At 63.0% G+C, this 112,990-nt stretch carries 125 protein-coding genes, 4 tRNA genes and 1 pseudogene (2 of these 130 running past the window's edge); 42 read left to right on the top strand and 88 right to left on the bottom strand.

Going from position 1 to position 112,990, the window contains the following annotated elements; all coding sequences use genetic code 11:
• On the top strand, positions 1-729 hold the 3' portion of the coding sequence (locus O1W68_RS15480) for an alpha/beta fold hydrolase (protein WP_269304958.1). 183 nt of this gene lie to the left of the window's left edge; the window shows 729 of its 912 coding nt (coding positions 184-912); the start codon falls outside the window, past its left edge; the stop codon is at positions 727-729.
• Between the two features lie 57 nt (positions 730-786).
• Here O1W68_RS15480 and rplA read toward each other — a convergent pair whose 3' ends face one another.
• The 11 genes from rplA to O1W68_RS15425 all read right to left on the bottom strand — a co-directional run bounded on the left by rplA (position 787) and on the right by O1W68_RS15425 (position 5,577).
• Entirely contained in the window at positions 787-1,506 is a 720-nt protein-coding gene (gene rplA / locus O1W68_RS15475; RefSeq protein WP_269304956.1) for a 50S ribosomal protein L1, read from the bottom strand.
• A 99-nt stretch (positions 1,507-1,605) separates the two neighbouring features.
• On the bottom strand, positions 1,606-2,043 hold the full coding sequence (rplK, locus tag O1W68_RS15470) for a 50S ribosomal protein L11 (protein ID WP_084346142.1): 438 nt from the start codon (positions 2,041-2,043) through the stop codon (positions 1,606-1,608).
• Positions 2,044-2,106: 63 nt separating this feature from the next.
• A complete protein-coding gene (nusG, locus tag O1W68_RS15465; protein WP_269304954.1) occupies positions 2,107-2,937 on the bottom strand; it encodes a transcription termination/antitermination protein NusG in 831 nt (276 codons plus the stop codon).
• A gap of 75 nt (positions 2,938-3,012) precedes the next feature.
• On the bottom strand, positions 3,013-3,477 hold the full coding sequence (gene secE, locus O1W68_RS15460; RefSeq protein ID WP_269304952.1) for a preprotein translocase subunit SecE: 465 nt from the start codon (positions 3,475-3,477) through the stop codon (positions 3,013-3,015).
• Between the two features lie 66 nt (positions 3,478-3,543).
• Positions 3,544-3,616 (bottom strand) — tRNA-Trp (locus O1W68_RS15455).
• Positions 3,617-3,811: 195 nt separating this feature from the next.
• Positions 3,812-4,237 (bottom strand): (3R)-hydroxyacyl-ACP dehydratase subunit HadB, encoded by a 426-nt coding sequence (hadB, locus tag O1W68_RS15450; protein ID WP_084346145.1) that lies wholly within the window; start codon positions 4,235-4,237, stop codon positions 3,812-3,814.
• Positions 4,224-4,709 carry a (3R)-hydroxyacyl-ACP dehydratase subunit HadA gene (gene hadA, locus O1W68_RS15445; protein ID WP_179142253.1) on the bottom strand — a complete coding sequence of 162 codons (486 nt, stop codon included), beginning with the start codon at positions 4,707-4,709 and terminating at the stop codon, positions 4,224-4,226. The genes hadB and hadA overlap by 14 nt, the downstream gene beginning before the upstream one ends.
• A 156-nt stretch (positions 4,710-4,865) precedes the next feature.
• Entirely contained in the window at positions 4,866-5,033 is a 168-nt protein-coding gene (rpmG, locus tag O1W68_RS15440) for a 50S ribosomal protein L33 (RefSeq protein ID WP_084346147.1), read from the bottom strand.
• Between the two features lie 84 nt (positions 5,034-5,117).
• Positions 5,118-5,190: transfer RNA gene (locus O1W68_RS15435), tRNA-Met, on the bottom strand.
• Between the two features lie 82 nt (positions 5,191-5,272).
• Positions 5,273-5,345: transfer RNA gene (locus tag O1W68_RS15430), tRNA-Thr, on the bottom strand.
• Positions 5,346-5,494: 149 nt separating this feature from the next.
• Positions 5,495-5,577 (bottom strand) — tRNA-Tyr (locus tag O1W68_RS15425).
• A gap of 155 nt (positions 5,578-5,732) precedes the next feature.
• On the opposite strand from O1W68_RS15425, the gene O1W68_RS15420 reads away from it, so the two are divergent.
• A complete protein-coding gene (locus O1W68_RS15420; protein ID WP_084346148.1) occupies positions 5,733-6,233 on the top strand; it encodes a YajQ family cyclic di-GMP-binding protein in 501 nt (166 codons plus the stop codon).
• 65 nt (positions 6,234-6,298) lie between these two features.
• On the opposite strand, the gene htpX is transcribed toward O1W68_RS15420, so the two are convergent.
• Entirely contained in the window at positions 6,299-7,159 is an 861-nt protein-coding gene (htpX, locus tag O1W68_RS15415; RefSeq protein WP_269304948.1) for a zinc metalloprotease HtpX, read from the bottom strand.
• A 73-nt stretch (positions 7,160-7,232) separates the two neighbouring features.
• A complete protein-coding gene (locus O1W68_RS15410; protein WP_269304946.1) occupies positions 7,233-8,252 on the bottom strand; it encodes a polyprenyl synthetase family protein in 1,020 nt (339 codons plus the stop codon).
• A 173-nt stretch (positions 8,253-8,425) separates the two neighbouring features.
• On the opposite strand from O1W68_RS15410, the gene O1W68_RS15405 reads away from it, so the two are divergent.
• Positions 8,426-9,670 carry a geranylgeranyl reductase family protein gene (locus O1W68_RS15405; RefSeq protein ID WP_269304944.1) on the top strand — a complete coding sequence of 415 codons (1,245 nt, stop codon included), beginning with the start codon at positions 8,426-8,428 and terminating at the stop codon, positions 9,668-9,670.
• 5 nt (positions 9,671-9,675) lie between these two features.
• Here the strand turns inward: O1W68_RS15405 and O1W68_RS15400 are convergent, their stop codons facing one another.
• The 3 genes from O1W68_RS15400 to O1W68_RS15390 form a co-directional block, all read right to left on the bottom strand.
• Complete coding sequence (locus O1W68_RS15400) at positions 9,676-10,368, bottom strand: demethylmenaquinone methyltransferase (protein ID WP_186627850.1); 693 nt, start codon at positions 10,366-10,368, stop codon at positions 9,676-9,678.
• Between the two features lie 16 nt (positions 10,369-10,384).
• Complete coding sequence (locus tag O1W68_RS15395; RefSeq protein WP_269304942.1) at positions 10,385-11,521, bottom strand: glycosyltransferase family 4 protein; 1,137 nt, start codon at positions 11,519-11,521, stop codon at positions 10,385-10,387.
• Between the two features lie 75 nt (positions 11,522-11,596).
• Positions 11,597-12,040 carry a DUF3592 domain-containing protein gene (locus O1W68_RS15390; RefSeq protein WP_269304940.1) on the bottom strand — a complete coding sequence of 148 codons (444 nt, stop codon included), beginning with the start codon at positions 12,038-12,040 and terminating at the stop codon, positions 11,597-11,599.
• 64 nt (positions 12,041-12,104) lie between these two features.
• Between O1W68_RS15390 and O1W68_RS15385 the strand changes: the two genes are divergently transcribed.
• The gene (locus O1W68_RS15385) at positions 12,105-12,623 is read left to right on the top strand and encodes a DUF2505 domain-containing protein (RefSeq protein ID WP_269304938.1); all 519 of its coding nucleotides are present in this window, start codon (positions 12,105-12,107) and stop codon (positions 12,621-12,623) included.
• On the opposite strand, the gene menD is transcribed toward O1W68_RS15385, so the two are convergent.
• Entirely contained in the window at positions 12,620-14,230 is a 1,611-nt protein-coding gene (menD, locus tag O1W68_RS15380; protein WP_269304936.1) for a 2-succinyl-5-enolpyruvyl-6-hydroxy-3-cyclohexene-1-carboxylic-acid synthase, read from the bottom strand. The genes O1W68_RS15385 and menD overlap by 4 nt on opposite strands.
• 165 nt (positions 14,231-14,395) lie before the next feature.
• On the opposite strand from menD, the gene O1W68_RS15375 reads away from it, so the two are divergent.
• Together O1W68_RS15375 and O1W68_RS15370 are read left to right on the top strand one after the other, a co-directional pair.
• Positions 14,396-14,989, top strand: coding sequence for a flavin reductase family protein (locus O1W68_RS15375; RefSeq protein ID WP_269304934.1), 594 nt, complete (start codon positions 14,396-14,398; stop codon positions 14,987-14,989).
• Between the two features lie 61 nt (positions 14,990-15,050).
• Positions 15,051-16,469: a DUF2252 domain-containing protein gene (locus tag O1W68_RS15370; RefSeq protein ID WP_269304931.1), complete on the top strand. Its 1,419-nt coding sequence runs from the start codon at positions 15,051-15,053 to the stop codon at positions 16,467-16,469.
• A gap of 50 nt (positions 16,470-16,519) precedes the next feature.
• On the opposite strand, the gene O1W68_RS15365 is transcribed toward O1W68_RS15370, so the two are convergent.
• From O1W68_RS15365 to O1W68_RS15355, 3 genes are all read right to left on the bottom strand, one after another.
• Positions 16,520-16,966 (bottom strand): DUF6918 family protein, encoded by a 447-nt coding sequence (locus tag O1W68_RS15365; RefSeq protein WP_269304929.1) that lies wholly within the window; start codon positions 16,964-16,966, stop codon positions 16,520-16,522.
• 199 nt (positions 16,967-17,165) lie between these two features.
• Positions 17,166-18,149 carry an o-succinylbenzoate synthase gene (locus O1W68_RS15360; RefSeq protein WP_269304928.1) on the bottom strand — a complete coding sequence of 328 codons (984 nt, stop codon included), beginning with the start codon at positions 18,147-18,149 and terminating at the stop codon, positions 17,166-17,168.
• Positions 18,146-18,775 (bottom strand): PaaI family thioesterase, encoded by a 630-nt coding sequence (locus O1W68_RS15355; RefSeq protein WP_269304925.1) that lies wholly within the window; start codon positions 18,773-18,775, stop codon positions 18,146-18,148. The genes O1W68_RS15360 and O1W68_RS15355 overlap by 4 nt, the downstream gene beginning before the upstream one ends.
• 72 nt (positions 18,776-18,847) lie before the next feature.
• On the opposite strand from O1W68_RS15355, the gene O1W68_RS15350 reads away from it, so the two are divergent.
• From O1W68_RS15350 to O1W68_RS15335, 4 genes are read left to right on the top strand one after another with little or no spacing between them, the layout of a single operon-like run.
• Complete coding sequence (locus O1W68_RS15350) at positions 18,848-19,741, top strand: 1,4-dihydroxy-2-naphthoyl-CoA synthase (RefSeq protein ID WP_186627842.1); 894 nt, start codon at positions 18,848-18,850, stop codon at positions 19,739-19,741.
• Between the two features lie 19 nt (positions 19,742-19,760).
• Positions 19,761-20,897: a GGDEF domain-containing protein gene (locus tag O1W68_RS15345; RefSeq protein ID WP_269304922.1), complete on the top strand. Its 1,137-nt coding sequence runs from the start codon at positions 19,761-19,763 to the stop codon at positions 20,895-20,897.
• A 42-nt stretch (positions 20,898-20,939) separates the two neighbouring features.
• Complete coding sequence (locus O1W68_RS15340; RefSeq protein ID WP_269304920.1) at positions 20,940-21,377, top strand: hypothetical protein; 438 nt, start codon at positions 20,940-20,942, stop codon at positions 21,375-21,377.
• Between the two features lie 41 nt (positions 21,378-21,418).
• A complete protein-coding gene (locus tag O1W68_RS15335) occupies positions 21,419-21,805 on the top strand; it encodes a VOC family protein (RefSeq protein WP_269304918.1) in 387 nt (128 codons plus the stop codon).
• Here the strand turns inward: O1W68_RS15335 and O1W68_RS15330 are convergent.
• Together O1W68_RS15330 and O1W68_RS15325 are read right to left on the bottom strand one after the other, a co-directional pair.
• Complete coding sequence (locus O1W68_RS15330) at positions 21,772-23,076, bottom strand: sensor domain-containing phosphodiesterase (protein ID WP_269304917.1); 1,305 nt, start codon at positions 23,074-23,076, stop codon at positions 21,772-21,774. The genes O1W68_RS15335 and O1W68_RS15330 overlap by 34 nt on opposite strands.
• Before the next feature lie 76 nt (positions 23,077-23,152).
• Positions 23,153-24,493, bottom strand: coding sequence for a hypothetical protein (locus O1W68_RS15325; protein WP_269304915.1), 1,341 nt, complete (start codon positions 24,491-24,493; stop codon positions 23,153-23,155).
• Positions 24,494-24,681: 188 nt separating this feature from the next.
• Here O1W68_RS15325 and O1W68_RS15320 point away from each other — a divergent pair, with 188 nt between their 5' ends.
• From O1W68_RS15320 to O1W68_RS15295, 6 genes are all read left to right on the top strand, one after another.
• On the top strand, positions 24,682-25,848 hold the full coding sequence (locus tag O1W68_RS15320) for an inorganic phosphate transporter (protein WP_269304913.1): 1,167 nt from the start codon (positions 24,682-24,684) through the stop codon (positions 25,846-25,848).
• 11 nt (positions 25,849-25,859) lie between these two features.
• A complete protein-coding gene (locus O1W68_RS15315; protein ID WP_269304911.1) occupies positions 25,860-26,147 on the top strand; it encodes a hypothetical protein in 288 nt (95 codons plus the stop codon).
• Positions 26,148-26,182: 35 nt separating this feature from the next.
• A complete protein-coding gene (locus tag O1W68_RS15310; RefSeq protein ID WP_186627835.1) occupies positions 26,183-26,512 on the top strand; it encodes a DUF3349 domain-containing protein in 330 nt (109 codons plus the stop codon).
• Positions 26,513-26,827 carry a DUF3349 domain-containing protein gene (locus O1W68_RS15305; protein WP_269304908.1) on the top strand — a complete coding sequence of 105 codons (315 nt, stop codon included), beginning with the start codon at positions 26,513-26,515 and terminating at the stop codon, positions 26,825-26,827. It abuts the gene before it with no gap.
• A 10-nt stretch (positions 26,828-26,837) separates the two neighbouring features.
• A complete protein-coding gene (menE, locus tag O1W68_RS15300; RefSeq protein WP_269304906.1) occupies positions 26,838-27,986 on the top strand; it encodes an o-succinylbenzoate--CoA ligase in 1,149 nt (382 codons plus the stop codon).
• A gap of 157 nt (positions 27,987-28,143) precedes the next feature.
• Positions 28,144-28,917 (top strand): PIG-L family deacetylase, encoded by a 774-nt coding sequence (locus O1W68_RS15295; protein ID WP_269304905.1) that lies wholly within the window; start codon positions 28,144-28,146, stop codon positions 28,915-28,917.
• 3 nt (positions 28,918-28,920) lie between these two features.
• On the opposite strand, the gene O1W68_RS15290 is transcribed toward O1W68_RS15295, so the two are convergent.
• Positions 28,921-29,454 carry a LiaF domain-containing protein gene (locus O1W68_RS15290; RefSeq protein WP_269304903.1) on the bottom strand — a complete coding sequence of 178 codons (534 nt, stop codon included), beginning with the start codon at positions 29,452-29,454 and terminating at the stop codon, positions 28,921-28,923.
• A 135-nt stretch (positions 29,455-29,589) separates the two neighbouring features.
• Between O1W68_RS15290 and O1W68_RS15285 the strand changes: the two genes are divergently transcribed.
• Complete coding sequence (locus O1W68_RS15285; protein ID WP_269304901.1) at positions 29,590-29,877, top strand: hypothetical protein; 288 nt, start codon at positions 29,590-29,592, stop codon at positions 29,875-29,877.
• Here O1W68_RS15285 and O1W68_RS15280 read toward each other — a convergent pair.
• Entirely contained in the window at positions 29,868-31,058 is a 1,191-nt protein-coding gene (locus O1W68_RS15280; protein ID WP_269304899.1) for a Rieske 2Fe-2S domain-containing protein, read from the bottom strand. The two genes, O1W68_RS15285 and O1W68_RS15280, sit on opposite strands and share 10 nt — an antisense overlap.
• 227 nt (positions 31,059-31,285) lie before the next feature.
• On the opposite strand from O1W68_RS15280, the gene O1W68_RS15275 reads away from it, so the two are divergent.
• Positions 31,286-32,065, top strand: coding sequence for an IclR family transcriptional regulator (locus O1W68_RS15275; RefSeq protein ID WP_084346170.1), 780 nt, complete (start codon positions 31,286-31,288; stop codon positions 32,063-32,065).
• A gap of 211 nt (positions 32,066-32,276) precedes the next feature.
• Here the strand turns inward: O1W68_RS15275 and O1W68_RS15270 are convergent, their stop codons facing one another.
• Positions 32,277-33,203 carry a VOC family protein gene (locus tag O1W68_RS15270; RefSeq protein WP_269304895.1) on the bottom strand — a complete coding sequence of 309 codons (927 nt, stop codon included), beginning with the start codon at positions 33,201-33,203 and terminating at the stop codon, positions 32,277-32,279.
• 281 nt (positions 33,204-33,484) lie between these two features.
• On the opposite strand from O1W68_RS15270, the gene O1W68_RS15265 reads away from it, so the two are divergent.
• From O1W68_RS15265 to O1W68_RS15240, 6 genes are all read left to right on the top strand, one after another.
• Positions 33,485-33,871: a nuclear transport factor 2 family protein gene (locus O1W68_RS15265; protein WP_269304893.1), complete on the top strand. Its 387-nt coding sequence runs from the start codon at positions 33,485-33,487 to the stop codon at positions 33,869-33,871.
• Between the two features lie 184 nt (positions 33,872-34,055).
• Positions 34,056-35,240, top strand: a complete 1,185-nt coding sequence (locus O1W68_RS15260) for an acyl-CoA dehydrogenase family protein (RefSeq protein ID WP_269304891.1) — start codon at positions 34,056-34,058, stop codon at positions 35,238-35,240.
• A gap of 217 nt (positions 35,241-35,457) precedes the next feature.
• Positions 35,458-36,321, top strand: a complete 864-nt coding sequence (locus O1W68_RS15255) for an SDR family NAD(P)-dependent oxidoreductase (RefSeq protein WP_269304890.1) — start codon at positions 35,458-35,460, stop codon at positions 36,319-36,321.
• A gap of 42 nt (positions 36,322-36,363) precedes the next feature.
• The gene (locus O1W68_RS15250; RefSeq protein ID WP_269304887.1) at positions 36,364-36,867 is read left to right on the top strand and encodes a nuclear transport factor 2 family protein; all 504 of its coding nucleotides are present in this window, start codon (positions 36,364-36,366) and stop codon (positions 36,865-36,867) included.
• A 168-nt stretch (positions 36,868-37,035) separates the two neighbouring features.
• Complete coding sequence (locus tag O1W68_RS15245) at positions 37,036-38,313, top strand: FGGY-family carbohydrate kinase (protein WP_269304885.1); 1,278 nt, start codon at positions 37,036-37,038, stop codon at positions 38,311-38,313.
• A gap of 65 nt (positions 38,314-38,378) precedes the next feature.
• Positions 38,379-39,248 carry a 1,4-dihydroxy-2-naphthoate polyprenyltransferase gene (locus tag O1W68_RS15240; RefSeq protein WP_269304883.1) on the top strand — a complete coding sequence of 290 codons (870 nt, stop codon included), beginning with the start codon at positions 38,379-38,381 and terminating at the stop codon, positions 39,246-39,248.
• Between the two features lie 4 nt (positions 39,249-39,252).
• On the opposite strand, the gene O1W68_RS15235 is transcribed toward O1W68_RS15240, so the two are convergent.
• A complete protein-coding gene (locus tag O1W68_RS15235; RefSeq protein ID WP_269304882.1) occupies positions 39,253-39,633 on the bottom strand; it encodes a phage holin family protein in 381 nt (126 codons plus the stop codon).
• A 75-nt stretch (positions 39,634-39,708) separates the two neighbouring features.
• Between O1W68_RS15235 and pepN the strand changes: the two genes are divergently transcribed.
• Complete coding sequence (gene pepN, locus O1W68_RS15230; protein WP_269304880.1) at positions 39,709-42,162, top strand: aminopeptidase N; 2,454 nt, start codon at positions 39,709-39,711, stop codon at positions 42,160-42,162.
• Between the two features lie 49 nt (positions 42,163-42,211).
• Positions 42,212-42,529: a hypothetical protein gene (locus O1W68_RS15225; protein ID WP_442972378.1), complete on the top strand. Its 318-nt coding sequence runs from the start codon at positions 42,212-42,214 to the stop codon at positions 42,527-42,529.
• A 118-nt stretch (positions 42,530-42,647) separates the two neighbouring features.
• Here the strand turns inward: O1W68_RS15225 and O1W68_RS15220 are convergent, their stop codons facing one another.
• Both O1W68_RS15220 and O1W68_RS15215 read right to left on the bottom strand, forming a co-directional pair.
• On the bottom strand, positions 42,648-43,736 hold the full coding sequence (locus tag O1W68_RS15220; RefSeq protein ID WP_269304878.1) for a PLP-dependent cysteine synthase family protein: 1,089 nt from the start codon (positions 43,734-43,736) through the stop codon (positions 42,648-42,650).
• On the bottom strand, positions 43,736-44,056 hold the full coding sequence (locus O1W68_RS15215) for a DUF4229 domain-containing protein (protein ID WP_269304876.1): 321 nt from the start codon (positions 44,054-44,056) through the stop codon (positions 43,736-43,738). Before O1W68_RS15215 ends, O1W68_RS15220 begins: the two co-directional genes overlap by 1 nt.
• A 318-nt stretch (positions 44,057-44,374) precedes the next feature.
• On the opposite strand from O1W68_RS15215, the gene O1W68_RS15210 reads away from it, so the two are divergent.
• Together O1W68_RS15210 and O1W68_RS15205 are read left to right on the top strand one after the other, a co-directional pair.
• Positions 44,375-44,587: a BldC family transcriptional regulator gene (locus tag O1W68_RS15210; protein ID WP_269304874.1), complete on the top strand. Its 213-nt coding sequence runs from the start codon at positions 44,375-44,377 to the stop codon at positions 44,585-44,587.
• Positions 44,588-44,687: 100 nt separating this feature from the next.
• Positions 44,688-44,888, top strand: coding sequence for a hypothetical protein (locus tag O1W68_RS15205; protein WP_269304872.1), 201 nt, complete (start codon positions 44,688-44,690; stop codon positions 44,886-44,888).
• Positions 44,889-44,937: 49 nt separating this feature from the next.
• Here O1W68_RS15205 and O1W68_RS15200 read toward each other — a convergent pair whose 3' ends face one another.
• The 12 genes from O1W68_RS15200 to O1W68_RS15145 form a co-directional block, all read right to left on the bottom strand.
• On the bottom strand, positions 44,938-46,314 hold the full coding sequence (locus O1W68_RS15200) for a nucleotide-binding protein (RefSeq protein WP_269304870.1): 1,377 nt from the start codon (positions 46,312-46,314) through the stop codon (positions 44,938-44,940).
• 91 nt (positions 46,315-46,405) lie between these two features.
• A complete protein-coding gene (ccsB, locus tag O1W68_RS15195; protein ID WP_269304869.1) occupies positions 46,406-47,374 on the bottom strand; it encodes a c-type cytochrome biogenesis protein CcsB in 969 nt (322 codons plus the stop codon).
• A gap of 3 nt (positions 47,375-47,377) precedes the next feature.
• A complete protein-coding gene (gene resB, locus O1W68_RS15190; RefSeq protein WP_269304867.1) occupies positions 47,378-49,021 on the bottom strand; it encodes a cytochrome c biogenesis protein ResB in 1,644 nt (547 codons plus the stop codon).
• Positions 49,018-49,839: a cytochrome c biogenesis CcdA family protein gene (locus O1W68_RS15185; RefSeq protein WP_084346184.1), complete on the bottom strand. Its 822-nt coding sequence runs from the start codon at positions 49,837-49,839 to the stop codon at positions 49,018-49,020. Before O1W68_RS15185 ends, resB begins: the two co-directional genes overlap by 4 nt.
• A complete protein-coding gene (locus tag O1W68_RS15180) occupies positions 49,836-50,438 on the bottom strand; it encodes a TlpA disulfide reductase family protein (RefSeq protein WP_269304863.1) in 603 nt (200 codons plus the stop codon). The genes O1W68_RS15185 and O1W68_RS15180 overlap by 4 nt, the downstream gene beginning before the upstream one ends.
• Positions 50,431-51,105 carry a histidine phosphatase family protein gene (locus O1W68_RS15175; protein WP_269304861.1) on the bottom strand — a complete coding sequence of 225 codons (675 nt, stop codon included), beginning with the start codon at positions 51,103-51,105 and terminating at the stop codon, positions 50,431-50,433. The genes O1W68_RS15180 and O1W68_RS15175 overlap by 8 nt, the downstream gene beginning before the upstream one ends.
• A complete protein-coding gene (gene hemL / locus O1W68_RS15170; RefSeq protein WP_269304859.1) occupies positions 51,102-52,427 on the bottom strand; it encodes a glutamate-1-semialdehyde 2,1-aminomutase in 1,326 nt (441 codons plus the stop codon). Before hemL ends, O1W68_RS15175 begins: the two co-directional genes overlap by 4 nt.
• A 52-nt stretch (positions 52,428-52,479) precedes the next feature.
• Complete coding sequence (locus tag O1W68_RS15165) at positions 52,480-53,181, bottom strand: alpha/beta fold hydrolase (protein WP_269304857.1); 702 nt, start codon at positions 53,179-53,181, stop codon at positions 52,480-52,482.
• Positions 53,182-53,329: 148 nt separating this feature from the next.
• Positions 53,330-53,974: a hypothetical protein gene (locus O1W68_RS15160; protein WP_269304855.1), complete on the bottom strand. Its 645-nt coding sequence runs from the start codon at positions 53,972-53,974 to the stop codon at positions 53,330-53,332.
• A 157-nt stretch (positions 53,975-54,131) separates the two neighbouring features.
• Positions 54,132-54,812, bottom strand: coding sequence for a dethiobiotin synthase (gene bioD, locus O1W68_RS15155; RefSeq protein WP_269304853.1), 681 nt, complete (start codon positions 54,810-54,812; stop codon positions 54,132-54,134).
• Positions 54,809-55,951, bottom strand: a complete 1,143-nt coding sequence (locus O1W68_RS15150) for an 8-amino-7-oxononanoate synthase (protein WP_269304851.1) — start codon at positions 55,949-55,951, stop codon at positions 54,809-54,811. The genes bioD and O1W68_RS15150 overlap by 4 nt, the downstream gene beginning before the upstream one ends.
• 13 nt (positions 55,952-55,964) lie before the next feature.
• The gene (locus O1W68_RS15145; protein ID WP_269305368.1) at positions 55,965-57,233 is read right to left on the bottom strand and encodes an adenosylmethionine--8-amino-7-oxononanoate transaminase; all 1,269 of its coding nucleotides are present in this window, start codon (positions 57,231-57,233) and stop codon (positions 55,965-55,967) included.
• 114 nt (positions 57,234-57,347) lie between these two features.
• Between O1W68_RS15145 and O1W68_RS15140 the strand changes: the two genes are divergently transcribed.
• Positions 57,348-59,321: an acyl-CoA dehydrogenase family protein gene (locus O1W68_RS15140; protein ID WP_269304849.1), complete on the top strand. Its 1,974-nt coding sequence runs from the start codon at positions 57,348-57,350 to the stop codon at positions 59,319-59,321.
• Positions 59,322-59,392: 71 nt separating this feature from the next.
• Here O1W68_RS15140 and O1W68_RS15135 read toward each other — a convergent pair whose 3' ends face one another.
• The 14 genes from O1W68_RS15135 to O1W68_RS15070 form a co-directional block, all read right to left on the bottom strand.
• A complete protein-coding gene (locus tag O1W68_RS15135) occupies positions 59,393-60,505 on the bottom strand; it encodes a PQQ-dependent sugar dehydrogenase (RefSeq protein WP_269305367.1) in 1,113 nt (370 codons plus the stop codon).
• A 113-nt stretch (positions 60,506-60,618) separates the two neighbouring features.
• Positions 60,619-60,822 carry a heavy-metal-associated domain-containing protein gene (locus O1W68_RS15130; RefSeq protein ID WP_269304847.1) on the bottom strand — a complete coding sequence of 68 codons (204 nt, stop codon included), beginning with the start codon at positions 60,820-60,822 and terminating at the stop codon, positions 60,619-60,621.
• A gap of 24 nt (positions 60,823-60,846) precedes the next feature.
• Positions 60,847-61,128: a metal-sensitive transcriptional regulator gene (locus tag O1W68_RS15125; protein WP_136171136.1), complete on the bottom strand. Its 282-nt coding sequence runs from the start codon at positions 61,126-61,128 to the stop codon at positions 60,847-60,849.
• A gap of 15 nt (positions 61,129-61,143) precedes the next feature.
• A complete protein-coding gene (locus O1W68_RS15120) occupies positions 61,144-61,392 on the bottom strand; it encodes a hypothetical protein (RefSeq protein WP_269304843.1) in 249 nt (82 codons plus the stop codon).
• Positions 61,389-61,862 (bottom strand): hypothetical protein, encoded by a 474-nt coding sequence (locus O1W68_RS15115; protein ID WP_269305365.1) that lies wholly within the window; start codon positions 61,860-61,862, stop codon positions 61,389-61,391. The genes O1W68_RS15120 and O1W68_RS15115 overlap by 4 nt, the downstream gene beginning before the upstream one ends.
• A 56-nt stretch (positions 61,863-61,918) precedes the next feature.
• On the bottom strand, positions 61,919-62,113 hold the full coding sequence (locus tag O1W68_RS15110) for a hypothetical protein (RefSeq protein ID WP_269304841.1): 195 nt from the start codon (positions 62,111-62,113) through the stop codon (positions 61,919-61,921).
• A gap of 36 nt (positions 62,114-62,149) precedes the next feature.
• A complete protein-coding gene (locus O1W68_RS15105) occupies positions 62,150-62,287 on the bottom strand; it encodes a hypothetical protein (protein WP_269304839.1) in 138 nt (45 codons plus the stop codon).
• A 65-nt stretch (positions 62,288-62,352) separates the two neighbouring features.
• Entirely contained in the window at positions 62,353-62,976 is a 624-nt protein-coding gene (locus O1W68_RS15100) for a hypothetical protein (protein ID WP_269304836.1), read from the bottom strand.
• Positions 62,977-62,992: 16 nt separating this feature from the next.
• A complete protein-coding gene (gene hemB, locus O1W68_RS15095; RefSeq protein WP_269304834.1) occupies positions 62,993-63,967 on the bottom strand; it encodes a porphobilinogen synthase in 975 nt (324 codons plus the stop codon).
• 74 nt (positions 63,968-64,041) lie between these two features.
• Entirely contained in the window at positions 64,042-65,604 is a 1,563-nt protein-coding gene (locus O1W68_RS15090) for a bifunctional uroporphyrinogen-III C-methyltransferase/uroporphyrinogen-III synthase (protein WP_269304833.1), read from the bottom strand.
• A gap of 159 nt (positions 65,605-65,763) precedes the next feature.
• Entirely contained in the window at positions 65,764-66,741 is a 978-nt protein-coding gene (hemC, locus tag O1W68_RS15085) for a hydroxymethylbilane synthase (protein ID WP_269304831.1), read from the bottom strand.
• Complete coding sequence (locus tag O1W68_RS15080; RefSeq protein ID WP_269304829.1) at positions 66,738-68,120, bottom strand: glutamyl-tRNA reductase; 1,383 nt, start codon at positions 68,118-68,120, stop codon at positions 66,738-66,740. Before O1W68_RS15080 ends, hemC begins: the two co-directional genes overlap by 4 nt.
• Positions 68,117-68,935, bottom strand: a complete 819-nt coding sequence (locus O1W68_RS15075) for a redox-sensing transcriptional repressor Rex (RefSeq protein ID WP_269304827.1) — start codon at positions 68,933-68,935, stop codon at positions 68,117-68,119. The genes O1W68_RS15080 and O1W68_RS15075 overlap by 4 nt, the downstream gene beginning before the upstream one ends.
• A gap of 181 nt (positions 68,936-69,116) precedes the next feature.
• Positions 69,117-69,389, bottom strand: coding sequence for a glutaredoxin family protein (locus tag O1W68_RS15070; RefSeq protein ID WP_269304825.1), 273 nt, complete (start codon positions 69,387-69,389; stop codon positions 69,117-69,119).
• Positions 69,390-69,803: 414 nt separating this feature from the next.
• On the opposite strand from O1W68_RS15070, the gene O1W68_RS15065 reads away from it, so the two are divergent.
• Positions 69,804-70,733 (top strand): HAD family hydrolase, encoded by a 930-nt coding sequence (locus tag O1W68_RS15065; RefSeq protein WP_269305363.1) that lies wholly within the window; start codon positions 69,804-69,806, stop codon positions 70,731-70,733.
• 15 nt (positions 70,734-70,748) lie between these two features.
• Here the strand turns inward: O1W68_RS15065 and O1W68_RS15060 are convergent, their stop codons facing one another.
• The 9 genes from O1W68_RS15060 to O1W68_RS15020 all read right to left on the bottom strand — a co-directional run bounded on the left by O1W68_RS15060 (position 70,749) and on the right by O1W68_RS15020 (position 78,363).
• Positions 70,749-71,237 carry a GNAT family N-acetyltransferase gene (locus O1W68_RS15060; RefSeq protein ID WP_269304823.1) on the bottom strand — a complete coding sequence of 163 codons (489 nt, stop codon included), beginning with the start codon at positions 71,235-71,237 and terminating at the stop codon, positions 70,749-70,751.
• An 18-nt stretch (positions 71,238-71,255) separates the two neighbouring features.
• Positions 71,256-72,332, bottom strand: a complete 1,077-nt coding sequence (locus O1W68_RS15055; RefSeq protein WP_269304821.1) for a lysophospholipid acyltransferase family protein — start codon at positions 72,330-72,332, stop codon at positions 71,256-71,258.
• Positions 72,329-73,444, bottom strand: a complete 1,116-nt coding sequence (locus tag O1W68_RS15050) for an NAD-dependent epimerase/dehydratase family protein (protein WP_442972377.1) — start codon at positions 73,442-73,444, stop codon at positions 72,329-72,331. The genes O1W68_RS15055 and O1W68_RS15050 overlap by 4 nt, the downstream gene beginning before the upstream one ends.
• A 196-nt stretch (positions 73,445-73,640) precedes the next feature.
• Positions 73,641-73,742, bottom strand: coding sequence for a 30S ribosomal protein bS22 (locus O1W68_RS15045; protein ID WP_003402602.1), 102 nt, complete (start codon positions 73,740-73,742; stop codon positions 73,641-73,643).
• A 232-nt stretch (positions 73,743-73,974) separates the two neighbouring features.
• A complete protein-coding gene (locus tag O1W68_RS15040) occupies positions 73,975-74,211 on the bottom strand; it encodes a helix-turn-helix domain-containing protein (protein WP_269304815.1) in 237 nt (78 codons plus the stop codon).
• 127 nt (positions 74,212-74,338) lie between these two features.
• On the bottom strand, positions 74,339-75,154 hold the full coding sequence (gene proC, locus O1W68_RS15035; RefSeq protein WP_269304814.1) for a pyrroline-5-carboxylate reductase: 816 nt from the start codon (positions 75,152-75,154) through the stop codon (positions 74,339-74,341).
• Between the two features lie 31 nt (positions 75,155-75,185).
• Positions 75,186-76,022 (bottom strand): thioesterase family protein, encoded by an 837-nt coding sequence (locus O1W68_RS15030; RefSeq protein WP_269304812.1) that lies wholly within the window; start codon positions 76,020-76,022, stop codon positions 75,186-75,188.
• A 171-nt stretch (positions 76,023-76,193) separates the two neighbouring features.
• A complete protein-coding gene (locus tag O1W68_RS15025) occupies positions 76,194-77,036 on the bottom strand; it encodes a sugar phosphate isomerase/epimerase family protein (protein ID WP_269304810.1) in 843 nt (280 codons plus the stop codon).
• 10 nt (positions 77,037-77,046) lie between these two features.
• On the bottom strand, positions 77,047-78,363 hold the full coding sequence (locus tag O1W68_RS15020; protein WP_269304808.1) for a hypothetical protein: 1,317 nt from the start codon (positions 78,361-78,363) through the stop codon (positions 77,047-77,049).
• Between the two features lie 419 nt (positions 78,364-78,782).
• On the opposite strand from O1W68_RS15020, the gene O1W68_RS15010 reads away from it, so the two are divergent.
• The gene (locus O1W68_RS15010; protein ID WP_269304807.1) at positions 78,783-79,616 is read left to right on the top strand and encodes a hypothetical protein; all 834 of its coding nucleotides are present in this window, start codon (positions 78,783-78,785) and stop codon (positions 79,614-79,616) included.
• A 60-nt stretch (positions 79,617-79,676) separates the two neighbouring features.
• Here the strand turns inward: O1W68_RS15010 and O1W68_RS15005 are convergent, their stop codons facing one another.
• The 4 genes from O1W68_RS15005 to O1W68_RS14990 all read right to left on the bottom strand — a co-directional run bounded on the left by O1W68_RS15005 (position 79,677) and on the right by O1W68_RS14990 (position 83,553).
• Complete coding sequence (locus tag O1W68_RS15005; RefSeq protein WP_084346208.1) at positions 79,677-80,366, bottom strand: response regulator transcription factor; 690 nt, start codon at positions 80,364-80,366, stop codon at positions 79,677-79,679.
• Complete coding sequence (locus tag O1W68_RS15000) at positions 80,363-81,538, bottom strand: sensor histidine kinase (protein ID WP_269304804.1); 1,176 nt, start codon at positions 81,536-81,538, stop codon at positions 80,363-80,365. The genes O1W68_RS15005 and O1W68_RS15000 overlap by 4 nt, the downstream gene beginning before the upstream one ends.
• Before the next feature lie 150 nt (positions 81,539-81,688).
• Positions 81,689-82,444, bottom strand: a complete 756-nt coding sequence (locus O1W68_RS14995; protein WP_269304803.1) for a phosphoglyceromutase — start codon at positions 82,442-82,444, stop codon at positions 81,689-81,691.
• 137 nt (positions 82,445-82,581) lie between these two features.
• Positions 82,582-83,553 (bottom strand): pirin family protein, encoded by a 972-nt coding sequence (locus tag O1W68_RS14990; RefSeq protein WP_269304801.1) that lies wholly within the window; start codon positions 83,551-83,553, stop codon positions 82,582-82,584.
• A gap of 75 nt (positions 83,554-83,628) precedes the next feature.
• On the opposite strand from O1W68_RS14990, the gene O1W68_RS14985 reads away from it, so the two are divergent.
• On the top strand, positions 83,629-83,982 hold the full coding sequence (locus tag O1W68_RS14985) for a GNAT family N-acetyltransferase (RefSeq protein ID WP_269304800.1): 354 nt from the start codon (positions 83,629-83,631) through the stop codon (positions 83,980-83,982).
• A 201-nt stretch (positions 83,983-84,183) separates the two neighbouring features.
• On the opposite strand, the gene O1W68_RS14980 is transcribed toward O1W68_RS14985, so the two are convergent.
• Positions 84,184-85,719, bottom strand: coding sequence for an acyl-CoA synthetase (locus tag O1W68_RS14980; RefSeq protein ID WP_269304799.1), 1,536 nt, complete (start codon positions 85,717-85,719; stop codon positions 84,184-84,186).
• Between the two features lie 131 nt (positions 85,720-85,850).
• Positions 85,851-87,251, bottom strand: a complete 1,401-nt coding sequence (locus O1W68_RS14975; protein ID WP_269304797.1) for an ABC transporter substrate-binding protein — start codon at positions 87,249-87,251, stop codon at positions 85,851-85,853.
• Between the two features lie 304 nt (positions 87,252-87,555).
• On the opposite strand from O1W68_RS14975, the gene O1W68_RS14970 reads away from it, so the two are divergent.
• The 4 genes from O1W68_RS14970 to O1W68_RS14955 are packed head-to-tail and all read left to right on the top strand — an operon-like array spanning position 87,556 to position 90,637.
• A complete protein-coding gene (locus tag O1W68_RS14970; protein WP_269304795.1) occupies positions 87,556-88,176 on the top strand; it encodes a TetR/AcrR family transcriptional regulator in 621 nt (206 codons plus the stop codon).
• Positions 88,177-88,203: 27 nt separating this feature from the next.
• Complete coding sequence (locus tag O1W68_RS14965) at positions 88,204-89,148, top strand: TauD/TfdA dioxygenase family protein (protein WP_269304794.1); 945 nt, start codon at positions 88,204-88,206, stop codon at positions 89,146-89,148.
• Positions 89,149-89,198: 50 nt separating this feature from the next.
• On the top strand, positions 89,199-89,891 hold the full coding sequence (locus O1W68_RS14960; RefSeq protein ID WP_269304793.1) for a nitroreductase: 693 nt from the start codon (positions 89,199-89,201) through the stop codon (positions 89,889-89,891).
• Positions 89,888-90,637, top strand: coding sequence for an enoyl-CoA hydratase-related protein (locus tag O1W68_RS14955; RefSeq protein ID WP_269304791.1), 750 nt, complete (start codon positions 89,888-89,890; stop codon positions 90,635-90,637). Before O1W68_RS14960 ends, O1W68_RS14955 begins: the two co-directional genes overlap by 4 nt.
• Before the next feature lie 2 nt (positions 90,638-90,639).
• Here O1W68_RS14955 and O1W68_RS14950 read toward each other — a convergent pair.
• The 7 genes and pseudogenes from O1W68_RS14950 to O1W68_RS14920 all read right to left on the bottom strand — a co-directional run.
• Positions 90,640-90,813 (bottom strand): annotated as a pseudogene (locus O1W68_RS14950) (ISL3 family transposase); the annotation flags it as partial.
• The gene (locus O1W68_RS14945; RefSeq protein WP_269304789.1) at positions 90,795-91,733 is read right to left on the bottom strand and encodes a hypothetical protein; all 939 of its coding nucleotides are present in this window, start codon (positions 91,731-91,733) and stop codon (positions 90,795-90,797) included. The pseudogene O1W68_RS14950 and the gene O1W68_RS14945, both read right to left, overlap by 19 nt.
• 1 nt (position 91,734) lies before the next feature.
• Entirely contained in the window at positions 91,735-91,935 is a 201-nt protein-coding gene (locus O1W68_RS14940) for a hypothetical protein (RefSeq protein WP_269304787.1), read from the bottom strand.
• Positions 91,936-91,971: 36 nt separating this feature from the next.
• A complete protein-coding gene (locus O1W68_RS14935) occupies positions 91,972-92,376 on the bottom strand; it encodes a hypothetical protein (RefSeq protein ID WP_269304785.1) in 405 nt (134 codons plus the stop codon).
• A gap of 100 nt (positions 92,377-92,476) precedes the next feature.
• Positions 92,477-92,716, bottom strand: a complete 240-nt coding sequence (locus tag O1W68_RS14930; protein ID WP_269304783.1) for a hypothetical protein — start codon at positions 92,714-92,716, stop codon at positions 92,477-92,479.
• Positions 92,717-93,190: 474 nt separating this feature from the next.
• Positions 93,191-94,660: a carboxylesterase/lipase family protein gene (locus tag O1W68_RS14925; protein ID WP_269304781.1), complete on the bottom strand. Its 1,470-nt coding sequence runs from the start codon at positions 94,658-94,660 to the stop codon at positions 93,191-93,193.
• 119 nt (positions 94,661-94,779) lie between these two features.
• A complete protein-coding gene (locus O1W68_RS14920; RefSeq protein ID WP_269304779.1) occupies positions 94,780-95,436 on the bottom strand; it encodes a class I SAM-dependent methyltransferase in 657 nt (218 codons plus the stop codon).
• 78 nt (positions 95,437-95,514) lie between these two features.
• Between O1W68_RS14920 and O1W68_RS14915 the strand changes: the two genes are divergently transcribed.
• On the top strand, positions 95,515-96,129 hold the full coding sequence (locus tag O1W68_RS14915) for a helix-turn-helix domain-containing protein (RefSeq protein ID WP_442972376.1): 615 nt from the start codon (positions 95,515-95,517) through the stop codon (positions 96,127-96,129).
• An 18-nt stretch (positions 96,130-96,147) separates the two neighbouring features.
• Here the strand turns inward: O1W68_RS14915 and O1W68_RS14910 are convergent, their stop codons facing one another.
• The 6 genes from O1W68_RS14910 to O1W68_RS14885 form a co-directional block, all read right to left on the bottom strand.
• Entirely contained in the window at positions 96,148-97,359 is a 1,212-nt protein-coding gene (locus O1W68_RS14910; RefSeq protein ID WP_269304778.1) for an ATP-binding protein, read from the bottom strand.
• A 90-nt stretch (positions 97,360-97,449) separates the two neighbouring features.
• Entirely contained in the window at positions 97,450-99,039 is a 1,590-nt protein-coding gene (locus tag O1W68_RS14905) for an AMP-binding protein (RefSeq protein WP_269304776.1), read from the bottom strand.
• A 103-nt stretch (positions 99,040-99,142) separates the two neighbouring features.
• Complete coding sequence (locus O1W68_RS14900) at positions 99,143-99,625, bottom strand: YbjN domain-containing protein (protein ID WP_269304774.1); 483 nt, start codon at positions 99,623-99,625, stop codon at positions 99,143-99,145.
• Positions 99,622-100,965 carry a D-inositol-3-phosphate glycosyltransferase gene (gene mshA / locus O1W68_RS14895; RefSeq protein ID WP_269304773.1) on the bottom strand — a complete coding sequence of 448 codons (1,344 nt, stop codon included), beginning with the start codon at positions 100,963-100,965 and terminating at the stop codon, positions 99,622-99,624. The genes O1W68_RS14900 and mshA overlap by 4 nt, the downstream gene beginning before the upstream one ends.
• A gap of 19 nt (positions 100,966-100,984) precedes the next feature.
• Positions 100,985-101,818 carry an alpha/beta fold hydrolase gene (locus O1W68_RS14890; protein WP_269304771.1) on the bottom strand — a complete coding sequence of 278 codons (834 nt, stop codon included), beginning with the start codon at positions 101,816-101,818 and terminating at the stop codon, positions 100,985-100,987.
• Positions 101,819-101,872: 54 nt separating this feature from the next.
• On the bottom strand, positions 101,873-103,168 hold the full coding sequence (locus tag O1W68_RS14885) for an ROK family protein (RefSeq protein WP_442972375.1): 1,296 nt from the start codon (positions 103,166-103,168) through the stop codon (positions 101,873-101,875).
• Positions 103,169-103,471: 303 nt separating this feature from the next.
• Between O1W68_RS14885 and O1W68_RS14880 the strand changes: the two genes are divergently transcribed.
• Positions 103,472-104,227 (top strand): SDR family NAD(P)-dependent oxidoreductase, encoded by a 756-nt coding sequence (locus O1W68_RS14880; protein WP_269304770.1) that lies wholly within the window; start codon positions 103,472-103,474, stop codon positions 104,225-104,227.
• A 24-nt stretch (positions 104,228-104,251) separates the two neighbouring features.
• Here the strand turns inward: O1W68_RS14880 and O1W68_RS14875 are convergent, their stop codons facing one another.
• From O1W68_RS14875 to O1W68_RS14865, 3 genes are all read right to left on the bottom strand, one after another.
• Positions 104,252-105,490: a L,D-transpeptidase gene (locus O1W68_RS14875; RefSeq protein ID WP_442972374.1), complete on the bottom strand. Its 1,239-nt coding sequence runs from the start codon at positions 105,488-105,490 to the stop codon at positions 104,252-104,254.
• A 91-nt stretch (positions 105,491-105,581) separates the two neighbouring features.
• A complete protein-coding gene (locus O1W68_RS14870; protein WP_269304768.1) occupies positions 105,582-107,135 on the bottom strand; it encodes an MBL fold metallo-hydrolase in 1,554 nt (517 codons plus the stop codon).
• Positions 107,136-107,241: 106 nt separating this feature from the next.
• Positions 107,242-108,258 (bottom strand): UDP-N-acetylmuramate dehydrogenase, encoded by a 1,017-nt coding sequence (locus O1W68_RS14865; protein ID WP_269304766.1) that lies wholly within the window; start codon positions 108,256-108,258, stop codon positions 107,242-107,244.
• 57 nt (positions 108,259-108,315) lie between these two features.
• On the opposite strand from O1W68_RS14865, the gene O1W68_RS14860 reads away from it, so the two are divergent.
• The 3 genes from O1W68_RS14860 (at position 108,316) to O1W68_RS14850 (ending at position 110,316) form a co-directional block, all read left to right on the top strand.
• Positions 108,316-108,822: a DUF2505 domain-containing protein gene (locus tag O1W68_RS14860; protein WP_269304765.1), complete on the top strand. Its 507-nt coding sequence runs from the start codon at positions 108,316-108,318 to the stop codon at positions 108,820-108,822.
• A gap of 65 nt (positions 108,823-108,887) precedes the next feature.
• Positions 108,888-109,391, top strand: a complete 504-nt coding sequence (locus O1W68_RS14855) for a DUF2505 domain-containing protein (RefSeq protein WP_269304763.1) — start codon at positions 108,888-108,890, stop codon at positions 109,389-109,391.
• A gap of 193 nt (positions 109,392-109,584) precedes the next feature.
• Positions 109,585-110,316, top strand: a complete 732-nt coding sequence (locus O1W68_RS14850; protein WP_442972387.1) for a class I SAM-dependent methyltransferase — start codon at positions 109,585-109,587, stop codon at positions 110,314-110,316.
• Positions 110,317-110,339: 23 nt separating this feature from the next.
• Here O1W68_RS14850 and O1W68_RS14845 read toward each other — a convergent pair whose 3' ends face one another.
• The gene (locus tag O1W68_RS14845; protein ID WP_269304761.1) at positions 110,340-110,927 is read right to left on the bottom strand and encodes a type IV toxin-antitoxin system AbiEi family antitoxin domain-containing protein; all 588 of its coding nucleotides are present in this window, start codon (positions 110,925-110,927) and stop codon (positions 110,340-110,342) included.
• A 145-nt stretch (positions 110,928-111,072) separates the two neighbouring features.
• Between O1W68_RS14845 and O1W68_RS14840 the strand changes: the two genes are divergently transcribed.
• On the top strand, positions 111,073-111,807 hold the full coding sequence (locus tag O1W68_RS14840) for an LmeA family phospholipid-binding protein (RefSeq protein WP_269304759.1): 735 nt from the start codon (positions 111,073-111,075) through the stop codon (positions 111,805-111,807).
• Positions 111,808-111,887: 80 nt separating this feature from the next.
• Here O1W68_RS14840 and O1W68_RS14835 read toward each other — a convergent pair whose 3' ends face one another.
• Both O1W68_RS14835 and deoC read right to left on the bottom strand, forming a co-directional pair.
• Entirely contained in the window at positions 111,888-112,523 is a 636-nt protein-coding gene (locus O1W68_RS14835; RefSeq protein WP_269304757.1) for a maleylpyruvate isomerase family mycothiol-dependent enzyme, read from the bottom strand.
• Between the two features lie 67 nt (positions 112,524-112,590).
• Positions 112,591-112,990: the 3' portion of a deoxyribose-phosphate aldolase gene (deoC, locus tag O1W68_RS14830; protein ID WP_269304755.1), read on the bottom strand. The gene runs 251 nt beyond the window's last position; 400 of the gene's 651 nt are visible here — the last part of the coding sequence; its start codon lies off the right edge, out of view; the stop codon is at positions 112,591-112,593.

The following is a 112,990-nucleotide window of genomic DNA, read 5'->3' as shown; positions in this document are numbered from 1 at the left end:
CGTGATATCGGACTGTCCACCAAAATGGACGGTCACCGTATCGAAGGTTCCATGCTGCTGCGGTTGTTACGTACCGAACTCGGTGCATCCAGCAAAGTTCCGTACACGTTGAAGGACATGGCACTCGACGCGCTCGGACTGCTCGACTACCTCGAGATTCCTCGCGTGCACGTCATCGGGGCATCGATGGGCGGAATGATCGCGCAGGTCTTCTCCGGCCTGTATCCGGACCGAGTGTCGAGCACCGCAATCATCTTCTCCAGTACGAACGAGGCCTTCCTGCCGCCACCTGATCCGCGGGCGTTGCTCCCCCTCATGAAGGGCCCAGGACCGGATGCAACGCGCGAGGAAATCATCGCGCACTCGGCCAATATCCGTCGGGTCATCGGCAGCCCTGCCTATCCGACACCTCTCACCGAACTACTCGTGACAGCTGGTGAGATGTACGACCGCAACTACTATCCCGCGGGCGCACTCCGCCACATGGCGGCCGTTACCGGTACCGGCAGTCTACGGCGCATTGCCGCCTCGATCACCTCACCTGCCGTCGTCATCCACGGGCGCGCCGACAGACTGATGCGGCCGGCTGGCGGAAAGGCGGTCGCGCGTGCAATCGAAGGATCGAAACTGCATCTGATCGACGGCATGGGGCACGACCTCCCTGAGCCGCTGTGGGACGAAATCCTCGGCGAGCTGTCCACCAACTTCGCGAAGGCCGCAACCAACTGACAGAAAAAGGCCGGCCCCATCGAGGGGGCCGGCCTTTTTCTTGTCGTTGCGGTGTGACTACGCGGTCACATCGTTCTCGAGAAGGTTGCGCGTGCGGGTCGGGTCGACCTGAATGCCGGGGCCCGTCGTGGTCGATACGGTGATCTTCTTGACGTAGCGGCCCTTGGCGGACGACGGCTTTGCGCGCAGGATCTCATCGAGTGCAGCGCCGTAGTTCTCCACCAGCTTGGTCTGATCGAACGACGCCTTGCCGATGACGAAGTGCAGGTTGGCCTGCTTGTCGACACGGAAGTTGATCTTGCCGCCCTTGATGTCGTTGACGGCCTTGGTCACATCGTTGGTGACTGTGCCCGTCTTCGGGTTCGGCATCAGGCCACGCGGTCCGAGGACGCGAGCGATGCGGCCGACCTTGGCCATCTGGTCGGGGGTTGCGATCGCTGCGTCGAAGTCCAGGAATCCGCCCTGAATGCGCTCGATCAGATCCTCGGCGCCGACAACGTCGGCTCCTGCTGCTTCAGCCTCGATAGCCTTCTCGCCAGCGGCAAAAACAATAACCCGAGCGGTCTTGCCAGTGCCGTGGGGAAGGTTGACGGTGCCGCGCACCATCTGATCGGCCTTGCGAGGGTCGACACCGAGACGAACAGCAACCTCGACAGTCGGGTCGAACTTGGTCGACGCCGTGTCCTTGGCCAACTGTGCTGCTTCGAGCGGCGAGTACAGCTTGTCAGCGTCGATCTTCGCTGCCTGCTCGAGGTACGCCTTACTTCGCTTTGCCATGTTTACTGTCCAATCGTTGGTTCAGAAGTGGTTGACGGGCCTGGCCGGCCCTACCACGTCGTACGGTGGTCAACTCCTGGTAGGAGCAGACCGAGAAGGTCATCCCTCTACGGTGATACCCATCGAGCGAGCAGTGCCTGCGATGATCTTCGCGGCCTGATCGATGTCGTTGGCGTTCAAGTCTTCTGCCTTGGTCTTGGCGATCTCGCGCACCTGATCCATGGTCACCTTGGCGACCTTGGTCTTGTGCGGTTCGCCCGAACCCTTGGCTACGCCTGCTGCTTTGAGGAGCAGTTTGGCTGCCGGCGGAGTCTTGAGCTTGAAGTCGAACGTGCGGTCTTCGTAGACCGAGATCTCGACCGGCACGACGTTTCCGCGCTGCGACTCCGTCGCTGCGTTGTACGCCTTGCAGAACTCCATGATGTTGACGCCGTGCTGACCCAGCGCGGGACCGACGGGAGGGGCCGGGTTGGCCATTCCTGCCTGAATCTGGAGCTTGATAATCCCGGCTAGCTTCTTCTTCTTCTTCGGGGGCATTTCTTTTTCCTTGTATTCGCTCGGGTTTCTTGCGGTTGCTACTGCAAGTTGTGAGGAGGCCGGCTAGATCTTGGCGACCTGGGTGAAGCCGAGTTCGACCGGAGTCTCTCGACCGAAGATCGACACCAGAACCTTGAGCTTCTGCTGCTCGGCGTTGACCTCGCTGATACTGGCAGGAAGGGTCGCGAACGGGCCGTCCATGACGGTGACCGACTCGCCGACCTCGAAGTCGACCTCGATGGCCGGCTTCGAAGAAGACTCGCCCTGATCGCCGGACGTCTTCGAATCCTTGGCGTCCTTCTTCGAGCCTTCCTGCGGCATGAGGAACTTGACGACCTCGTTGATGGTCAACGGGGAAGGGCGCGAGGTCGCGCCGACGAATCCGGTCACACCGGGGGTGTTGCGCACCGCGCCCCAGGACTCGTCGTTCAGTTCCATGCGGACCAAGATGTAACCCGGCAGAACCTTGCGGTTGACCTGCTTGCGCTGGCCGTTCTTGATCTCGGTGACCTCTTCGATCGGAACCTCGACCTGGAAGATGTAGTCGCCGACGTCGAGGTTCTGAACTCGGGTTTCGAGGTTGGCCTTGACCTTGTTCTCGTAGCCTGCGTACGAGTGGATGACGTACCAGTCACCGGGGGCGCGCCGCAACGCAGCCTTCATCTCCGCAACTGGATCCTCGGGTTCGGCAGATATATCGGCATCGACGCTTGAATCGACGTCGTCCCCTTCGGTCGGAACGTCCTCACCGGCGGCTGCCGCGACGTCGGCCTTGATGGCTTCGTCGGTCTCGCGGTCCTGAGCGGCCTGCTCCGCTTCGAGGCCCTGCTTGGTCGCCTCGACATCGGCGTCGAATGCGGCCACTTCGGTGGCGTCGTTATGCGGCGTGCTCACAGCAGCACCCTTTCTTTCGTTTCGTGCGTGTCGGCGGTCGTCGACCTGGTCGTCGCAGTAAATGGTGGTGATATTTCAGCCGAACAGCCAGCCGATACCCTTGATGAACGCCAGATCCGCGCCGCTGATGAACGCAACCATGAAAACCACGAACGCGAGCACCACCGAGGTGTAGGTGACCATTTGCTTGCGGTTCGGCCAGATGACCTTACGCAGCTCGGCGATGACCTCACGGAGAAACTTACGCAAGCGCTTGAAGATATTCATGCGCTTCGGCTGACGAGTTCTGTCAGTACGAGTCGAGATCTTGGCTGTCGACGACTTGGTGACGGAGACCTTGCCGGAAGATGCTCCAACGGAAGACTCAGCGTCCGACGCGGTGCGCGTCCGACGAGTTGTTCGCTTACCGGTCGGCCGTACCGCTGCTGTCGAATCGGCTGCACCCTCGGTGCCAGCTCGGTCGGCGGTGCGGGCGGCGGCGTCGTCGGGCGTCGACGAGTCCTCGGACTGGTCGTCGCGCTTTCCGCGCTCCTCGCTCACCGTCGTTCCTCTCAGTAGCTGACACCGTTGCAGCCCCCGCCGACGGCGGGAGACGAGCAACATGGGCAGGGGCGACAGGACTTGAACCTGCAACCTACGGTTTTGGAGACCGTTGCTCTACCAATTGAGCTACGCCCCTTCGGTACTACCCGCACGCGGGTGGAACCGTCCTGGAATTACACAACATTCGTCACACAACATACGCGCCGACCCTGGACTTTCGAAATGATAGCCATGGCAGCGCGCAGCGCTGAGTAACCCCAGAAATCTCAGTGTACTGCACGGCGTGGAAACCCTGAAATCCCTGCGCGGGATCAATGGATCTACAGGCCGGTTATGCCAGACGGACGGTCGCAGTAGCCCGTCCGAAGATCTTCTTGCCCTCGAACTTCGCGGTGATCGCGATGACTGCCGACTTCGACTCCGCATCGACCGATTTGACCTTGCCGGTGTATTCCACGGACGCAGCCGAATCTGCCGGAACGTACACCGAACTGGTGAACCGAACGTTGTACTCGGTGACCGCACCTGGATCGCCGAGCCATGCCGTCAGAAAACCCGCCCCTAGACCCATCGTCAACATGCCGTGCGCAATCACGTTGTCCAACCCGGCGAGCTTGACGACCTCGTCGCTCCAGTGAATCGGGTTCGGATCTCCGGACACCCCGGCGTAGTTGACCAAGTCACCACGAGTGAGCTTGACGATCCTGTCGGGAAGTTCCTCACCGACCGTGACATCGGCGAAACTACGAAGCGCCATGCATGATCACGTCCTTCACTGCGTGGGCGATGTTCTCGTCGACTTCGCCGCCCGTACGGGCCACCAGGGTCGTCCAGGTGGTCTGCACGAGTTCGCCGTGTTGATCCGTGACGATGTTCTTCGTCGTGATGATGTCGCTACCACTCATCTGACGGAAAGATTCGAGGTGCACATCGCACGTGAGCTCGTCGCCGACCTGGATTGCCTTGTGAAACTGCAGACGCTGATCGGTCTGAAGAATCTGACTCGGATCGTAACCGGTGATGATCTCTCTGAACATCTTCGACTGCGCGATGATCCCTACGAGTGAGATGAAGGTCAGCGGCGCCAGCAGGCCGTCGTAGCCGAGCGCCTTGGCGGCGTCCTCGTCATGATGCGCCGGATGCAGATCCTGCACGGCGCGTGCATACTCCCGAACCTTTTCGCGACCGACCTCGTACGGGTGATCCACCCTGTAGTGGTGGCCGACCATACCGGCAGCGTGCGCGGCGGGATCTTGAACTGACTCAATCACGCGGTATAGAACCTTTTCTACCCAGGACGCCGCAGACGTTAGGGTTCGAAGAGTAAGCCCAACGCGTGGCATCGACTCCGAACGAAGAAGAGCGGCCGGCGAACCGGCCGCTTCCTAACGAGATTCGCGGTGAGAGCGGTGCGTGCCGCAGTTCGGGCAGAATTTCTTCAGCTCGAGGCGATCGGGATCGTTACGACGGTTCTTCTTCGTGATGTAGTTGCGGTGCTTGCAAACCTCGCAGGCCAAGGTGACCTTGGGCCGCACATCGGTGGAGGAGGCCACTGGACGCCTACTTTCGGGTAAATCTGATCCGGTTAATCAGGACTGTGCGTACTTCTGGTGCTGCGTGTATCTGGTCTTCTTGTGTAGCGGTGACCGGACTTGAACCGGCGACGCAACGATTATGAGTCGTTTGCTCTACCAACTGAGCTACACCGCCTCAGGTGCTCACCCCTACACCATCTCACTTCCGAGTATGTAACCGAAAGTAAGGGTGCCGAAGCGAACCATCCAACCCAGCGAGCCCCCTAACGGAATCGAACCGTTGACCTTTTCCTTACCATGGAAACGCTCTACCGACTGAGCTAAGGGGGCGTTGCTTCGAGCACGGCAAGCCGTGCACTGAAGCCTTCAAGAGGTTACACATTCCTAGCGTCGAGTACCAAATTGCATGCTCAGCGCCGGTGAAACGTAACTCTTCAAGTAGAAACCCCAGCGAGTCGAAACTCGCCGGGGCTCCTGGGTGGCAGATGTAGGATTCGAACCTACGTAGGCATAAGCCGACGGATTTACAGTCCGCTCCCATTGGCCGCTCGGGCAATCTGCCGTGCTTGCACCGAAGAGATTCGCTCTCCTCGATGCGGTTTGAAGAATACAACGAACGTGCCCCCCGAACGCAAACCGGGTGCATAGAGGCCGTGCGAACGGGCTAACGTCGGGGTAAGTGCCTTACGCAATTCGATTCGACACAGGAGTAGTCAAGTGGCAGATTCGTCCTTCGATGTGGTGAGCAAGGTCGACCGTCAGGAGGTCGACAACGCAGTAGGACAGGCGGCGAAGGAGCTGTCGACACGCTTCGATTTTCGCGGCTCCGACACGACGATCGAGTGGTCGGGCAGCGGCGAATCAGAGGTGATCGTCATCACGTCCGAGAGTGAAGAGAAGGTCAAGGCAGCGCTCGACGTGTTCAAAGAAAAGTTGATCCGTCGAGACGTCTCGCTCAAGGCATTCGAAGCCAACGATCCGTCGCCGTCCGGCAAGATCTACAAGGTCACCGGCAAGCTGGTACAGGGCATCACCACCGAGAATGCCAAGAAGATCACCAAGAAGATTCGCGACGACGGCCCCAAGGGCGTCAAAGCGCAGATTCAAGGGGACGAACTACGCGTCAGCAGCAAGAAGCGTGACGATCTGCAAGCCATACAGTCGATGCTCAAGGGCGAGGACTTCGGCATCGCATTGCAGTTCGTCAACTATCGGTAGGTGACCGACCCAGGTCGGAACGACGTGGGTGGGAGCTACGTGAGCTCGGCTACCCACCTACGTCGTCAGCCGCCCCTGGCCATTCGCTCGAGTCGCTCGATTCGGTCCGCCATCGGCGGGTGAGTCGAGAAGAGCCGTCCGACCTTCTCTCCCGCTCTGAACGGGTTCGCGATCATGAGGTGCGACTCCGCGGCGATCCGCGGCTCAGGCGGCAATGGGGCGGCCGCAATGCCGCGCTCCAACTTGCGCAGCGCCGACGCCAACGCCAACGGATCACCGGTGAGCTCGGCGCCCGACTGATCGGCCTGATATTCACGCGACCGCGACACCGCGAGCTTGACGACGGTTGCCGCGATAGGTCCCAGCAACGAAACGAGTATGAGCGCGATCGGATTGGCGCCCCCGTTTCCGCGGCCCCCGAACATGGACGCGTACAGCGCAAAGTTCGCGAGACCGCTGACCACTGCGGCCATCGCCCCAGCGACGGAGGAGATCAGGATGTCCCGGTTGTAGACGTGAGAAAGCTCATGTCCCAGAACGGCTCGGAGTTCACGTTCGTCGAGAATCGCCAGGATGCCCGTGGTGCAGCACACAGCCGCGTTCCTCGGGTTGCGACCCGTGGCGAACGCATTGGGACTGTTGGTGGGACTGATGTACAGCGCCGGCATGGGCTGATGCGCGGTGGTGGCCAGCTCGAGCACAATCTTGTACATGGCGGGCGCCTCGAGCTGAGTCACCGGCTGGGCATGCATCGACCGCAGCGCAAGCTTTGCACTGTTGAAATAGACGTAGCCGTTCATTCCGACGGCAAATACGACCGAGCCGAAGAGGATGACCGGGCTCCGAAACAGTGCACCGATGAATACGATCAGCGCAGACATCGCGACCAGCAGCCCGAACGTCTTTGCCCCGTTTGCGAAGCGCAATGGTGCCTCTTCCTCGAGTGTCGTGGTTGTTCACTGTGAGAACGTCCACGACACTCGACAAGGTTCCCTGCGGTCAGCCCACTCGCTCGACGGTGTAGTGGACCAGGCGTCCCAGCGCGTCGTTCGCGGCACCCTGTGGGAGCTTTGCCAGTTCGGCGTAGGCCTTGTCGGCGAACTCTTCGAGTGTGGCTTTGGCCTTCGCCATTCCTGGCGAGCGTTCCAACAGTTGAAGTGCTTCCGCCAATTCGGCGTCGTCGGTGACCGGTCCGTCCAGCAGTACTCGGAGGCGGTCGCCGTCGACGCCCTGCTCGGCGAGTGCGTAGAGCACAGGCAGAGTGTGGACACCTTCGCGCAGATCGGTGCCGGGAGTCTTACCGGACTGCTCGGATTCCGAAGAGATGTCGATGATGTCGTCGGAGATCTGGAACGCCGTGCCTACGGCATCGCCCAGCCGCTCGAGGCCGGCGACATGGTCGCTGTCCCCGCCCGAGAACGTCCCGCCGAACCTTCCGCACGCGGCGATCAAGGACCCGGTCTTCTCCCACACGACCTTGAGGTAGTGCGCGACGGGATCCTGGTCCGCTTTGACACCGATCGTCTCGCGCATCTGGCCGGTGACCAGCTCCGCGAACGTCTCGGCGATGATTCGAACTGCTTCGGGACCGAGCGTGGAGACCAGCCGCGACGCGTGCGCGAACAGGTAGTCCCCTGCCAGGATCGCGATACTGTTTCCCCATCGCGCATTGGCGCTCTCGGCGCCACGTCGCATCGAGGCTTCGTCCATGACGTCGTCGTGATAGAGCGTGGCCAAGTGGACGAGTTCGACGACCGTCGCCGCGGTCACCACTGCATCGTCGGTCGGATTGGGTCCCAGCTGGGCGGTCAGCACGGTGAACAACGGGCGGAAACGCTTTCCACCGGCCCGTGCGAGATGCAACGCGGCCTCGGTGAGGAAGTCCTCACCGTCGGACAGTTCCGAGATCATCAGATTCTCGACGCTGACCAAACCTGCGGCCACGGTTCGTGCAAGCTCTGGATCGACCAGATCCACCCCGGCAACGACCGTCGATCCGGCCGTGTCGTCTGTGCTCACGTTTGTTGGTCCTGTCCTCGGTGTCTTGATCGGATCTGAAATCTCGTCTGCTGTCAGCGCCCCCGGATACCCGCTACTACCGTAGTGAATCTAGTGCGCGCCGTACCCGGAAGGTGCTTCACCCCACGTCCGGGCGCGGTGGGAAGCGCCGCCGTCCACTGCATACTGGATCTGTGTCAACTACTGCGGAGTTTCCCACCGAAGCCGAAGTGCTGGTAATCGGCGCAGGCCCCGCTGGTTCGGCGGCAGCTGCCTGGGCGGCGCGCGCCGGTCGGCAGGTAGTTCTCGCCGACGCTGCGACGTTCCCACGTGACAAGACGTGCGGCGACGGCCTGACCCCACGTGCCATCGCCGAGCTCGATCGCCTCGGCCTCGGCAAGTGGGTCCGCGGACGCGTCGAGAACCGTGGTCTGCGACTGTCCGGGTTCGGGCAGGAACTGGAGCTCGAGTGGCCAGGCGGTTCACTTCCGACGGTAGGCAGCGCGGTCCCCCGCTCGGAGCTCGACGACAGAATCCGTCGCACTGCGGTCGAGTCCGGCGCTCGGATGTTCGAAGGCGCCAAGGCGGTGTCGGTGGCGCGGAACGAGCGAGGTGTCGAGTCGGTCACCTTCGAGCACGGCGGCATGGAACGCACTCTCACGTGCAAAACGCTGATCATCGCCGACGGCGTCCGGTCCTCCCTCGGCAAGAAGCTGGGACGCGAGTGGCATCGGGACACCACGTTCGGGATCGCCGCTCGTGCCTACATGTCCTCCGTCCGAAGCGAAGACCCGTGGATTTCCTCACATCTCGAGCTGCGCGACGGCGAGGGAGTGCTGCAACCGGGCTATGGCTGGATCTTCCCGCTCGGCACCGGCGAGGTGAACATCGGTGTCGGCACGCTGGCGACGGCCAAGCGGCCTGGGCCGGGCGCCCTGCGTCCGCTGCTGGATCTCTACACCGAGCAGCGTCGCACAGACTGGGGACTGACCGGCGACCTTCGGGCTGTGGCGTCGGCCCTGCTGCCGATGGGTGGTGCGGTGTCCAACGTTGCAGGAAAGAACTGGGCGATCATCGGCGACGCGGCGGCCTGTGTGAATCCGCTCAACGGTGAAGGAATCGACTACGGGCTCGAAGGTGGACGCTTGATCGCGGACATGCTCGACGAGAACGACCTGAGCGAGGCGTGGCCCGCGCTGCTGCGCGAGCATTACGGGCAGGCATTTTCCATAGCCCGCCGACTCGCAGGCCTACTTACGGTCCCCCGGTTCCTACCCGCAACGGGACCTATCGGCATGCGCTCGACAGCACTGATGAAGATCGCGGTGCGAGTGATGGGAAACCTCGTCACCGAAGCCGATTCGGACCTCGTTGCACGAGCGTGGCGTGCATCGGGCAGCGCGTCACTGAAAGCCGATTCCCGACCGCCGTTCAGCTGAGGTGATCAGCGAACGGCACGGTGCAGAGCCACGACCCCACCGGTCAGGTTCCGCCACTGCACGTTCGACCAGCCACTGTCGGCGATGCGCGTCGCGAGTTCGTCCTGAGTGGGCCATGCCCGGATCGACTCGGCTAGGTACACGTACGCGTCAGGGTTGCTCGAAACCGCCCGAGCGACTGCGGGAAGCGCTTTCATCAGGTATTCCATGTAGACCGTGCGGAACGGCCGAAAGACCGGCGTCGAGAATTCGCAGACGACGAGCCTCCCGCCGGGCTTGGTGACGCGGGCGATCTCACGTAGTCCGGCCTCGAAATCCGAGACGTTGCGCAGTCCGAAGGAAATAGTTGCGGCGTCGAAGCTCGCATCGGCGTACGGCAGGTGCATCGCGTCACCCGCCACCATCGGGACCGGACGCCCGGAACCTGCCTGCAGCATCCCCTTCGAGAAGTCGGTGGCAACGCACCACGCACCACTGCGAGCGAGTTCGACCGTCGACACCCCGGTCCCGGCGGCGAGATCGAGAACTTTCTCGCCCGCTTTCAGGTTCAGGGCGGCGCGCGTGGCCTTCCGCCAGCTGCGGTCCTGGCCGAAGGACAGCACGGTGTTGGTGATGTCGTATCGACGGGCGACGCCGTCGAACATCGATGCGACCTCGTGTGGGTCCTTGTCGAGCGTTGCACGCGAACTTGTAGGCACGTCTCGAGCTTACGGGTCACGCCGTTCGGAGCGCGGCGCGGTTTTCCCAACCGAGGACCTCGTAGTAGTGCGCGAGAAGTTCTTCGCAGATCACGGGCCACGTGCGGTGCAGCACGGACCTCCGCGCTGCCTCACCGAACCGGGCTCGCATCTTCGGCGACGCGAGCGCCGACACCGCGCTCGGGAGGAGTTCCGCGAACCGGTCCACAGGCAGCAGATATCCGTTGCGGCAGTGCGTGATCAGGTCTCGTGGTCCACCTGCGTCGGGTCCGATGGCGGGAATTCCACTAGCGAGGGCTTCTTGGACGGCCTGGCAGAACGTCTCGTGTTCGCCGGGGTGAACGAAGATGTCGAAGCTGGCGAACGCCTGGGCAAGCTCGTCGCCGCCGAGCTGCCCGGTGAAGATCGCCGACGGCATCAGCTTCTCGAGCGCACCCCGCTCCGGACCGTCACCGACGATCACGAGTTGGGTGGACTCGCTCAGCGAGGCGAGCCGCTCGAGGTGCTTTTCGGGTGCGAGCCGTCCGACGAACCCGACGATGAGCTTGCCGCTCGGTGCCCACCGTCTGCGCAATGCTTCTCGGCGGGCGGACGGCGCGAACCGGACAGCGTCGACGCCTCGGGCCCAACGATGGACCCGTGGAACGCCGTGTTGCTCCAAAGCCTGGACCGCGGACGAGGACGGCGCAAGTGTGCGCGCCGCACCGCGGTGAACCCGACGCGTCCACCGCCACACAGCTTTCGACGTCAGGCCGAGCCCGTAGCTTTCGGCGAACCCTGCGACATCGGTCTGGTAGACCGCGACCGAGGGAACTCCGAGCCGTTTGGCGGCCGCCATCCCGCCCGCGCCGAGGACGAACGGCGACGCGAGATGCACGATGTCGGGGCCGAATACGCGCAGAGCCGCCGGTAGGGAAGGCCCGGGCACCCCGACGGGGAGCGAGCTCACCCTGGGCAACATGACGGCCGGCACCCGGTGGATCGGGATTCGCCCGTGCAGGGTGGCTGCCCGCGGGCTGCCCGACGGGTTGTCCGGCGCGAAAACCATGGCGTCGTGGCCGGTTCGTTCGAGATGCTCGAGCACTCTGAGCACCGAGTTGGTGACGCCGTTCATGTTGGGTAGGAACGATTCCGCAACGATGGCTACTCGCACGTTTGTCAGTGTGGGCAACATCTTCGGCTACCAGGGAGCGTCGACGTTACGGGCGAGCGAAGTTCATGCGAACGGTTACCGATCGGCTTCTTCACGCCGACGAAGAAGCAGTTGCGTCGGAACTGCAATCAGCCAGGTCACGACGATGACCGACGCGGCCGGGATGATCGCAACGCTCGCATCGCGGCCGGATACGCGAACGAGATCAGGGTCGGCCTTGTTGTATTCGACGTCGATTCGTTGTCCGGCAACCAGGTTGGTCGGATACAGCACACCCAGTTGTGGATTGTGAGTGACCCCGTCGGGAGTGATGAAGCTGACCGCAGAGCGGAGTCTTCCTGCCGAGAGGACCTCTGCCGTCGCCGTTCCCTCGTCGGAAGTGATAGTTCGATCGTTCTGCCACGCCGCGACGACAAGGAGAATCGCCAGCACGGAAATTCCGATTGCGACGACAAGAACCGAAATCCGCGTACGAGCCAACCCCTTGTTCGGTCCGTCGGCACTGTCGGGGGCATCCACGTCGATAGAGGTTACTTCCCGAGTTCGGCGCACAGGTGAGCGCCTGACGGTAGCCTCTGCTGACATGTCGCGCGATTTCGAATTCACCATTTCCTCCGAACACACTCCCACCCAGGTCTACCTGGCACTGACCAGCGAGGAACAGTGGATGACCAGATTCGCCAAAGCCGAGAAGACCGAGGGCTACAAGCTGACCAGTCACGAAGACGGCGGTCTGACGGTGGACATCTCGGAGGAAGTCGGGGTGACGGAGCTGCCGGCATTGGTCAAGAAGGTCATCAAGGGCACCCTGCTGATCACCAGGTCCGACCATTGGGGCCCGCTGCAGGGTGACCATGCGGACGGCACCTTGACGGGCGGATCATCCTCGCTCCCTGCCAAGGTCGCAGGCACGTTTGCACTCCGACCCGCGGGCACCGGGGCTGTGCTGACGATCAGAGGCAGCTCGACGGTCAAGATTCCACTCATCGGCGGGAAGATCGAGTCGCTCGTCAACGACATGATCAAGGACATCATCGATACCGAAACCCAGGAAACCATCGATTGGGTTGCCGCACAACAGTATCCGAACGACACTGTCTAGAGGCGTGCCCGAATCCCCGCGTGCAACTCCCGTAGCCCCGAACGCTCGGTGGTGACCTCGAGGACTCGAATTCCATCGGCATTGCCCTCCAGCAGAACGGCAAGCTCCGCCGTGTCGACGCTGCGATGCGGGATGCGGTACGCCGCGCACAACGCCGCCAGATCCATGCCGTGAGGAGTTCCAAACACTCGCTCGAAAGCACCGGCGTACTGCGGATCCCCCTGCTCCAGAAGTTCGAAAATGCCGCCGCCGTCGTCGTTGGCGACGACGATCGTCAGATCACTCGGCCGCGGCTCCCCCGTACCGATGAGCAGGCCGGACGCGTCGTGGAGAAAAGTCAGGTCGCCGAGTAGCGCAATCGTGCGACCTCCTCCAGCCAGCGCCGCACCGACCGCCGTCGAGACGGTGCCGTCGATTCCCGCGACCCCACGGTTGGACAACACGGAAACACCTTCGCTCGGATAGCTCACCAAGGCCGCGTCGCGAACCGGGTTCGACGCTCCCAACAGCAACCGATCGCCGACGCGTAGCGAGGACATCACCGTTGCCGCGACGTGGAGTCCCGTCGGCTTGGGATGCGCATCGAGCTGATCGCGGACGGCGTGGTCCGCCTTCGCGGACAGCGTCGCGCAGCGCTCCAACCAGGCCGCCCTCGGCGTCCCCGACACCAGCGCACGGGTGCCGGTGGCAAGGACGTTGCCGGACACGTCGGGCCACCGCGGACCCGTCGTCAAGGCGAAGACGTCGACTGCGGGATCGGCCAGCACCTTCGAGACGGTTCGATGCAGTGTCGGACGCCCGGTGATTATCACCTGACGCGGCTTCAGCTGCGACAGGGCCATCGGATGCAGTGGAACGCCATGCAAGGGGGCTGTCGGTTCCGCTACGGTCGGCAAACCTGCCAATTCGGGTCTCAAGGCTGCGCCGTGACCGGATACGACGATCGTGTCCACGGTGAGATCGACGTCGACCGGCACGTCGAGGGTTGCCTGCTGGGTCGTCGTCCAGGCTGCACCGTCGGGACGGCCGAGAGCGGCAGGCTCACGGTCGCCGATGTCGGGTACCAAAGGTTCACGTAGCGGAATATCGAAATGCACCGGACCGGCGTTGCCCGATCGAGTTCCGCGCGCTGCCGCCAGCACCCTGCACACCGCGCTGCGCCACTGACTGTTCTGGCCTGACCCGTCCTCGGCCAGCCCGAGGCTGATCGTCGCTCGCACCTGACTGCCGAACAGCCCCAACTGCTCGATGGTCTGATTGGCGCCGGTGCCGAGCATCTCGTAAGGCCGGTTCGCACTCAGCACGATCAGCGGCATCCGTGCATAGTTCGCTTCGAGAACGGCAGGCCCCAGATTGGCGACCGCGGTTCCGGAGGTCATGACCACCGGAACTGGACGACCCCCGGCCAGAATCAATCCGATCGCAAGGAACCCCGCGGTTCTCTCGTCGATCCGCATGTGCAGCCGCAGCACGCCTGCAGCGTCGGCTTCCTGTAGTGCGAACGCGAGCGGAGCATTGCGCGAGCCCGGGCACAGCACGACCTCACGAACACCACCCCGAACCAGCTCGTCGACGACGGCGGTGGCCTGAGCACTGGACGGATTCACATCTCCAAGGTTGTCAGATTCGACTCGCCGAGGCGTATTCGGCCTAGTCTTCGAACTTCAGGTCGATCTTCGAATCCCAGGCCGGTCTTTCGAATAACCGATACCGACTGCTTGAAGTCCATTGCACACCGGCGGATTGGCCGAGGACTTTGACACTATGAACCGATGCGCACCGTCTTCCATCCGTCCGAAATGCCCCCGAGTAACTTCTATCGCCTGCTCACCGCCTCGGTCGTGCCGCGACCCATCGCCTGGGTGTCGACACTGTCATCGGAAGGTGTGGCGAACCTCGCTCCCTACAGCTTCTTTTCGGTGTCCTCGGCCAACCCGCCGGTCGTGCAATTCACCTCCGTAGGACGAAAAGACAGCCTGCGGAACATCGAGGCAACGGGCGAGTTCGTGATCAATCTCGCCACCGAACCCCTCATGGAACAGGTGAATGCGTCGTCCGCCGACTACGAACACGGCGTCAGCGAACTGGACGAACTCGGCATCTCACACGAGCCCAGCGAGAAGGTCTCGCCCCCGCGCGTCGCCGAATCACCGATAGCCATCGAGGCGACCCTGCATCGGATCATCGAAGTCGGCGACTCCTTCGTCGTCATGGGCAACGTCGTCGCCGTCGCGGTGCGCCCGGAAGTCCTCGCCGAAGACGGCCTACCGTCGTTCGCCGACATCGCCCCACTCAGCAGGCTCGGCCGAACCGAATGGGGGCTCCCACCTCGGGTGCGCTCGATCGATCGCCCCACCCACCCCTGACAGTGCCGCCCGCTGCAGGACCTGACCCACTTGCGAGACCGCCAGGTTCTACAGTTCACCTATGCCCAACGCTCCCCATGGCCACGCCGTCGTCACCAGCATCGGTGAGGACGACAAACGGTCTTTCGCGACGCTGCGGGTTCGTCCGACGCCGAGGGCGGAGCGATACGAGCTCGGTCGCAGCCTGCGCGAGAAGGTCTCCCGCGAATCGATGGGCGACTGGTCCGCGCCCCCCGACCGACCGGATCCGATCCGGCAGATCGAGTTCTCCCACGACGGTCGCATCGACTGGCTGATACCGGTGCGCGTGGAGCGGATGGCCGAGTCTCCGTACGGGTTCCTCCGCGGGACTGCGATCGTCATGGCACGAGATGTCGCACTGTTGCCGTCCACGGGAATCACTCCGATCATCAGCGGGGACTCGCACCTGGGCAATTTCGGGTTCTACGCTTCCCCCGAACGTGACCTGGTGATCGATCTCAACGATTTCGACGAGGCCCATCCGGGCGGTTGGGAATGGGATCTACGTCGCCTCGCCGCGAGCATCTGGGTGGCCGGGCGGCAGAACGGCCGCAGCGAATCCCAATGCGAGGAGGCCGTAGCTGCCTGCGTCCGCGCCTACCGACTCGAAGTGTCGAGACTGGCCGACGAACCACTGATGTCGCGGTCCTTCCAACGCCTGACCGCCGAGAAACTGGAGGCAGACGTCACCGAAGGGTCGTTGCGCAAGGAGATCAAACGGGCATCGAAGAAGGCTCGGCGAAGTACCAGCGACCGTGCGCTCCCCAGATTCACCGTCGAACACGAGGGGCAGCGCCGCCTGGTCGAGGAACCGCCGATCACCACACGCATCCCGGCCCGTGACGAAGAACTTCTCGCCCAAGGACTCGACGAGTACCTGGCCACTTTGTCCCCGCATTGGCGCCGCGTACTCGGCGGCTACACGTTGATCGACGTCGCGCACCGCGTCGTCGGCGTCGGCAGTGTCGGCCTACGCGCCTACGTGGCGCTCCTGGAAGGCAGCAGTCCCGACGACGTCGTGTTCCTCCAACTCAAGCAGGCACGACGGTCGGTCCTGGCCCCCTATGTTCACGGTGAGTCCGCGTGGCATGCACACCAAGGCCAACGCGTCGTGGAATACCAGCAGGATCTGCAGACCGTGAGCGACCCACTGCTGGGGTGGACGACCATCGACGGGCGCCAGTACTACGTGCGACAGTTCCGCAACATGAAGGGCACCATCGACCTGTCCTCGATCGACGCCCCCGCACTCGTCGACTATGCAGGTGTCGTCGGCAGATTGCTGGCGAAAGGTCACGCCCGAACCAGCGGGGCCTCGATGATCGCCGGCTACGTAGGCACATCCGACGTTCTCGACGTGGCGCTTTCCCGATTCGCGCGGCTGTACGCCGATCAGACCGAAGCTGATCATGCGCTGCTACTGCAGGCAATCAAGAACGGTCGCCTCGCAACCAGATGAAGGGGATACGTCCCTTGCGAACGTATCCCCTCCACCCGAGACGAAGTCGCCTAGCCTGCGTACTTGGTGACCAGGTCACCGACGCGCGGCAACGCCTCGGCAACATTCTTCTTCGCCGAGCCACGAAGGCTCCCGTAGAACTTCTTCACCACGCTCTTGTCCGTCTCATCGATCCGCTCGTCCGTGACCGCCAGCAGCGCGTCGGATGCCTGATCGGAGTTGGCAACGAGATAGTCCGAGAACGACCCCACCGGAGCAGCATTGTACGACTGCCACAGCGGCTCCAACTTGTCCACGAACTCCGGCCACAGCTGTTCGACGGCCCGCTCGATGTACGACGGGCCGACCTTCTTGACCGCCCCGTAACCGCCCTTGACGGCCAAGCCGCTCGCGCCCTTCTTGTCCGACACCTCCGCGTCGATCAAAGCCAAGACATCACGCAACAGAACATCGCGCTTGGACTCGTCGAGCAACGATTCCTTCAGTGCAGCAACCACTTCGAAATTCCTCCCAGATCTTCACGTTCGGCGAACGACGTGGGAAAGAGTACCGCAGGATTGTTTCCTGGGCACTCCGCAGGCTGAACTCCCGCTTCCCTGCTCACTCCGCAGGCTGCGCTCCCGCTTCCCTGCTCACTCCGCAGGCTGCGCTCCCGCTTCCCTGCTCACTCCGCAGGCTGCGCTCCCGCTTCCCTGCTCACTCCGCAGGCTGCGCTCCCGCCCAACACCGCCGCACCCGCTCACGCCACCACAGCACGCGATCCTCCGGTGCCGCCAGCGACGTCAACCGCTCCGGATCGGGCTCGACAGGCTCGGCGCGCACAGTGCCGTCGAGAAGTTCCTGCGCGGCAACGACATCGGATTCGAACAGACTTCCGGTGCCGAGGCCGCAGGCGAACTCGAGCTTCGGAATTGCCGCCGCGGCAGCAAGTCCGGATGCCATACCGACAGCGGAGTCCAAGGCGCTGGAGACCACCACGGGGACCCCGTATTCGCCCAGTTCGCCTGCCAACTCCAGCAACGCGCGCATCCCGCCGAGCGGCGCCACTTTGAGTACGGCGATGTCGGCTCCCCCAGCTCGAACGACTCGAAGTGGGTCCTCGGCGCGCCTGATACTTTCGTCGGCTGCGATCCGAACGGTCGGCAGACGTCGACGAACCTCGACGAGTTCCGGCACCGTCGCACACGGCTGTTCGGCATATTCGAGTTCGCCGTCGTCGAGCAACCTCGACAGCACCTCCACGGCTTGATCGACGGTCCAGCCTCCGTTCGCGTCGACGCGAACCCGCGGAACGAGTGCGCGCACGGCACGCACGCGTTCGACGTCTTCGACGACGCTCTGACCCTTTTCGGCTACCTTCACTTTCGCGGTGTCGACGCCGGGAAACCGATCCAGAATTGCGGGGACCTCGGCCGCGGACACAGCGGGCACTGTCGCGTTGACGCGGACCCGCTCGCGGTACGGCGCAGGCGGCCCCTCCCATCCAGCTTCGATGGCAGAGCGCAGCCACGCGGAGGATTCCTGGTCGTCGTACTCGATGAACGGCGAGAATTCACCCCACCCTGCCGGTCCTCGGACCAGCATGACTTCGCGGGTGGTGATGCCGCGAAACTTGGTGTGCAACGGAATCGAGAGAACGTGGGATCCATCGAGAAACTCCTCGACGGACGCTGGGTTCACTGCTGCCCCTCCAGAAGCTGCAGCATCAGCGCATTGCAGTCGGCGAGAACATTGCCCTCCAGATCGCGTAGTACGGCGTTGATGAACGTCTTACGGCCTTCGACGCGCTCGACACTGCCCTCGACGACGAGTTCGGTGTCCAGTGGAGTGATCTTGCGGTAATTGACGTGCAGGAATGCGGTCCGGCTGATCGGCCTGCCGTAGGCATGCTGAATCATCCCCAACATGTCGTCGAACAGCAACGGAAGCGTGCCGCCGTGCGCAGCACCGTTTCCGCCGAGGTGATAGCGGCGGAACACGCCACGGCTACGGACTCCTTCGGCGTCGAACTTCTCGATGGTCCACGGCAGCATCAGTAGCGAGCCGCGACCGGGAAGGGTCATCACACGGCCGGCGGGCGCCTGTCCCTCCGGCACCTGGAACGGGGTCAGCAGATCGATCAATGCTTCGACCCGTTCGGCGGCCTCGACAGTCGCCTCCGGTGTCGGCGCCGCGCTCACCGCCAGATCCTGAAGCGTTCGCAGCCCCGCCACGAGCCTGCCGTATTCAGGCCCGACGTCGGCTTGTCGGTACTTCGGAAACCCGCCGTGGCGCTCGTACTGGTCCTGGCCTGCCTGTTCGCTCATTCCAGCACCGTAACCCGTAGTCAGGAACCGGGTATTCGCGACGTACCGATCGTGGCGCTCTATCGTGACCAGGTGACCTTCACTCCTTCCCTGTGGCAAACCGTTCCCGGCTTCGAAAACCTCACCGATATCACCTACCACCGCCACGTACGTGACGACACCGTTCGCGTCGCGTTCGATCGACCCGACATCAGGAACGCATTCCGTCCCCACACCGTCGACGAGCTGTACCGCGCACTCGAGCATGCTCGGATGAGCTCCGACGTCGGCACAGTGCTGCTGACCGGTAACGGCCCGAGCTCGAAAGACGGCGTGTGGTCGTTCTGTTCCGGCGGTGACCAGCGAATCCGAGGCAGAAGCGGTTATCAGTACGCCGACGGCGAGACTGCCGAGACGGTGGACCGAGCACGCGCAGGCCGACTACACATCCTCGAAGTGCAGCGACTGATCCGCTTCATGCCGAAAGTCGTCATCTGCCTCGTCAACGGCTGGGCAGCGGGCGGTGGCCACAGCTTGCACGTCGTATGCGACCTGACCCTCGCCAGTCGCGAACATGCCCGGTTCAAGCAAACCGATGCCGACGTCGGCAGCTTCGACGGCGGCTACGGCAGCGCATATCTCGCCAAGATGGTGGGACAGAAGTTCGCTCGCGAGATCTTCTTCCTCGGCGACACCTACACGGCCGAGGACATGCATCGCATGGGTGCCGTCAATCGCGTCGTCGATCACGACGAACTCGAGAACGTGGCCATCGAGTGGGCCGCGAAGATCAACGCCAAGTCGCCGCAGGCGCAGCGGATGCTCAAATATGCGTTCAACCTGCAGGACGACGGCCTCGTCGGTCAGCAGTTGTTCGCGGGCGAGGCGACACGGTTGGCATACATGACCGATGAAGCCGTCGAAGGCCGTGATTCGTTCCTCGAGAAGCGCGACCCCGACTGGTCTCCGTTCCCCCGCTACTTCTAAAAAGAGTCGACACCCCCTCATGTCTCTCTCGCGCGAAGCTCTCCCCAGTCGTCGGCCACCGGCCGTCGGCGCACGGAAGGCTGTTCTCGAGTGGTTCACGGCAGCTCACGACTACGAGTGGATGCGCGAGTTCCAGAACTCTCATCGTTCGGGCAAGGTCATCCGACTCCTCATCGCGCTGTCGATGATCAACATCAGCGTCATGTCCTTCATATCTTTGTTCGCCGACGGGGGGCCGAGCGGAGCTGCCGCGACGATCTGGACGTTGACGCTGTGCATCACCAACCTGATCATCGCGGCGCTGTGGCTCCTGTTGCCTTTCCCCGGGAGACTCGGGGTCGTTCTGTTCGCGGTGTACGCAGATCTCGGCATCACCTCGGCGCTGGTGTTGATGGAGCTGGGAAACGCTCTGCTCGGTTGCGTCCTGTTCGCGGTGATCGGTGGTTTCGTCACGTTCTTCGTAAGCCCGCGTTGGCTCGTGCTGCATCTCGTCTTCGCATCCGCCGCCGTACTCGGCATCGCGGGGGCCTTGTATCTGCAGGGCCGTACGGACACGCTGAACCTGCTGGTCCGAACCAACGTCGTACTTCTCGCCATCATGAGTGTGCCGATCACCTCACACATCTTCCTGACGACATTGTCGGCAGATGCTCGGAGCTCGGTCCTCGATCCGCTGACCGGACTACTCAACCGCAGAGGACTGACGACAGCGATCGAGGACCTGCTGCCCCAGGGACAACGCAACGGATGGTGCGCCGCGGTGGTGGTCGTCGACATCGACAATTTCAAGTCGGTCAACGACATCTACGGCCATGACGAGGGCGACGCGGTCATCTGCCGGGTCGCCGAACGCCTGACCGCCCATGTGTCCAGATACGGGGTCGTCGGCCGTACCGGTGGCGAGGAGTATCTGGCCGCCGTCGTCACCTCGCGGCTGCACATCGACGCTTTGATTCACGGCGTCAGGCGCGCGCTCCATGGCGCGAACGACGCCATACCGGTGACGGTCAGCATCGGAGCCGCCATTCTCTACGCCGAATCGGATCTGTGGACCGATAGCGCCGATCCCGTCGGCACCGCAACTCGCGTCGCGGATTCGATGATGTACGAGGCCAAAGCTGCCGGCGGCAACCGAGTGGTGACGACCCTGATCTGAGGAACCAGGTTCGGATCCAGCCGCTGGGGGAATGTCTGCCTCATGAGCAACGATCGCCAGAACCCCGAGCCCGAGCATGTACGGCCGGCGAACACCTCCGATGACACCGTCGCGGCGATCGGCAAGGTCTCCGAAGCCCTCGAAACCATCGAACGAGCCCGTGGCCACCTCTATTCGTTCCATCAACTGATGGGTCACGCCGATCTCCAACTCGGCGAGGCAGTCTCCGCACTGCGGGAGGCCGGGCATCTCACCCAGGCGGACAGGCTCGAAACCGAAATGGTCGGACGCAATGCGATCGACGGGCGGTGGTCGTTCCAGATCGTCGAGGAATTCGACGATTTGTACTGGTCTCATTTCCGATGCCACGAGCAACAGGTACGTGCCGAACTGCAGGAAGGGAAGCGGCATGTATTCGAGGCCGAGATGAAGGAGTCGCGCAGAACTCACGACGCCCCCGGCCACGAGGCGACTCCATGACGGCGACCGACGGGTCGACGCATATGTGATATCGATGTGGTGTGGAGATCTTGAGTAGTCGAACGATTTTGCGCCCTACCGACTACCAGCGCGCCCTCGCGTTCTACCGGGACGGCCTCGGTCTGGCCATACATCGCGAATACAGCGCCGGCACCGTGTTCTTCGCCGGCCAGAGCCTCATCGAGATCGCCGCACACGGCGGAGCGAGCGAACCGACGTCGTTCGACGGCGCGCTGTGGCTGCAGGTACGCGATATCGAGTCCGCCGCGACCGAACTGCGTGCTCGCGGGGTTCGGATCGAACGAGCAGCGAAAACGGAATTCTGGGGTTTGATCGAGATGTGGTTACGCGACCCGGACGGGGTCGATATCGTGTTGGTCCAGATCCCGCCCGATCATCCGTTACGCCGCGATGTGCGCGGCGACTGATCACCACTGAGAAGCCGGAGGACCGCGCCGGCCGATTGCGGGTGTGACCAGAGGAAACCTTGGGCCAGTGTGCATCCGAGTTCGAGGGCGATATCGGCCTGTTCACGGGTCTCGATACCTTCGATGATCATCGACAGGCCGAGTTCCCGCGTGACTTTCGAGATGGCGCCGAGCAGAGCTTTGCCGCGAGGAGTATCCACCAGCCGAGACAACCGACCGTCGATCTTGATCCCGTCGGGTTCGAGGGTGACGAGCCGTTCCAGGGATGACCAGCCCGAGCCGAAATCGTCGAGCAGTACTCGAAACCCGAGGGCGTGTACGTCGTCGATGTGTCGTCGAATCAGCGGACCGTCGGTCACCGCGGACGTTTCGGTGAGCTCGAGCGAGATCGAGCGTGGGTCGACATCGGCCTCCGCCACTGCGCACTGCAACTGGGCCACGGCGTCCGGATGGGCCAGATGACGCCCGGACAAGTTGACGCTGAGTCGCAGACCCGGGCGAAGTTTCTGCCATGTCTCCGCCGCGCGCACGGCCTGCCGCAGAACTTCCAGGTCTACGTCGATGATCAGTTCGCTCGACTCGGCCAAGGGGACGAAGTCCGCCGGCGAGACCAGACCGTTGGTCGGGTGATGCCATCTCGCCAACGCCTCGAAGCCGACGATCTCCTCGGTACGGAGGTCGACGATCGATTGGAACCACGGCACGATCTGACCGCCACGCAATGCGCCGGCCAGATCGACGTCACCGTCGAGCTTGGCGGTGGTGGACCCAACGCGTCGATGCAGGTCCAGTTGCTCCTCCAAAACGGACGCAAACTGCTCCAGTTCCTGCAATTGGCCGTCGTCGACCTCCCTCGACAGTGGATCGAGCAGACACAGTGTCCCGATCACCAGGCCTTCGCGACCACGAAGCGGAACCGACGCGTACGACTCCAGCCCGACCTGATCGAGAATGTCGCGTTGCCGTGCCGTGGCGTCGACGCGGGTGCGAGAAATCAGCGCCGACTTACCACTGCGGACAACGTCGTCGCACAACGTGATGGAGCGAGCCACCGTCGACATCGGCGGCCCACCGACGTTGACCAGGGTATACATAGTTTCGTCGTCGAGTACGTTCAACTGTGCAATGGCGAATCCGACGCTTTTCGCTGCCAGTTCGACGGTGTTCCGAAGGGCCGGAGTGGTTGCCTCGACATCGAGGTAACGCCGTGCCGAGTCGCTCTGCCTTCGCGCCCGCGGCCGAAGATTGGGCGACATGGGATCGTGGTCCACCGGCGTCTCCCTGCTCTCTGCGCGGTCCGACCGACTACGTATTCGTCCAGCTTAACGGTGCGCGCCCTCGACTAGATCAGATAGTCGGAAGCCTCGTGTGCAAAAGGCGATGTCGGAGCAGGGCCGCTGCGAGTCGAACGCCGTCGGGCGACGGGGTTTCCGAGAACTGTCCGGACCGCGAATCAGGGAACGAAAACGCGCCCAAAGCCGTCAGTTCGGCGGTCACGACGTCGGCGAGTGGCTCGATGTCGGCGACGCCAGGAGATTCACCGCTGTGCGTCCACCCTTCGGCGGCCAGCAGCGCCGAGGTGAGTACCGTGGTCTCGACGGGCCTACGTCCTCGGGCGACCTCGCCGAGCACCACTTCGGCGGCAATCGTTTCCGGGTGGTACTGGGTCCCGACCAGTCGGGAGACGAGGGTGCGCCACATCCCGTCGGCACTCATTCCACGAGCCCGGGCCGTCGGCACCAGCCGCCCGTGGTGTTTGCGGACCAACCCGAGCCGCAGCAAGAGGCGCCGAACGGTCAGCACCGGCGCTGTCTCGCGTTCGGAGCCGGCAGGAAACGGCCATTCCCTCGGCGACCACAGGGTGCCGATAGCACGCTCCACGACCGAGTCGGGAAGAAAACCGGTGTCGGTCAGGGTGATGCCGTCGCCAACGAGGTCGAGGATGCCTTCGAGTCGACGGACGCATCCGAAAGCGGGTTCGTTCGCACTGTGCAGCTCTTCGGTCAGTCCGCGATAGAGCTCGGCCCGCGGGGTGCTGTAGGCAGACCAGATCGCGATCCGGTGGTCGAGTAGCTGTTCCAGGAGCACGCCACCGAGCCGATCGGTGCGCAGAACCGCATCGGTCATTCCGCGCCGACGGGCGGCCAGCGCACTCGCCTTCAGCGGTGGTGCGTGAGGCCTGGACGGCGTGAACTCACCTGCAACCGTGGCTACTTCGAGGGTCTCTCCGATCAGGTCGACGATGGCTCGTTCGGTACCTTCCGGGGTCTGTTGCCAGGTGACCAATTCGGTGTCCGCCGGCCCGATTCCGGATTCGGCGACGGCGGTGACGTACTGCTCTTGCCAGGTTGCGTCGTCTACCGCCGAGAGCAGAGTTCGTGTCTGTTCACTTCGCGCTATGTCGGCGTACCTGGCGTGGCCGAGACGATCGAGCAGATCGGCGAGTGCCCGCGCTACTTCCCACGAACGATCCCGATCCTCGCCGAGAAGGCGTAGATGCATCCACAGAAATGTTTGCACCGAGGTCTGAGTGGGACCGGAATCCGGAGACACATCCTGCAGTCCGTCCCAGCCGATGCGAGCGTCCGCCCCGGATGCTGGATCGACGGAGTCGAGGTACGACAGCGCGGCGGCCACAGAGTCGTCCCGCCCGCCGAGCTCACCGCCGATTCCATCGTCGAATTCCACGGGCTCCACTGTCCCACAGCCGTCTCCGAAGGCTCTGTCGGTACGACGTGACGCAGACCTCTTACGAATCGGACATATAGGACCCGTGAGTGAACGGCAGGTGAACAGGTAGCGTCGGGCGGGGACCGAAGAAGAACACTTCGGGGGAAGTTAACGGATCGAGGCGTCCAGGCGTCACACTTTGTAGTGTGAGCGCAGAATTCGTCGTACTTCTGGTTGTCGTCGTGACCGCTTTGGCGTTCGACTTCACCAACGGTTTCCATGACACCGCCAACGCCATGGCGACGTCGATCGCAACAGGGGCACTGAAACCCAAGGTTGCAGTCACCCTGTCCGCCGTCTTGAATCTCGTCGGCGCATTCCTGTCCGTGGAGGTGGCAGCGACGGTCGCCAAAGGCATCGTCAACCTCGGCGATACCGGTGGCCAAGCGCTGCTGACCATCATTTTCGCCGGTCTCGTCGGCGGGATCCTGTGGAATCTCGCAACGTGGCTCCTCGGCATACCGTCCAGCTCGTCACATGCACTGTTCGGCGGGCTCATCGGCGCGACAATCGCGGGTCTCGGCACGTCGGGGGTCGTCTGGGACGGCGTTTGGAGCAAAATCGTGCTCCCCGCCGTGCTCGCACCCGTCGTCGCAGGTCTCGTTGCCACCGTCGGCACCCGGGTGATCTACCGCATCACCAATGCGGTGCCGGAGAAGTCGAGGGAGCGCGGCTTCCGCTGGGGCCAGATCGGTTCAGCATCGTTGGTCTCGCTCGCCCACGGCACCAACGACGCACAGAAGACTATGGGCGTCATCTTCCTGGCTCTCGTCGCGTACGGCACGGTCGGTCCCGAAGCCGAGATGCCGTTGTGGGTCAAGTTCACCTGCGCACTCGCGATCGCTCTGGGCACATACCTCGGTGGGTGGCGAGTCATCCGCACACTCGGCAAGGGACTCGTCGAAATCGCGTCCCCCCAGGGAATGGCAGCGGAATCTTCCTCCGCCGCAATTATCCTGACCTCCAGCCACCTGGGGCTACCGTTGTCGACGACGCAGGTCGCGACAGGATCCATCCTCGGCTCGGGCGTGGGCAAACCGGGCGCACAGGTCCGCTGGAACGTCGCGGGACGCATGGCAGTCGCGTGGGTCATCACCCTGCCCCTCGCAGGCGTCGTCGGCGCGGCATGCTGGCACCTCGCCGACTCCGTGGGCGGATTGCCCGGCGTGCTGGTCGTTTTCGCCATTCTCATCGCCTTGGCAGCCTTCATGTACCTGCGGTCGCGTCGCCAGCCGATCGACCCGAGCAACGTCAACGACGAGTGGGACGGTGGCCTCCTTCCGGCCGACGAAAAGTCCCCCACAACGGTTTAGGAAGAACGGCAATGGAAACTCTCACTCACACGCTGGACTCGCTGTGGAAAGTTGTACTCGTCGGACTGCTTCTCGGAGCAGGCCTGCCGGCAATCTTCGCTCTAGGCCTCAGAGCCCTCGCCGTCGGCGAGACACCGGACGATGCGACCGGCACCACCTCGCTCCGCACTACCCGCCCGGCCGCAGCCACCGCCGTAGCGGCGCTCTGCTTCGCTGTTGTCGTACTCGCCATCGCTGCTGGGATTCTCTTCATCATGAAGGACTTCCTCGACAACACGTTCGGAATTTCCGTCTTCTGATCCACTTCGCTATTCGACCAGGAAGGACAAGCATCATGACCGACCCCAAAACCACGTTTCCCGCATCCGTCCTCCAATGGTTGCGTGCCGGCTACCCGGAGGGCATACCTCCGAAGGATCGCTTCCCACTCGTGGCTCTGCTGCGTCGCGCCGAACTGACCGACGCCCAAGTCCACGAGGTCGTACTCGGCCTCGTCGCTCCCATCGGTGGTGCGCTGAGTGCCGGCGCGATCTCCAACGACGAGATCTCCGAGTTCATCAAGGAACTGATCGACACCGAGCCGACCCCCGAAGACATTGCTCGTGTCTCGGCCCGACTCGCTGCAGGCGGATGGCCCCTCGCAGATCCGGTATCGCTGAAGTAGATGGCGGTTCCTTCGTTCCTCACCGCGATCCTCGATTGGTTCCGCGTCGGGTACCCCGAAGGCGTACCCGACGCGGACTACATCCCGTTGCTCGCATTGCTGGCCCGCCGACTGTCCGACGACGAGGTTCATTCCGTCAGGGACGCGCTCATCGCCGACGGGCAACTTCCCGCGGACAAGGCGGGTATCGCGGTGTCCATCACCAAGGTCACCAACGAGATGCCACGTGAAGAGGACATCGATCGGGTTCGGTCGAATCTCGCGACGGGCGGATGGCCTCTCGCCGATCCGTTCACACTGGGAGCATCCGATTAGGCTCGCCGATGTGGACCTGCTCGAAGAACTACCTATCCCGGCCGGACCAGCCGCTGCCGCTCTGTTGCCGCGGCTGAGCGACATACTCGACGGGAATTGCCCTGCGGTACTTCCGGTCCCCGCGTCCGACACTCGCGAAAGCGCCCGGTTGCGCGACGCGCTGGCCCCAGGCACGCCGATCGAGTCCGCCGCAGCCCTCGTCGTGGCCACCTCCGGCACCACGGGAACCCCGAAGGGTGCGATGCTCTCCGCGGCCGCGTTGAGGGCAAGTGGCACGGCAACGTACGAGCGCATCGGCGGCCCCGGCTCATGGCTGTTGGCGCTACCGGCCCATCACATCGCCGGACTACAGGTCTTGCTACGCAGTGTTCTCGCCGGCACCGAGCCGGTGATACTCGACGTCTCCACCGGCTTCGACCCGTCGGCGCTGCCTGCCGCAATCGGAGCGCTCGCCGGCCCGCGTCGATATACCTCGCTCGTTCCTACGCAGCTCGTCAAAGCGCTGGACCACCCTGCTGCCGTCGAGGCACTCGCGTCGTTGGATGCGGTGCTGCTCGGTGGCGCGGCCGCACCTGTCCCCCTCCGCGAACGGGCGGCCGAAGCCGGAATCACCCTCGTCGGCACCTATGGGATGAGCGAAACCGCCGGCGGCTGCGTGTACGACGGCGTGCCGCTCGATGGCGCCCTGGTCCGCATCGACAACGGCAGAGTCGTACTCGGTGGGGCCACCCTCGCGCTCGGCTACCGCGGCAACCCTGCTCACCCTGCCTTCGCCGAGCCGGGGTGGTTCCGCACCGACGACGCCGGAGTTCTCCTCGATGGCGTGCTGTCGATACAGGGCCGCCTCGACGAGGCCATCACGACCGGCGGGCTCACCGTCGTACCGCAAGTGGTGGAAGCCGCACTCTCGACGCATCCGGCCGTGCGCGAGTGCGCGGTGGTCGGCCTCGACGACGAGCGCCTCGGGCACCGCGTCGTCGTCGCTGTCGTCGGCGGTCCAGTGACATTGGCGGCATTACGCAAACACGTCGGGAGCACCTTGGACGTCACCGCCGCACCCCGCGAGCTGTACCTGCTCGACTCCCTGCCCACCCGCGGCCCCGGCAAACTCGATCGAGCGGCACTGCGTCTCACGCTGTCCGGGCTGACGCCGTCGTAGATCTCGCTGCTTGGGTAAGCGCGCACCGTTTTTGTAAACCGAAACGCCATTTCGACGTCCGAGGACGGGGGTGCGGTTGGCAAAAAGGGTGTGCGCTCGGGATGCTCCGCCTCGACCGAGTAGGAACTGTGGGAGCGTTCGTGCAAACATTTCGGGCATGAGCACTCTGGTCTGCTTTCACGCCCATCCCGACGACGAGGTCTTCACCACCGGCGGGATCATGCGTCTCGCCGCCGACGCCGGTCACCGCGTCGTTCTGGTCACCGCAACCGATGGTGCACTCGGCGAGTTCCCCGACGGCATCCTCCGCGCCGGCGAAACCCTCGTCGAGCGACGCAAGTTCGAACTGGAGAGCTCGGCGTCAGTGCTCGGCGCCGATCGTGTGGTGATGCTGCATTATGCGGACTCGGGGATGGCAGGAACCGTCGAGAACGACAATCCCGACGCGTTCTGCAATGCCGACGTGGATGCCGCGGCGCGCAAGCTGGCCGACGTACTCGAAGAAGAGCAAGCCGATGTCGTCACGATCTACGACCCCAACGGTGGTTACGGGCACCCCGATCACATAAAGGTGCATGTCGTGGGTATGCGTGCAGCCGAACTAGCAGGCATCGCCAACGTCTACGAGGCAACGACCAATCGCGACCATATGAAGGCCCTCGTGATGGCGAACCCGAATTGGTCCGAGGAGAACTCTCCGCCCGACCTCGATTCGTTCGGGCTCCCGGAAGCGGAGATCACCACGATCGTCGACGTCAGCGCCGCGATGGACGCCAAGCGGGCAGCGATGCACGCGCACGAGACTCAGGTCGGCGACTTCGGACCGTTCCTTGACCTGCCGCTCGACATGCTCACAGCGGCATTCGGCCGCGAATGGTTCCGACGCGTCGGCGCAGAGCCTGGTCCGACGGAGACTGCATTGCCGCTGTGACGGTCAGCGTGGGGACTGCACTTTCAGGTCACCGAACATCGAGAACGATCGAATCTTGATGGTGGGCGCATACGGGCCCGGGTCCACCGACCCCGTATCGATGTCGCGATCGCCGAGGACGTCGAATCCTCCGATCTCGACGTTCACGCCGTCGGGCACGACGAGCTCGGTGTCGCCGAAGAGCGAGACGATGGTGATGGTCGATTCGTTGGAGCCGATGATCGCAGACCGTAGATCCAAGGTGAGGTCACCCATGATCAGCATCGCGACTGTCGACTTCGCCAAAGCCCATCGGCCCGCGCGCTTCACATCACTCAACAGGCACAGGATTTTCGACTGAGATCGTGCACGTGCCGGGACGGGTTCCATCGTGTTGGGCGCTATCGCATCGAGTTCGTTCTGCTCTACCGTCGGCGCCCACACCACGGCCGCATGGTCGGAGTATTGCGCAAGCGTCAATCTCCCCTCACCGACTGCTCGTTCCAGCCTCGTTTGTGCAGCACCACGGGCATTCTCGAGTTCACTTCCATCGGACATAGTGCACAGGGTACGTCGGGTTCGTCCGTTTCAGCATTTCTTGGGGCGCCCTCGAACACAGGACCCGCAAAGGCGATCGACCAGTCGACGCTTGCCCGCTCAATGGTGCTGTGGTGCCGACTCGAGCGTCGTTCCGTGACCGTCCGTGAAGTTCCCAGGAACTGGTTCAGTGCGCCTGGTGACGCCGACCCGCCCATCGAGCACGGCCTGCTCGATGGTGCTGTGCAACGCGGGGCAGCGCATGTTCGAAGCGTCGTGCGCCTGTGTCGCATTCGGCGCAGTAGCGCCAAAGTCGGCAAACCGGCGACACGAAGTCGTCGTGTCGGCGAGCCACTGCACACTGGTATGGCGGGGGCTGTACTTCTCCACGAGTACGGTCGTACCGCACAGGCTGCATTCGATCGGTTGCATCTTCACCCCTGACCGGTAGCGACGCTACCCGCGGCCGCCTGCTCATCTCGGTTGGCCAAGTTGCGTTCGATCTCCTCATCCCAGTACTCGGTGGGCTTGGAGATGTCGATCTCGAACTCGAAACGCGTGGTCATGTCTTGTGAGATATCCGCGGTGTCCACGTAGAACTGCTTGTACCAGCGGCGCAACTGGTAAACCGGACCGTCTTCCTCGCACAGTAGCGGGTTGTCGATCCTCGATTTCGTTTTCCAGATCGCGATGTCCTGCTCGAATGTCGCCAACGTGGCTTGCCCGTATTCCGCAGCCATATCCTGTGCCGCCTCATTCGAGATTCCCGCAGGCTTTTTCACCATGACCCCGTACTGCAGAACGAACGAGTCTGGAGATATCGGGTAGTGGCAGTTGATCAACACTGCTTCTACCGGATGGTCTCCGGTATCGGCAACCAGGCGGTTGATCATGTAGGACGGGCCGAAATACGAAGCGTAGGACTGCGTCAAAATTTTATCCCCGAAGTTCACGAAATCACGCCCGCGCATATCCCCACGCGGCAGAAACGACATCTCCTGCGTGGCGACGTGCCCCTCGAAGATGTTCCGGAACGACTGCGGCAGATTGAGATGTACGTAAAAGAAGTGGGCCATATCGACCACATTGTCGACGATTTCTCGACAATGGGAGCCCTCTACGACGACACTGTTCCATTCCCAATCAGTCCACTGGTCGCTACCGTAGCCCTCGATCTCGGGGATGGTCACCTCGTCGGTCGGCTTGGAGCCCTCGGGGTCGTTCCACACGAAAAGCTGGCCGTTCCGCTCGAGCGTCGACCAGGTCTGGGTGCGAGCCAGCGGCGGAACACGCCTGGCATACGGGATTTGCTTGCACTTGCCATCCCCGCCCCACCGCCAGTCGTGGAACGGGCAGGCGATCTCCTCGCCCTTGATCGTGCCCTTGGATAGGTCGCCACCCATGTGGCGGCAGTATGCATCGAGTACCTTCAGTTCGTCTTTACGATCTGCCCACACCACGAGCTTGTGACCGAACGCGTTGATCGAGTGAGGAGTACCGTCGCGGAAGTTCTTGGCGAGGCCGAGACAATGCCAGCCCCGAGCGAACCGTGTCGGATTGCTGCCGGCATCGATCGAACGCACCTCGTCCTCGACGTGAGGTAGGTGTTCGTTGGTAATCGTCATCGCGTGACTCCTTTTCCCGTCTGTGGCCTGCGGCCCTCGAGATGCATTCCGGGGCCCGTTCGTGTTCTGCATCACACTGTGGGACAAGCGTGCCGGTTTGATCAGGCCGTCTCCCGCCCAGAGGGATCTGCGCTCCGAAATCGCTGGTCGGAGGCAGAGTGAGATACTGTGGATCAGATCACAGTAGGGCCGTCGTCCCTACCGAAAGCGCGGGAGGTTGGTGACCGATGCATGTACATGTCGACCCGCCCTCGGACCAGCTCAGCAGGGCCGAGCTCATGCTCGAGACATTACAGACAGAGGGCTTTCTGACACTGACGCAAATGGTTCATGCCACCGGGATCCCGCGCTCGTCGGCGCACCGTCTACTCGAACGCATGGTCCGACTCCGGTGGCTGTTACGTGTCGGTGATGTATATGAAATCGGCGTTCGGATGTTCGAACTCGGCTCAGAAGGCGTGCGCACCCACTGGTTCTATCGGCTGGCCCGTCCTCATCTGTTCGAACTGCAGCAACGCACAAAGCTAGTTGTGCACCTCGCCTACCTCGACGGCGGAGACGTTGTGTATTGGGAAAAGCTCGATGGCGAATTCGGTGCACATATACCCACGCGCATCGGGGGCCATCAGCCAGCGCACCGCACAGCACTGGGTAAAGCGCTGCTGGCCGCCGAGCCGGAAGAATACCTACACTCTCCAGTGTTCGACCGCATGAAACCCGGCACACCCAGAACGATCGTTACCCGAGAGGAACTTTCGCGGGAGGTCGGGAACGTACGCAGAGATGACATAGCCTTCGACCGCGGGGAAGGACTCGTCGATATCGGCTGTGTGGCAAGCGCTGTCAGCGCAGGCCAGGCCATGTCGAGCGACGGCCGTCATACCGTGGCCGCCATTTCCATCTGCGGTCCACTCGATCACATCGATTCTCGAATGGTCAGCGCGGTACGCTCCGCGTCGCGCGAGATTTCTCGTTCTGTGGGAGTCAATCCGATGTCCAAGGCATGAGCATCACAGGTTCTGGCGAAATTCGCGATATGTAGCAACCAGGGACGCAAGACGTGTGCCGGCGCCGCAGTGCGGCCACCACCTACGCAGCGTAGCGTTCGATCATGCTGCAGTGGAGCATGATCGAACGCTCGCAAACCTGCGGTCTTGCGTGCGGTCTGGCCTGAGTCACATCAGCGCTACGCCGTTACGTGACCGCACTTCTTTTCATTCAAGCCTTGTCGGCCGCGTCTCGAGCTTCCGCCAGTTCCCGTGCCCAAGCCCAGTCATGGCCCCAGTAGCTGTCCTGCGTAATTTCTTCGGAAGTGTAGAAAGCCTCGTCGACGAGCGAGCCTTCGGTTCCGTACTCGATGTCCCATCCACCCGGTGACTGGACATAGAACGAGATCATCTTGTCGTTGGTGTGCCGACCGAGGGTCGACGATACCGGGAACCGCCGTTTCATCACCTCGTCGAGCGCCCGTCCGACCGCGTCCAGTTGGTCGACTTCGACCATGATGTGCACCAGTCCAGGATCTTTGCCTTCGGGGACCGGCATCAGGGCGAGGCTGTGGTGACGCTGATTCACGCCGAGAAATCTGATCCGCTGTACGCCGAACTCCGCAGGCACGGGCATCCGCATAGCTCCGCGCGGTAGGAATCCCAGTGTCTCGGTGTAGAAACGATAGGTTTCATCGAAGTTCGTCGATGGGACGACCACATGCCCCAACCCCTGATCGCCCGTGACGAACTTCTGGGCATGCTTGGTGAGCACCGGACTGTGGTCGAGAACCGGTCCGTGAAAGAACTCGAGAGGAGTGCCGCCCGGGTCCGTCATGGCAAACCCTTCCTCGACCCGTCGAGCGTCGGTTGCCTCCTGCGCCATCGGCTCGACGACGTAACCTGCCTCTTCCAGCCGTGCTCGAAGGTGAGCCAAGGCCAACTGATCGCGCACTTCCCATCCGACTGCTGTCACTCGATCGTGCGAACTCGGGACCACGGTCAGCCGTGAGGCGCGCTCGTCCATTCGCAGATACAGGGTTTCTCGATCCGGGCCGGACCCCTCGTCGAAACCCAGTACATCGAACGCCAGCTCGCGCCACCGATCGATATCTGTTGCCTCGATGGTCACATATCCGAGACCCTTGACTTCACTCATGATTCCTCGTTTCCCGTTCAAAAGTTTGGGGAGAGAACGACATTGCTGTGACTGCAGCGCCTCTTCGCTGTGCAGTCGAAACTCGCTCTGCCCGAAGACCGACAACCGACAACCGACAACAACGTATTGCGTCTGTTCGACTATCGAAGTGAGCCCTTCCGCTCATCGGGAAGCCGGCCGGAACAATGGAGTGGCATCATGCGGCGCGAGAAGCTCCACCGACCAGTCCGCTCAGTAGGAGTAGCGGCGTTCAAGACTGTGGACGGCCGTATTTTCTTCACATGACCCCTACCGAAGTCACCAGAGAGAAGGCTCTCTCCACCGTCAACCAGTACCTGACCGCGATCGCTGATGCGACCTCGACGGAGCAAATCGCAATCCTGTACGCCGAAGGAGCAACAGTGCAGGATCCGGTCGGGTCAGATCCGATCTGTGGCAGGAAAGCGATTGCGGCATTCTTCACGCCGTTGATTCACACCCGACGAGAGACCGAACTGCTCAATTTCCGCCACAGCGGCGATTCAGCAGCTTTCCACTTTCGGGTACGCACCTACACGGCGGACGGAGTTGTCACAATCGAGCCGTTCGATGTGATGACGTTCGATGTCGAAGGACATATCACCTCGACGAAAGCATATTGGTCACCTGAGGACGTCCGGATGTCATGAGATCGGACGATTCGAGCCACTGCAGGCGATCACCGCGAGCATGATTGCCGCCTTCGACGTAGTCGGAGCAACACTGCGCTTCCGATGAGCGGGAGCTCCCGTTCTTTCGGAGGGCCGCCGGAACCTACTGTGATCAAGGACTCAGCTACAGGGTGAGTCGCCCGACATCACACGGAGGTACACGATGACGCATGAAGTGGTTCTCAAAGTCGAGGAAATTGCCGCTCAGTTGGCTGGAGCGGCTCAGGAGACCGAGGATCTCGGCAAGCTCTCGGACCAGAGCGTGAAACTGGTCCGACAAGCCGGGGTGATGCGCATGCTGCAGCCCACCGACTTCGGCGGATACGCAGCCCATCCTCGGGACTTCGCCGAGTCCGTCATGGCCGTCGCCAAGCATTGCGGTTCCACCGGATGGGTGTGTGGCGTGGGCGGAGTCCACCCCTGGGAGATGGCCCTGATGGACCGCAAACTTCAGGAAGAAGTCTGGGGCGAGGATCCGGACACCTGGATCGCATCTCCCTACGCCGCGCAAGGCGTGGCGACGCCTACCGACGGCGGATACATTTTGCACGGCCACTGGAACTTCTCCTCAGGCACAGATCACTGCGACTGGATCTTTCTGGGAGCGATGGTCGGCGATGCCGAGGGAAACGCCGTGATGCCGCCCACGATCATCCACGTGGTTCTGCCACGTAAGGACTACACGATTATCGACGACACTTGGGATGTCATCGGGCTGCAAGGAACCGGCAGCAAAGACGTCGTCGTAGATGGGGCCTTCGTGCCGTCCTATCGGACAATGGATTACGAGGAGGTGCAGGCGGGGGAAGGAGTTGCAGAGCGCGTCGGCCGGACCGAAACCGTATACAAGTTGCCGTTCTGGACGATGTTTCCGCTCGGAATCACCGCTGCCGTCATCGGTATCGCCGAGGGCGCACTGGCCTCGCATCTCGACTACCAGCGGGGACGGGTCTCCGCCATCGGGACCAGAATCAAGGATGACCCGTATGTGATGTACGCGATCTCCGACGCCGCCGCCGAGATCGCTGCATCCCGAACCCAACTGCTCGACGGAATTTCACGCGTCTACGATCTTGCGGACGCCGGACAGACGATCTCGTTCGAGGACCGTTCGCTGGTCCGGCGGAACCAGGTGCGTTCAGCGTGGCGGGCTGTCAATGCGGTCGACGAGATCTTCGCGCGCTCGGGCGGCAATGCGGTGCGACGTACCAATCTCGTGCAGCGCTTCTGGCGTGACGCACATGTCGGATTGCAGCATGCGATTCACGTTCCGGGAACCCTTTACCATTCAACAGCTCTCACCACCATGGGTGAAGTGCCGGAGGGCCCACTGCGAGCAATGATCTAACTGGATGGATTCTCGCACTTCCCTTGATCGCGGCTACGGTTCAGGCCGAGTGTCATAAATTCACACAGGCGAGCCTGCCCCCGTTTCACCGACTCACAAGGCTCACCGAAGGGGATCCTTCGGTGAGCCGTTTTTCTACATTGTTTGCTGCACTTGAAAATCGGATGCGTACCGTTCCGGCAATTCCGTGACGGAAGAATCGACGAAGGAGTTCGTGTTGAGTTCGGAATCAGAGCGCGTCGCCGTAGTGACAGGCGCAAGCCGCGGGGCCGGAAAGGGAATAGCGTTGGCACTCGGCGATACGGGGGCCACCGTGTATGTCACGGGTCGTACTGCCTCGCCAGGGGATTCGCCTCTTCCAGGCACCGTCTTCGCGACGGCAGAGGAGATCACTCGCCGCGGTGGAACCGGTATCCCCGTGATCACCGATCACTCGGTGGACGGCGAGGTCGAGAATCTCTTCGAGCAAGTGCGCAAAGAGCAAGGTCGCCTTGACATTCTTGTCAACAACGCGCTCGCCGTTCCCGATGCACTGACCATGAAGGGTCCGTTCTGGGAGAAGCCGCTGTCGTTGCTCGATTTGCTCGATGTCGGGATGCGATCGACCTATGTCGCCACGCATTTCGCGGCGCCATTGCTGATCGAAGGTGGAAGCGGCCTCGTGGTGAACACTTCGAGCTTCGGTGGCACGTGCTACATGCACGGACCTGCTTACGGTGCAGGAAAAGCAGCGGTGGACAAGATGGCTCACGACATGGCTCACGACTTCCGGCCGTTCGGGGTTGCAGTGATCTCGATCTGGATGGGCTTGCTCAAGACCGAGCGCACACTCGCGAGCTTTGCTGCCAATCCGGACGCGTACGCATCGTTGGCTGCTACTGCGGAAACACCGGAATTCACCGGCAGGATCATCGCAGCGTTGGCGCGTGATCCGCACCTGATGCAGCGCACCGGAAACGTTCTCGTAGGTGCAGAGCTCGCAGCCGAACTCGGTGTGGTCGACGTCGACGGAAATCGGCCCCCTTCGCATCGATCGATGCTGGGCGATCCACCGCAGTTCAGTGCTGCGGTAATCGAGTGAAGCTCTTAGTCATCCGTATGTTCCCTACGAAAGGATTCTGACGTGAGCATTCCATCGATCGAGCAAAGAGTGTCCGACCTCGAGAAGATCGAAGCGATCAAGTCCTTGAAGCATCGCTACTTGAGAGCATGCGACTCCAAAGATGTCGACACATTTCGCGCATGCTTCATCGAACGCGGCGCGATCATGGACTACGGCCGCCTGGGAAAACACGAGGATGCGGATCCAGTCGCCGAAATCTTCCGCAAAGTTGCGCTGAGGAAAGAATCGGGAAGCTACGTCGTTCTCGACATGCACCACGCATTTCACCCGGAAATCAAGCTCACCGACGATGACCATGCCGAAGGCAAGTGGACACTCGCGTTTCGCCAACTGGACATGACCGCGCGCACCGAAACCGTGTCGTCGATGGAGTACGAGGACAAATACGTTGTCGAGGCCGGCGAATGGAAGATTTCGTATTGCCGTGCGGTCCCACTCTGGTCCATGACCCGCCCCTTGGGCGAGTCCGTCGAGGTGGTGCAAGGCTGGGGATTGGACACGTAACTCAGCGTTCGGCGGCGTATGGACCCCGATGTGTGAACGGAAACTTCGTTCACCGAAAAGCACCTTCTGGTCTGTTATCGATCGGAAAACCGACCCTTACACGGTAGGCTGACGCGGAAGTTCCACAGGTGTTCCGCCGCCGACGAGGGAAGGGAAGCCACGAGAGCAATGGATTCAGCAGTCGGCATATCGATGGGTGTCAGTGGCATTCGAGCAGTGCGCACCGTCGACGGCCGGTCGTTCTCCGCCGAATGGTTCCCAACTGCCGGTCCGAGCCCCGATGCCGAGGACGTGGCGCACGCCATCCGAGTCGTCGTCGACCGGCCGGACGCTCCGCATTCTCTCGGCGTCGCCTTCCCCGACCCTGGCTACAGTGCCGCGTTGAAGGCCGCGTTGGTCGAGGAGTACGTGTCGGAGGTACGCGTGATCTCCGAGGTTGCGGGCACTCTCGAACAGCTGAGGGCGGACCCCGAATTCCGGTATCGCACCGTCGCACTCTACGACCTCGGGGCGACCGGTCTCGAGATGACCGTCGCGGACATCGACAGCGGAACCGTTTACGCCGCCACTCGAACATCCGAGATGAGCGGCGAAGTCCTCGATCGCGCTGTGCGAGATCATCTCCTCACCCTCGACATTCTTGCGATACCACGCACCGAAGCCGAAGAACACGCGCTGTTGGAATTCAGTTGTGAAGTCAAGGAAGCACTGTCCACGCACGAGGCGACACAGACTTCGGACGGCGCATTCCGACTGCTGGATCGTCACATGTTCGAACTGCAGATCATGCGAGCGGCCGAGCACTCCGCGATCGCCCTCCGCGATCTCGCCGAGATGTCCGAGATTCCGCCCGAGGTGGTGGTCGCGGTTGGTGGCGGCGCGAGAATTCCCCTGCTGAAAGAGGTACTCGCGCGATACCTCCGGATTCCCGTTGTCGTACCCGGCGATCCGGAGCTGATCAGTGCTCGCGGTGCAGCGCTGTACGCGGCGCGGGTGGACCAGCAGCAGACAGCCGGATCCGGGGCCTCACGCTGGAGCGTCACATCACTGTTGATCCCGCTCGCACGTTTCGGACTTCCCACCCTGGCCGTATTGGGCTTCTTCACCTGGATGCTGTGGCCCGGCGCCGGGGAGGAACCGTCGCTGACCGGAACCCAGGACACAGCCGTCGAGAAACCTACCGCCGAGGCCGTGCCCACCACGACGCCGTTGCCGAAGGCAGCGGTAACCACCACGGTCCTGATCCCGACGTCGGATGCGCCGCCCGTTACGACCACTGCGCCGCCCGTTTCTTCGACGACCGAAAGTCAGTACGTGCCTGAGCGCAGCACCGATGAGAACACCGAAGCCCCACCCACTGCGCCCGCTCCGCGACCGTTCCAGCTGCCGCCGCTTCAGCTCCCCACATTTCAGCTACCCGACTTGCCTCGTCTACCTCTTCCCTGATTCGGGGCCCTGTTACTCGGGCCCTCCGAGGGCATCTACGACGGCGATGCGCAAAGATCTACAGCATGGCCACCACTGCTCAATGGATCGAAGGCGCACGCCCCCGCACGTTGCCCAACGCTATTGCGCCCGTTCTCGTCGGAACAGGTGCTGCGGCGTCACTCGGTGACGCCGTCTGGTGGAAGGCGCTGCTCGCGCTCCTCGTGTCGCTCGCGCTCATCATCGGTGTCAACTACGCCAACGACTACTCCGACGGCATCCGAGGCACCGACGACGAACGCGTCGGCCCGCTCCGGCTCGTCGGGTCGAAGGTCGCCTCGCCCGGTTCCGTCAAGGCTGCTGCCGTCGGATGTTTCGTAGTCGGCGGAGTTGCCGGGATCGCGTTGGCGGTGACCAGTGCATGGTGGCTCATCCTCGTCGGCGCTGTCTGCATCGCGGGTGCGTGGTACTACACCGGCGGCAAGAAGCCCTACGGATACAGCGGCCTGGGTGAGGTAGCGGTCTTCGTGTTCTTCGGCCTCGTCGCGGTTCTCGGTACCCAGTTCGTGCAGGCGGGTCGGGTCGACTGGGTCGGAGCGGTCGCGGCCGTCGCCGTCGGATCGTTCTCGAGCGCTGTACTCGTTGCAAACAATCTTCGTGACATCGATACCGATCCGGACTCCGGAAAGCACACACTCGCTGTGCGACTGGGCGACTCCCGCACCCGCCTGCTCCACCTTGCACTGATGATCGTTCCGTTCGCGGTGACGGTCGCACTCGTCGCGCGTACACCGTGGGCGCTGATCGCGCTGATCGCGTTGCCTCTAGCAGCACGCGCAAACACGCCGGTGCGTACGGGTGCGACGGGATTCGCACTCATTCCGGCGCTTCGCGACTCCGGTCTGGCGATGCTGGTGTGGGGCTTGACGACCGGAGCCGCGTTGGCATTGGCGTAGACCGTCAGCGGTTCTCGGGCACGAACGCGCCGAGCAGGAAGTTGACGATGGAGATGATGAGTGCGCCCCAGAATGCTGCACCGAAGCCTGCAATCGCCAAGCCGTAATCGGTCACGGAGGAAATCCAGGCGGTGAGGAGCAGCATCAAAGCGTTGATGACGAGGGTGAACAGTCCCAGCGTCAGAATGACCAGGGGAAGCGACAACAGTTTCACCATCGGCTTGATGAACGCATTGACGATGGTGAAGACCGCTGCAATGCCGGCCAGGACGATCAAATCCCATCCTGTCCCACGACCCGAGCTCGCGAGTTCGATGCCGCCGACCCACTGCGCAGCCAACCAGATCGCAAGAGCGTTGATAACGAGCCGTACGAAAAATGTCATGCGCCCAAGACTATGCGGCGCTGCGCCGAAGGGTGTGCCCACCCGCGGCGCTACCGAGCGGCTTACGCTCGACACGTGAACACTGCGAACCTCACCCGTACCGAGACACGCCGTCGCTCGCGACACATCACCGAAGTCTCGTATCGGATCGAGCTGGGCCTACTCGGCGCAACCGAAGCCGACGCCGACACGTTCACCTCTCGCACCACCATTTCGTTCGACGCGTCCACACCGGCGACCTGGATCGACTTCATCGGCGCGGACGTACATTCGATCAGGCTCAACGACGCCGAGATTCCCGTGGTCTACGACGGCGCCCGCATTCAGCTCGTCGGCTTGGCCTCGAGAAACACGGTCGTCGTCGACGCGTTGGCTCGGTACAGCCGGTCCGGTGAGGGACTTCACCGTTTCGTCGACCCCGTCGACGACGAGGTCTATCTCTACACCCAATTCGAACCGGCCGACGCTCGACGCGTCTTCGCGAATTTCGAACAGCCTGATATCAAGGCGCCGTTCACCTTTGTGATCACCGCGCCGTCTGGCTGGGAAGTTCTCTCCAACCGGACTGGAATCCGCACGGGAGATACCGTGACCTTCGCCCCTACCCTGCCCATCTCGACGTATATCACCGCCGTCGCCGCAGGTCCCTATCACCGATCCGAATCATCGTGGACTCGAGACGATCTCACCGTGGAGCTCGGTGCACTGTGCAGAGCTTCTCTCGCCGAGTACTTCGATCCCGAGGACATCTTCGATATCACTCGTCGGGGGCTCGACTTCTTCCACGACAAATTCCGATACCCGTATCCGTTCGGCAAATACGATCAGATCTTCGTTCCGGAGTACAACCTCGGCGCAATGGAGAACCCAGGCTTGGTCACGTTCACCGAGTCCTACGTATTCCGTTCCGCTGCAACAGATGCCCAGTACGAAGCTCGCGCCAATACGATCCTGCACGAGATGGCGCACATGTGGTTCGGCGATCTCGTGACCATGGAGTGGTGGGACGACCTGTGGCTGAAAGAATCCTTCGCCGACTTCATGGGCGCATTCGCCTCCGCGGACGCAACGCGCTTCACCGATGCCTGGGTCAGTTTCGCGAACAGGCGTAAGGCCTGGGCGTATCTGCAGGACCAACTCCCGACGACCCACCCCATCGTCGCCGACATCATCGATCTCGAAGCTGCCAAGCTGAACTTCGACGGCATCACCTATGCGAAGGGCGCCAGCGTACTCAAACAACTGGCAGCATACGTCGGAGACAAGGCCTTCTTCGAGGCCTCCCGAAGGTATTTCGCCGAGTTCGCTTTCGGCAACACGACACTCGCAGATCTACTTACTCATGCCTCCGCCGCGTCCGGGAGGAATCTGGACAGCTGGGCTACCGCCTGGCTGAAGACAAGCGGCGTCTCGACACTCTCCTACACCGGCAGCAGCGTCGAGCAGACCGACCCACGCCCGCATCGCCTGGCGATCGGACTGTACGACGCGGATACCGACGGCAATCTCGTTCGTACGGAGCGTCGCGAGATCGATATCATCGACGCGAGCACCCCCGTCGAATTACGCAGTGCCGCATTGATTCTCCTCAACGATGACGACCTGACCTACGCCAAGATTCGATTCGACGAGAAGTCCCTTGCCACTATCGCCAGTTCGCTGGATCGAATCGTCGACCCCTTGGCTCGGGGATTGATCTGGTCGGCACTGTGGAACGCGACACGTGACGCTGAATTTGCGCCGACCAAGTTCTTGGACCTCGTCACGCGGTTCGCGCCTTCGGAGGGCAAGGTGGGCATTCTGGAGGCTGTTCTCACCAATGCCCAGTACGCGATCGATCACTACTATTCGGACGGTCAGGATGCTGCCCGACTCTGGCTGGACACGTGTTGGTCTCGACTGATGTCGGCAGATGCCGGAAGCGATGCGCAAGTGGTGTGGCTACGCGCGGTCGGCGCGGCGGCCCAGAATTCCGATTCCAGAGCCGAGGACATCTTCGGACTGCTCGACGGCCGCCTGCCCCTCGAAGGCCTCGATCTCGATCCACAGCAGCGGTGGTTGCTGATGCGAGCTCTGAGTGCATCCGGCCGTGCCGACAAGGACGCGATCGATGCCGAATCAACCTTGGACGCATCGGCTTCCAGTCGCAATTCGTATCGCGCAGCGATTTCGGCCCGACCGACGGCCGAAGCGAAGTCGACTGCGTGGTCGGCATTGATGGACTCCGACGACCTGTCCAACGACGCGGTCGACGCCACGGTGTCCGGTTTCCGTGCCGGTGGGCGACGTGATGTGTTGGCGTCCTTCGACTCTCGCTACTTCGAGGTGATCGCGGAACTTTGGGCCGGGCGAAGTATCGAGATCGCCAGGAGGCTCGTAGTCGGATTGTTCCCGCAGCAGCAGAGCACCGAGGACGCCGATGCGTGGCTCGCTGCTCACGAGTGGGCGCCTGGGGCGCTTCGCAGGCTCGTCATCGAACAGCGGGACCACCTCGCGCGCGCCATTCGGGTGCGTGAGGCGGAGTCCTGACCGGCCTTGCAGGCGACGTGAAACGCATCTCGGCACTACTGTCGGCGGTATGACTTCCAATGGCATGGCCCTGAACACGGTTGCAACGTCGGCGCTCGCGGCCGGTGGACTCCTCGGCGGTTTCGCGGTGGCACGGAAGACGGAGAACCGGCAACTCGGAGGTGCTGTCCTCGCGGCGGCAGGTGTCGCGTGCACCGTCTCGTGGAATGCGTCCTCGGGCCCGAAGGTTGCCGGCGCGCTCCTGGCGACCTATCTCGTGGGTTTCGGGGCCTCGCACCCTCTGTCGAAGAAGATCGGCGCCTGGCCTGCGGTGGGCTCGGTGGCGGCGGCGACGGCAGCGGCCTCGGTGGTGTTGATGCGGGAGTAGAGCCTGCGGAACGACCCAGAGATGCGGGAGTAGAGCCTGCGGAACGACCCAGATGGGCGGGAGTAGAGCCTGCGGAACGACCCAGAGATGCGGGAGTAGAGCCTGCGGAACTGGGAGTTCAGGATACGAATTCTCCGGTTCTGAGGAAGTTTTCCAGGACCGTTGTCGGGCCGGTGAGGTCCATTCCCTGGTCGGCGACCCAGCTGTCGTCGAAGTAGGTGTCGGCGTAGCGTTCGCCGCCGTCGCAGAGCAGTGTCACGACGCTTCCGTGGTTGCCGGCGGAGATCATGTCGGAGATCAGTCCGAAGGCTCCCCAGATGTTGGTTCCGGTCGATCCGCCGACTCGCTTTCCGAGAACTGTGGATGCGTGTCTGGTGGCGGCGACGGATGCTGCGTCGGGTACTGCGATCATGCGATCGATGACCTGTCCGACGAAGGATGGTTCGATTCGTGTACGTCCGATCCCTTCGATCCGAGATGGTTTGTCGGTCTCGTAGTCGGCCTTTCCGCTTTCGTAGCCTCCGATGAAGGCGGAGTTCTCCGGGTCCACGACGGCCAATCGTGTGGCGTGGCGTCGGTACCGGATGTAGCGACCGATGGTGGCGCTGGTGCCGCCGGTCCCTGCTCCTACGACGACCCAGGTCGGTATGGGTGACTCTTCGCGGGTGAGTTGGTCGAAGATGGATTCGGCGATGTTGTTGTTTCCGCGCCAGTCGGTTGCGCGTTCGGCGTGGGTGAACTGGTCCATGTAGTGCGTGTCGGGTTCGGCGGTGAGTCGGTGCGCTTCGGTGTACATCGCGGCTGGGTCGTCGACGAAGTGACATTTTCCGCCGTGGGTTTCGATGAGTGCGACTTTGGCGGGGCTGGTGCTGCGCGGCATGACGGCGACGAAACGCAGGCCGAGTAGGCGCGCGAAGTAGGCCTCACTGACTGCTGTCGATCCGGAAGATGCTTCGACGACGGTGGTGTTCTCGGTGACCCAACCGTTGCAGATGGAGTAGAGGAACAGTGAGCGGGCGAGCCGGTGCTTGAGGCTTCCGGTGATGTGTGTGGACTCGTCTTTGAGGTAGAGCTGGACGTTCCAGGCGGCAGGCAACGGGTAGCGCAGGAGATGGGTGTCGGCGCTGCGTTGAGCGTCGGCGTCGATCAGCCGGACTGCGTTGTCGACCCATTCACGCGACGCCGAGTGATCGACTATGCGGGTCATCAGCGGCCGTCTTCTCCGCGGAGCTTCGATTGCAGATCTGCACGCGCTTGTCTGCGCCCCTCGTCCACTCCGGCGATCGACACGTTGACTCGGATGCGGAGTGACTTTAACAGCACCAGCGACAGCGGCAGTGCGATCAGTACTCCGAATACCGCGGCGACGAGTATGGGTACCTCGACGCCGAAGATGAGGCCGATTCCGAAGATGGCGGCGGCGATGACGATGACGAGCAACAAGCGTGCTCCGGTGTAAAGGGCTATGTCACGGAACAGTTCGCCCTTTGTTGCGGTGGGCGCGGGGGGCGTGTTGCTTTCGGTCACGATCCCAGGCTACCGCTCGGAACAACCAGTCTCGATGCCGCCTGACTTATCCGATTTGTCAATTACCTCCCCTTTACCAACTTTAGGTCAGTCGAGTACCTAGGGGTCCGGATGTAACCATGGGTCTCGTACACCACGCGTTCTCGACCGATCGGACGAGAACGCAGGTCCACGCGGGCGGATCCCGATTCGGGATTCACACCCCACGGGGGCGGGTCTTGCTTCACCGAGGACCCCGTCAGGGTGAGGAACACCAGCAGTACCGGACACATCAGCGATCGATCACACGCGAGACAGCACGCAGGAGGACACGAGAAGATGAGCGCACCAACTCTGCACAATGCTCAGGATTCACTGCTCACACCGGGGCAGGTAGCGGCGCTCTTTCATGTCGATCCGAAGACCGTGACCCGATGGGCGCACGCAGGACGGCTCGGATCACTTCGGACCCCCGGCGGCCACCGCCGGTTCCGCGAGTCCGAGGTCATGGCTTTGCTGACCTCGCTGACCACGGAAGCCGGACACAGGTAGCTCACCGCTCACACTGGAGAGGCGATTCTCAGGAAACTGCGAGCCGCGTGGGGTGCACATGGCATCCCCACGCGGCTACCCTCTTATGAGGAGGTGCGACATGATCTATCTTTTGGCGATGATCGGTTTGGTAGCAGTGATCGTCCTGTTCTGGAAGGCGTTCGGCCCGACGGTGCAGGAACCTGTAGGCAAGGTGATCGGGCCTGACGACGACCCAGAATTCCTGTGGAAGATGAATCGCGATACTCGACGCTCGGGCACCGATGGTCAGGATTCGGGAAAACAAGATCAACCAGAGTAACCAGCGAGACGGGTGAACCGTCTTCGCGCCTCTGCCTGCAGCCCGCTCCTCAGGAGCGGGCTGTTCTTGTCCGATCTCGCATGCGCGTTGCATCCGGTCGAGTGCTGGGGAAGTCTGCGGCTACGGCAGCCGCCAATTCCAGTAGAGCGAACCGAGTCTTGGGTTTGAGTCGCCCGAGGTCGATCTCCGCTCCCTCCTCGAGGTGCGGGTCGAAGGGCACGAGCACGACTTGCCTGCACCTTTGCGCAAAGTGCTCTACAACCTTCGCAAGATCGACTTTTCCCGCTCGCGGCCGCACTGCATTGACGACGGCTACCGAGGATCGAACGAGATCTCGGTGTCCGTGCGCGTCGAGCCAATCGAGGGTCGCCGACGCACTCCGAGCCCCGTCGACCGAGCTGGAACTGACCACTACCAGTGCATCGGAACCGGAGAGGATGCTGTCCATGGCGGAGTGCATCAAACCGGTACCGCAATCGGTCAGGACGATGCTGTAGAACTTCTCGAGCAGATCTACGGCGCGATCGTAGTCGCGGCCGCTGAATGCTTCCGACACTGCAGGGTCGGAGTCCGAGGCGAGCACCTCGAGCCTGAACTCGTTCTGCGAGGTGTATCCGCGCACATCACTGTAGCGATCCAAACTGTCGATGTCGCGCAGCATGTTTCGCACTGTCGCCGGCGTTTCGATGGGCACTTTCTGACTCAGGGTCCCTCGATCGGGATTGGCGTCGACCGCTATGACACGGTCGCCTCTGATGCTCGCGAACATGGACCCGAGAGTCGCCGTGGTCGTGGTCTTTCCCACGCCTCCCTTGAGGCTGAGCACCGACACTCGATAGCAGCCGACCAGTTGGCGGTCGACCTGCCGAACAAGGCGCAACTGTTTTTCGTCACGCGGACTGTTGCCCAGGTTCATCCGCTTGCCCGACGCGGAATACAGCCACCGACGCCAACCTGACAGTGGAGCGGGACTGACCTGCTTCACCAGCAATGCATTGGTCAAATCGAGTGCGGACGAAGCGATTACCTGGGGAGGCAGCGAAGCCTGCGGCGCCGTCCGCGGATGCTGGTCCTCGGCCGGCATCGGTACCGGCGTCGACCGGAAGCCAGGATCGGGCGTTGTTTCGACCAGTGCCTCAGGTGGGTCGACAAGAGCCTCTGGTGCTGCGAGGACAGGCTGCTCGGCGTCATGCACCACTGCAGCCTCGGGCTCGGTCCGAGGGGACGGCTCCTCCACCGGCACGAGGGCCGAGGCCGTAGCGCCCGGGGGTGTGGCTGTCGGAGCCGTGACTTCTGCAGGTGTGACCGCTGCAGGTGTGACCGCTGGAGGCGCAACTTCTGGAGGTGCAGTGATCGACGAAGGCCGGTCCTCGTCCGGCTCTTCTGGCCGCACCGCCTGCCACGAACTCATCTGCCAATCGGCCATGAACTTGTCCCCCCACCGTTACCGAGACGGGTGACGCGCTCCCCAGCACGCCACCCCGGTCCTGCCAATAATTTCAGGCGGACGTTACCAGCTAGTTCAGACCGGCATAGGAGTGCAAACCGGAGACCACCATGTTGATGATGAAGAGGTTGAACAACATGGTGACGAAACCACCGACGTTGATCCAGGCTGCGCGTGTATTCCGCCACCCGGAGGTTGCCCGTGCGTGCAGGTATGCGGCGTAGATGACCCAGGTGATGAAGGACATCGTTTCCTTCGGATCCCAGCCCCAGAAGCGGCCCCACGCTGCCTCTGCCCAGATCGCACCGAGGATGACGCCTGCACCGAACAGTGGGAACGCGATGATCGTCGTCTTGTACGCGAGCCGGTCGAGCGATTGAGCGTCGGGCAGCTTGGCGGCGAATCTACCGAGAGCGGTGCTCTTCTCCTCGCCGGCGGGCTGCTTGATGCGCAGCAGAAACAGCAAGCTCGCGACGCCGGAGACGAGCAGAATTCCACTGCCGACGCTGACGATGGTGACGTGGATCGGCAGCCAGTAGGAGCGCAGTGCCGGCACGACGGGTGCTGCGTCCGCGTAGAGCTTCGTGGCAGCAAGGAACATCAGGATGATGATCGGCGCCAGAACGAAGACGAGCATCGGGCGCATCGCACGCTTACGCAGCAACACGATCGACGTCAGAGTCGCAGCGGCCGTGGCCATCGTGACGAACTCGTACATGTTGCCGAGCGGGAACCGGTGCGTGGCGAACCCGCGTAGGACGACCGAAGCCACATGCAGCACGAGTGCGAGGATCAGGAGCGCATATCCCATACCGGAAAGACGCTCGGACAGCGGACGCTTCGGCGCGTCGGCAATGCGCCCCGGGCCGGTGGCCGTAGCGATCGGCGCGCCGGAGCCGACCAGCTCCTTGGAGTGGACGGCCGAGGCCTTCACCGAGGCGTACTGCGCAATGAGCAGGATGAATGCGAGTACGTAGATCGTGAATGAGGACTCGAAAGACCAGTCGCTGTACTGCGAGAGCGTCTCGTTAATCGGCATCGGTCAGTTCTCCTGGTCGTTCTTCGTGTTCGCAGAGTTTGCGTCCACAGTGTTCACGTCGGCAATCAGACGCTCGCAGAGGTTGTCGAACTCCTCACCCCACCCGGCCTGATCGGTACGAGCCAACCCGCCAAGTTCTACTACAGTACGTCGTGGGTCACCATCCGCGAGGAGTCGGACCCACACTCGGCGCCTCTTGATCACCAGCGAGACCAGCAGTCCGCTCATCATCGTCAGCGCGAAAACGAGCACCCAGGTCTGCGCCGGATCGTGCGACACCTGCAGATTGACGAACTCTTCGGCACCGTCGAATCGGACCGTCGTGCCGTCGGACAGTGTCGACGCCTCACCTGGCTTCAGGTTGATTCGGTCCTGCTTGACGAGCCTGCCTTGGTTGATCATCTCCTGGTTCAGCGTGAACAGTGACTGCGGAAGTCCGGTATCGAGTCCGGTGTCACCCTTGTAGATGTCGATGGCGACGGCGGGGTCGGTCATCGCCGGGAAGCTGGAGGAGAGCAGCTTGTCGTGGAAGAACGCGGTCGGTGCGAACAGGCCCTCGATTGCGATCTGGTTCTTGCGACGGTCCTCTGCGTCGGGGTAGAGCCCTCCCGGTGGGTCGATGCGCATCACGCCGCTGGAGAGGAAGGTCGTGGCGTCGGTCGGTTGCCACTGGATGGTCTCGGTGCGGGTTTCGCCGTTCGGGAAGGTCACCGTGAATGTCGGTGCGTATCCGTGGCCTTGCAGGTACACACGGTCCCCTGCCACCCGTAGCGGATGGTTGACCTGCAGGACATCGGACTTCCAGACATTGTTCGCGAGGTCGTCCCCTGCCTGGTACTCGATGTTGGACGTGAACTGCTCGGCCTGACCGTTCTCCAGATAGTCGGCTTTGAAGTCCTTGACCCTGACGCACAGTGGTTCGAGTCCGGTGCCGTCGACCTCTAAACCGGCCCGGAAGCTGTCGTAGATTGCCGGTGAGGTGCTACATATCCCGGGCCCGTCGTTGGCGATGACCACGACGTTGCCTTCGTATCCGAACAGCTTGCCCAACGCGATTGCGGCGAGGAGAAGGACGAGCGAGATATGGAAAACGAGGTTGCCGAACTCTCGGAGGTACCCCTTCTCCGCAGACAGCGTCACCTCCCCGTTGCTTTCACGCTTCTCCACGCGCCAGCCGCGCAACTGTGCCTGCACGATTGCTGCGGTGTCCTCGGGTGAACCGTCGGCGACGTACCGGCGATGGTGAGGCAGTCGCGACAGATTTCGGGGGGCCCGAACAGGCCTGGTGCGCAAGGCTTTTCCGTGCTCTACGCAGCGCGGAAGGATACAGCCGATGAGTGAGATGAACAGCAGCGCGTAAATCGCGGTGAACCAGAAGCTGCTGAAGACGTCGAACAGTTCCAGCTTGTCCATCAGCGGGCCGAGCGTCGGGCGGGCGGCGATGTACTCGTCGACCTTGCCGGCGTTGAGGCTGCGTTGGGGAACGAGTGCACCGGGAATCGCAGCGAAGGCCAGCAGAAAGAGCAGTACGAGCGCCGTACGCATGCTCGTCAGGCCACGCCAGGTGTTGCGGGCGCCTGCGAGGACGCGTCGCGGCGGGGATTGGCGCCGGGGCGCCTGCTCCGGCCGGGTGTCGAGATCGGTCATATCGGCAACACCACGTCCGATACGAAGGCGTCACGGACCCAACCGACGAACACGTCCCACGCGCCTGTCACGAGGGCAATTCCTACTGCTATCAACATGATTCCGCCGAATACCTGTATCTGTCGTGAATGGGTACGAAGCCAGCCGACTCCGCGAAGTGCACTGACCGATCCAAAGGCGAGAATGACGAACGGCAATCCGAGTCCGAGGCAGTACGCGACGATGAGTATTACTCCTCGTGCCGCCGTCGCCCCTTCGGTACCCGCGGCAAGCGAGATGACGCCCGCGAGGGTCGGTCCGAGGCACGGGGTCCATCCCAATGCGAACACGCCACCGAGCAGTGGTGCGCCGACGAGACTGCCGACTCGGCGCGGCTCGAATCGGACGTCGCGCTGCAGGGCAGGCACCAGTCCGACGAACACCAACCCCATTGCGATGGTGACGACTCCACCTATTCGCATCAGCAGTTCCCGATTGACTGCCAGTACCGAGATAGCACCGAAGACCGTGGCCGTCGCCAACACGAACACCACGGTGAAGCCGAGGACGAACAGCCCTGCCGCACCTGCGACTCGCATTCGAGTCCGAGTCCGCACCTTCGTCGTCGCAGCTTCCGTCGCGGTCACGGCCGGAGCGTCGGCCCCGACGACCCCGGCGAGATACGACAGATATCCGGGCACTAGTGGAACCACACACGGCGACGCGAACGAAACGAGACCGGCGAGGACGCACACACCGAAAGCGAGGACGAGTGGACCCGTCGACGCCGTCGTCTGAAACGTCTCACCGATGCCCGCCAAGTGGACCGTGTTACTCACTGTTGCTCGGGCCCCTCACCCGCGACCCGTTCGACGACGGGTTGCAGGTCCTCGGCGAGCAGTTCACGTAGGAAGACTGCTGCGACGCGGTGCTTCTTGTCGAGCACGATCGTGGTGGGAACCACCGAAGTCGGTATGCCGCCGAGAGCGGTGAGGGTGCGCATCGGGGGGTCGTAGATCGACGGGTAGGTCACGTTGTTGTCGATGACGAAGTCCTGTGCCTTGTCCTGGGCATTGTCGCGGACGTTGATACCGAGGAACTGGACGCCGAGATCCTTGGTGTTCTCGTAGACCTCTTCGAGGTCGTCGGCCTCACCACGACACGGGCCGCACCACTGCCCCCAGACATTGATCACGACGGCCTTACCTTCGTAATCGGACAACGACGTCGTGTCGCCTTCGGTCATCAGGTCGGGCCCGGACAACGTTCCGACCGTTCCGCGCTCGGACGGCGGATCGTAGAAGATCTCGGTCTGGCCACCGGGCGAGACGAAGTCGAAGGTACCGCCGGTGGCGACCGCGTCGGTGCCGGTAGCGCAGGCGCCGAGCAGTGCCACCACGGAGATGCCGGCAGATGCGGCAGTGAGAAATCTACGCACCGGTGATCCTGGGATCGCTGGCACCGCCGGGCTCGGAGTAGACGATGTCCACGAGGGTGTCGCCCTCGTAGACGAGAGAGGTGAGCGAGGCGAGGCCGCACTGACGGTGCCGCGGATCGTGCCAGAGGCGTTCGCCCTGCAGGAATCGCCGCAGTGTCCACACCGGCAACTGATGGCTGACGACGACGGCTTCGTGGCCCACGGCGGCCACACGGGCGGCTCCGACGGCGGCGAGCATGCGGTGCGCTATCTGTAGGTACGGCTCCCCCCACGACGGGGTGAATGGGTTACGTAGCTTCCACCAGTGGCGGGGACGGCTCAGGGCGCCGTCACCGACTGCGACGCGAAGTCCCTCGAAGTCGTTTCCCGCTTCGATGAGGTTCTCGTCCTCCCCCACCGTGAGGCCGTGCGCCGCCGCGATCGGTGTCGCAGTTTCCTGTGCGCGTCGGAGCGGCGATGCGACGACGAGCGCTATGTCGTGTCCGGCAAGAGCATTGGCGACGGCAGTGGCTTGGGCCTGGCCCGTGACCGACAGCCGGAATCCGGGGAGGCGTCCGTACAGAATGCCCTTCGGATTGTGCACTTCACCATGACGCAGGACATGGACGATGGTCCTGCTGGCCTGGTGCGGATGCGTGGCGTCGTTCGTGGTGGGCGCGTCGGTCACTTGGAGGTTCCAGCTTCTGCTTGGGCTGCTGCACGAGCGGCGGCGGGTAGTGCGTCGGCGATGATCGAAAAGGCGTTGTCGTCGAGGGCTGCGGAGACGAACCAGGCTTCGAATGCGCTCGGCGGCGGATAGACGCCGCGGGAAAGCAGGCCGTGGAAGAAGGCCGGGTAACGCCAGGTCTCGGCTGCTTTGGCACCTGCATAGTCGGTGACCGGTCCGTCGGAGAAGAACACGCTCACCATAGTGCCCGCGAACTGCACATGATGACGAACGCCTGCCGCACTGAGGGCATCGCCGAGGAGTCCACCGAGCTGCTTGGAGTTGTTCTCGAGCTTCTCGTAGACCGCTGCGTCGGCCAGTCGCAGGCTGGCCAGTCCGGCTGCGACGGCAACCGGGTTACCGGACAATGTGCCCGCTTGGTAGACCGGGCCGGCTGGGGCGAGGTAGGCCATGATGTCGGCGCGACCACCGAACGCAGCTGCGGGGAGCCCGCCGCTCATGACCTTGCCGAAGGTGTAGAGATCGCCTGCGACGCCGTCGATGCCGAACCAACCGGCGGCGCTGACGCGGAATCCCGTCATCACTTCGTCCATTATCAGCAGCGCACCGTTGTCGGTGGCAATACGACGCAGGCCCTCGTTGAAGCCGGTGACCGGCGGGACTGCGCCCATGTTGCCTGCGGCCGCCTCGGTGATGATGCAGGCGAACTCGCCTGGATTCTCCGCGAACGCGGCCTCGACGGCGGCGAGGTCGTTGTACGGAACCACGATCGTGTCGCCGGCCTGTGCACCCGTCACTCCTGGCGATGTCGGCAGCCCGAGTGTCGCGAGACCCGAGCCTGCATCGGCGAGCAGCGCATCGACATGGCCGTGGTAGCAGCCGGAGAACTTGAGGATCTTGGTGCGCCCGGTGAAACCGCGCGCGAGGCGGACCGCGCTCATCGTGGCCTCTGTGCCGGAATTCACAAGCCGAACCTGCTCCACGGGGCCTACCCGGCCGATGATTTCCTCCGCGAGTTCTATTTCCCGCTCGGTCGGCGCACCGAACGACAGGCCCGTCGCTGCTGCCTTCTGGACCGCTTCGACCACGACCGGATGGGCGTGTCCGTGGATCATCGGGCCCCACGAGGAGATCAGGTCGACATAGGACTTACCGTCGGCGTCGATCATCGTGTATCCGCTGGCCTCGGCGATGAACCGCGGGGTTCCACCTACCGATTGGAAGGCGCGAACCGGGGAGTTCACTCCACCAGGAATCACTGCGCTCGCGCGCTCGAAAAGTCGGGCCGAAACAGGGGCATCGTCGCCGGTCGGAACAGTCACGAACTCCAGTGTCCCAGGTTTACCCGTTTCGCCAACTACAGGGCGTAATAATTCACCGATCGCCACCGAGTTCGGCTCGATACGCTTGGAGTCTGTCGGCGAGCAGAATGGGCTGCGACAGTGCGGCCAAGTGCCCACCGGGCATGTCGTCGAGTTCTATTCCGAGCCGTTCGGTGACAACTCTTCGCTGGAACTCGATCGGAAAGAAACGGTCCTCCGCACCTTGCAGGAAACGCGTCGGGACATCGGGCCACTGCGTCGTCGGGTATGGAAGGACGAACGGGCCGTCGGATTGTTCGGGAGCACCACGCCGCATGGCCTCGGCAGTGACCTCAGGTGGAACGTCGTGAAAGAAGACGTCGGCAACCAGATCCTCGGTGTCGAACGAGCGGCCCTCGCGCTGCGCCTGTTCGGCACGCGCTTGCTGCGACCCCGTCGACTCCCACCACTGACCCGGTGACTCACCGGACTTCGGCGTCATCGCATTGAGCAGGACGATCATCGAGACTTCTGTTCTTCCCGCGACGAGGGGTGCGGTGAAGCCACCGAGCGATTGCGCAACGAGAACGTCGGTACCTACGCCACCCATCGCGGTAAGGACTGTGTCGGTGTACTCGAGCAGGCCTGCGTCCGGGTCGCCGGCCGGAAGGGTCACCGCGACGACGTCGTAGCCTCGTCGTACCAACTCCGCTTCCACTAGATGCCAGTACCAACCGTCGCCGCCCGCACCTGGAATCAAGACGAAATCGTGCATCGACTTCTCCTGCCGTTTGCGGAGATATTCTAGCGGCTGACCGCGCTACGCGCTGTGTAGCAACGACAAAACCCGCCCGCCGAAGTTCCGCTCCCGGTCGGGGAGAAGAAGCTTCGGCGGACGGGCAGTGGAGAGCTACAGCTGAGTTCTACGGTGCGCGGTGCTCGCCACCACGCGGGTCGTTCGGCAGGTGCTCGTCACCACGAACAACCTCTTCACCGCGAACGACCTTGTCATCACGAACAGCGCTGTCACCACGAACAACACTGTCTTCGTTGCCTGCTGCGCGGTCCGGGCGCACGTTGCCGTCGCGGACTCCCCCGTCGCCAACTGTGCTCTCACGAGCCGTGCCGTCATGAACTGCACCCTCATGGCGACCGGTTCCGTGATGGCCGGCGTCATGCTGTCCGGCATGAGTGGCGTTCGGTGCGACCATCTTCTCGGCGGACGCCTTGTCGACACTGCCCGACTTGTTGGTGCCGGTCTTGGTGTTCACATCCGGATCGATCTTATTGGCGCGGGCGTACTCTGCATCCAGTTCGTCGCGGGAGCTTGCAGCATCACCCAGGTGGGTTTCGGCCTGCAACGACAGACGGCGAGCTTCGGCCGCCTTGGCCTCGGCATCGGCCTGCGAGCGGCGGGCTTTCGCGGCGCTCTCGTCGGCAATCGCCTGGCGCTCCTCGACCTGTACGGACTTTTCGGCGGCCTTCTCACGAATACGCTCGGCTTCCACGCGTCGGCCGGATTTTTGCTTCCGGGCGAGCGCCAAAACAATCGCGACGATGAGCAGCACTACTACGACGGCAATCACTATCCATACTGCAGTGTTCATTTCTAGCCCCCAACTGTAGGTGTGGCCCCTTGAGTACCCGACGACGACGGCAATAAACGAAAAGTCCGGTTTTTCTCCCTGTTCTCGGCTTCCACCAGCAGCGCAGTAGTCGCACTCGTCACCGAAACAGAATGTCTTCGATTCCGTCGAACCATGACGGCGCTGCTGCGGTGAATTCGGGCGCACTGAGCCTGCCCGCGCCTTCCGGTAGGCGGCCCAGCAATGCGGTCGACGTCACCTCGGGTAGTTCGTCGAGGTTCGTGACAGCCGCTGCATCGGGCGTGCACGGCCATGAACCGATCACCAGGCCCGCGCACCACACACCGGCTGTTTCGAGCGCAGCCACCGTGAGAGCGGAATGATTGAGCGTTCCCAACCCGGCTCCGCAGACGACGAGGACCGGGGCACCTACTCTGCGAGCGACGTCGACAAGTGTGAATCCGCCGATTCCCAGGCGTACGAGCAGCCCACCTGCGCCCTCGACGAGCACCACGTCGGCGTCGAGGGCGCTCACGGCACCGCAGACGTCGTCGAGTCCCAGTAGCGGCATCGAGCTGCGACGAGCCGCGACGTCGGGTGCCAGGGGTTCGGGGTAGCGGGCCAGTTCCAATAGATTGTCGACACCGGTGAGTCGAGAAATTTCCTCGAGGTCGCCGGGTGCGCCGGGTGCGACACCGGTCTGTGCGGGTTTACACACCGCAACAGAGCGTCCCGACGCTCGTACTGTCGCCGCGAGTGCCGCGGTTACGATGGTTTTGCCGACGTCGGTGGACGTTCCGGTGACCAAGAGAACGCTCACAGTAGTGATCGGTTCAGCACGGATCCCAGGACTTCGCGAACGACGGTGAGATCGTCCTCGGTCAGCGTGGCCCGTGCGGTGAGACGCAACCGCGAGGTGCCCTCGGGGACCGACGGTGGACGAAAGCAGCCGACGTGCACGCCTTGGCTGCGGGCGTACTGCGCGGCCTCATAGGCTTCGATCGCATCCCCGAGTACGACCGACACGACGGCCGATTCCGGTTCCGCCACTCCTACGATGTCGGCCAAATCCTGCGCCCGCTCACGCACTGCGACTGCGCGCATAGGTTCGCGGAGTAGCACAGCGAGAGCGGCTCGAGATGCCGCGACGGCCGCCGGTGCGAGTGCAGTGTCGAAGATGAACGGCCTGGCGACGTCGATGAGGTGCTCCCGCACTGCGGGCGGGCCCAGAACCACCCCGCCCTGGGAGGCGAGCGCCTTGGACAGCGTGGCCGTGATGACCAAATCCGGCCTGCCGTGAAGACCGAGTTCGTGCACCAGCCCACGTCCGCCGTCTCCCCGGACACCGAGGCCGTGTGCTTCGTCGACGATCATCAGAGCGGAGTACTTGCGGCACAGTGCATGTAGTTCGGTCAGCGGCGCGAGGTCGCCGTCGGCGCTGAAGACCGAGTCGGTGACGAGGAGCGCTCGCTCTTCCTGCCTGGTCTGCAGCGTCCGCTCGACTGCGCTGAGGTCGGCTCGGTCGAATACCTCGATTCGAGCGCGCGAGAGCCTGCAGGCATCGACGAGTGAAGCGTGGGAGGCCGAGTCGGACATCACGAGTGCGCCACGCCCCGAAAGTGCCGACACCACAGCGAGATTCGCGGTGTATCCCGAGGAGAACACCAGCCCCGATTGCGCGCCGACGAAGGCTGCGAGTTCGGATTCGAGCTCACAGTGCAGCGTCGTCGTGCCGGTGACAAGTCTCGATCCGGTCGAGCCGGTTCCCCAGTCACGCACGGCAGCGCAGGATGCGTCGACAACTTCGGGGTGTCGGACCAGGCCGAGGTAGTCGTTCGACGCGAGATCGATGACCGAGTCGTCCTGACGGCGCGCGATGGGCGTCCGATGTAACCCGAGCGTTCGACGGGTGTTCGCTGCTTCGGTCAGCCAGTCGAGTGTCCTCACCCGAGAGACCATACTTGAACAGTGTTCAAGTTGCTGAGGCGATAGCCACCATTGCCGTCGCAATGCGCTCGACGTCCTGCTTCTCGCACACGTACGGCGGCATGGCATAGACCAGCCTACCGAATGGGCGAAGCCAAACACCATGAGCCACAGCTATATCCGTCGCTCGCTGCATGTCGACGGGTTCTCTCATCTCGATCACCCCGATCCCGCCTCGCACTCGGACGTCGGCAACTCCGGGCAGTGCCTGCGCCGGCGCCAAACCCGAGCGCAGACCAGATTCGAGTGCAGCAACCTCCGAACGCCAGTCTCTGGTGAGTAGTAGTTCGACGGCTGCAACCGCGACCGCACACGCCAACGGATTCGCCATGAACGTCGGGCCGTGCATCAAGCCACCGGCCTCGCCTGCACTGATGACCTCCGCGACCTCCGAAGTACACAGGGTGGCTGCCAGAGTCATGTACCCGCCGGTCAAAGCCTTCCCGACGCACATGACGTCCGGGGCAACACCTGCATGTTCGGCCGCGAAGAGCGCACCGGTTCGACCGAAACCAGTGGCGATCTCATCGAACACCAGCAAAACATCGTGGTCGTCGGCCATCCGCCGCAACTCGGCGAGGTAGCGCGGATCATGGAACCTCATCCCGCCTGCACCCTGTACTACCGGTTCGACGACGATCGCTGCGATCTCGTCTGCGTTGCTCGCGAGAATCTTCTCGAACAGTTCGACGTAGTCAGGATCGAATTCGCTCGGCGGTACGGGAGCGAAGATCTGGGCATTGAGCACGTCGGTCCACAGCGTGTGCATCCCGCCGTCGGGATCGCAAATGCTCATCGGCGCGAAAGTGTCCCCGTGATAGCCGCCGCGCCAGGTCAACAATCGGCTCTTGCGTGGCAGACCGCGACTGCGCCAGAACTGAATACACATCTTGACCGCGACCTCGACCGAGACCGACCCGGAATCGGCGAAGAACACCTTGTCGAGGCCATCCGGGGTGATCGACACCAGAAGTTCCGCGAGCCGAGCGGCCGGTTCGTGGGTAAGTCCACCGAACATGACGTGACTCATCTTGCCCAGCTGGTCCCGCACCGCCGCGTCCAGCACCGGATGGCGATATCCGTGCACGGCCGCCCACCACGAGCTCATGCCGTCGACCAGCTCGCGGCCGTCGCTCAGTCGCAACCGGACGCCGGCTGCACTCTCCACGACGAGTGGTGCGGTCGAGGCGGGAAAGCCGCCGTACGGGTGCCAGACGTGCGCGGCATCGGTTCGCAGAATCTGTGAGGTATCGATGCGCCGACCCTAAAGGACCGATAGGTGCGGGAGGTCCTGCGGTGCGGCCGAAATTATCTGTGGCCTTCCTGACCCTTCACTCCCGGCTCGGCGACCGAAAGGTTACCGTCGAGTATGGCAACCACATCTGAGCACCTTCGCAACACCTTGGACGGCCGCTGGCGTGATGTGAAGAACGAGGCCCGCAGGCAACTCGTTCGAGACGAGTTCCGTCCGCATTACACCCCGAACACCGTGATCGCTCGAACCAAAGCTTTGGAACAAATGAAGCTGCTTGCTCGAAACGGCGTAGCCGAAGACGGTTTCAAGAAGGAACACGGCGGCGGCGGAGACGTCGGCGGAGCAGTGACGATGATCGAAATGCTCGCCATGTCGGACCTGTCACTGATGGTCAAAGCCGGAGTGCAATGGGGACTGTTCGGCGGAGCCATCGAAAACCTCGGCACCGAACGCCATCACGAGGCCTACGTGCGGCGTCTCATCGACCTCGATCTGCTCGGCTGCTTTGCGATGACGGAGACCGGCCACGGCAGCGACGTGCAGGCCCTCGAGACCACCGCGACGTACGACGCCGAGGCCGGCGAATTCGTCGTACACTCCCCCACTCCGTCCTCACGCAAGGACTACATCGGCGGCGCAGCCGAAACTGCAACCGTCGCAGCAGTATTCGCGCAGTTGATCACCGCAGGACCGGGCGAGGAGCCGGAAGGACACGGAGTCCACTGCTTCTTCGTTCCGTTGCGCGACGAGAACGGCGCGGACCTCCCCGGAGTTACGACGAGCGACTGCCAGTACAAAGGCGGTCTCCCCGGAGTCGACAACGGACGCATCATGTTCGACCACGTCCGCATTCCGCGCGACAACCTGCTCAACAAGTACGCCGACGTCGCCGCGGACGGCACGTACTCCTCTCCTATCGAGAACTCGAGTCGACGCTTCTTCACGATGCTCGGCACGTTGATTCGTGGTCGCGTCACCGTCGGTGGCAGCGCGGCCGCCGCTGCTCGCGTCGCCCTGGATATCGCGACGCAATATGCACTGCAGCGCAGGCAGTTCACGGCACCGGATTCCGAAGAAGAAGTCCTCATCATGGACTACCTGGTGCATCAACGTCGACTGTTCCCACTGATCGCCAAGTCCTATGCGTTGCAATTCGCTCAGAACGAGCTCGTGGCGAAGATGCACGAGCTTCAGACGAGTGACGACCCGGATCCGGAGGAGCAGCGCGAGCTGGAGTCCCGCGCGGCAGGGTTGAAGGCGGCGAACACCTGGCACGCGACCACCGCGATTCAGGAAGCGCGCGAAGCCTGCGGTGGCGCAGGCTATCTCGCGGAGAATCGGCTCATCTCACTCAAAGCGGACACCGATGTGTTCACCACGTTCGAGGGTGACAACCACGTGTTGACGCAGCTCGTCGCGAAGGAATTGCTCACTGCCTACGCCGACGACGTGAAAAGCATGAGCCCGGTCGAGTGGGTTCGCTTCGCCGCGGAGTTCGCCGGCGACCGCGTGATCAAACGCACTGCAGCACAGACGATCATCCAGACCATCCTCGACTCCCGCCAGGACAACGAGGAAGAGGGATCGCTGTTCAATCGCGGCACGCAGGTAGGCATGTTCGAGGATCGCGAGAACTATCTACTGTCGACGGTCGCACGGCGCCTGCAGAAGAACTCGAAGGAAATGAGCGCGTTCGACGCCTTCAACTCCGTCCAGGACCATGTGTTGCACGCGGCGCGCGCGCACATCGATCGGATCGTTCTCGAAGCGTTCTGCGCCGGCATCGACTCGTGTGAGGACGAGGCAGCCAAGAAGATTCTCGAGCAGGTATGCGATCTCTATGCACTCTCCGTCATCGAGGAGGACAAAGCCTGGTTCGTCGAGCACCGCTATCTGTCGACGGAGCGTTCGAAGGCCGTCACCCGCGGGATCAACGAGCGGTGCCGCTCGCTGCGTCCGCATGCACTCGAACTGGTCGAGGGCTTCGGCGTTCCGGAAGAACTCCTCGGCGCCGCCATGCTCGGCCATCCGGGCGCGGGGAGCGACGAGGAGTCTGCAGATCATCCGAGCAAGGCTCACGCGAGCTGACGCCGCCGTGAGTGGGGACCATCGCCGGGTGCGCGGTGGTCCCCCGGTGTGTCAGCGGGGAGAGATGGGCGTCACCGGGGAAAGATGCGCAGCACCTTGTCTTCCGAGCCGTTGTCGGTGGTGAGCAGAATCGAACCGTCGGGCAGGCTCGTGGCCGAGCGGAGTCTGCCGTACTCGTTCTCGAGCGCAACGGCATGCTGAGCGACCCCGGTACCATCGTCCGTCAGCTTCAGAAAAACTAGCTTCCGGCCCTGTTGACTGGGGAGGACAGCTGCGCCGTTCCACTCGCCCCACGCTGCGCCATCGGCGAATGTCAGCGCCGGTGTCGCAATGGTCGGTGATCCCGAACTCCAGACCGCAGCGCGTGCACCCGGCACACGATCGGGGTCGGTCATCTCCACCGACTCGTCGTAGATTCCCGGCTCGCGATCCGGCTTGTATCCGTAGTTTCCGCCGGGAACCACAAGGTTCAGTTCGTCGTCTCGGCTCGTGCCCTGCTCCACCTCGTACAGGGTGTCGGTGCCGGGTGCGAATGCCAGGCCCTGCACGTTGCGATGTCCGAGTGTGTACACGCGGCCGGGTGCGTCCGCGGCGGGCGAGCCGTCGGCTTCGATGTGAAGCACTTTGCCGCCGAGCGAAGTTCGGTCCTGCGGGACAGTCGGGCTCGCGGTATCCCCGGTTCCGACGAACAGCGAACCGTCTTCGGCAGCCAGGATTCGGCAACCGCCATGACGGCCGTTCTCGGCGACCGGAATACCGTCGAGCACGGTCGCGACCCGCGTCAATTCCGTCCAGGCCGCGTCCACGGACCAGCTGACGACGGCGATGCGGTTCCCCTCGGCGCCGCCCGAACTGTCCATTCCAGCGTCCTCGCCGAGGACGCCTTGGCAGGTGTACAACGTTCTGGATGAGGAAAAATCCTGTGCCAGTTCGATTCCCATCAAACCGGTTTCACCCTCGGCATAGAGATCGCCGAGATCGGCCTCGAGGTCCGCCACCGATCCGTCCGCACGCTTGACGATAAATCGACCCGACCGTTCGCCGGTCAGGATTGCGCCATCCGGTGCCGCCACCACATCCCACGGCCTGCTCAGCCCGTCCAGTTCGGTCGTCACATCCAGCGCAGGTGCCACGCTGTCCTCTCGGGCAACCGATCCGGACGAACAGGCCAGCGTCATCGTCATGATCGACACAAGAATTCCGGAACCGGACAGCAGCTTGTTCATCCCACTGTGCCCGATGGTCCGCCCGCGTAGCCGATTCATTCTCAGGTAACCGATCGGGTGCCGTTCGCTCATCAGGACGCGAGTGTATATCCCGCTTCGGTGACCGCGGCAGCGATGGCCGCCGCGTCGATGTCCCGATCACTGGTGACGACAACTTCACCGCTGGCGAAGTCGACGTCCACGCCGCTCACGCCTCCAAGTTCGGATATCTCCTCGGAGACCGATGCGGCGCAATGCTGGCAGGTCATTCCTTCGACGATGTATTTGTTCTGCATGTGTTCACCTTTCCGGGTGGGGAATCAGGATCGGACGAGTCGCGCGATCGCGTCGGACGCTTCTTTGACCTTGGCGTCTGCCTCGGGGCCACCTTTGCGTGCCGCCTCGACGACGCATCCGGCGAGGTGCGCGTCGAGCAGTTTCAGCGACACCGACTGCAACGCTTTTGTAGCCGCAGACACCTGAGTGAGTACGTCGATGCAGTAACGATCCTCGGTGACCATCCGCGAAATGCCCGCAACTTGTCCCTCGATACGCCTGAGCCTCTTCAGCAAGTCGTCTTGTTCAGTGGAATAGCTGCTCATAACCCGAGCATACCCCTACCGGGTATACAGCGGTGGCGGAAGGAGTCGCCGAAGCCCATCGATCAGCAGCAATCCTGCGACGAGAACACTCACGGCACTCAGCGCGATCCACGGCCCGGCATAACGGGTGGAGACATACTCGGGCTCACCGTTGCCGGCCGCGGCGACCACCGTCTCGGTCACACCCGCGTTCCAACACAAGACCGCGAGAGCTACGACTATCACCGCGGAGACGGTCTCGGCAATCGCAAGTCCCCGGATCACGAGTACTCGATCAGTGCATGCTCGAGTGCTGCCCGCAGGGCGTCGTCGTCCTTCGCCCATGCTTGCACGAGCGCCCCGCCCTTCATCCGAAGACCTATCGCGGTGCGTCGACGAGGCACCGAATGCACTTCACCGAGCACTCGCGCTGTCTCCCACTTTTTCGGTTCGTAGTCGCCATCGGAGTAATCGATCGGCGGCAGCACCTCGTCGATGTCCGAGATGTCCAGGGTCTCGGTCCCCTGCCGTAAGTACTGGGGCGTCACCGCGACGCTGACATGCCTGCGCGCGGCGCTGACCTGAACGTAGGTGAACCCGACCAGGATGAACGCAAACAACGCCAGAGCGAACCAGTGAACAACGGGGCCGGTCAAGAGTTCGATCACCAACGCCAGCACACAGAACAGCGGCCCCCACAGCAGTGCTCGCCAGCGAGCGCCTTCTTCATCGAACAGCAATTCCATATCAGGCAACGGCGAACCGGACTCGAATCCATTGGTCACTGCGCAAGCGCCCCGGGTCGGAGGCGTCAGCTACTGACGACAGCGGGCAGGACGATCGCGATCGCCGCGAGGATGCCCATGGTCACTACGAGGCCGATCATCAGCAACTCCAACCGCATGCTGTGATTCACACGCTCGGTGCGATCGACATGCGGCGTGTGCCTGACCTCGGTCCGAACCTGCATACGACTCCCCTGACCGCTGATTGTGATGGCTGTCACGCTAGCTCAGGAGGTCGTAGAAGACAAAACCACAGGTCATCCGGCGCTGAATCCGAGCGCCATGATGAACACCGCGACGGATACCGCCAGCAAAAGCCCGAGAAGCGCCCAGGGCTTACCGCGCTCTTGCTCGCCCTCGCGGACTTCCGGTTGCGTCATGTTGGATCCGATCACTCGAGGACAGTACCGAGTGATGCTATTCACATGATCTGCGAGTGGCGCAAGTGACACGCCGACATTCACTTCTTGCGTGAAGCGAGAAAATACTCGTTGGATTCCTTGCGGTGCATCAGATAAATCGCACCCGCTGCGAGGACACCCTGCGCGATACCCGCAACCGCCATCGACAGCGACAACGCACCGTCGGCGGAACCGAGTCCGAACAGCTGAGGCAAGGCAAGAACCACTGTCACCGTCCCGATCATCGTCAGGACCACCCGCGCCCACATCCGGCCGAGCCGCATCTTGTTCACCCAGAACAAGAACAGCGCTCCGAAACCCACTCCGAGGAAGACCATCAAGACGAGCGCTGCGGTCAGGTAACTCTCGGCCGACTCCGCCGTCAGCGGCATGGACGGTTGCTGGAGCGCCACATCGTCGACGAGTTGCTGCGCGAAGATCGACTTGTCGCCGTAGACGACAACGAGCGTCATCAGCAACTCGAGCATTCCCAGGAGCGCTACACCCCACCACAGATGCCGCGAAGTCTCGACGTCCACCGGCGCCGGTCGTTGGATGGATTCGAGCGGCAGTGAATCGAACGACGGAATCTTCAGCGACGGCGGGCCATGTTCGGCCTCCCAGCGCTCCCAGTCCGGCGGTGGCCGGGGACTATCGCCTTCGGGCTGCGATGGATCGGTCATCTCTCACCATGCTCGGTCATAGCCACCCAGCTGCTTCCGTAGCCCAATAGGTCAACACCACATCGGCGCCGGCCCTTCGAATACTGGTCAGGGACTCCACTATTGCCTCGTCGCGATCGATCCAACCGTTCTGCGCGGCCGCGGTGATCATCGAGTACTCACCTGAAATCTGATATGCGGCAACGGGAACCGGAGAAATATTGGCGATGTCTCGCAAAATATCCAGATACGACATAGCTGGTTTGACCATCACCATGTCCGCCCCCTCCGCCAAGTCGAGCTCGACTTCGTGGGCAGCTTCGCGGCGATTCGCCGAATCCTGTTGGTAGGTACGCCGATCGCCCTGTAGCGAAGACCCTACCGCCTCCCGGAAAGGTCCGTAGAAGGCCGAGGCGTATTTGGCGGAATAAGCGAGCTGTCCGACGGCATCGTGGCCTGCCGCGTCCAGGCCTTCGCGGATCGCAGCTACTTGCCCGTCCATCATTCCGCTCGGCCCCAGTAGATGCGCGCCGGCATCTGCCTGCGAGAGTGCCATCTCGACGTACCGTGCCAGCGTCGCATCGTTGTCCACGACGCCGTCGGCGGTCAGTACGCCGCAATGTCCGTGATCGGTGAATTCGTCCAGGCACGTGTCCGCCATGATCACGGTCGAGTCGCCGAGATCGGCTTTCAGACGCCGAAGCCCACGATTGAGGATTCCGCCGGGGTCACTTGCTCCGGACCCGTCGGCGTCCTTGTCCTCGGGGCGCGGCACACCGAACAGCATCAAACCACCTACGCCCGCCGCCACTGCCTCTTCTGCGGCAACGCTCAGCGAGTCGAGCGTGTGCTGAAAGACACCGGGCATCGAGGAAATCTCGCGCGGCTCACTCAGCCCGTCCGCCACGAACATAGGCAGCACCAGATGCCGCGCTTGCAAAGACGTTTCAGCCACCAACCGACGCAACGCCGGAGTCCGGCGCAGTCGGCGTGGGCGGTCTACGGGAAACAACTGTACGGGCCCTCCTTCGTCGGGCAGCTGCGTCGAAACAGCTCTACCGGAGCTATTTCCACGCAGCTTGGGCGTCAGCGCCTGCGACTCTTCTTACGCGGGGGCGGCAATGCACCTTCGGCGCGCAGACGAGCAGCATGCTCGGCCAGTGCCTCGATGAGTGGACCGACCTGTGCGGTCTCCGGCTGCACGTCGACCCGAAGACCGAACTCGACAGCAGTCTCTGCCGTCTTCGGACCGATGCACGCAACGAGCGTGCGTGCGTGCGGCTTCCCAGCGATACCGACGAGATTTCGAACAGTCGAACTCGATGTGAAGCACACCGCGTCGAACCCTCCGGTCTTGATCATCTCGCGGGTCTCGGCGGCAGGCGGCGCAGCACGCACGGTTCGGTAGGCAGTGACATCGTCGATCTCCCACCCGCGCTCACGAAGTCCTTCGGCCACCGTTTCGGTAGCGATGTCGGCACGCGGCAACAGAACCCGATTGACCGGGTCGAACACCTCGTCGTACGGCGGGAAGTCCTCGAGAAGACCGAGGGAGGACTGCTCTCCCGAGGGCAGCAGTTCGGGGTTGATTCCGAACGACCGAACCTTCTCCGCCGTCGCTTCGCCGACACACGCGATCTTCACACCCGAAAATGCACGGGCATCGAGACCGAACTCTTCGAACTTCTCCCACACGGCGCGTACTGCATTGGTCGAGGTGAAGACGACCCACTGGTATCTGCCGTCGACCAGGCCCTTGACCGAGCGCTCCATCTGAGCCGGGCTACGTGGAGGTTCGACGGCTATGGTCGGAACCTCGATCGGGATGGCGCCGTGCGTCACGAGACGATCGCTCATCTCCCCTGCCTGGTCCTTGGTACGTGGCACCAGAACGGTCCAGCCGTACAGTGCGCGAGACTCCCACCAGGACATCTTGTTTCGCCCGGAAACGACCTTGCCGACGGTGACGACGAGCGAACCGACGAGCTCACTGCCTGCATCGTTCAGCGTGGCGAGGGTGGCTTCTACGGTGCGCTGCTGACGTGTCGTGCCCCGGACCGTGATGGCCGCGGGTGTCTGTGGCGCGAGACCGTGTTCGACGAGTGCACTGGCCGTCTCGGCCAGATGCCCCGACGTCGCGTGCAGTACGAGCGGCCCGGGTGCGGCAGCAAGCGCCGCCCAGTCGACCTCGCCTCGGACGTCGGCCTCGGTGTGTCCGGAACCCAACGCCATTCCGGCGTAGCTCGGCACCGCTGAACCCGACGGCAGTCCGGGAAGAACCTCGAACTGAACGTGTGTGCGTGCAACGGCGTTGACCTCGGCTATGACCGAGTCGGTGGTCAGCGGATCCCCGGACACCAGGCGCACGACATCGTGGCCGTTCTTCGCCTCGGCCAGAAGGGTTTTGGCGACCTCGGCAGGCTCACCGAGGGCCGGTCGGACATCGACTCCGGTCTCGCCTGTTTCAGGGTCGCGCGGAAGATCGTGTCCGACGAGCGCGATAACGCCCTTGTCGACATCTGGATCGGTGAACGCGAGTTCGGCAGAGCCGAGTACTTCGCGGGCTCGGACCGTCAGCAGAGCTGGGTCACCCGGCCCCGATCCCACGAAAAGGATCCGTCCGTTGGCATTCTTGCGGACTGGGCTCATCGGTTGTTCTCCAGTGCTTTCTTGTGTGGGTGCTGCAGTTCGATCGAGGTTGCGGGGCCCCGCTTCGGGATCAGCCGTGCAGTGGCGATGGATTCGCCGCGGACCGGGGGGCGAGAGGCCCTGCTTTTGGCGCGTCCGCGAACCGGTGTGGTGATCGACCTAGACATGAGATGTTCCCCCGGAGGGTGCAGAAGTTGTAGCTGCCGGCTCGGTTATGTCGACCAGTCTTCGGGCGCCGAGATCGAGCATCTCGCGGGCCAGGTCACGGCCCAGCTCCTCTGCATTGTCGGTGGCACCGACGATCGACGCGCGAATGGAATCGCTACCATCGAGGGCTGCCACGCAGGCACGCAGTGACAGCTCTTCGAAGACGTGGCCGCTCTCGTCGATGGACTCCACTATGTCGGCGATGGCGCCGACCGGAGCCGAACATCCTGCTTCGAGTTCGGCCAGCAGACCACGCTCGGCGGCAACACAGGTGCGGGTGTTCTCGTCGTCGAGCGTGCGAATCGCCTCGATGAGGTCGGTGTCGGCGATCCTGCATTCGACAGCCAAGGCACCCTGCGCGGGTGCCGAGATCATCTGCACCGGATCGAGTGCTTCGGTGATGACGTCGAGCCTGCCGATCCGAGAGAGTCCGGCTCGCGCCACGACGACAGCGTCGAGCTCACCGGACGCCACCTTCCCGATACGAGTGTCGAGGTTGCCCCGTAGTGGCCTGACATCGAGACCCTGACCAAGTGCACGCAACTGCGCGGCACGACGCGGCGCAGACGTCCCGACGGTTGCTCCGACAGGTAGCTCGCCGAGTACCAGACCGTCACGAGCAACCAGCGCGTCGCGCGGATCTTCCCGCACGGGGATCGCAGCAATGACGAATCTTTCGTCGGGAGCGGTCGGCAGGTCCTTGTAGGAGTGCACGGCGATGTCGACCTTGCCGTCGGTGAGAGCCTCACGCAACGCCGCAGTGAACACGCCGACTCCGATGGTCTGCACCGGAGCGGCCGACATATCACCGGCAGTTTTGATGATCACGAGTTCTGCATCGAGACCTGCTGCGATCAGCCCACGCCGGACTGTATCGGCTTGGGTCGTTGCGAGCAGGCTTCCTCGTGTTCCGATTCTTACGACGGTCACCGCTGTGGTCCCTTCTTGCCGTCGATCCGGCTGGCAGTGAAATCGTCCACGAGTTCCATTCCATTGATCTCGATCGGGCTGGCGACAGCGTCGACCGTTCCCGGGCTCAGTTCGAACAACTCCCGCAGCGCTGCTGCATAGGAATCGCCGCCAGGGGTGGTGGCTAGTTGCTTGACTCGGACAGTGGGTGAATGCAGGAGCTTGTCCACGACGCGTCGCACTGTCCGGGCAACCTCGTCGCGCTGCGGCGAGTCCAGGCTGGGCAGTCGCGAATCGAGTCGCATGAGTTCTGCTTCGACGACCTCGGCTGCGCGCTGGCGTAGTGCCGTCACGGTCGGCGTCACCTCGGCGAGCCGTTGACCGGCGAGGTATCCGGAGAGCTCGGCGGAGACGATTTCGCGCGCCGCCGCAGCGTCGGAAGATGCCGCGCCTGCGGCCGGGTCCCGTTGCAGGGACTCCATGTCGAACACGCTGACGCCGGGTAGCCCTGCAACAGTGGGATCGACGTCGCGGGGCAGTCCGAGGTCGCAGATGGCGAGAAGTCGCCCTGGATCTCGCTGCGCAAGCGCGAGGTGTGCATCCGCGAGGGAGACGACAGCACCGACCGCGCCCGTACAGGTGACGAGCACGTCGCCGTCGGCCAGCGCAGCGGGGAGTTCGTCTAAATCCATCGCCGACGCGGAAACACCGGCGGACAATGCGGTTTGGGCGAGGTGCTCGGCGCGTTCCCGGGTGCGGTTGACGACGATCAGGCGACCGATTCCGGCACGTCCGAGATGTGCCACGGACAGTCCGCCCATCGCACCGGCGCCCACCACGACGGCGGTCTTTCCTTCGAGGCTTCCACCGAACATCGTCGCTGCACGGTCGATCGCAACCGAAACGACCGACGCACCAGCGGAATCGATTCCGGTCTCCGAGTGAACGCGCTTGCCGACGCGCAACGCCTGCTGCGCGAGTTCGTGGAGCACTCGACCGGACGCCTGCTGGTTGTCCGAGGCCGCGTACGCAGCGCGAATCTGTCCCAGAATCTGTTGTTCGCCGATGACCATCGAATCGAGGCCACTGGCGACGGCGAAAAGATGCTCGACGGCTGCTTCGCTGTATCGAACGTAGGCGTGCTGGGTCAGTTCCTGCACTTCCAGTCCGGAGTGCTCGGCAAGCACTTCCCCGACTGCGGTCAGAGCGCCGTGGAAAGCATCGACCACGGCGTAGACCTCGACGCGGTTGCACGTCGAGACCACCATGACTTCGGAGATGCTTCCGGTAGCCATGAGTTTGTCGGTAAGTTTCGGCCGATCCGTGTCGGTGACAGCGACACGTTCGAGAACTGCGACGGGAGCGCTACGGTGCGAAATCCCGACGAGAAGGACACTCACGGTGCAATCACCGATCCGTTTCTTGTCGAACTGCTAGGGCTGATGGCTCCGGTCAGTGAGCCGGGCGTCACTCGTGGTCCTCGGCTACGTCCGAGGCGCGGATTTCCGGACAGACTCGGTGATCCATGAGCTGCCTCGTTCCGCGAACTATTGAAAGACAGAACCTGCATTTCCACTGCCAGATCGACTCGACGCACCTCGACACTGTCCGGCACGTCGAGCATCACCGGGGAAAAGCTGAGGATGCACTCCACACCGCCCGCGACGAACGCGGAGGCAACACTCTGCGCGGCCGCGTCGGGGGTGGCGATCACACCGATGGTGGCTTCGAGCTCGCGACACGACTGTTCCAACAGGTCCACGTGTCGGACTTCGATTCCATCGATGTCGGTGCCGACTCTCTTCGCGTCCCGATCGAAGAGTCCGACCATCGTGAATCCGCGACGGCCGAAGCCTCCGTATCGCGCGAGTGCCTCACCGAGATTCCCGACACCGACGAGGACGACCTTGTGTCCGCGATCGAGACCGAGTGCGCTCTCGATCTTGGCCCGCAGGCGCATGACGTCGTAACCGACTCCACGCACGCCGTTAGGGCCGAGAAAGGAAAGATCCTTACGCAGTTTCGCCGAGCCGACACCCGCGGCGTTGGCCAGTTCTTCGCTCGATACGATGAGCACTCCGTCGTCGGCAAGAATTCCGAGGACCCGCAAGTAGGCCGCCAAACGCGTCACCGTAGCCTGTGGAATAACGCGTTCGACCCCAGCAGACCGTTCAACGGTCGCCGGTACAGCCGGGCGCTCTTCGGTCACGTTCATGGCTCCTCGTCCGAACGGCAGCGATGCCGGTCCTCACGCTGATCCTGATACATCCAGATCACGACTCTTTCGAGCATTGATATTGTTCGCCCCACGGTAACCGCTTGTGAACGAATGAACAAAGTCGCTGGATCCGTGCTAGAGGTGCCCTCACCTGCAAAGCGAGAGCAATCGCACGTTCTTAGGGTGCCCTGGTGACCGCCAGATCCGCTCGCAATCGTGGCTCGTCGACCTCCCAGTAGCTGTGTTCGCGCCCGTCGAGCAGCACCACGGGAACACGGTCTCCGTACTCCGCTCGCAGGTCAGGGTCGGTGACCGCTGCCTGATCCACATCGACCGCCGAGGGAACAATTCCGAAATCAGCACACACCGCTGTCAACTTCTCGAACGCGAGGACACAAGTGTGACAACCGGCGCGGGTGAGAAGAACCACGGAAGATTCATTGGAGCTCATCCCCCTACTGTCTCACCGCCGGGTGTAGAGACGAAGCTCACAGGCGCACCGGGTCCTCACGGGTGTGGATCGATCCCGCGCATACACGCTCAGCCACAGTGCCACGGAGTAGCACAGTGACACGGAGTAGCACAGTGACACGGACTAGGGTTGTGGCAGTGCTCGAGCAGGGAGGTGCGCAAGAAGATGAACGACGAGAACCCGAAAACGCCTGACATCAGCAGCGAAGATTCCGGCGATTCACACACACAGGTGTCCGATTCACACGATTCGGCAGCGCACGAGCCCAGGGTAGTAGCAAAGGCCGAGGTAGACAGGGCCCAGGTAGACAGGGCCGAGGTAGACAGGGCCGAGGTAGTACACGAGGACGAGGTAGTGCCGGACTTGCCGATAGCGGAGGTGCCGGACGCGGTCATGGTCGACACCCGGCAGCCCTCGGCCGACAAGCGCCGCAAACGTCGGTTCCGCAATCCACTCGGTCCTACCGACGCGGAGGTCCGCGCCAACGTCGCGGGAGAGGCGAGCGCCGACGCGGCACTGGCGCTCCAGCTCGACAGCGATGGCTCGGTGCCACTCGACCTGACCGCCGCAGCGTTCTTCGACGTCGACAACACGATGGTGCAGGGCGCGTCGATCATTCACTTCGCACGCGGCCTGGCCTCGCGAAAGTACTTCACCAGCGGCGATCTGGCCCAGTTCGCTTGGCAGCAAGTGAAATTCAGAGTCAGCGGCAAAGAGAACAGTGACGATGTAGCCAGTGGCCGAGAAAAAGCCTTGTCCTTCATCACCGGAAGATCGACCGCCGAACTGACTCGCCTGGGCGAGGAAATCTACGACGAGATGATCGCCGACAAGATTTGGCCGGGCACCGCCGCACTTGCACAGATGCACCTGGATGCGGGTCAGCAGGTCTGGCTGGTCACCGCTACGCCACTGGAGCTGGCTCAGATCATCGCCAAACGACTCGGCCTTACCGGTGCACTCGGAACCGTCGCCGAAAGCAAGGACGGGATCTTCACCGGCCTGTTGGTCGGAGATATTCTGCACGGCCTCGGCAAGGCTCACGCCGTTCGTACACTCGCCGTCCGCGAGGGCCTGAACCTCAAACGGTGCACCGCCTATTCCGACAGCCACAATGACGTCCCCATGCTGTCGCTGGTCGGCACGGCCGTCGCCGTCAATCCAGACGCGGACCTGCGAGAAGTGGCCAAGAACCGCGGCTGGGAGATCCGCGATTTCCGGACGGGGCGTAAGGCCGCGAGGATCGGGGTCCCGACCGCCCTTGCCATCGGTGCCGTCGGCGGCGGACTCGCTGCCGTGCTCGGTCGCCGTCGGGCTGCCTGACCCCGACGACAGACGTCACAGACTCAGTTGCATCAGTGTCAGGTCGAGCCATCGGTCGAATTTGACCCCCACTTCGGGGAGCTGTCCGACAGTGACGAAGCCGAATTTGTCGTGCAACGCGATAGAGGTGCTGTTGCCACTTTCGATAACCGCGATCATTGCGTGGATTCCTGTGGCACGGGCGCGCGCGATCAACTCCGCTAGCAGTGCGCTGGCAATGCCTAGGCGGTGAAAGTTTCTGTCCACGTAGACCGAGTGCTCGACCGTCAGCCGGTACCCACTTTTCGGACGCCACTGCCCGTACGACGCATACCCCGCGATAGAACCGTCGACGACCGCGGTCAGGACAGGAAATCCAGCTCGAAGTCGGCCGTCGAACCAGGTGATTCTTTCGTCGAGTCCCACTTCGGTCTCGTCCCAGATCGCCGTCGTGGTGGCGATGGCGTCGTTGTGAATGGCAAGTATCGACGGCAGGTCTTCGGTGATGGTGTCACGAATCAGCACCGCCAGGACTTTACAGAGCTACCCGAGGAAGACGTTGCGCCGCTTGGCGAGAAGTCGATAGAGCGTGTGCTGGATCGTTTCGCGAACGTGGTCGGTCAACTCGAAGAGCACCATCGGATCGTCCGAAGCTTGGGCTTCGTAGGAGTCGGTGTAGATGGGCTTACCGAACTCGATGTACCACTTCGACGGCAGTGGGATGAGACCGAGTGGGCCGAAGTGCGGAAAGAGTGGCGTGACCGGAAAGTACGGCATTCCCATCAGCCGAGCGAGGGTGGTGAGGTCGCCGATTTTCGGGTAGATCTCTTCCGACCCCACGATCGAGCACGGGATGATCGGGGCTCCTGTACGCAAAGCGGCCGATACGAAACCGCCGCGGCCGAACCGTTGCAATTTGTAGCGCTCACTGAACGGCTTGCCGATTCCCTTGAAGCCCTCGGGGAAGACCGCCGCTACCTCCCCCATGCGTAGCAGTCGCTCGGCATCGGGGTTGCAGGCGAGCGTGTGTCCCGCTTTGCGTGCGATCGATCCGACCCCGGGCATCTCGAATGCCATGTCGGCTGCCAACATTCGCAGCGGTCGGTGCGCAGGATGGTGATCGCGGACCGCGACGGATGTCATCAACGCATCGATCGGGATGACGCCGGCGTGATTGGCTACAACGAGTGCACCGCCGTCGTTCGGAATGTTCTCGATTCCCTTGACCTCGACGCGGAACCATTTGTCGAACAATGGCCGCAGCAGCGGAAGCCATACGGCATCGGCGAAGTGAGGGTCGTACCCGAATTCGTCGATCTGGTAGTCACCGGCGAGCCGACGTCGCAGGAACTCGGCAGTTCCGGCAATCTGATCGACCAACTTCTCCCTGATCGCGTCGATGGGTACGGAAACCGGAACCGTTGTCACCGCCGGTGTGGCTGTCACCGGCGGTGTGGCGATGGTCGGAGTGATGAGTGGCGTGGGCGGCCGGACCTCGGTGTACGAGGACGGGTGGCGGCTGCGACTTCGATCCACCCGGCTCTGGTCTGTGTTTCTCGCGGACGCCGTTCTACCGGACCCACCGCCGTGCAGCGGAATTACCTTCGCCACGTCGCTCACCTCCTTCGTCCCGGACTCGCGACGGTCAGTACCTTCGTCGACACTGCTGCACCGGCATCGACGATCGACAACAAGTGTTTCTCTGCGGCATCGACCCACTCGGTTTTGAGGACCGGACGCAGCGCTGCGCCGCGAACGAAGTCGTCGAATGCCTGCACGGTTGTCCACCGCGGTTCGAAACCGAGGTCGGATCTCATACGGGTCGTGTCGAGCCCGCAGCCGAAATGGAAATAGTCGAGTTGTTCGGTGGTGAACTCGCGCATCATGCCACCCATCAGTGCTCGACCTACGCTCTTGAACAACGCGAACGGCACGGGCGCTTCGATACGACCCGCCCGCCGGATAGCCTGAGAGAACATGATCGTTCCGTCGGCTCCGACGTTGAACGTGCCTGCCGGTCCGCCGATCGTGGCTCGCTCGAGCGCAGCCAAGGCGTCTTCTTCGTGCAGTAATTGCATGCGTGCATCGCGGCCGAGAATACTCGGGATGATCGGAGAGGTCATGTAACGGGAGATAGTCCCGTTGAGCCGTGGTCCGATCAGCGGTGCCATCCTCAAAATCGACACCGCGACGTCCGGACGGCGGCGGCCGAGCCCGCGGACGTAGCCCTCGATGTCGATGGTGTCCCGAGCGTAGGCGCCCTGCGGCGGACGCCGGGCACTCATCTCCTCGGTGAAATTGACCGGGTCCTTGGCACTGCACCCATAGACGGACGAGGAAGACCGCAGCACTACCTTCTGCACCGTCGGTGAGTTCTGGCAGACGGCGAAGAGTTGCATCGCACCGATGACGTTGAGATCCTTCATGGTCGCTCGACCGCCGGAACGGGGCGGTTTGGCAATGGTGGCGGCATGGACAACGGTGTCCACGCCCGCGCTGCGGACGATCTTGCCGATGAGCGGATTGCGGATGTCGGCGCGCACGAACTCGGCGCGGCCCATCTTGCGCAGCAGGTCTTTGCTCGGTGAGCACGTATCGACAGCGATGACGCGTTCGATCGATGGATTCTGCGCGAGCCGAGTAACGAGGTACCCCCCGAGAAAACGGCTTACACCGGTCACGAGGACCACTTTCGGCGCCGCGACGCCTCGATCGTTCGAGTTCACACACACCCCCAGGATTCGTGCCGCAACAAGCAGCCTACTGGAATCCAGCGAAGATGTGAGAGTACGAGAAATGGCACCCTGTGCAGGAAGAATGCAGATCCGGACAAGAGTGCTTTTCAGGACTCCCGACGTCGAAAACTGGGTGCCTCACCGAACAAAAAAGGCCCGACACCATAAGGTGACGGGCCTCTTTCGAGGAACTCTATTTACCGAGTTTCCTGCGCTGAACTCGGGTACGACGAAGCAACTTGCGGTGCTTCTTCTTCGACATGCGCTTGCGACGCTTCTTGATCACTGAACCCATGGCGGGTGTTCCTCACGTTCTTGTCTACGTTTTCGCGCACGCGAAGTTGCGTACGCCTACCTGGCATCCTCGAACCCCTGACGGAGTTGTCGATCCCCAAGCTGGCGCTCGGGCGCTGCAGAAGCCAGAGCCCGATGCAACAACAGCGACTGGCACGACGAGTGTAGATCTTACCGGTGCAGACATTCATCTGCGAAACCGGCCCGACTTCACCCGAGAGCGCGAGCGCTACTCAGCCCGCATCGAAGTACGAGGTCTCGAGGTAGTCGTGTACAGCTTTCGCATGCACACGAAACGATCGACCCACCCGTACAGCAGGCAATTCTCCGCCGTGTACCAGTCGGTACACAGTCATTTTGGACACCCTCATCAGTGACGCCACTTCGGCGACTGTGAGGAACTGTGTTCCAGCAAAAGCTGGTTGTCCATCCGGGGACGAACCCTTGGACGGCTTGCTTATAGGCGTCATTGATCCACTTACCTCCGGCACGTCTCGCGCGGCAGGCTTCCCCTCCTGCCGAACAGACACGCACGTGCTACCGATGAGCTTAGCGGGACCAAAGGGGTTACTGCGACGGGTGTAAGCAATCGAATCTCTAAACAGCTGTGATGCCCATCTCAGTAGATCTGCGCTTTGCTGCCCCCAAAGCATCGAAAAATGCTGCTCGGAGGCCATTTGTTTCCAATTCACGCAGTGCTGCAGCCGTCGTTCCGCCGGGAGAAGTTACCGCATAACGAAGGTCCGCTGCGGACTCCTCGGACCGATCGAGCATCGCCGCGGACCCCACCATCGTCTGTACGACGAGAGAAGTTGCTACATCCCGGGCCAATCCGAGGTCGACACCCGCGTCGATCATCGCTTCGGCGACGAGGAAGAAGTACGCGGGCCCGGACCCCGAAACAGCTGTGACGGCGTCGAGCTGAGACTCTTTCACCGTCACCACCTTGCCGACCGAGGACAGAATGGTGCGTACGAGTTCGAGGTGCTCGGCCTTCGCATGTCGACCCGGGGCCAGCACGCTCATGCCTTCGCCCACGAGCATCGGCGTATTCGGCATCACCCGGACGACCGGGAAGCCTGCTGGAAGCTTGGATTCGAACTTCGAAGTCGGCACCCCAGCCACGAGTGAGACGATCAGTTGTTCGCGTTCGCCGTCCAAGTCGATCTTGGCAACCTCGGTGAGCGCGGCATCCACATCGCCGGGCTTGACCGCCAGCACGATTACGTCGGCGTTCTCCGATGCCTCCCCGATCGACGTCGTCAGGATCCCGAACGCCGAGGCCAACTCGCGGGCACGGGCCTCGAACTTCTCCGCTACCACCAGGTCCCGTACGGGGTGTCCGGACTCCAGCAGGCCCGCGATCAGTGCCTCACCTATCCGGCCACCGCCGATTACCGCAATTCTCGTCATGGCCCCAACCCTAGAGGCGGCCTCGACGTGCCTATCGCGGGACCATCGCCAGCTGCCTGCTCTGCACCACCACAGCTCCGGTCGAGTCCAACACCAGGTGATCTTCTTCGAACCACGTAGCGCCGATCACAGTGCTGCTTGCAGCTACCCGCAACCAGCCTGGAGCGGGTCGACGACGAAGGTAGGACGTCAACTGCACGGTCGGAGCCCAGCCGAACAGTCCGCGGTTCATCGTCACGGGCGCGCAGATGTCGCCGGTCATGTGGGCGAACAAGACTGCGGTGTCGGCATCGGCTTCGTCGCCCGGACGGGGCCGGACCCACATCCGAATCTCCGATTCGCCCTGTTTTCCGGTAAGAAAGTGTGCCGACGTCGGGTCGATTCGCATATCGCACCCCTGCGCCAGGTGCACTACCGACGCCATCGGATGTTCCCCGCCGACCGCGTCGGCATCCGCAGGGGGTTCGATCGGCATCGACGCGAGCGCCGAGGAAACTTCGTGTCGCGGCGAATCGGTGTCCGGGCGCCCCAGAGTGACGACGGCCCGCACCGCCACACGGCCGGCCTGTGACATTTCCACGTCGACACTCGATACTTGCTTGCCTCGCTTGCGGACGATCGTCGTCAGATCCACTCGACCGGGGTCGGGCGCATTCAGGTAGCTGACACTGACGGCGAGAGGTTGCGCTTCCGCGTCGTCCAGCTGAGCCTTCGCTGCCGCCGCACAGACGGCGAGCATCGTGCCACCGTGCACCTTGGGACCGATGGTCCAGACGGAGTCGATCACTGCTGCGAAGGATCCCTCGACGTCGGTGCGGGCGAGGGTCGTCAATGCGGTAGCCGAACGGAAGGGGCTGGGTTCGGTCATCGATCGGGCCTTTCGTGGGGGGTGAAGTCTTGGTGGGTGAAGATCGTGTGTGCTGGATGTCGATGCGCGAGTCGGGCGCAGGGCAGGATTCCACCGGCATCATCGCCCAATCGGTAACGGCGTCCCCCACCGTGGGAGTCCGAAAATAAGCCCGGTGTCGCGAGAGCCGAACTACCCGAGATACCGCCGTGCGAATGCCAAGGCCTGCCCGAGCATCGACGCCCGCTCGGGCAGGGTGCGCGCGTTCTGCGTATTGATCTCGATGACGGCCTGCCCGCGAAAACCCCGACGAACCAACTCCGTGCACACCTCGGCGCATGGTTGTTCGCCGTGCCCGGGGATGAGATGCTCGTCGACCGACGCGCCCCTACCGTCGGCCAGATGAAGATGCGCCAGGCCCGCACCCATGCGATCCATCATCTCGAACGCATCGGTCCCGGCAGTCGCCGTATGTGACAGATCCAGTGTGTAGTGCGCGTGCCCGGAATCGGTCGGGTCGTAGGACGGCGCGAACGCGGAGAGTGCAGCACCCGGGCCGCCACGCTTGCGAAGCCTCGCGGCAGATCCTTCCTTGCGCCCGAACAACCGATCAGCCCGCATCGGAAACATGTTCTCCACGGCGACCACTACGTCCGAGCCCATCTCGAGGTCCGCCACCTGATCGGCGAATCCGTCGGCGTACTTACGCTGCCACCGAAACGGCGGATGCACCACGACTGTCGACGCACCCAACTTCTCTGCAGCCTGCACCGAACGTTCGAGTTTTGCGGCAGGGTCGGCGCCCCAGACTCGTTGCGAAATCAGCAGGCAAGGGGCATGGATCGCCTGCACCGGCATCGAATACTTACGAGAGAGCGAAGCAACGGCTTCCACTTCCTGGCTCACCGATTCGGCCCACACCATCAGCTCGATGCCGTCATAGCCGAGCTCTGCCGCATAACGAAACGCCGCTTCGGTGTTCTGCGGATACACCGAAGCTGTCGACAATCCGACCGCTACCAAACCTTTCGGCACAGCCGTCAACTCAGCCCGTACTCAATTGGAAGGCCAGCGGTCCCAGCGTCACGAACACCCCGACCGCAATGGCTATCACCATGCTGAGCAAATCATCCGTTCGACGCAGAATTCGCACCACGGCCACCAACCCGACGATGACGATGACTGCCAACACCAGGGCAACCCACGGCAGCATGTCCCAGAGCTTCTCGAAGCCCTTGAACAACAGTGCGCCCACCACGATTGCGACAACGCCCTGGCCTGCGAGTGCGAGCCATTGCTTGGCAGCGTTCTTCTTGTCTGATCGTTCCTTCGAGACGTCCGCGGCCTCCGTCGCGAGATCATCCTCGGCGACCAACTTGTCTTTCTCATCCTTCTTGTCGACCGTCTCGACCTTCTTGTCGACCGGTCCGACCTTGACGGCATCGGTCACCTCGGTCACAGCGTCGTCGGGCTTCGATGCTGCACGGCGCTCGAACGTTTTCTCGAGCTTCGGCTTCGTATCCGGTGTCGGTGCTGCAATAGGCGACGCCGGACTCTTCTTTTCGGCTTTCGCTGTCTCATTTTCGGCAGCAGCTGTCTTCTTTTCAGCTACCGCTGCCGAATTGAGTGGCGTCCTGGGCCGGACCGGGTCGGAGGTTTGCGGTCGCGACTGGGCGGGCATCGCGGCAGTACTGGGTTGATCGGCCGCACGCGGCCGCGCCTGTGAAGGCTTGTCGACCACATCTGCCTTCGGCACAGCATCTGCTTCGGTGCGTGAGAACCGGCTGCGTTGGACGAAGCCGGACGCGCGGGAACTGCGCTCGACCGGTTTCGCTTCCTGGCTCGCCTTTCCCGCTGTGTCTTGACGCGAAACTGTGTCCTGACGCGAAACTGTGTCCTGACGCGAAACTGTGTCTTGACGCGAAACTGTGTCATGACGGGCGACTGTGTCCTGACGCGAACGGACCGGCACCGGGCGCTGCGTCGCTGCCGACCCATAAGGCCGACGTTCGTTTTCGTCGTGTGCCTGATTCAGCAGGTCGGCTGCCGCTGTCGTCGATCCCGACAACAACTCCGGCTCCTGCTGTCTACGAGTCGATTGCTGAAACTGGGGCTTGGACGACGGCTGAGGCGACGGCGCAGGCGCGGCACGCGCCGGTTCGACGACCGGCGCTTCGGCGGACACAGGCTCGTCGCGCACGACGGGTATTTCCCCGGTCAGCTCGGCGACGGAGATGCCACCCTTGACGCCTCGACGGCGGCGTCCGCCCGAATTGAGGTTCGACTTCTGACCGTTGCGCGCGAGTAACTCGGCAACGGAGATCTGCCCGGTGTCCTCCGGGTCGGCGTTGTTGCTCGTCATGTCGAACTCACTACCGGATCGCCTGTCGTTTCGGTGTCCAGCTTCCGCACAATCAAACCTTCCCTCAGCGCCCTCGGACGGATTTCGATCGTGTCGATCGACAGTGCTCGCATGCTCGCCTCCGCTACCAAAGCTTCTGACACCGACTGTGGTGACCGATCGACACCGACGCGATCCCATCCTGCACGGTGCGCGCCCGGCCTTCGGACCAACGATCGAAACGTCCTCGACGTTCCCACCGTACGGTCCGGCTCGCCAACAGCAGGTAAATTCACCGGCAGTTCCGATTCGGACCCACCCTGTGAAGCGGCGAAGCGTTCGTTCGCGGGAAGTTCGGAGTCGAGGCGGCCACGAACAAACACATCCATCACCGATGGATGTGTGGTGTTGCTTCCGACGTCGAGCACCCCTAATCGCACATGACCACGGTACTGGGTCTACCGTCCTCTCTTGTGACACCAGGTAGTAGGCAGCAGACTTTTGCTGCAGAAGTGGATCTGGATTTCCCTCGCGAATGGGTGGAATTTCCCGATCCCGACAACGCCGAGCACATCATTGCGGCCGATCTGACATGGCTTCTGTCCAATTGGACGTGTGTATTCGGCACTCCGGCCTGCCAGGGCACGGTTGCCGGTCGCCCGGACGACGGTTGTTGCTCACATGGAGCCTTCCTGTCCGACGACGACGACAAGCGCAAGCTCGACGAGTCAGTGAAGCTACTCACGCCGGAAGACTGGCAACTGATGGACAAGGGGCTCGGAAAGAAGGGGTACGTCGAACTCGACGACCTCGACGACGAGCAATCGCTGCGCACACGTCGGTACAAGGGTGCGTGCATTTTCCAGAACCGCCCCGGATTCGCCGGCGGCATCGGCTGCGCGCTGCACTCGATGGCCCTACGCAAAGGCATCGAGCCGCTCGAGGTCAAACCCGACGTGTGCTGGCAACTGCCTATCCGCCGCACGCAGGATTGGATCACCCGGCCCGACGGCACCGAGATCCTCAAGACGACCATCGGCGAATACGACCGTCGCGGATGGGGCGAGGGCGGTCACGACCTTTCCTGGTACTGCTCCGGCTCTCCCGACGCGCACGTCGGAGAGAAGCAGGTTTTCGAGTCGTACAAGCCCGAACTGACCGAGATGCTCGGAAAGCCCGCGTACGACGAGTTGGCGTCGCTGTGCAAACGCCGTCGCGGATTGGGCCTCATAGCGGTCCACCCGGCAACCCGCGAGGCGCAGCGGACCAAATAGTTTCAGGCGAGTGGAAATGCTTCGTGGACAAGCACTTCCACTCCCCTGCGATGTGGTCGCCTACCCCTCGAGCTTGTAGCCCAACCCGCGTACGGTGACGAGACGTTCGGGTTTGGCCGGATCCTGCTCGATCTTCGATCGCAGCCGTTTCACGTGCACATCGAGGGTTTTGGTGTCGCCGACATAGTCCGCACCCCACACCCGATCGATCAACTGACCGCGGGTGAGTACCCGTCCGGAGTTGCGCAGCAAATATTCGAGCAAGTCGAATTCCTTGAGCGGCAACGTGATCTGCTCGGTGTTCACCAGCACGACGTGTCGTTCGACGTCCATGCGGACCGGCCCGGCCTCGAGCACACCGGTGTCGACGATGCCGTCGAGCTCGGCATCGTTGCCCCGACGCAAAACCGCGCGGATACGTGCGATCAACTCTCTGGCGGAGTAAGGCTTGGTGACGTAGTCGTCCGCGCCGAGTTCGAGCCCGACCACCTTGTCGATCTCACTGTCACGCGCCGTCACCATGATGACGGGAACACCTGAGCGCGAACGCAGTTGCTTGCAGACGTCCGTTCCGCTCATGCCGGGAAGCATCAGATCGAGGAGCACGATGTCCGCGCCTGCCCGATCGAATTCTGCGAGCGCCGAAGGGCCGTCTACGGCGACGGTGACCTCGAAACCCTCCTTCCGGAGGATGAAGGCCAAAGGTTCGGCCAACGATTCCTCGTCCTCGACGATAAGCACGTTGGTCACTGTGTCTCTCTTTCTGTCGACGCAGGGTCGTCTTCTTCGAAGTACGCCGGGATCTGCAGGGTGAAGGTGGATCCGGTGCCGAGCTTGCTCCACAACGAAAGACTGCCGTTGTGGTTGGCTGCGACGTGTTTGGCGATCGCCAGACCGAGGCCGGTGCCGCCGGTGGCTCTCGAACGCGCTTTGTCGACGCGGAAGAATCGCTCGAAGACCCGCTCCTGGTCTTCCTTGGCGATGCCGATTCCCCGATCCGTAACCGCGAACGCAACATTCGAGCCACGAAGACCTCGACTCACCGAAACCGGTGAACCATCGGGCGAGTATGCGATCGCGTTCTGAATCAGGTTGGCGAGGGCCGTCACGAGTAGCGCCTGGTCCCCCAGCACTTCGAGGCCGCTCGGGTGGTCCGTGGTGACGCCGATTCCGGCGTTCTCCGACGCGAGCTTCGACCGATCGAGGGCTTCGTTGACGACGGTATCGACATCCACGACGTCGAGGTCGGGGAGCCTCTCGGCCCCCTGCAGGCGCGAGAGTGCGATCAGCTCGCTCACCATGTTGCCCAACCTCTTGGATTCGGCGACGACCTTGCCGCCGAAATGGCGGACCGAGTCGGGGTCGTCCGCGGATTCGAGTAGTGCTTCGGCCAGCAGGCTCATCGCACCGACGGGTGTCTTCAATTCGTGACTGACGTTGGCGACGAAGTCCCGACGCGTTGCTTCCATCCTGGCCTGCTCGGAGTCGTCGTCGGCGAACAGGACAACGAAACGTTGGTCCTCTTTGCTCAGTAGCCGAGCCACACACCGCACCGCCATCCGGTCCCGGCTCGTCGTCGTCCTAGCTTCCTTCGAACTGATGTCGACCTCGACGGGATTCCCGTCACCGAGAACCTTTTGTGCAGCTTCCCATGCGCGACCGTCGATGAGTCGATTGCGCACCAGACCGAGTTCCTCTGCCCTCGGATTCGACAGGACGACGTCGTGGAACCTGTCGACGACGGCGATGCCGCTCTCCGAAGCGAGAATGATCAGGTCCAGCACCTGCGGCATCGTCAATCCCGATGCCGCGCGTTTCCGCGCCGAATGCCGAGTCGCGAGGTACGGGATCAGAACACCGCCGACGAGGTACCCAACGAAGGCCGCTGCGATAGCCAGCAGCACAGCCGATGCAACACTCACACCGGAATCGTACGTTCGATGCGGAGCTCGTATGCGCAGGGCGCAGGCATTCCCCTGGTGGCAACCGGCCTCGCCGACAGTGTTCTTCGACCGTTCATCTGGAGTTCGGGGTATCGGCCACCGAAGAAAGGCGCCGAACCGCCGAAGGCCCTATTTTCCGCCCTGATTGGCGACGGCTGCCGCTCCCGCTGCCGCTGCTTCGGGGTCCAGGTATGTTCCGCCCGGGTTGCTCGGTACCAGCTTGCCCTCGCCGGCTTCGAAGTCGTAGCGCAGCGGGATCCCGGTGGGAATGTTCAATGCCGCGATATCGGCGTCGGAAATCTCGTCGAGATACTTCACCAGCGCCCGCAGCGAGTTGCCGTGCGCCGCGACCAGAACGTTCTTGCCTGCTTTCAGCTCGGCGACGATCGTGTCCTCGAAGTACGGGATGAGCCGGTCGACGACGTCCTTCAGGCATTCGGTCAGCGGCACGGTCGGCAGATCTGCGTAGCGCGGGTCCGCGTCCTGGCTGTATTTGCTGCCTGCTTCGATGGCCGGCGGCGGCGTGTCGTAGCTACGACGCCACAGCATGAACTGCTCGTCGCCGTACTTGTCCTTGGTCTCCGCTTTGTCCAATCCCTGCAGCGCACCGTAGTGACGCTCGTTGAGGCGCCAGTCACGAACGACGGGGATCCAATGCCGGTCCGCCGCGTCGAGCGCGAGGTTCGCCGTGCTGATCGCTCGGCGCAGAAGGGAGGTGTACAGCACATCGGGCAGCAGGTCTGCGTCGACAAGGAGCTCGCCGGCACGCTTGCCTTCGGCCTCTCCCTTGTCCGTCAAGCGGACGTCGACCCACCCGGTGAACTGGTTGGAGAAATTCCATTCGCTCTCGCCGTGGCGAAGCAAAATCAAGGTTCCGATACTCATGGGGTCAGTTTCTCATGAACCGCGCAACAGTCGGCGGACGTGGACCGAACACCGTTTTTGCTAACCTGCGCGCCAAGTTCAGGTCCGAGCACGTGTGTGCGGTTTACAAAAACGGTGTTCGGTCTCCCGAGTGCATCTCATTCGCGCGGTTGCAACCGGGTGTTCGGCAATTCCGGTGCAGGCAATGTGCTTTCCCATTCCGCTGGAAATGCACCGTAGTGCGTTGCGGGAGCATTGTCCCGACGTGCCTGCTCCCACTCCGTGCGGAACTGGACTATCTCCTCGTGGCTGCGGCCGATGAGGTTCCACCACATGATGATTCGTTCGTTCAGCGGTTCGCCGCCGAGGATCAGAACTCGCGCCTCGACATCCGTGGATGCGTGCACGGTAATCGTCTCGACCCCGGGCTCGTGATAGATCAATTGCCCTGGGGTGGCTGCTACGCCGGACACGGTGACAGCACCCGTGTCGACGAGGACGCCATGTTCGAACGTGATATCGACATCGAGACGCGCAGTACTCCCCGCCGGCACGATTATCTCGGCTCCCACCAAGGGACTGAACATCTCGACGGGCGACGTCTGGCCGAACAACGATCCCAGAAAGACCGCTGCACGCACCCCGTCGTGCACGACCGTCGGCGGAACGTAGTGGTGAAACGCCGGATCTGTGAACCGGTGCTCGGCCGGCAATGCGATCCACAACTGCACACCGTGCAGGACGGAAGTGTCCGGTGTCGAAAATTCCGAGTGGGCAATTCCCGTGCCCGCAGTCATCACATTCAATTCACCGGGACGAACCACCGCGTGGGTTCCGTTGGTGTCACGGTGCTCGATTTCACCGTTGAAAAGCCACGACACGGTCTGCAACCCGGTATGCGGGTGACCCGGAACCCGCATGCCAACACCGGCAGCGACGTCGTCGGGCCCGTAGTGGTCGACGAAACACCATGCCCCGATCAATGATCGAGCGCGCTGCGGCAGAGTGCGCCGGACGGTCATTGCGCGAGGACCACCCAACGGGACTTCCCGAGCCTCGAGAACGTGCACCACGCGATCAGGACGCGAATCACACGACAATTCCTGCGGCGAGGCTTCGAGGTTACTCACAACCGACCCTCATCTCGATAGCATCCAGGATGCCGATACGCACGACAGCCCGGCGTCCTGGGGCATAGTGGAATCATGACCAATGGAGACCAAGATAACGACGGCCACGAGCCGACAATAGTCGATGCTCCCGATCACCACCGTTACGAAATCCATGTAGACGGGCAGCGCGCCGGGTTCGCGGCCTACATCGACGCCGACAACCAGCGGATTTTCCATCACACCGAAATAGACGATCAGCATTCTGGACAAGGCCTCGCCGCAAAATTGGTATCGGCTGCATTGAGCCGCACGCAAGCCGACGGAAAGCGCATCGTCCCGGTGTGCTCGTACGTCGCCGCTTACGTCGAGAAGCACCACGACTTCGACGACGCCCTCGACCCGGTGACGTCTGCTGCACTCGAGATCGTGGGGGCGGAGAACGACTGACCGCAGCGTCCAGAGTTTTCATCGACAAGCAACGCCCAACGGCGAAGCCGCGGCGGCCGGCGAACTCCGCTCGCAGGTCGCCGCCGTCGAGGTGAATCGAATCATGTCGGAGCTGGTCAACTTTCGGGTTTCACACTCAACGAGTGCCAGGAGGACAAAGAAAACTTCATCCCCCGGCACCGCTACGGTCGGCCTCTCAGCTCACACGGGAAGGTAGTCGGCACGCAGGACGTCCTTGCGGAGTTTGCCGGACTCCATCCGGGGCAGCTCGTCCAGGAAGTCGAGGACCCGCGGCACCTTGAACCGCGAGAGTCCCTCGCGCGCGAACGCCAAGAGTTCCGCCGCCAGCTCAGGGCCATGAACAATGCCCTCCGCCGGTTGCACGACGGCATGCACATACTCGCCCATGTCGGCGTCGGGCAAGCCGAATACGGCGACGTCGGCGACCGCCGGGTGCATGATCATGTGCCCCTCGATCTCGGCGGGGTAGATGTTGACGCCGCCGGAGATGATCATGAACGCCTTGCGGTCGGTCAGGTACAGGTAGCCGTCGGCGTCGACGCGGCCCATGTCGCCGATCGTCCACCACGTCGGCCGGTCCGGGTGCATCGCGCCTGCGGTCTTCGCGTCGTCGTTGTGATAATTGAAGGGTATGTCGTCCCGCGCGAAGTACACGGTCCCCACCTCCCCCGTGGCCACTTCCGCACCGTCGTCGTCGCAGATGTGGATCACGCCCGTCACCGACCGGCCGACGGTGCCCGGCCGATCCCCCCAGTCCCGCGCCGCGATGAACGTGACGCCGATACCCTCGGTGCCGGTGTAGTACTCGTCGACGATCGGGCCCAGCCAGTCCAGCATCTCCCGCTTGACCTCGACAGGGCACGGCGCGGCCGAGTGCAGTAGACCCTGCAGCGAGGACAGGTCGTGGCGAGTGCGGATCTCCGGGTCGAGCTTGAGCAACCGCACCATCATCGTGGGGACGACCTGGGTGTGGGTGACGCGGTGCCGCTCGATCTGCGCGAGGAACTCCTCGGGATCCCATTTCGGCATCACCACGACGGTGCCGCCGATCTCCTGCACCGCGATCGACCAGTTGAATGCCGCCGCGTGATAGAGCGGCGCGGGCACGAGGTACACCGACTCCTCGTCGATCGTGGTGATCTTGCGGGCCAGGCCGGAGCTCCGGGGTGCGGCCGGATCATCGACCCGCAGGCCGGTCAGCGCGCGCTTGACGCCCTTGGGCCGGCCCGTCGTGCCGGAGGAGTAGAGCATCAGCTGACCGCGGGGCTCGTCGTCGAGAGGCTCCGCCGACTGCCGCGCAAGCAGGTCCTCGTAGGATTCGACGCCATCGATCACGCCGTCGAACATCATGCGGTGCACGGCGGGGTCGAGCAGCGGCAGCAGCCCGGTGGTGGTCTCCTGCAGGCCGTGCGAGCAGATCAGCACCTTCGCACCAGAGTCCGCGATGATGTACGCGGCCTCTTCTGGGGTGCTGTGCCGGTTGATCGCAGTAATGTAGAGACCGGAACGCACTGCAGCCCAATAGCTCTCGAAGAACCGGACGTGGTTCTCGGCGAGGATCGCGATGCCGTCGCCCACCTGCAGACCCCGCCCCTGCAGTTCACGCGCCAGCCGGATCGAGCGCTCGTCGAGCTCGGCGTAGGTGACGCCGGGGCCATCGCTCATCCGGACGGCGACGCGGTCGGGATGGGTGCGGGCGTGCAGTGCGGGGTACATCGGGGTCCTCCAGTGTTGGTCGATTGGTTTCATCGGCACGAAGCCGGGACTGTTTCGTCTCTACAAAACTGATGATCGTCCGGGCTCGGTCGGTTGCCGCAGCATCGCGTCGCTCTCCCCGGAAGACATGATCAGTCGGTGGTCCACGCCTTGTCCAACAGCAAGATGCCGTCCGAGCTCAATTGCACTCCGCGCACGTTGTCCGCGAACGGCATGAACAACCGATAGGGCCCGGTCACCGCCATCGGCGCGGTTTCGTTCACCAGCGCCTGGATGTCCGCCAGGGTCTGGCGCTGGTCGCCATCGTCGCGAGCCGTCTGAAGCCGGCCCAGCAGCTCGTCCATGTCGGGGTTGGCGTAACCGAGCACGTTGGACGCGGACGAGCTGTGGAGGTTGCCGTACATCCGAATGAACGGCGCCTCGTCGAGCACGTTGAAGCCGGCGTAGGAGACGTCGTAGTCGTGCTGCGCATACAGCATCTTGACCAGGTCGTTGATCGAGCTGGCGTAGTTGATCTGGACCTCGAAGCCCACGTCCTGGAGCATCGCCTGAACCGCAACGGCGCTCCGCTGGGTCTCGGGGTCGTTGATGCCCACGTAGGTGATCTTGCCGTCGTAGCCATCGGCCTTGGCCTCGGCGAGCAAGCTGCGGGCCGTGTCCGGGTCATAGCCGGCGCCCGAGACGTCGGAGTGCCACCGCGACTGCGACGCGAACATGTCGCTGCTCGCCACTCCACTGTCGCTCTGCACGCGCTGGTTGAACAGTTCGGGGTCGTACGCGGCGACCAACGCCCGGCGGACCCGCTCGTCCGCACCCGGGCGACCCTCGCGGTTGTTGATTATCACCGTGCCGCCCATGTTGGCTGTGTACACCGCGCCGGGCAGACCCGCCTCTTCTGCCTTGTGCACGTTCTCGGGGTTTCGCAGATAACTGATCTGCACGTTGCCGGACTGCACCGACTCCAGCCGGGTGGTCTCGTTGACGATCGCGGGGAAGCGCACGGAATCCAGGTACGGCTTGCCGCCCCAGTAGTCCGCCCGCGCCGTTAGTACCAACTCCTCCTGCGAGGCGAACCGCTCCAGCGTGAACGGGCCCGCCCCGATGGGAGCGAACTCGCCGCCTGCCATCGACGACGGCGCGACGACCATGCCCGGCCCGCTGGTCAGCAGCGCCGGGAACTCCCGCCACGGACGCTGGAGAGTGAACGTGACCGTCGAGTCGTCGGTCGCCTGCATCTTCTCGACCGAGGCGGCCCACACCTGCGTGTGGGTGCCCTTCTTCCCCAGGTAGCGCTCGATACTCCAGGTCACTGCCGCCGCGTCGACGGGCGTGCCGTCGCTGAAGGTGGCGCCGTCGCGTAGCTGCACGGTCCAGACGGTGTTGTCATCGTTCGCGGCGATCGACTCCGCGAGCTGGGGGACGTACTCGCCGGAATCCTGGTCATAGCGCAGCAGCAGGTCGTAGAGCGCGGCCATTTCGGTGCCGCCAGTGGAGCCGCCGTCCTGGCGGGCGGCCGGGTCCAAGCTGCTCACTGCGGAGTAGCCAGCGTAAGAAATGGTCCCGCCCGGCCTCGGATCACCATCGGACTGCACCCCGACGAGCCCGTTGGCCACGCCGTCCGAACTCGCCGATGAGGCGGATTCGCCGCTCGAGCAACCCACGAGGAGTAGTCCCACAGCGGTGAACGCGGCCAACACGCGGCCGGTTCCCGATAGTGCACGCAAGGCCATATCGCTCTCTTTCCTTTTTTCGGGGTATGCCAGACTTCGACGCCGGCACCAGCACCAGCTCAGGCGACGTTTGACAGCTTAAGGTTACGACCTTAACCTACATCTTGTGACCCCAATCACGCCACGGATCGCAATGATCGATGCCGCCGAGCAGATCATCGCCGAACGAGGGCTGCCCGCACTCACGCTCAAAGACGTCCAGCTGGCGGCGAACCAGTCCAACAAGTCTGCGGCCAAGTACCACTTCGGGTCCCGCGAAGGACTCATCGAGGCCCTCGTCGCGGCGCGTATGGGTCCCGTCAACGCCCGCAGAACAGAACTGCTCGAGAAGATCGAGAGGTCTGGCGATCCGACACCCGTCCGACAGGCAGTAGAGGCCCTCGTACATCCTCTCGCCGCCGAGACCCTCGGCAGGCCCGGCAGCCGCTACGCGCGCTTTCTCGTGCAGGCGGTGATCGACCCCGCACTCGCCGAGGTGACCCAGAAACACCTGCAGGCGGACAGCTACCGTCGCGTCCACCAGCTAATGGTCGCGCTCTGCCCCGCGCCAGGAGAGGTCGCGACCTGGCGCACCAACAACGCCGTCATGTTCAGCATGACGGCCCTCGCCACGAGGGAAGGGTCGGAACGGACCGCCGCCGAGACCACTGCGATCGTCTCCAATCTCGTCGACACTCTCACCGCCATGATCGAAGCCCCGGTCTCTACCCCCACTCCGTATTTCTAGCCGCCCCCTATCTCTAGGAGTCACACCATGACTTATGCGCTTCCCAGCACCGCGGCACCCACCCCTACCGACCCGCTGGCATACTTCGGGCCGATCATCGCCCCCCGTCTAGCGGCGGCCGCGGACGACCGGCCCTACGAGCTGTTCACGCTGAACCCGCAGACCCCCACCATCGGCGCCGAGATCTCCGGCATCCGACTCGGCGGAGACCTCGCCGACGAGGTCTTGGCGGAATTGCGCCGGGCGCTGCTCGAGTGGAAGGTGCTGTTCTTCCGCGACCAGGACATCACGCGGGCTGAGCACCGCGCGTTCGCCGCGCGGTGGGGAGAGCTCGAGCAGCATCCGTTCTACAAGTACACCCAGCCCGGGCAGGGCGACATCGACGTCGCGACGCTGGCCAAGGACGCGACCGCCGTCGGCGCCGAGAACATCTGGCACAACGACGTCACCTGGCATCGGACTCCCTCGTTCGCGGCAGTCCTGCGCGCGGTCGAGATCCCACCAGTCGGCGGGGACACGCTGTGGGCAGACATGGGCGCGGCATACGATCTACTGCCAGAAGACATCAAGGTGCGGATCGACCACCTCGAGGCCGAGCACGACTGGCTACGTTCGTTCGGGTCCGGGATGCCGCAGGACGCGATCGACATGCTGCGCCCTCAGTTCCCGCCGGTCACGCACCCGGTGGTGCGGGTCATCCCCGAGACCGGCCGCCGCGTGCTGTTCGTCAACGTCGCCTTCACCCAGCGCATCCTCGGCGTCTCAGCGGACGAGTCGAACGAGCTGCTGCGCATGCTCTACCGGCACGCCATGCGCCCAGAGCTGCAAGTTCGGCTGCGCTGGCAACCGAACACCATCGCCTTCTGGGACAACCGCGCCAGCCAGCACTACGCCTCGAGCGACTACTTCCCGGCGCGTCGCGTCATGGAGCGCATCTCGATCGTCGGCGACACACCCATCGGCGTCGACTAGCCCCAACACGCTATCCCCTTGTCCGGCAAGCAAATTAGGAGAGTCCCGTCGTGAGAGATGCGCCGGCCCCCAGCCGCCACTCCGAGCTGAAAGCACTGCTCGACACGCGCAGCAGCTGCCGCGCGTTCCACCCAGACCCCGTGCCCCGCGGCACGATCGAGCAGATCCTCGAAATGGCGCAACGCACACCGTCCTGGTGCAACACCCAGCCCTGGCAGGTGTCCATCACCGAGGGCGAGGGCACCGAACGGTTCCGGAAGGGGCTCGGCGAGTACGTGCGGTCCTCTCCGCAGGCGCCGGACTTCCCCTTCCCCACCGCGTATCAGGGTGACTACGGCACCCGCCGCAAGGACTGCGCGATGCAGCTGTACGCCAGCGTGGGCATCGCGGCAGGCGACCGCCAGGCCTCGTCGGCGCAGACGATGAAGAACTTCGAGCTGTTCGGTGCGCCCCATGTAGCCGTCATCACCTCGGACGAGGCCCTCGGGACCTATGGAGCCGTCGACTGCGGCCTGTACGTCAACACCTTCCTGCTCGCCGCGCACAGCCTCGGCGTGGCCGCGATCCCGCAGGCCGCGCTCGCGGGCAGCGCGCCTTACATGCGCGACTTCTTCGGCCTGCCCGAGGACCGGAAGGTGGTCTGTTCCATCTCGTTCGGCTACGCCGACGAAGAACACCCTGCCAACTCCTTCCGCACCCCGCGGGCCGACATCGGCACAGCTGCGACCTGGGTGCGGGCATGAGCGTCGTCGAAGAGCTCCGTGGCCGAGTCCTGGTCATCCGCCTCGAGCGGGAGGCCAAACGCAACGCCATCGACCGGGCCACCGCGGAGGGCATCGACGCGGCGCTGAACCGGCTCGAGGACGATCCGGAGTTGTGGGCCGGCGTCATCACCGGGACCGCTCAGGTGTTCAGCGCGGGCACCGACCTCAGCGCGGGCGTGAGCCTGCGGACCGAGCGGGGCGGGGAGTACGGGGTCATCAGGCGCGAGCGCCGCACGCCGCTGATCGCCGCGGTCGAGGGGCTCGCGCTCGGCGGCGGATTCGAGATCGCACTAGCCTGCGACGCGATCGTCGCCTCCCGCACCGCGCGTTTCGGTCTTCCCGAGACCCGACGCGGACTCGTCGCCACCTCGGGCGCGCTCTTCCGCGCCGCCCGGGCGCTGCCGCCGAACATCGCGCGGGAGCTACTCATCTCCGGCCGCCACCTGGAACCAGAACGCGCATACCAGTTAGGCCTGGTCAACGAGGTGGCCGAGCCGGGCTGCGCGCTCGAGCGGGCGCTCGCGCTCGCCGAGGACATCTGCCTGTCCTCCCCCATGGCCGTGGGGGAAACCCTGCGCGCGTTGCGCGCGATCACGGCAGCCGAGGACACCCTCGGCTGGCAGGCCACCGAACAGGCCATCGAGGTCTTCCGCGCCTCGGAGGACATGAGCGAGGGCATCAGCGCATTCTTCGAAAAGCGCCCACCCCAGTGGCGCGGCCGCTGACCGTCCAGGAGCGCCGCAGTGGAACGTCCCGGGGCGATGGCCGGCAAACGAGCGGGAAAGGTCCCGTCGTGGACCGGCGTCAGATCCAAGATCGCCGTGACGAAACTGGGTTCGCCGTGTCCAAGCACGTGTCTCCACTCGTGCTCGTCCACGCCGATCATGCGGTCCCCGTCGAGAGGCTGGAGAGCCGAAAACGAGTAGACAATAGGGGCGGCCGCAGCATCTCGACGGCGTCCGTTCGCGTCACTGCTGTTCGCTCATCAGGGTTTTGACGCATAAAGTTCACCAGCGCCAGCAACATGTTCGGCTCGGACACCATGTAGTACGCGAGCACGACCAGTTCTCCTTTCTGATCCTGTCCGACACACGTGTCGTCAAGGACGGCGTCGTGATGGCTCAGACGAATTATCGGGTTAGCGACCGACTTACCGACGTGAACGACATAGTCATCGGCAACGACGTCGTCGATGTCTTCCCAAACGAGAAAACTGTCTACAACCTGCACTCGACCGAACCGCCATTTCGCTACCGTCCTGTGAAGTCCGCTTTCGAAGATCGACATGGTCACAACATTGCGTAAGAGCACAAGCAGTAGCATTGCGACCAACAGAACGACGCCGGCACCGGCGATCATTGCACCAGTACGACCGTCACGACCAACAGGTAGAAGTGTCGAGCCCTGGCCAACGGCCCATGCGAAAACTGCTGCGAACCCGTAGGTCATCGCCCCAGCCAGCACAGTCAACATGGACGCGTAGGTCAGTCTTTGCTGTCCGATCTCGACGCCTGTCCCGTACAGGGGGTGGTCACAGCTTCTCACGCGTCGAGAAAGTGACACGCACCGAATACCCGCTATGCCCGACATGTGCGCGGCCATGATCACGAACACGATGGCCAGACCGACGAATCCGGCAGTAGCCAGCCAACTTCCGTTGGCAACTCCCTTGAACAACGCTACGAAAACCAGTACGGCGAAGGCCGCGATGAACAGTGCACTCGAGAAACCCTTCCACTGAATCCTCTGTGGCCACCGTGGAATCCACTGGAGCACTGGAAGATCTGTGCGAGGTTGCGGATAGTCCCTTTCAGAACCCATGTCAATCCCACAGATTCTGCATGACCTTGGAACCGCCCCAGGCAACGAGACCGCCCAGGGCAGCACCAACGCCAACGCCGATCGCAGTGCCCACGACAGGAATCGGGATGAACGTTCCCACTACTCCACCGGCGACCGACCCGACCAAATATCCACCGGCCGCCGCGGTTCCTTCCGTCACGATCGCCGCAGTTGGACTCATTCCTCCGGCGATATCATTGTGAATCGCTGGTATAACTCAAAGAACTGCCCCTGCAGGCCCAAATCCCTTCCCGATCAGTTTGCCCACATCGTCGACCGAGCTCACCGCCGCACTGGTCAACCCCTTCCCCGTCACGTCGGTCATCACACCAACTGTCGCTGAAGCGAAGGTAGCTGGATAGTCGGGCTGCCACGAGAATCCACCGTCGACATCCACCACGACATTCCCGTTGCTGCTCAGAAGTGCAAGGTCCTGCGCGATTGCAATGTGTGCTGCCAGCCTCGACGAGACGCCTTCCGCGGCCGCTTCTGCTTGCCGCAAAGCCTCGAGCAACTGTCGCGTCAATTCGGCCGCTTCCAACTGAAATGCCAATGCAGCATCTTCAGAGGCCGGGCCCGTAATTACTGCACACAGTGCGATCATTTTGTCTGCGTTTACCATGCCGGAAGCTTCGACATCGAAGCATCGCGTTGTAGCGTCAGACACCACCTCAACGACGCGGTTCCGAACACCGTCGACAATTCCACCGGACCCGGTGAGTTCATCGGCAAACGGACTGAAGGACTTCCGCTACCGAACTCACCAGAGAGCACTCGCCGACTACTCTCTCCGCTGCGGCAATAGCTGCTTCACCGTGCCAGGTATCGGCAAGTGCATTCTGCTCCTGCAGAACACCCGCACGCTGAGAGTCCAAGGCAGAAACAATTCCGCTCAACTGCCGTCCGGCGTTGATCAGCGACGCCGGCCTCCAGCCCGAAACTTCGGCAACCGTTAGCTTCATCGACCGGTATCCATCGATTGCAACTTCGAAACGAAGTCCTCTTCCGTCGTGTCGTAGGTCCCGGCGACGCCTCTGGCCACACGCGCCACTGCCTCCATACGTCCCGATAACCCGAGGACGGCGGTGGCCGTCGCACCAGATGCTGCTGCAACCGTGGCTTGGAACCCGGTACCAGGCAGAGCACACTCAATCTCAGCGAACGGTGCTAGTACGTTCTGGCTCTCGAGCGATGCGCTTGCGCTGCTGAGATATGCAGCGAACATGCGCAAAATTTCAGTATCGACCTTCAACGATTCCCCCAATCGTGATCCCGAAAGGCACTCTAGCTCGAGTACAAACGTTCGCAACGAAAGCGACGAACTACCCCGCACAGAGGGTCGCAGGGGACCCGGATGAGAGACGAGCTCGATGACGCTGTTCGAAACGGTGACTTTCGCAGTGTTCAGCAGTTGCGAGACCGCCACATGATGCCGATCAGCGCACCCCCGACCATAGTTCGCGCGTTCTCGCCCTGGGATCGTCGACGACGCCGGACTGCTCACCGAACATCATGACCGAACGCTCACTACCATAAGGAGTCCACCCGGGAGTGCCGTCGCGCACGAAATCCACCCAGGCTCTGTGCATTTTTTCGGCCAGCTTCTGCGGTGGGCCGGTTCCGGTGATTCGTTCGCTTCGCTCTAGTGCGTCGAACACGAAACCGATCTCCAAAGCATGGCACGCGCCGAGATTGCCGTCGTACAGCGTTGACCGCCAGGTGAATTCGTAGACGAATGCCTGCCCGCCTCTGGCCTCGACGACTCGTAACGCCGGCAATCGGAAGAACCAGTCGGTCATCACCGCGATGAGAAGCTCACCCGGTGATGCGTTGGGCGACAGCGCGGTATACGCGGCAACCGCGGCATCGACGTCGGCGCCATACGCGCCGAGGGCGAGGCGCAGGCGGGCTTCGTCGACGTACTGGGTCACCCCGGCTGGAACGAGAAAGAACGCGAACTCCTCACTGGTGGTTCCGACGAGCAGGTCGACGTCGGCACCTGAGCCTTTCGCGATTCGCGTGTACGGCAACTCTGGAACGATATCCCCGTCGATGTAGGGCTCGAACGGCATTGCGTTGAAAGCGAGTTCACCCCACGCGCCGGTAGGCGCCTCGGCAGTGATGCGGTCACCGAGGTCTCGTTGCGCATCCACGAGCGTGTCGACGGGGACCGAACCGAACCCCTCGACATCGGCGCTCACCCCTACCGCGTGGGCCAGCGCAGTGGAAACTTTGGCTGCCGTTGATTCGGAGATGACGTGATGACCGGCGCCGCTCTGTAGGATCGCCCGACAAAACAACCCTTCCGCGCGCGGCATCGACAGCAGCGTCCCGATGCTCATTGCTCCGGCGGACTCCCCCGCGACGGTCACTTTCCCCGGATCTCCCCCGAACGCTCCGATGTTGTCGCGTACCCACTCCAGCGCTGCGACCTGGTCGAGCAGCCCTCGGTTTGCCGGTGCACCCTCGATCCGTGCGAAACCGTCGGCTCCGAGTCGATAGTTGATGACGACAGCGACGATCCCGTCGCGCGCAAAGGCGCTGCCGTCGTAGATCGGTACGGCATTGCTGCCGTTGACGAATGCGCCACCGTGGATCCACACGAAGACCGGCAAACCGGTCTCGGCAATATCCGGCGTCCAGATATTGAGGTTGAGGCACTCTTCGCCCGGCACCACCGGCTCACTGAGAATAGTGCTGGTCGGCGGCCGATAACCGACCTTGGGCGCTGTCGCGCCGTAGGCAACCGCATCCCGGACGCCCGCCCACCGCGGCGGAGGCGTCGGTGCCGCAAAGCGGTTCGGTCCGAAGGGCGCTTCCGCGTAGGGAATCCCGAGGAACGAAGTGACAGCGTCGACGCGTTGTCCGCGCAACCGGCCCTGAGCGATCTCGACAGTGACATCCATCCCTCATTGGTACCCGAACAGGTGGGCATGGTGTTCCGGTTGCGCAGTTTTCAGGCGGGATCCCGACTCGTGGTTCACCTTGGTGGAACACCACGCCTACCCGCCGGCCGCCCACAAGCTCACGGGCGGCGGACGGCCTTGACGACCACGTCGTGAATCGGGGTTCGGCGGCCGTTGGGTCCCGTCGATTCTCGGTGTGATTCGGTGGCGGTGACCACCTCCCAGACGGCAGGGTCGAGGCGCGCCGTGATGCCGGCAGCCGTCGCAGAGGCAGATGCGGGCGGATTCTCGTCACCGTGCCCATGTCCATGCCTGTGCTCGGCGGCCGCGCCATGGTTTTCGTGATGAAGGTGGCCGACGATGAACAAGGTGCCTGCGGAGGCGACCCAGGATGCGATGCGGTCGTAGAACTCGAGCTGCGGCATCGCGGGATGCGCATAGTGTGTGGTCACCAGGTCGTACTTCGCGTCGGGTTCCCAGGTGGACAGATCGGCCTCGATCCACTGCACCTGATCTGCGACGCCCATGGCGGTGGCTCGCTGGGCCGCGTGAGCGAGAGCATCGGTGGCGATGTCGGCTGCGGTGACCTGCCAGCCGCGTGCGGCGAGCCAGATCGCTTCGGCTCCGGCGCCGCAGCCCGCTTCGAGCGCGGTGCCGGGGGTCGAGTCTGCGAATTCCCGGACCAGGTGCGGGTTCGGCTCGCTGGCAGCCATCCCCGCAGCGCGGTCTCCCTGCCAGATCTGGTCCCAGTAGTTCTTGTCGAACGAGTGCGTCATCGTATGTTCTCCTTCTCGATATGGGTGGCTTCTTCGACAGTGACCGGAGCGGCACGGTATTGCAAACCTTGTTGCCGAATGGCAAAGTCGAACCGCATGGACAAGGCCACGGACCGCACCATCGACGCCGTGGGACCGCGGCTCAAGCAATTACGACAGCGCCGCGACATCACGTTGATTGCTCTCGCCGAGGAGACCGGCATTTCGACCAGCACGCTGTCCCGACTAGAAGCAGGACTTCGGCGCCCCACCCTCGAACAGCTGCTGCCGCTGGCCCGCGCTTACGGCGTCACTCTGGACGAGCTCGTCGACGCGCCGCCCACCGGTGACCCCCGGATCAATATGCGCCCACTGCCCACCGACGACGGCACCATCATCGTGCCTTTGTCGCGTCGGCCTGGAGGTATTCAGGCCTACAAGTTCGTCCTCCCCGCCGGGCGTGAGGACGCAACACCGGTTCTCCGCACGCACGAAGGTTTCGACTGGGCCTTCGTTCTCGACGGCAGATTACGACTCGTCCTCGGCGAGCTCGATCTCATCCTCGAACCCGGCGAGGCTGCGGAGTTCGACACCCGGACCCCACACTGGTTCGGCGCGACCAGCTCGGGCCCGGTCGAGTTTCTCAGTCTCGTCGGCAAACAGGGTGAACGCGCACACGTCCGTGCAGCCCCGAAGAGGGCGAGTTCAGAATAGGACGGCTGGTCGAAACGGCTACGGATCGAACCGACGCCGACGCGTGGCCCGAGCGGGAACGGTGAGAGAGGGCATGACCCTCTTGATGAACCGGCCGAAATGGGGAGCAGTGAATGCCACACCGCCGCTGTCGAATTCGTGCAACAGCCCTCGGTCCAACAACGATCGGCGGGTCTGCGAACACTGCGTAACCGTGCGGTCGAGCATTCGGGCGAGATCGCTTTCGTGCTGCGGATCGGGACCGGCCTCGGCCATCGCACGCAGATACGAACGATCCAGATCAGTTGTCGGGCCGAACTTTCTGGCGAAGAACGTGTCGTCGAGCGTCTGGTAATACTGCGCCGACGCTGCAGCAACATCCTGCGCGCTGATCGTACTTCCGACCTTCGCGGACCAGACCGCACTGCCGAGTTCCTGCAGGAAGTAGGGGTACCGGCCGGTGAGCTCGACGGCAGCATCCAACGCGGCCTTCTCGAACTCCACTCCGAGTGCAGCCGCCGGTTCGCTCAGGACACGCCGGGCGTCTGCGTCCGTCAAGGCACCCAGGACTGGGAACTCGAAGATCCGCTTGGCGTAGCGCTCGATCTCGGGAGTCAGGCCCACGCGCGGTAAACCTGCCCCCACCAACGTAATCGGCAATTCACGCAGGAACGGTCGGTGAAATGCCGAGACCAACGCAGCGTACTGAGTCTGCGACAAGAGCTGGATTTCGTCGACGGCTATCACCACGCCCCGCGAGTTCTCGAGTGCGGCGTCGCCCATTGCCAAGATGACCTGAGTCAGGTCGGCGGCCAGATCACCACTGTCCGCTATTCCGTCAGCGGCTGCGACCTCCCACTTCGCCATCATCGAGCCGTCTGCACCGAGCCCGAAGGACTGCAGCACTGCCGCTGCGCGAGTGGCAGCCGCGCCCCACCGTGAGCGGGGTGACAGTCCGAGTAGGGCTCCCCTCAATTCGAACGTGAGTTGACGGCGAAACGCGTCGTCTTCGCGTTTGCTCACCTCGATGTCGATGATCACCCAGCTCCGCGCACGTGCCTGCTCCACGCAATCGCGCAACAGTGCTGTCTTGCCGACCCCGCGTAACCCGACCACGAGCATCGAACGCATGGATCGCTGACTCTCCAACCCGGTAAGCAGCGCGTCGAACAGGCCTTGTTGTTCGGTTCGCCCGATCAACGCCTGCGGTCTCTCCGCCGCACCAGGCGTATACGGATCGATTGCCCCCACTATGACGACGCCCCCTAGAAGTCCCCCACCAACACACAGCGCACCCCGCTCCTCGCGGAACGGGGTGCGCTTGTCTTTTTCCTGCTGTTGCTACTTGCCCGATTCCGCGGCGCGAAGGTCTTTGCGCAGAATCTTGCCTGCCGCGGACTTCGGCACGATATCGATGAATTCGACCTTGCGCACCTTCTTGTGCGGCGAGACGCGCTCGGCGACGAAGGCCATCACACCGTCCGCGTCGATCTTCGAATCGGCCTGCAGCACGACGAATGCCTTCGGAACCTCTTCGCCGGCTTCGTCGATGACACCGATGACGGCCGCGTCCGCGATATCCGGGTGCGTCAGCAGTAGCGCTTCCAGCTCTGCGGGCGGCACCTGGTAACCCTTGTACTTGATCAGTTCCTTCAGGCGATCGACGATGTACACGACGCCCTCGGCATCGACGACGGCAATGTCGCCGGTGTGCAGATAGCCGTCGGCGTCGAGCGTTTCAGCTGTCGCCTCGGGATTGTTGAGGTAGCCGACCATGACGTTCGGGCCCTTGACCCACAGTTCTCCGGGCTCCGAAAGCCCCTCGGTCGGAAGAGCGATCTCTTCGAGTGTCCCCGGGTCGACGATCTTGTTGACGGTGTTCGCCAGCGGCAGCCCGACCGAGCTCAGCGGCATGTCGTCGCGGTCGAATGGAATGGCATGACTGACGGGGCTGAGTTCGCTCATCCCGTAGCCCTGACGAACTCGCGTGTTCAGACGTTTCGCGACGGCCTTGCCGAGTTCCTCGTCGAGCGGGGCAGCACCGGAGAAGATGGTGTGCACGCTGGAGAGGTCGTATTGGTCCACCATCGGATGCTTGGCCAACGCCACGGCAACGGGAGGTGCAATGAAGAGGTACGTGAGCTTGTTGTCCTGGATGATGCGCAAGAATTCGGCGAGGTCGAATTTCGGCATCGTGACCAGACGCGCACGCAGTTTCAGCGCGATGTTGAGCAGAACCGTCAGCCCGTAGATGTGGAAGAACGGCAACAGCGCGAGGATCGCGTCGTCGGTGTCGATGCCGACGCGAGGCTCCATCTGGGCAACGTTCGCCACGAGGTTGCGATGCGTGAGAATTACGCCCTTGGGGACGCCTGTCGTGCCGGAGGAGTACGGCAGCACGGCAATATGAGTCGACGGATCGAACGACACGTCCGGGGCCGGCGCACCCTCGGTCAGCAGGTCCCGCAGACTGGGGTGGCCCTCTGCGCCATCGAGAACGATGATGTGATCGTCCGCCATACCGACCTTCTCGGCCGCTGCCTTGGCCTGCGGGTACAGCGGGGAGACGGTGAACAGGAACTTAGCGCCGGAGCCGGTGAGCTGCTTGGCGATGTCCTCGGCCGTGTAGAGCGCGTTGATCGTCGTTGCGGTACCACCGGCGCGCAGAATGCCGTGCAGCACCGATGCGAAGGCGGGGACGTTCGGCGAGTGCACCGCTACGACGTCGCCGAGTTCGAGGCCACGGGCCGCGAGGGCTCCGGCTACGCCGTTGATCTGCCCGATGAGAGCCTTGTAGGTGGTGACTGCTCCGGAGCTGCCATCGACGAGCGCAGGCTTGTCGAGATCAGCCTCCGCGATGGACCCGAACAGATAGTCGTAGACGCTGAGATTCGGGATCTCGACATCGGGAAAGGGGCTGTTGAAGCTCATGGCTCTCCTTCGAACACGCTTACGGCAGATGGTCGAAATCCTACAGTGAACCCCGTCACAACGGGCAATAGACCCGTTCGAGACCGACTTTCGACCACACCGATCAGTCGTCGATGAGATGCTCGAACGCCGCGAGATTGGTCAACGGTTCTCCGCGCGAAACACGCCATGCCCATTCGCGTTTGATGGATTCGGCGAAACCGAGTTCGAGGAGAACATTGAAGTCACCGTCGGCCGCCTCGAGAACCTGGCCAAGCACTCGGTCGATCTCGTCCCCGGTTACCGCGTGCAACGACATTCCACCGACGAGGTAGATGTCGCCTACTTTGTCGATCGTGTAGTGGACCCCATACAGTCTGCGGTTGCGCCGGAGGAGGTACTTGTAGACGCCTTCGAAGTTCTCGTCGGGTTTGCGGCACACGAATGCCTCGATGCGAACGCCGTGCCGACCGACCGTGAGCATCGTCGTGGTTTTGAGCTTCCGCTCACCCGGCAACTCGACGATGAAGGAATTGTCGTTCTTACGTTGATATTCGAGTCCGCGCTCGGTCAACACCTCGTCGATGAGAGTGATCGTGTCGCTCATGCCGTGACGGCTCCTGTTCGTCGTAGTTTCCAGAGACCCCGAGATCGGCGCGGGGAGAATTCACTCGGCGCTTCATGGCGATCGAAGTGGAACTTGGCGGCCCGGTAGCTTTCCATGAGGCCTTCGGCGGTGCGCTCCCACGAGAAGTCCGCGGCGTGAATCGGTGCGGCAGATGCCATGCGCGCGAGCGCAGTACGGTCACGCAGCATGTTTCCCAACGCAGTGGCCCAATCTTCGGTGCGGTGACCCTGTACCAACACACCGGTCTCGCCCGATCGGACCGCGACACCGAGACCGCCTACATCGGCGGCAATCACCGGGGTTCCGCATGCTTGTGCTTCGATGGCGACCAATCCGAACGACTCGTTGTAACTCGGAACGGCCACCACATCAGCGGCGCGATAGATCTGCGCGAGTTTCGCCGAACGCTGCGGCGGAAGAAACGTCACCCGCGCCGAAATGCCCAGCGCAGCAGCAAGTTCGATGAGGCTGTCGGGCCGGTCCAAACCACTGCCCGACGGCCCGCCGACCACGAGAATCCGAAGCGGCACACTCGGGTCACGTGCGAGAAGCTCAGCGGCTGCTCGGAGCAGCACATCGGGTGCTTTGAGCGGTTGGATCCTGCCGACGAACGCGACGACCGTCTCGGTCGGGTCGATTCCGAACTCCGCGCGGGCAGCATTCTTCTCACCTGGTCGGTACCTGGTCAGATCGGCGCCGGGCGCAACGACGTCGATCGAATCCGGTGACGCCCCGTAGATATCGACCAGCTGCTGGGCCTCTCCCGAGGTGTTGGCGATCAACCGATCCGCCTCGGCCACGACCTGTTGTTCACCGATCTGCCGGGCTGCTGGTTCCGGTGAGTCACCCGCGGCCATCGACGCGTTCTTCACGGCGGCCAGCGTATGAGCGGTGTGCACCAACGGCACACCCCATCGATCACGCGCAAGCCAACCGACTTGTCCGGATAGCCAATAGTGGGAGTGAACGAGGTCGTAGTATCCGACGTCGTGCCGCGCTTCTTCGCGAAGTACACCTGCCGCGAATGCGCACAACTGCGTCGGTAGATCCTGCTTGTCCAGGCCCTCGAACGGTCCGGCCACGATATTGCGCACCAGAACACCTGGTGCTGCCTCGGTGACCGGTTCGTCGGCGGAAGACGTCGCCCGGGTGAATATCTCCACCTCGACACCGCGCTTGGCCAGCTCTTTAGCGCTCTGCAGCACATAGACATTCATGCCACCGGCATCACCCATGCCGGGTTGTGCCAGTGGAGAGGTATGCAGCGACAGCACCGCAACCCGGTTCAACTGGCGACCACTCACCGTTCCAGTTTGCACTCCCCCACAGTACGGATGTTCACAGACCCTCGATGAAGGCCCCGACCTCCGCCACGAAACGAGCAGGGTCGGTGACGAACGGACCGTGGTCGACACCCTCCCAATACGACTCGGTGACCTGCGGGATCAACGACGCTGCGTGCCGTCCGGACGAGACGTCGACGACCGTATCGGCGGTTCCGTGCAGGACGAGGGCCGGCACCTCGAGGCTGCTCAGGAGATCGTCGTGGGAGGCCGTCCGGTCGAACAACGCAGCCCGCACACGAGGGGGTGTCGCGAGAGTGAGCCCGAAGAGTTCCTGCGCCTGCGCGCCCTTCCCCTCGACCGGACCGGTGAGTGCGTTACCGAAGCTACCGAGTGCACGAATGGCGACGCTCGGTACCTCCGACATGGCATCGGGGATCGCCGCGCGCATCGAACTCCCGACTTTTCCGCCGGCTTCCCCTCGGCCGATACCGGTGATCGCGCCCACGAGGACGACGCCCGCTGCCGCCGCGCTCCCGTGTTCGGCGAGGTAGTCGCAGATCACGAGACCGCCGTAGGACCAGCCGAGTAGAACTGCATTCGCTGCTATTGCCTCTGCGGTGAGGACTGCGTGGACGTCGCCCGCCCAATTGAGTGGGTCGGCGTACCCGTCGGCAGGCGCATCCGAGTACCCGTGTCCACGCAGATCCACGGCAATCAACCGGTAGGAATCCGCCAGCCCGTTCAGCACACCCTCCCCCCAGCACGCCGAGGACTGCGCCCAGCCGTGCAACAAGACCAACGGCCGAGCGGCAGGATCACCCGAAACTCGGTAGACGATGTTGGTGCCGTCGATGCTGGATGCCTGCCGAACCTCGCTCGTTGCCATGGCGCCCATTGTCGCCGAGACGTGGCCTCGACTCGGCAGCGGCCCAGTACCCGATCAGGCTGCGGCCCGACGCATGGAGGCGAGCGGATCGGAGTACACCGAACTGAGCGAGACCACTGCTGCCGCGAACTCTTGTACCTTACTGCCGAAGCCGGTGATGCGAATATCCCTGCGCGGCAACGTCGATGATCGCGAGAATGCCGCTGCGACATGTGCGGTTCCGGCGGGATACTCAGTGAAGGCCTGGCCACCGAGCATGACCCGATCCGGGTTGAACAGATCGCGCAACAACCCGACGGTCTTTCCGAGTGCCTGCGCTCTCTCGGTCAACACCTCCTGCGCTCCGAGTGATCCGCTCTGTGCGAGCTGATGCAACGCCGCGACCGACCGGCGCGGATCTTCGGCCGTCAACACACCTCGCTCGACGGCCGCGGCCACGACGGCTCGGTCGCTGACGGTGGCTTCGAGGCATCCACGACTGCCGCAGAAGCACTGCGCATTCGATCCGGTCGGCACATGCGCGATCGACCCCGGGCCGGTCGCCGGAGTGTGGACTCGTCCGTCGATTGTCAGCGCGATTCCGGCGGTCTCACGGGCGTAGAAGTACAGGCTCGTTCCGGTCGTGACCTCGTCGGTCCGCACCGGCGCCAGCAACAGCTCCGACGCGGCCATGGCTTCGACGTGCCCTGACACGGACACCGGAAGCCCAAGTCCCCCACCGATGATCGTCCCGATCCGAGCGCCTTCCCAACCCAGTCGTGGATGATCGACCGAGCCGGTTGCCGTATCGACGCGACCACCCACTGCAACTCCCACCCAGAGTGGGGTGCGGCGATGCCACCGCGCGGCGAAGGCGCCTGCGCTACGAGCGATGGAGGCGAGTGCAGCCGACGCCGATCCTGCCGGCGTCGAAATCTCGACAGCGCCGAGAATGCGACCACGCAAGTCGCAGATGACAACTTTGGTGACTACGGCGCCGATGTGAATTCCGATGGTGGCGTAGGGCTCGTGGTTGACCTCGAACGGTATCCGCGGACGTCCGACGGCGCCGGAGGCGGTGAGGTCTGCTCGTTCACGAAGAAGTCCGATACCGAGCAGTGCCGATACATGACGATTGACAGTTGCGATACTCAATCCTGTTGCGCGAGCAGCACTATCACGTGAAATCGGCCCTTCCGTAGAAGCGACACGAAAGACGGATGCAGCAGGGTTGTCCGCGATCCTAAGATCCGGAACGACCACCTGCACACCTGCCGTCGGCGGCGCGGACGAACGCGCGAGCGTGGGAGTGGATCGAGCGGTGCGCCGCAACGGAATAGGCGTCGAAGTAGGCAGAATGGCGATAGTCACAGTTGTCGGTCCTCAGCAATAAACCCGTCGTCGCGAGACAGGTGGTGCATGAAACTCGAGGCAGAAGACGCGCAGATTCGACGCGACTCAGCCCGTCGAGCAGAGAAACTAGCGGCAGGTTCCGAGACCGGGACAACACAGTTCCCGGGGAAGTGGCAGCCGAGAACCCAGGGTGACGGTCACGTAGGTGACCCGCAACGCGTGGGTGAGGCTTGCGGACATGGGCGCAAAATTAGCACTGCACGGTCAGCTCACCAATCCCGGGTCCCGTATGCAGGCGAAATCGGCGTCTAGAATCGATGCATGACATTGTCCGAACACATTTCGCCCGACGCTCGCATCGCCGTAGTCACCGGCGCAAGCTCGGGAATCGGCGAAGCCACTGCTCGCCAGCTCGCCGGCCAGGGATACCACGTCGTCATCGGGGCACGTCGACTCGATCGACTGGAAGCGGTTGCCGACGAAATCGGCGGCACCGCACTGGAACTCGATGTGACCGACGAGGATTCGGTGGCCGCGTTCACCGCAGTCATCCCCAGGGTTCACGTGCTGATCAACAATGCCGGCGGCGCCAAAGGACTGGCACCTGTCATCGACGCCGATCTCGAGGACTGGCGCTGGATGTGGGAGACCAATGTTCTGGGAACCCTGCGCATCACCAAGGCGCTACTGCCCAAGTTGATCGACTCAGGCGACGGACTCGTCGTGACCATCACCTCGGTCGCAGCCTTCGAGACGTACGACAACGGGTCGGGATACACCTCGGCCAAGCACGCGCAGGCAGTGCTGCATCGCACGCTGCGCGGCGAATTGCTGGGCCAACCCGTCCGCCTCACCGAGGTCGCACCGGGTGCCGTCGAGACCGAGTTCTCGCTGGTGCGATTCGATGGTGACGAGGCCAAGGCCGACGCGGTGTATCAGGGAATCACCCCGCTCGTTGCGCAGGACATCGCCGAGGTGATCGGCTTCGTGGCGTCTCGTCCGTCGCACGTGAATCTGGACCAGATCATCATCAAGCCGCGTGATCAGGCGGGTCCGGGGCGCTTTTCGCGCACGTAGCCCTTCCCTGGCCGGGCCCGGTAGCTAGCTTGCCGGGACCGGCGCCTGAGTCGCTGCTCCAACGGGCAGCTCGGACATCGACTGCCACGTCGGCCAGTCGATAGCCCAGTCGTACAGGTCTCCGTCCGCGGCGGACAGGTCGATCCGCGTACCTGTGACCTCCACCGGGTCGCCATACATCGCCGTAGCGAAATACTGCTGAGCATCGGCGTCCGAAAGGTTGATGCAGCCGTTGGTGACGTTGGATGCGCCCTGAACTCCCGTGGTCAGCGGATTGGCGTGAATGAACTCGCCGTTGTTGGAAATTCGCACTGCCCAGCGTTCGCGCACATTCTCGTAGAACGGCGGGTTCGACATGAGGAAGTCCTCGTGCTTCTCGGTCACGACATGGATGCCGCTGCGCGTCACATTGCGCTCTTCGTCGCCCTCGCCGTAGCTGACTGGGATGTCCATGATGGTCTGGCCGTCACGGACGACCTGCATACGGTGACTGGTGGCATCAGCTATCACCACCTGGCTGCGCCCGACGGTGAAGTCGATGGTCACATCGTCGGCGCCGTAAGCGCCGTCGCCGTAATCCAAGCCGTACAGTTTTGCGTCGACCGATACAGCGGTGCCGGGCGCCCAGTAGTTCGTCGGACGCCAGTGCACGCGCGAGCCGTTGTCATCGGGGAACCATGCCCAGGCACCGGGTGTCGGCGGGTTGGTAGTGACCGTCAACGCCTTCTCGACCTCGGCCTTGTTCTCGATCGCCGAATCGAACTGCAGAATGATCGGCGCCGCGATGCCCACCTCCTGGCCGTCACCGATGTTGGTGCTGACCGAGGTGCGACTGTCTGGCTCGACCGTGGTGAAGCGTGCCTCGACTGCGACGGACTTACCGTCGGTGCCGACCGCAGTGCCCGCCCAGCTGTACGTGACGCCGTACCCGAGCGGCTCGGTGACGGCATACGACGTCTTGTCCGGCGCGAGGGCACCCTGAACTACTTTGCCGTCTGCGTTGGTGAGCGTGACCTCGCCGAGCGTCCCGTTCTTCACCGATACCGAAATCGGCGCGACTGGACTGACGTCCTCGGCGCCGTCTGCGGGAGTCGAGGACACCTCGGCGACCGGAGCCGCCTCGGCTGCCGGCGCTCCGTTGCCGGAGGAACCCGCGTCGTTACCGCCGATGGTGCAGCCCGAAACCAATGCCGCCAATGCTGCGAAAACCGTGATCAACCACAGCAATCGCGTTCGATTTGTCCGTTCTACCTGCGTATGCACGCTTTCCAACGTACCCGCGGCAATCGCAGTCCGGCCTATTCGATCCGCAGGTGCGGGCAGATTCACATCGAAGTCATGTCGGCCCGAGCCCTCACTCGAGCTTTCTCGTCCTCAGCTCGTGCCCGTTCGATGTCAGGCAGCGCCCGGTATCGAGGTTCCAGTCCCACCCGTGCAAATTGCAGGTCAACTTGTTGCCCTCGACGATTCCGAACTTCGACAGATCGGCCTTCAGATGCGGGCAACGTCGCTGGATCTCGTAGCCGTCCTTGACGATCGTCGCGGTGTCATCGTGTGCTTCGGCGAACCAACCGTCCGCGTACGCAATGCGCTCGTTCGTCAAGCACTTGAAGAATGTGTACAGGAACTCGTTGTATCCGCCGACTCGGCGAGCACGGAAGCGAGTGGACAGGAAGATCGAGTTGACCCAATCGGGCTCCTCGTCCCGCACGGCCGTGCGAACCAGTTCGGGCGCGATCGTGAAGCTGTAGCGGAACCGTTCCTTCACGATCGGCTCACGCACGATCCGCTTCGGAAAATCGAGTACGACGGTTTCCTCGCCGAGCATCATCGCAACCGGGTAGCCGATGCCGTCGCAGATCTGATCGGACTGAATCATGATCGGTTCGAACAATGCGCGAAGCGGCTCGAGCAACAGCTCGCCCTCGGCCGGAGCCCACGCAGCTTTCTCCGCGGCGATGACCCCGGCTTGACGCTTGGCATACGCCTCGATGTAGTCGGCTTTTCCGGTGGTGAAGATCGCCTCGACCTCCTCGACCGGAATCGGATGCTCGTGCGCGAGTAGCTCACTGCCTTCGAAGGTCGAGGTGGTTCCCGGCATCATCAACAGACCCTTGTCATGGCCGTTACGACGCATCTGGTCGAGGAAGACCATCTGGTCCGGGAAGATGTTCGACGGATCTTCGTAGACGTCGTTGAGGAACCGCAACTCGTCGTCGAGGAAACACGGCGGCCCAGCCGACGGGATGACCCAGGTGGCGTCGATCTGCTCGATGTACTGACGCGCACGGTCCATCTGACGCTGACGCTTCTGTTCCCCGAACGTTCGCTTCGCGCGCTCGACCATGTCGTAAACCATCGGGTACCAGATTGCACCGGAGTACTGCAGCATGTGCACGTCCACGTGCCCGAACTGCTCGGTGAGGACATCGAGGTCGACCGGCCGCGCATCGTTCATGTTGAACGCGACGGTCTTGCCGTCGGACACTACGAGTCCCGAGTCACCGATGGGGCCGTCGGCAGGTGCGCGGAGCGCGATGATCATGATGTCCAGGTCGCCCTTGGGACCGGACACCGTGTGCTTGACCGACGTCGTGGTCTCGAAGAATTTGTGGAAACCGAGCTTCTCGAGCTCGTGCCTAAGGTCAGGGACCGGGTAGTCCGGCAACAGCACGGTCGTGTCCTTGTTGACATGCTCGGCCAGGTTCTTCGGATCGAAATGATCCTTGTGCAGGTGCGAGACGTAAAGGTAGTCACAATCGCCGAGAACGTCCCAGTCCAACTGCGAGTTGTCGGGGAAAGGGAACCACGAGGTGAAGTAGGCGGGGTTCACCCACGGATCGCACAGAATGCTGCCGGCATCGGTCTGAATATGAAATCCGGCGTGCCCGACGCTTGTGACCTGCAAAGAATTACTCCTCTTTCATGAGTGGTACCCACAGCACTGCACTCTCGCCGCTGCCGTGGATCAGAACTCCCATGTATTTGCTTCGATGGTAGGCCGAGCGATTCGGTCAGTTGAGCGAGCAACCGACCAAATCGCATTCGGGGACGAGTGTGATGCCGAACTCGGCTTCGACTCCGTCGCGAATGTGTGAAGCGAATGCCATGACATCCGCTGTACGTGCACCGCCCCGGTTGGTGACGGCCAGCACGTGTTTGGTCGACAGCGAAACGGTCCCTGCACCGAATTCACGGCCGTACCCGTGCGCGAAGCCTGCGTTCTGGATGAGCCACGCAGCGTGCACCTTGATGCCCGACGGGTCGGGGTACTGCGGGGCGCGCGATGCCTTGGCCGGTACCTCGGTCAGCACCGGGTTCAGAAAAAACGATCCGACGCTCCAGGTGTCATGGTCCTCGGCGTCGAGGACCATTCCCTTCTGCCCGCGCAGATCCAGCACTGCTTCACGGACTTCCTTGGCTGCGACCGTGTCACCGATGCTCACCCCGAGTCGGTCGGCGAGGCCCGCGTACCGGACCGGATCCGAGGATTCGGACCGACGAAGCTTCATCGTGGTATCGAGAATGACGTACCTGCTCGAGTGCTTGAACACCGACTGGCGATGCAATCCGAACCCACACCTATCCGGCGTCCAGGTCGCTGTCTCCCCGGTCTCACGGTCATAGACGGTCAAGCTCGCCAACACGTCCGACGTCACCGTGCCGTACGCGCCGACATTCTGCACGGGCGTCGCGCCGGAAAGCCCGGGGATCCCCGAGAGCGCTTCGAGTCCGGCCAACCCCTCGTCCAGCGAGGCGGCCACCACCGAATCCCACGACGTCCCCGCAGCGACCCAGAGCGACTCACCGTCGATCCGCGTCCCTGACGTCTCGACCTTGACGACCAGGCCGTCGAAGCCGTCATCACCGACAACGAGGTTCGATCCTCCGCCCACGAGCAACACTGGCGTCCCCGACGCATCGGCATCCTGGACCAGGGAGACAAGCTCGTCACTGCTGGCGGCGACGGCGAACTCACGAGCCGGGCCGCCGACACGCATCGTGGTGAGCTCGGAAATTGCGGTGGACACGGGAACCCAGGGTACCGGTCTCACATGGCCGTCCGAGCCACCCGGTAATCTCCGCGTATGCCTCGCCCCATCGCGCACAGCGCGTCCGTTCCCGCACCCGTCGACAAGGTGCACGCCGCGCTCGTGTCCGAGCAGTATTGGAAAGACCGTATCGAGGAGATCGGCGGCCCCAGCGCACGCCTGGTCAGCGTGCATGCGATCAACGGGACGATCAGCGTCGTCATGTCCCAATCCATCCCGGAAGAGGAACTGCCCGCTGCCGTCACAGCATTCAAGAAGGGCCCGCTCGTCATCGAGCGCACCGAGTCCTGGGGGCCGATCGGCGGAAACCGCGCCGAGGGCAAATTCGGTGCCACCGTCGAGGGCGCTCCCGCAACGGTCTCCGGAACCACGCTGCTCGAAGGAAATGCCGAAGCGTCGACCATGTCGTTGTCCGGCACCACAGAGGTGAAGGTTCCGATCTTCGGCGGAAAGATCGAAGCCATGATCAGCGAGCAAGTTCTCTCGCTCATCGACAACGAGCACGGATTCACCGCGAAATGGATCGCCGAAAATCTGAGCTGACCGGACATACCGGCGGGTAGGCACCCTGGCCAGGCCCGCCGACGGAGCCGGTACCCTGTTGCACTATGGCTCGCCGCATGAACTACTCAGCCCGGTTCACCCACTCCACCGAGCAGGTGTACGCCGCGTTGTCCAGCCGCGATCACTGGGACGCTCGTATCGAGGAGATGAAGAAATACTCCCACAACGAGCTGAAAAGTTTCGAGGTCGGAGACGCGGGAATCGACATCGTGATGCACCACATCATTCCGCGGACCGAACTGCCGGACATCGCCCAGACAGTCCTCAAAAAGGACATGATCATCACCCGAAACGTGCACTTCGATCCATTCGGCGAGACCACCTCGGGCAAATACGATGCCTCGATCCCGGCCGGCCCCGGCAGTCTGAAAGGTTCCACCTCACTGTTCGCGACCGAAGCCGGATCCACCCTTCGGACCTCCTCGGAAGCCAAAGTCTTCCTACCGTTCATCGGTAGCAAACTCGAGCAGCTCATGCTGGTCAACCTCATCGACCTGTGGCGCGGTGAAGGCGAAGTGACAGCCGACTGGCTTGCGCAGAACTCCTGACCACCACAGCCGTTCCGCAGGCTCCACTCCTGTTTTTCATGGTCGTTCCGCAGGCTCCACTCCTGCCCACTCTGGTCGTTCCGCAGGCTCCACTCCTGCCCACTCTGGTCGTTCCGCAGGCTCCACTCCTGTTTTTCATGGTCGTTCCGCAGGCTCCACTCCTGAAGGCGTCATCACCAGAGGCACTACCGGAATCAACCGACTTCGTCGCAGCGATCGGTGGCTCACTCACAGCGCGGCCGTGCGGCACACGCTCATCGAGGCACCCGATCCGCTCGTCGTCGACCTCGGCTACGGAGCGCGACCGGACACAACTCTGGAAATGGCCCGTCGGCTACGCACGATCCGGCCCGATCTGCGCGTCACCGGACTCGAAATCGACCCCGCCCGCGTAGTGGACTCGGTCGAGGGCGTGAACTTCGCCCGCGGCGGCTTCGAAATGGCTGGACTCCGCCCGAACCTCGTTCGCGCATTCAACGTGCTTCGGCAGTATCCCGAAGACGCTGTGCCCGAAGCCTGGTCGCGTATTCTGTCCGGACTCGCGCCCGGCGGATTGCTCGTCGACGGCACCTGCGACGAGTTGGGGCGACGCTGCGCATGGGTCCTGCTCGACGCTCACGGACCGATCTCTTTGACCCTCGCATGGGATCCGTTCACGGTGGCCATGCCCTCTGATATCGCCGAACGGTTACCCAAGGTGCTCATTCACCGCAATATCCCCGGCGAGCCCATTCACCAGTTGCTACAGGCCGCGGACCGCGCATGGTCGACGGCAGCGCCACTGGCACCGTTCGGCCCGCGGGTGCGGTGGCACGCCGCACTGAGACAGTTGGCCGGCAGCGGAATGCCGACGGTGCCTCCTCGTCGACGGATGCGGGACAACATTCTGACTGTGCCGTGGGACCTCGTGCGGCCCAACGCCTAGATACCGACGCTGAATTCAGGCGCCTAGATACAGGCGGAGAGAGCCAACTCGATGCGTTCGGAGACGCGGTCGGATCCAGCAGTAGCTTCCCGATACAACGCTCCTGCGTCGACGCGACCGATGGCAACAGCGTCACCGACGACCTCGTCGAGGGTTATCTGGGAGATTCCGCCTCCCGCGAGGTCGAGCACGGTGCGGATCGGCGTCGTGAGCCGAAAAGTGCCCGTCGACTCGAAATCGTGGGGTTCGAGCTGGAGTCGATGAACGGCGAGGCGGGTGTCGGTGAGACGAAGATTGGTGAACGCGGATACGTGAACGAACTGCGGATGCAGGTGACCGAATCCGTGTAGTTCCGCCGCACTCTGATGCGAAATGACGGCATCGCCACCGAACCACGCGCACCACATTGCGAACTGCTCGAGGTCGCTGCGCGGCCAGTCGCTGAGTCGACAGAGGTTGCGTTCGACTCGCATCCAGTCACCGGCGACGAAGTTGGCGTGGAGCGCCGAGCGACCGAACCCGAGCCCTTCGGCCTGTTCAGTGGTGAAATATCCGTCCTGACTCGCCGCGAGACGACGGAGTTCGGCGGCGCTTCCTTCGATCGTGCTCATGCACTAGACAGTACGTGAAGGTGTGTTGCAGGTCACATAAATTGCGGGCCAGGATTATTCCGAGCTTCGCCTCCGAGCCCTCCCGACGCGCCGCATCGGGCAGATTCACAGAGCTCTTTCAGATTCTTCGGGAAGACTGCTCCGAATGACACGAAGCAAAACTCCCTTGGTCCTGGTGCTCGTTGCCGTCCTGGTGGTCGCGGCGCTGCTCGGCGGGGAACTGTTCTTCCGTCAGCAGATCAAGTCCTGCCTGGCGGGCCAGCTCGAAAGTGAGATCGGCAGCCAGGTCGACGTCGGGCTCGGCTGGAAACCGATACTGATCTCGCTGATCGACAAGCAGGTCTCCTCGGTGACCCTGGACAGCGACGACGCACGTTTCGGGCCTGCCGAAGGCATGACAGTGCACGCCGAGGTCAACGACGTGAACGTTCAGCAGAGCGCGGACAGCAACGGCACGATCGGCTCGTCGAGCGCGGACATCGACTGGTCCACCGCAGGAATAGCGTCGACGCTGCAGTCGCAGGGCATCGGCGCTCTCGTCACCGGCGTGACGAGCGACGCAAGTGCAGGCACGTTGTCCTTCGCAGTCGGCGGGCTCGCGGAGCTGACCGTCAAGCCGGTCGTCGCAGGCGGCAGCGTGGACGTCCAGACCGTCGGAGCGTCGATTTTGGGGCTTGGAATCCCAACTGACCTGGTGGACAGCATCGTCGGGGTTCTGTCGGACAGCCTGCAGCAGTACCCGCTCGACATGGCGCCGACCGCGCTCACCGTCACCGACTCCGGCATCGAACTCACCTTGCAGGGAGATCAGTACACCCTCCCGCCGGTTTCGGCGGACCAGACCCAGCAGACGCCCGAGGGCTGCTCCCTGATCGCCTGACCTGCCTACCTTGTGCGTGCCGGAGGGTACGAATTGTGCCGGACGATACGCACAAGGCGCTGGGTCGATCCTTTACCGCGTCAGTCGGCCGACTTCGCAAGGTGTTCCACGCCTGGTCCGGTGACCTCCGCGAGAGCCGAATCGCGGCCGGTGAGAACGAGCATCAGCGATGCCGCTGGGCCTTCAATAGTAGGTCCACTACCGAAGGTCCAGTCGAGGTCGGTTGCCTTCCAGTGCAGTGTGGCGTCCGGGGCCGGGAAAATGCCACGTGAAGGCGTACTCGAAATGAAGTCGAGCACAGCTACCTGACGTTCGTCAGGAATCCGATGCGTCATGTGCAGCGGGCGGCGGATGTCGTGACCGTGCACGACAATGTCGGTGAGGGGCGCCAGCGGACCGTTGCCCGGTGGGGTGAATCGACTGGCCGCATTCCGAGTAAGCAATTCGGGGAGGCGTGTCGAGTACTTTCGGCCGACACGGCTGGCCATGAGCTGATTTGCGCGGTGAAAATTCCCACGCGCTCGCACCATCGACAACCCGAACTTCCACACCGGGGTAACCAACGGAACGACAAGATGCGCGAGAACACCTTTCACTGTCCACTCGCTGCACAGCGACGGAGTTTTCCACTGCTCCGAACTGAGATCCCACACCGTTGCAGCCAAAGCCCGACGCTCCTCCGCGATCGCGGAAAAGATCTCGTCTTCGTTACTCACCTTCGGAGAATAGGCCGAAAGACCCGGACAACTACCGAAGTTCGACGAAGTTTCGAGAAATCAGCACTCAGAGACCGTCCAGTACTGCTCGCGTCCCGGACAGACCCAATCGCGTTGCCCCTGCTTCGACCATGGCCAACGCCGCCTCGGTCGTTCGGATACCGCCGCTGGCTTTCACCCCGAGCCTGCCTCCGACGGTGGCGGCCATCAACTTCACCGCCTCGACACTTGCGCCTCCGGCGGGATGAAAGCCGGTGGACGTCTTGACGAAGTCGGCGCCCGCCCTCTCCGCTGCCACACAGGTTTCGACGATCGCTTCCTCCGTCAGTGCCGCCGATTCGATGATGACCTTCAGGATCGCCGAAGATCCGATGGCTTCACGAACCGTCAAGATATCGGCGAGCACCGCGTTGTAATCCCCTTCGACCGCTGCGCCTACGTCGATCACCATGTCGATTTCGCGGGCA

Origin of the sequence: Rhodococcus sp. H36-A4 (genome assembly GCF_027158005.1) — a bacterium.
Classification (GTDB): Bacteria; Actinomycetota; Actinomycetes; order Mycobacteriales; family Mycobacteriaceae; genus Rhodococcoides.
This window is presented reverse-complemented; position numbering and strand designations above follow the sequence as displayed.

Excerpts from the sequence above, each read along its gene's own strand:
- O1W68_RS15260 (WP_269304891.1), top strand. The coding sequence starts at position 34,056 with ATGACGCATGAAGTGGTTCTCAAAGTCGAGGAAATTGCCGCTCAGTTG.
- O1W68_RS14935 (WP_269304785.1), bottom strand. The coding sequence starts at position 92,376 with ATGGTAAACGCAGACAAAATGATCGCACTGTGTGCAGTAATTACGGGC.
- O1W68_RS15020 (WP_269304808.1), bottom strand. The coding sequence starts at position 78,363 with ATGACGAGCAACAACGCCGACCCGGAGGACACCGGGCAGATCTCCGTT.
- O1W68_RS14900 (WP_269304774.1), bottom strand. The coding sequence starts at position 99,625 with ATGAGCGACACGATCACTCTCATCGACGAGGTGTTGACCGAGCGCGGA.
- O1W68_RS14855 (WP_269304763.1), top strand. The coding sequence starts at position 108,888 with ATGGCTCGCCGCATGAACTACTCAGCCCGGTTCACCCACTCCACCGAG.
- O1W68_RS14955 (WP_269304791.1), top strand. The coding sequence starts at position 89,888 with ATGAGCGTCGTCGAAGAGCTCCGTGGCCGAGTCCTGGTCATCCGCCTC.
- O1W68_RS15065 (WP_269305363.1), top strand. The coding sequence starts at position 69,804 with ATGGTCGACACCCGGCAGCCCTCGGCCGACAAGCGCCGCAAACGTCGG.
- O1W68_RS15265 (WP_269304893.1), top strand. The coding sequence starts at position 33,485 with ATGACCCCTACCGAAGTCACCAGAGAGAAGGCTCTCTCCACCGTCAAC.
- O1W68_RS15240 (WP_269304883.1), top strand. The coding sequence starts at position 38,379 with ATGGCCACCACTGCTCAATGGATCGAAGGCGCACGCCCCCGCACGTTG.
- O1W68_RS15125 (WP_136171136.1), bottom strand. The coding sequence starts at position 61,128 with ATGAGCAGCTATTCCACTGAACAAGACGACTTGCTGAAGAGGCTCAGG.
- hadB (WP_084346145.1), bottom strand. The coding sequence starts at position 4,237 with ATGGCGCTTCGTAGTTTCGCCGATGTCACGGTCGGTGAGGAACTTCCC.
- rplA (WP_269304956.1), bottom strand. The coding sequence starts at position 1,506 with ATGGCAAAGCGAAGTAAGGCGTACCTCGAGCAGGCAGCGAAGATCGAC.
- O1W68_RS14945 (WP_269304789.1), bottom strand. The coding sequence starts at position 91,733 with ATGGGTTCTGAAAGGGACTATCCGCAACCTCGCACAGATCTTCCAGTG.
- O1W68_RS15270 (WP_269304895.1), bottom strand. The coding sequence starts at position 33,203 with ATGAGTGAAGTCAAGGGTCTCGGATATGTGACCATCGAGGCAACAGAT.
- O1W68_RS15275 (WP_084346170.1), top strand. The coding sequence starts at position 31,286 with ATGCATGTACATGTCGACCCGCCCTCGGACCAGCTCAGCAGGGCCGAG.
- O1W68_RS15075 (WP_269304827.1), bottom strand. The coding sequence starts at position 68,935 with ATGAACGTGACCGAAGAGCGCCCGGCTGTACCGGCGACCGTTGAACGG.
- O1W68_RS15070 (WP_269304825.1), bottom strand. The coding sequence starts at position 69,389 with ATGAGCTCCAATGAATCTTCCGTGGTTCTTCTCACCCGCGCCGGTTGT.
- O1W68_RS15355 (WP_269304925.1), bottom strand. The coding sequence starts at position 18,775 with ATGAGCGAACAGGCAGGCCAGGACCAGTACGAGCGCCACGGCGGGTTT.
- O1W68_RS15315 (WP_269304911.1), top strand. The coding sequence starts at position 25,860 with ATGGAAACTCTCACTCACACGCTGGACTCGCTGTGGAAAGTTGTACTC.
- O1W68_RS14925 (WP_269304781.1), bottom strand. The coding sequence starts at position 94,660 with ATGGATGTCACTGTCGAGATCGCTCAGGGCCGGTTGCGCGGACAACGC.
- O1W68_RS14845 (WP_269304761.1), bottom strand. The coding sequence starts at position 110,927 with ATGAGCACGATCGAAGGAAGCGCCGCCGAACTCCGTCGTCTCGCGGCG.
- resB (WP_269304867.1), bottom strand. The coding sequence starts at position 49,021 with ATGACCGATCTCGACACCCGGCCGGAGCAGGCGCCCCGGCGCCAATCC.
- O1W68_RS14890 (WP_269304771.1), bottom strand. The coding sequence starts at position 101,818 with ATGGCAACGAGCGAGGTTCGGCAGGCATCCAGCATCGACGGCACCAAC.
- O1W68_RS15245 (WP_269304885.1), top strand. The coding sequence starts at position 37,036 with ATGGATTCAGCAGTCGGCATATCGATGGGTGTCAGTGGCATTCGAGCA.
- O1W68_RS14985 (WP_269304800.1), top strand. The coding sequence starts at position 83,629 with ATGACCAATGGAGACCAAGATAACGACGGCCACGAGCCGACAATAGTC.
- O1W68_RS15135 (WP_269305367.1), bottom strand. The coding sequence starts at position 60,505 with ATGACGATGACGCTGGCCTGTTCGTCCGGATCGGTTGCCCGAGAGGAC.
- O1W68_RS15225 (WP_442972378.1), top strand. The coding sequence starts at position 42,212 with ATGACTTCCAATGGCATGGCCCTGAACACGGTTGCAACGTCGGCGCTC.
- O1W68_RS14940 (WP_269304787.1), bottom strand. The coding sequence starts at position 91,935 with ATGAGTCCAACTGCGGCGATCGTGACGGAAGGAACCGCGGCGGCCGGT.
- O1W68_RS15235 (WP_269304882.1), bottom strand. The coding sequence starts at position 39,633 with ATGACATTTTTCGTACGGCTCGTTATCAACGCTCTTGCGATCTGGTTG.
- O1W68_RS15140 (WP_269304849.1), top strand. The coding sequence starts at position 57,348 with ATGGCAACCACATCTGAGCACCTTCGCAACACCTTGGACGGCCGCTGG.
- O1W68_RS15310 (WP_186627835.1), top strand. The coding sequence starts at position 26,183 with ATGACCGACCCCAAAACCACGTTTCCCGCATCCGTCCTCCAATGGTTG.
- O1W68_RS15010 (WP_269304807.1), top strand. The coding sequence starts at position 78,783 with ATGACCACGGTACTGGGTCTACCGTCCTCTCTTGTGACACCAGGTAGT.
- O1W68_RS14980 (WP_269304799.1), bottom strand. The coding sequence starts at position 85,719 with ATGTACCCCGCACTGCACGCCCGCACCCATCCCGACCGCGTCGCCGTC.
- O1W68_RS14915 (WP_442972376.1), top strand. The coding sequence starts at position 95,515 with ATGGCAAAGTCGAACCGCATGGACAAGGCCACGGACCGCACCATCGAC.
- O1W68_RS15045 (WP_003402602.1), bottom strand. The coding sequence starts at position 73,742 with ATGGGTTCAGTGATCAAGAAGCGTCGCAAGCGCATGTCGAAGAAGAAG.
- O1W68_RS15340 (WP_269304920.1), top strand. The coding sequence starts at position 20,940 with ATGAGCAACGATCGCCAGAACCCCGAGCCCGAGCATGTACGGCCGGCG.
- O1W68_RS15220 (WP_269304878.1), bottom strand. The coding sequence starts at position 43,736 with ATGACCCGCATAGTCGATCACTCGGCGTCGCGTGAATGGGTCGACAAC.
- O1W68_RS14840 (WP_269304759.1), top strand. The coding sequence starts at position 111,073 with ATGACACGAAGCAAAACTCCCTTGGTCCTGGTGCTCGTTGCCGTCCTG.
- O1W68_RS14905 (WP_269304776.1), bottom strand. The coding sequence starts at position 99,039 with ATGAGCTTCAACAGCCCCTTTCCCGATGTCGAGATCCCGAATCTCAGC.
- O1W68_RS15345 (WP_269304922.1), top strand. The coding sequence starts at position 19,761 with ATGTCTCTCTCGCGCGAAGCTCTCCCCAGTCGTCGGCCACCGGCCGTC.
- O1W68_RS15205 (WP_269304872.1), top strand. The coding sequence starts at position 44,688 with ATGATCTATCTTTTGGCGATGATCGGTTTGGTAGCAGTGATCGTCCTG.
- O1W68_RS15375 (WP_269304934.1), top strand. The coding sequence starts at position 14,396 with ATGCGCACCGTCTTCCATCCGTCCGAAATGCCCCCGAGTAACTTCTAT.
- O1W68_RS15040 (WP_269304815.1), bottom strand. The coding sequence starts at position 74,211 with ATGACGCCTATAAGCAAGCCGTCCAAGGGTTCGTCCCCGGATGGACAA.
- ccsB (WP_269304869.1), bottom strand. The coding sequence starts at position 47,374 with ATGCCGATTAACGAGACGCTCTCGCAGTACAGCGACTGGTCTTTCGAG.
- O1W68_RS14880 (WP_269304770.1), top strand. The coding sequence starts at position 103,472 with ATGACATTGTCCGAACACATTTCGCCCGACGCTCGCATCGCCGTAGTC.
- O1W68_RS15100 (WP_269304836.1), bottom strand. The coding sequence starts at position 62,976 with ATGACCGATCCATCGCAGCCCGAAGGCGATAGTCCCCGGCCACCGCCG.
- O1W68_RS15200 (WP_269304870.1), bottom strand. The coding sequence starts at position 46,314 with ATGGCCGATTGGCAGATGAGTTCGTGGCAGGCGGTGCGGCCAGAAGAG.
- O1W68_RS15165 (WP_269304857.1), bottom strand. The coding sequence starts at position 53,181 with ATGCACGATTTCGTCTTGATTCCAGGTGCGGGCGGCGACGGTTGGTAC.
- hadA (WP_179142253.1), bottom strand. The coding sequence starts at position 4,709 with ATGGTCGGCCACCACTACAGGGTGGATCACCCGTACGAGGTCGGTCGC.
- O1W68_RS15280 (WP_269304899.1), bottom strand. The coding sequence starts at position 31,058 with ATGACGATTACCAACGAACACCTACCTCACGTCGAGGACGAGGTGCGT.
- O1W68_RS15305 (WP_269304908.1), top strand. The coding sequence starts at position 26,513 with ATGGCGGTTCCTTCGTTCCTCACCGCGATCCTCGATTGGTTCCGCGTC.
- O1W68_RS15210 (WP_269304874.1), top strand. The coding sequence starts at position 44,375 with ATGAGCGCACCAACTCTGCACAATGCTCAGGATTCACTGCTCACACCG.
- O1W68_RS14920 (WP_269304779.1), bottom strand. The coding sequence starts at position 95,436 with ATGACGCACTCGTTCGACAAGAACTACTGGGACCAGATCTGGCAGGGA.
- O1W68_RS15370 (WP_269304931.1), top strand. The coding sequence starts at position 15,051 with ATGCCCAACGCTCCCCATGGCCACGCCGTCGTCACCAGCATCGGTGAG.
- O1W68_RS14930 (WP_269304783.1), bottom strand. The coding sequence starts at position 92,716 with ATGAAGCTAACGGTTGCCGAAGTTTCGGGCTGGAGGCCGGCGTCGCTG.
- proC (WP_269304814.1), bottom strand. The coding sequence starts at position 75,154 with ATGACGAGAATTGCGGTAATCGGCGGTGGCCGGATAGGTGAGGCACTG.
- rplK (WP_084346142.1), bottom strand. The coding sequence starts at position 2,043 with ATGCCCCCGAAGAAGAAGAAGAAGCTAGCCGGGATTATCAAGCTCCAG.
- O1W68_RS15295 (WP_269304905.1), top strand. The coding sequence starts at position 28,144 with ATGAGCACTCTGGTCTGCTTTCACGCCCATCCCGACGACGAGGTCTTC.
- O1W68_RS14860 (WP_269304765.1), top strand. The coding sequence starts at position 108,316 with ATGCCTCGCCCCATCGCGCACAGCGCGTCCGTTCCCGCACCCGTCGAC.
- O1W68_RS15290 (WP_269304903.1), bottom strand. The coding sequence starts at position 29,454 with ATGTCCGATGGAAGTGAACTCGAGAATGCCCGTGGTGCTGCACAAACG.
- O1W68_RS15130 (WP_269304847.1), bottom strand. The coding sequence starts at position 60,822 with ATGCAGAACAAATACATCGTCGAAGGAATGACCTGCCAGCATTGCGCC.
- O1W68_RS15090 (WP_269304833.1), bottom strand. The coding sequence starts at position 65,604 with ATGAGCCCAGTCCGCAAGAATGCCAACGGACGGATCCTTTTCGTGGGA.
- O1W68_RS15150 (WP_269304851.1), bottom strand. The coding sequence starts at position 55,951 with ATGGTCTCTCGGGTGAGGACACTCGACTGGCTGACCGAAGCAGCGAAC.
- O1W68_RS15385 (WP_269304938.1), top strand. The coding sequence starts at position 12,105 with ATGTCGCGCGATTTCGAATTCACCATTTCCTCCGAACACACTCCCACC.
- O1W68_RS14995 (WP_269304803.1), bottom strand. The coding sequence starts at position 82,444 with ATGAGTATCGGAACCTTGATTTTGCTTCGCCACGGCGAGAGCGAATGG.
- O1W68_RS15030 (WP_269304812.1), bottom strand. The coding sequence starts at position 76,022 with ATGACCGAACCCAGCCCCTTCCGTTCGGCTACCGCATTGACGACCCTC.
- O1W68_RS14965 (WP_269304794.1), top strand. The coding sequence starts at position 88,204 with ATGACTTATGCGCTTCCCAGCACCGCGGCACCCACCCCTACCGACCCG.